The 115343-nt window shown below is 40.5% G+C and carries 98 protein-coding genes and 2 tRNA genes (1 of these 100 running past the window's edge); 43 read left to right on the top strand and 57 right to left on the bottom strand.

Annotated features, from left to right (window positions below; translation table 11 throughout):
* Window positions 1-218 carry the start of an L-serine ammonia-lyase gene (locus B4Z90_RS17425; protein WP_070561512.1) on the bottom strand. It extends 1210 nt beyond the left edge of the window, so the window shows 218 of its 1428 coding nt (coding positions 1-218); it begins with the start codon at window positions 216-218; its stop codon lies off the left edge, out of view.
* A 215-nt stretch (window positions 219-433) separates the two neighbouring features.
* On the opposite strand from B4Z90_RS17425, the gene B4Z90_RS17420 reads away from it, so the two are divergent.
* On the top strand, window positions 434-1981 hold the full coding sequence (locus tag B4Z90_RS17420; protein ID WP_070561357.1) for a glycoside hydrolase family 10 protein: 1548 nt from the start codon (window positions 434-436) through the stop codon (window positions 1979-1981).
* 96 nt (window positions 1982-2077) lie between these two features.
* Here the strand turns inward: B4Z90_RS17420 and B4Z90_RS17415 are convergent, their stop codons facing one another.
* Window positions 2078-3784 carry a glycoside hydrolase family 3 protein gene (locus B4Z90_RS17415; protein ID WP_115046411.1) on the bottom strand — a complete coding sequence of 569 codons (1707 nt, stop codon included), beginning with the start codon at window positions 3782-3784 and terminating at the stop codon, window positions 2078-2080.
* Between the two features lie 305 nt (window positions 3785-4089).
* Window positions 4090-4632 (bottom strand): TetR/AcrR family transcriptional regulator, encoded by a 543-nt coding sequence (locus B4Z90_RS17410; RefSeq protein WP_070561361.1) that lies wholly within the window; start codon window positions 4630-4632, stop codon window positions 4090-4092.
* Between the two features lie 218 nt (window positions 4633-4850).
* On the opposite strand from B4Z90_RS17410, the gene B4Z90_RS17405 reads away from it, so the two are divergent.
* Window positions 4851-7592 carry an outer membrane beta-barrel protein gene (locus B4Z90_RS17405; protein WP_112375065.1) on the top strand — a complete coding sequence of 914 codons (2742 nt, stop codon included), beginning with the start codon at window positions 4851-4853 and terminating at the stop codon, window positions 7590-7592.
* Between the two features lie 63 nt (window positions 7593-7655).
* On the opposite strand, the gene B4Z90_RS17400 is transcribed toward B4Z90_RS17405, so the two are convergent.
* Both B4Z90_RS17400 and B4Z90_RS17395 read right to left on the bottom strand, forming a co-directional pair.
* Window positions 7656-8330, bottom strand: a complete 675-nt coding sequence (locus B4Z90_RS17400; protein ID WP_070561365.1) for a response regulator transcription factor — start codon at window positions 8328-8330, stop codon at window positions 7656-7658.
* A gap of 121 nt (window positions 8331-8451) precedes the next feature.
* Entirely contained in the window at window positions 8452-9888 is a 1437-nt protein-coding gene (locus B4Z90_RS17395; RefSeq protein WP_112375066.1) for a sensor histidine kinase, read from the bottom strand.
* Between the two features lie 119 nt (window positions 9889-10007).
* On the opposite strand from B4Z90_RS17395, the gene B4Z90_RS17390 reads away from it, so the two are divergent.
* Both B4Z90_RS17390 and B4Z90_RS17385 read left to right on the top strand, forming a co-directional pair.
* Window positions 10008-11384, top strand: a complete 1377-nt coding sequence (locus tag B4Z90_RS17390; RefSeq protein ID WP_070561369.1) for a DUF4270 family protein — start codon at window positions 10008-10010, stop codon at window positions 11382-11384.
* Window positions 11385-11387: 3 nt separating this feature from the next.
* A complete protein-coding gene (locus tag B4Z90_RS17385) occupies window positions 11388-12410 on the top strand; it encodes a Kelch repeat-containing protein (RefSeq protein ID WP_046672697.1) in 1023 nt (340 codons plus the stop codon).
* A gap of 548 nt (window positions 12411-12958) precedes the next feature.
* Here the strand turns inward: B4Z90_RS17385 and B4Z90_RS17380 are convergent.
* From B4Z90_RS17380 to dnaG, 3 genes are read right to left on the bottom strand one after another with little or no spacing between them, the layout of a single operon-like run.
* The gene (locus tag B4Z90_RS17380) at window positions 12959-13987 is read right to left on the bottom strand and encodes a glutaminyl-peptide cyclotransferase (protein ID WP_204990870.1); all 1029 of its coding nucleotides are present in this window, start codon (window positions 13985-13987) and stop codon (window positions 12959-12961) included.
* Window positions 13988-14017: 30 nt separating this feature from the next.
* Window positions 14018-14374 carry a YraN family protein gene (locus tag B4Z90_RS17375; protein ID WP_046672699.1) on the bottom strand — a complete coding sequence of 119 codons (357 nt, stop codon included), beginning with the start codon at window positions 14372-14374 and terminating at the stop codon, window positions 14018-14020.
* An 8-nt stretch (window positions 14375-14382) separates the two neighbouring features.
* Window positions 14383-16386 (bottom strand): DNA primase, encoded by a 2004-nt coding sequence (gene dnaG / locus B4Z90_RS17370; RefSeq protein ID WP_112375067.1) that lies wholly within the window; start codon window positions 16384-16386, stop codon window positions 14383-14385.
* Window positions 16387-16612: 226 nt separating this feature from the next.
* Here dnaG and B4Z90_RS17365 point away from each other — a divergent pair, with 226 nt between their 5' ends.
* Entirely contained in the window at window positions 16613-17998 is a 1386-nt protein-coding gene (locus tag B4Z90_RS17365; protein WP_112375068.1) for a nucleotide sugar dehydrogenase, read from the top strand.
* 140 nt (window positions 17999-18138) lie between these two features.
* On the opposite strand, the gene B4Z90_RS17360 is transcribed toward B4Z90_RS17365, so the two are convergent.
* Together B4Z90_RS17360 and B4Z90_RS17355 are read right to left on the bottom strand one after the other, a co-directional pair.
* Window positions 18139-18459 (bottom strand): hypothetical protein, encoded by a 321-nt coding sequence (locus B4Z90_RS17360; RefSeq protein WP_070561379.1) that lies wholly within the window; start codon window positions 18457-18459, stop codon window positions 18139-18141.
* 127 nt (window positions 18460-18586) lie between these two features.
* Complete coding sequence (locus B4Z90_RS17355) at window positions 18587-20698, bottom strand: M3 family metallopeptidase (protein WP_070561381.1); 2112 nt, start codon at window positions 20696-20698, stop codon at window positions 18587-18589.
* Between the two features lie 170 nt (window positions 20699-20868).
* On the opposite strand from B4Z90_RS17355, the gene B4Z90_RS17350 reads away from it, so the two are divergent.
* Entirely contained in the window at window positions 20869-21945 is a 1077-nt protein-coding gene (locus tag B4Z90_RS17350; protein WP_070561383.1) for a DUF4407 domain-containing protein, read from the top strand.
* A gap of 106 nt (window positions 21946-22051) precedes the next feature.
* On the opposite strand, the gene rmuC is transcribed toward B4Z90_RS17350, so the two are convergent.
* Both rmuC and B4Z90_RS17340 read right to left on the bottom strand, forming a co-directional pair.
* Window positions 22052-23374 (bottom strand): DNA recombination protein RmuC, encoded by a 1323-nt coding sequence (gene rmuC / locus B4Z90_RS17345; RefSeq protein ID WP_046672705.1) that lies wholly within the window; start codon window positions 23372-23374, stop codon window positions 22052-22054.
* 222 nt (window positions 23375-23596) lie between these two features.
* Window positions 23597-24784, bottom strand: a complete 1188-nt coding sequence (locus tag B4Z90_RS17340; protein WP_070561385.1) for a formimidoylglutamase — start codon at window positions 24782-24784, stop codon at window positions 23597-23599.
* Window positions 24785-24975: 191 nt separating this feature from the next.
* On the opposite strand from B4Z90_RS17340, the gene B4Z90_RS17335 reads away from it, so the two are divergent.
* The 5 genes from B4Z90_RS17335 (at window position 24976) to B4Z90_RS17315 (ending at window position 33104) form a co-directional block, all read left to right on the top strand.
* The gene (locus B4Z90_RS17335; RefSeq protein ID WP_070561387.1) at window positions 24976-25947 is read left to right on the top strand and encodes an NAD-dependent epimerase/dehydratase family protein; all 972 of its coding nucleotides are present in this window, start codon (window positions 24976-24978) and stop codon (window positions 25945-25947) included.
* Between the two features lie 104 nt (window positions 25948-26051).
* On the top strand, window positions 26052-27344 hold the full coding sequence (locus B4Z90_RS17330) for an HAD-IB family phosphatase (RefSeq protein WP_070561389.1): 1293 nt from the start codon (window positions 26052-26054) through the stop codon (window positions 27342-27344).
* A 137-nt stretch (window positions 27345-27481) separates the two neighbouring features.
* Entirely contained in the window at window positions 27482-28066 is a 585-nt protein-coding gene (locus tag B4Z90_RS17325; protein WP_112375069.1) for a hypothetical protein, read from the top strand.
* Window positions 28067-28358: 292 nt separating this feature from the next.
* Window positions 28359-31694 (top strand): transcription-repair coupling factor, encoded by a 3336-nt coding sequence (gene mfd, locus B4Z90_RS17320; protein ID WP_112375070.1) that lies wholly within the window; start codon window positions 28359-28361, stop codon window positions 31692-31694.
* A gap of 219 nt (window positions 31695-31913) precedes the next feature.
* Complete coding sequence (locus B4Z90_RS17315) at window positions 31914-33104, top strand: trans-sulfuration enzyme family protein (RefSeq protein WP_112375071.1); 1191 nt, start codon at window positions 31914-31916, stop codon at window positions 33102-33104.
* Window positions 33105-33195: 91 nt separating this feature from the next.
* Here the strand turns inward: B4Z90_RS17315 and galK are convergent, their stop codons facing one another.
* The 5 genes from galK to B4Z90_RS17290 all read right to left on the bottom strand — a co-directional run bounded on the left by galK (window position 33196) and on the right by B4Z90_RS17290 (window position 38718).
* The gene (galK, locus tag B4Z90_RS17310; protein WP_112375072.1) at window positions 33196-34347 is read right to left on the bottom strand and encodes a galactokinase; all 1152 of its coding nucleotides are present in this window, start codon (window positions 34345-34347) and stop codon (window positions 33196-33198) included.
* Between the two features lies 1 nt (window position 34348).
* Window positions 34349-35398, bottom strand: coding sequence for a UDP-glucose--hexose-1-phosphate uridylyltransferase (locus tag B4Z90_RS17305; protein ID WP_112375073.1), 1050 nt, complete (start codon window positions 35396-35398; stop codon window positions 34349-34351).
* Window positions 35399-35466: 68 nt separating this feature from the next.
* Window positions 35467-36741, bottom strand: coding sequence for a metallophosphoesterase (locus B4Z90_RS17300; RefSeq protein ID WP_070561399.1), 1275 nt, complete (start codon window positions 36739-36741; stop codon window positions 35467-35469).
* Between the two features lie 18 nt (window positions 36742-36759).
* Window positions 36760-37788, bottom strand: a complete 1029-nt coding sequence (gene hemH, locus B4Z90_RS17295) for a ferrochelatase (RefSeq protein WP_112375074.1) — start codon at window positions 37786-37788, stop codon at window positions 36760-36762.
* Window positions 37789-37869: 81 nt separating this feature from the next.
* Complete coding sequence (locus B4Z90_RS17290; protein WP_112375075.1) at window positions 37870-38718, bottom strand: 4-hydroxy-3-methylbut-2-enyl diphosphate reductase; 849 nt, start codon at window positions 38716-38718, stop codon at window positions 37870-37872.
* A gap of 285 nt (window positions 38719-39003) precedes the next feature.
* Between B4Z90_RS17290 and B4Z90_RS17285 the strand changes: the two genes are divergently transcribed.
* A complete protein-coding gene (locus B4Z90_RS17285) occupies window positions 39004-39423 on the top strand; it encodes a nucleoside-diphosphate kinase (protein ID WP_046672716.1) in 420 nt (139 codons plus the stop codon).
* 139 nt (window positions 39424-39562) lie between these two features.
* On the opposite strand, the gene ybeY is transcribed toward B4Z90_RS17285, so the two are convergent.
* Together ybeY and ruvX are read right to left on the bottom strand one after the other, a co-directional pair.
* A complete protein-coding gene (gene ybeY, locus B4Z90_RS17280) occupies window positions 39563-39991 on the bottom strand; it encodes an rRNA maturation RNase YbeY (RefSeq protein ID WP_070561407.1) in 429 nt (142 codons plus the stop codon).
* 49 nt (window positions 39992-40040) lie between these two features.
* Window positions 40041-40454: a Holliday junction resolvase RuvX gene (ruvX, locus tag B4Z90_RS17275; RefSeq protein WP_070561409.1), complete on the bottom strand. Its 414-nt coding sequence runs from the start codon at window positions 40452-40454 to the stop codon at window positions 40041-40043.
* Window positions 40455-40776: 322 nt separating this feature from the next.
* Between ruvX and def the strand changes: the two genes are divergently transcribed.
* Window positions 40777-42003, top strand: a complete 1227-nt coding sequence (def, locus tag B4Z90_RS17270; protein ID WP_083295771.1) for a peptide deformylase — start codon at window positions 40777-40779, stop codon at window positions 42001-42003.
* A gap of 124 nt (window positions 42004-42127) precedes the next feature.
* Here the strand turns inward: def and B4Z90_RS17265 are convergent, their stop codons facing one another.
* Entirely contained in the window at window positions 42128-43117 is a 990-nt protein-coding gene (locus B4Z90_RS17265) for an aspartate-semialdehyde dehydrogenase (RefSeq protein WP_046671587.1), read from the bottom strand.
* A 577-nt stretch (window positions 43118-43694) separates the two neighbouring features.
* Between B4Z90_RS17265 and B4Z90_RS17260 the strand changes: the two genes are divergently transcribed.
* From B4Z90_RS17260 to B4Z90_RS17215, 10 genes are all read left to right on the top strand, one after another.
* Window positions 43695-44642, top strand: a complete 948-nt coding sequence (locus B4Z90_RS17260) for an NAD-dependent epimerase/dehydratase family protein (RefSeq protein ID WP_046671586.1) — start codon at window positions 43695-43697, stop codon at window positions 44640-44642.
* Between the two features lie 2 nt (window positions 44643-44644).
* The gene (locus B4Z90_RS17255) at window positions 44645-45370 is read left to right on the top strand and encodes a YebC/PmpR family DNA-binding transcriptional regulator (RefSeq protein WP_070561411.1); all 726 of its coding nucleotides are present in this window, start codon (window positions 44645-44647) and stop codon (window positions 45368-45370) included.
* Window positions 45371-45491: 121 nt separating this feature from the next.
* Complete coding sequence (locus B4Z90_RS17250) at window positions 45492-46643, top strand: hypothetical protein (protein WP_204990871.1); 1152 nt, start codon at window positions 45492-45494, stop codon at window positions 46641-46643.
* A gap of 65 nt (window positions 46644-46708) precedes the next feature.
* Window positions 46709-47452, top strand: coding sequence for a DeoR/GlpR family DNA-binding transcription regulator (locus B4Z90_RS17245; RefSeq protein ID WP_046673148.1), 744 nt, complete (start codon window positions 46709-46711; stop codon window positions 47450-47452).
* 23 nt (window positions 47453-47475) lie between these two features.
* A complete protein-coding gene (locus B4Z90_RS17240; protein ID WP_070561415.1) occupies window positions 47476-48936 on the top strand; it encodes a lipopolysaccharide biosynthesis protein in 1461 nt (486 codons plus the stop codon).
* Window positions 48937-49809, top strand: a complete 873-nt coding sequence (locus tag B4Z90_RS17235; protein ID WP_070561417.1) for a glycosyltransferase family 2 protein — start codon at window positions 48937-48939, stop codon at window positions 49807-49809.
* A 3-nt stretch (window positions 49810-49812) separates the two neighbouring features.
* A complete protein-coding gene (locus B4Z90_RS17230; RefSeq protein ID WP_070561419.1) occupies window positions 49813-50727 on the top strand; it encodes a glycosyltransferase in 915 nt (304 codons plus the stop codon).
* 5 nt (window positions 50728-50732) lie between these two features.
* Entirely contained in the window at window positions 50733-51488 is a 756-nt protein-coding gene (locus B4Z90_RS17225; RefSeq protein WP_070561421.1) for a glycosyltransferase family 2 protein, read from the top strand.
* A complete protein-coding gene (locus B4Z90_RS17220) occupies window positions 51488-51703 on the top strand; it encodes a DUF3820 family protein (protein WP_046673143.1) in 216 nt (71 codons plus the stop codon). The genes B4Z90_RS17225 and B4Z90_RS17220 overlap by 1 nt, the downstream gene beginning before the upstream one ends.
* Window positions 51704-51798: 95 nt before the next feature.
* Window positions 51799-52785 carry a rhodanese-related sulfurtransferase gene (locus B4Z90_RS17215; RefSeq protein ID WP_070561516.1) on the top strand — a complete coding sequence of 329 codons (987 nt, stop codon included), beginning with the start codon at window positions 51799-51801 and terminating at the stop codon, window positions 52783-52785.
* Between the two features lie 128 nt (window positions 52786-52913).
* On the opposite strand, the gene B4Z90_RS17210 is transcribed toward B4Z90_RS17215, so the two are convergent.
* From B4Z90_RS17210 to trmB, 5 genes are all read right to left on the bottom strand, one after another.
* Window positions 52914-53621, bottom strand: coding sequence for a DUF937 domain-containing protein (locus B4Z90_RS17210; RefSeq protein ID WP_070561423.1), 708 nt, complete (start codon window positions 53619-53621; stop codon window positions 52914-52916).
* A gap of 129 nt (window positions 53622-53750) precedes the next feature.
* Window positions 53751-55013 (bottom strand): DUF5689 domain-containing protein, encoded by a 1263-nt coding sequence (locus B4Z90_RS17205; RefSeq protein ID WP_139144882.1) that lies wholly within the window; start codon window positions 55011-55013, stop codon window positions 53751-53753.
* A gap of 3 nt (window positions 55014-55016) precedes the next feature.
* Complete coding sequence (locus B4Z90_RS17200) at window positions 55017-56486, bottom strand: SusD/RagB family nutrient-binding outer membrane lipoprotein (RefSeq protein ID WP_070561428.1); 1470 nt, start codon at window positions 56484-56486, stop codon at window positions 55017-55019.
* A 12-nt stretch (window positions 56487-56498) separates the two neighbouring features.
* A complete protein-coding gene (locus B4Z90_RS17195; RefSeq protein ID WP_083295772.1) occupies window positions 56499-59750 on the bottom strand; it encodes a SusC/RagA family TonB-linked outer membrane protein in 3252 nt (1083 codons plus the stop codon).
* A gap of 636 nt (window positions 59751-60386) precedes the next feature.
* Window positions 60387-61043: a tRNA (guanosine(46)-N7)-methyltransferase TrmB gene (gene trmB, locus B4Z90_RS17190; protein WP_070561432.1), complete on the bottom strand. Its 657-nt coding sequence runs from the start codon at window positions 61041-61043 to the stop codon at window positions 60387-60389.
* 201 nt (window positions 61044-61244) lie between these two features.
* On the opposite strand from trmB, the gene fcl reads away from it, so the two are divergent.
* Window positions 61245-62186 carry a GDP-L-fucose synthase gene (gene fcl, locus B4Z90_RS17185; RefSeq protein ID WP_070561434.1) on the top strand — a complete coding sequence of 314 codons (942 nt, stop codon included), beginning with the start codon at window positions 61245-61247 and terminating at the stop codon, window positions 62184-62186.
* Between the two features lie 16 nt (window positions 62187-62202).
* Here the strand turns inward: fcl and B4Z90_RS17180 are convergent, their stop codons facing one another.
* From B4Z90_RS17180 to B4Z90_RS17170, 3 genes are all read right to left on the bottom strand, one after another.
* A complete protein-coding gene (locus B4Z90_RS17180) occupies window positions 62203-62706 on the bottom strand; it encodes a hypothetical protein (protein ID WP_070561436.1) in 504 nt (167 codons plus the stop codon).
* Window positions 62696-63115, bottom strand: coding sequence for a hypothetical protein (locus tag B4Z90_RS17175; RefSeq protein ID WP_070561438.1), 420 nt, complete (start codon window positions 63113-63115; stop codon window positions 62696-62698). The genes B4Z90_RS17180 and B4Z90_RS17175 overlap by 11 nt, the downstream gene beginning before the upstream one ends.
* A 187-nt stretch (window positions 63116-63302) precedes the next feature.
* On the bottom strand, window positions 63303-63572 hold the full coding sequence (locus tag B4Z90_RS17170; protein ID WP_070561440.1) for a YtxH domain-containing protein: 270 nt from the start codon (window positions 63570-63572) through the stop codon (window positions 63303-63305).
* 235 nt (window positions 63573-63807) lie between these two features.
* Here B4Z90_RS17170 and B4Z90_RS17165 point away from each other — a divergent pair, with 235 nt between their 5' ends.
* Window positions 63808-65352 carry a YifB family Mg chelatase-like AAA ATPase gene (locus tag B4Z90_RS17165; RefSeq protein WP_070561518.1) on the top strand — a complete coding sequence of 515 codons (1545 nt, stop codon included), beginning with the start codon at window positions 63808-63810 and terminating at the stop codon, window positions 65350-65352.
* On the opposite strand, the gene B4Z90_RS17160 is transcribed toward B4Z90_RS17165, so the two are convergent.
* From B4Z90_RS17160 to rsfS, 4 genes are read right to left on the bottom strand one after another with little or no spacing between them, the layout of a single operon-like run.
* Complete coding sequence (locus tag B4Z90_RS17160; protein WP_070561442.1) at window positions 65349-65972, bottom strand: rhomboid family intramembrane serine protease; 624 nt, start codon at window positions 65970-65972, stop codon at window positions 65349-65351. The two genes, B4Z90_RS17165 and B4Z90_RS17160, sit on opposite strands and share 4 nt — an antisense overlap.
* A gap of 8 nt (window positions 65973-65980) precedes the next feature.
* Entirely contained in the window at window positions 65981-66628 is a 648-nt protein-coding gene (locus B4Z90_RS17155; RefSeq protein ID WP_070561445.1) for a LutC/YkgG family protein, read from the bottom strand.
* A gap of 55 nt (window positions 66629-66683) precedes the next feature.
* Window positions 66684-68765 carry an ATP-dependent zinc metalloprotease FtsH gene (ftsH, locus tag B4Z90_RS17150; RefSeq protein WP_112375078.1) on the bottom strand — a complete coding sequence of 694 codons (2082 nt, stop codon included), beginning with the start codon at window positions 68763-68765 and terminating at the stop codon, window positions 66684-66686.
* Between the two features lie 46 nt (window positions 68766-68811).
* Window positions 68812-69186: a ribosome silencing factor gene (gene rsfS / locus B4Z90_RS17145; RefSeq protein ID WP_046673130.1), complete on the bottom strand. Its 375-nt coding sequence runs from the start codon at window positions 69184-69186 to the stop codon at window positions 68812-68814.
* 47 nt (window positions 69187-69233) lie between these two features.
* On the opposite strand from rsfS, the gene B4Z90_RS17140 reads away from it, so the two are divergent.
* The 4 genes from B4Z90_RS17140 (at window position 69234) to pfkA (ending at window position 73571) form a co-directional block, all read left to right on the top strand.
* Window positions 69234-70004, top strand: a complete 771-nt coding sequence (locus B4Z90_RS17140; RefSeq protein ID WP_083295773.1) for a biotin--[acetyl-CoA-carboxylase] ligase — start codon at window positions 69234-69236, stop codon at window positions 70002-70004.
* Between the two features lie 155 nt (window positions 70005-70159).
* Complete coding sequence (locus B4Z90_RS17135; RefSeq protein ID WP_070561447.1) at window positions 70160-70609, top strand: protein-disulfide reductase DsbD domain-containing protein; 450 nt, start codon at window positions 70160-70162, stop codon at window positions 70607-70609.
* Window positions 70610-70695: 86 nt separating this feature from the next.
* The gene (locus B4Z90_RS17130) at window positions 70696-72399 is read left to right on the top strand and encodes a protein-disulfide reductase DsbD family protein (protein ID WP_112375079.1); all 1704 of its coding nucleotides are present in this window, start codon (window positions 70696-70698) and stop codon (window positions 72397-72399) included.
* Window positions 72400-72596: 197 nt separating this feature from the next.
* Window positions 72597-73571 (top strand): 6-phosphofructokinase, encoded by a 975-nt coding sequence (pfkA, locus tag B4Z90_RS17125; RefSeq protein ID WP_046673127.1) that lies wholly within the window; start codon window positions 72597-72599, stop codon window positions 73569-73571.
* Between the two features lie 167 nt (window positions 73572-73738).
* Here pfkA and B4Z90_RS17120 read toward each other — a convergent pair whose 3' ends face one another.
* From B4Z90_RS17120 to B4Z90_RS17100, 5 genes are all read right to left on the bottom strand, one after another.
* On the bottom strand, window positions 73739-74185 hold the full coding sequence (locus B4Z90_RS17120) for a hypothetical protein (RefSeq protein ID WP_070561451.1): 447 nt from the start codon (window positions 74183-74185) through the stop codon (window positions 73739-73741).
* A gap of 327 nt (window positions 74186-74512) precedes the next feature.
* A complete protein-coding gene (locus B4Z90_RS17115) occupies window positions 74513-75652 on the bottom strand; it encodes a TlpA disulfide reductase family protein (RefSeq protein WP_286752798.1) in 1140 nt (379 codons plus the stop codon).
* Window positions 75653-75726: 74 nt separating this feature from the next.
* Window positions 75727-76488 carry a TPM domain-containing protein gene (locus tag B4Z90_RS17110; RefSeq protein WP_046673124.1) on the bottom strand — a complete coding sequence of 254 codons (762 nt, stop codon included), beginning with the start codon at window positions 76486-76488 and terminating at the stop codon, window positions 75727-75729.
* Between the two features lie 199 nt (window positions 76489-76687).
* On the bottom strand, window positions 76688-77116 hold the full coding sequence (locus B4Z90_RS17105) for a TPM domain-containing protein (protein ID WP_070561453.1): 429 nt from the start codon (window positions 77114-77116) through the stop codon (window positions 76688-76690).
* 155 nt (window positions 77117-77271) lie between these two features.
* Window positions 77272-77850 (bottom strand): LemA family protein, encoded by a 579-nt coding sequence (locus tag B4Z90_RS17100; protein WP_046673163.1) that lies wholly within the window; start codon window positions 77848-77850, stop codon window positions 77272-77274.
* A gap of 165 nt (window positions 77851-78015) precedes the next feature.
* On the opposite strand from B4Z90_RS17100, the gene B4Z90_RS17095 reads away from it, so the two are divergent.
* Window positions 78016-79560 (top strand): NAD(P)/FAD-dependent oxidoreductase, encoded by a 1545-nt coding sequence (locus B4Z90_RS17095; RefSeq protein WP_286802830.1) that lies wholly within the window; start codon window positions 78016-78018, stop codon window positions 79558-79560.
* Between the two features lie 59 nt (window positions 79561-79619).
* Window positions 79620-79692 (top strand) — tRNA-Gly (locus B4Z90_RS17090).
* Window positions 79693-80210: 518 nt separating this feature from the next.
* On the opposite strand, the gene sufD is transcribed toward B4Z90_RS17090, so the two are convergent.
* The 3 genes from sufD to sufB form a co-directional block, all read right to left on the bottom strand.
* Entirely contained in the window at window positions 80211-81518 is a 1308-nt protein-coding gene (gene sufD, locus B4Z90_RS17085) for a Fe-S cluster assembly protein SufD (RefSeq protein WP_201639994.1), read from the bottom strand.
* A 59-nt stretch (window positions 81519-81577) separates the two neighbouring features.
* Window positions 81578-82336, bottom strand: a complete 759-nt coding sequence (gene sufC, locus B4Z90_RS17080; RefSeq protein ID WP_046673119.1) for a Fe-S cluster assembly ATPase SufC — start codon at window positions 82334-82336, stop codon at window positions 81578-81580.
* Window positions 82337-82398: 62 nt separating this feature from the next.
* Window positions 82399-83850 (bottom strand): Fe-S cluster assembly protein SufB, encoded by a 1452-nt coding sequence (gene sufB / locus B4Z90_RS17075; protein WP_046673118.1) that lies wholly within the window; start codon window positions 83848-83850, stop codon window positions 82399-82401.
* Window positions 83851-84182: 332 nt separating this feature from the next.
* On the opposite strand from sufB, the gene B4Z90_RS17070 reads away from it, so the two are divergent.
* Window positions 84183-84653, top strand: a complete 471-nt coding sequence (locus tag B4Z90_RS17070; protein ID WP_046673117.1) for an Lrp/AsnC family transcriptional regulator — start codon at window positions 84183-84185, stop codon at window positions 84651-84653.
* A 148-nt stretch (window positions 84654-84801) separates the two neighbouring features.
* Here the strand turns inward: B4Z90_RS17070 and ung are convergent, their stop codons facing one another.
* Window positions 84802-85476 (bottom strand): uracil-DNA glycosylase, encoded by a 675-nt coding sequence (ung, locus tag B4Z90_RS17065; protein WP_286774847.1) that lies wholly within the window; start codon window positions 85474-85476, stop codon window positions 84802-84804.
* A gap of 228 nt (window positions 85477-85704) precedes the next feature.
* Here ung and B4Z90_RS17060 point away from each other — a divergent pair, with 228 nt between their 5' ends.
* A complete protein-coding gene (locus B4Z90_RS17060) occupies window positions 85705-86244 on the top strand; it encodes a hypothetical protein (RefSeq protein WP_070561463.1) in 540 nt (179 codons plus the stop codon).
* A 68-nt stretch (window positions 86245-86312) separates the two neighbouring features.
* Here the strand turns inward: B4Z90_RS17060 and B4Z90_RS17055 are convergent, their stop codons facing one another.
* On the bottom strand, window positions 86313-86777 hold the full coding sequence (locus B4Z90_RS17055) for a hypothetical protein (RefSeq protein ID WP_070561465.1): 465 nt from the start codon (window positions 86775-86777) through the stop codon (window positions 86313-86315).
* Between the two features lie 67 nt (window positions 86778-86844).
* On the bottom strand, window positions 86845-87327 hold the full coding sequence (locus B4Z90_RS17050) for a DUF4293 domain-containing protein (RefSeq protein WP_070561467.1): 483 nt from the start codon (window positions 87325-87327) through the stop codon (window positions 86845-86847).
* Between the two features lie 193 nt (window positions 87328-87520).
* Here B4Z90_RS17050 and B4Z90_RS17045 point away from each other — a divergent pair, with 193 nt between their 5' ends.
* Window positions 87521-88042 (top strand): hypothetical protein, encoded by a 522-nt coding sequence (locus B4Z90_RS17045; protein ID WP_070561469.1) that lies wholly within the window; start codon window positions 87521-87523, stop codon window positions 88040-88042.
* Here the strand turns inward: B4Z90_RS17045 and B4Z90_RS17040 are convergent, their stop codons facing one another.
* The 3 genes from B4Z90_RS17040 to B4Z90_RS17030 form a co-directional block, all read right to left on the bottom strand.
* Window positions 88043-89806 (bottom strand): ABC transporter ATP-binding protein, encoded by a 1764-nt coding sequence (locus B4Z90_RS17040; RefSeq protein WP_070561471.1) that lies wholly within the window; start codon window positions 89804-89806, stop codon window positions 88043-88045.
* An 8-nt stretch (window positions 89807-89814) separates the two neighbouring features.
* Window positions 89815-90570, bottom strand: a complete 756-nt coding sequence (truA, locus tag B4Z90_RS17035) for a tRNA pseudouridine(38-40) synthase TruA (protein ID WP_112375082.1) — start codon at window positions 90568-90570, stop codon at window positions 89815-89817.
* Window positions 90571-90900: 330 nt separating this feature from the next.
* Window positions 90901-92202, bottom strand: coding sequence for a UDP-N-acetylmuramoyl-tripeptide--D-alanyl-D-alanine ligase (locus B4Z90_RS17030; protein WP_286802829.1), 1302 nt, complete (start codon window positions 92200-92202; stop codon window positions 90901-90903).
* A gap of 384 nt (window positions 92203-92586) precedes the next feature.
* On the opposite strand from B4Z90_RS17030, the gene uxaC reads away from it, so the two are divergent.
* The 5 genes from uxaC to B4Z90_RS17005 all read left to right on the top strand — a co-directional run bounded on the left by uxaC (window position 92587) and on the right by B4Z90_RS17005 (window position 98912).
* The gene (uxaC, locus tag B4Z90_RS17025) at window positions 92587-93987 is read left to right on the top strand and encodes a glucuronate isomerase (protein ID WP_070561475.1); all 1401 of its coding nucleotides are present in this window, start codon (window positions 92587-92589) and stop codon (window positions 93985-93987) included.
* 9 nt (window positions 93988-93996) lie between these two features.
* Window positions 93997-95022 carry a sugar kinase gene (locus B4Z90_RS17020; RefSeq protein WP_239468776.1) on the top strand — a complete coding sequence of 342 codons (1026 nt, stop codon included), beginning with the start codon at window positions 93997-93999 and terminating at the stop codon, window positions 95020-95022.
* The gene (locus tag B4Z90_RS17015; RefSeq protein ID WP_070561479.1) at window positions 95019-95663 is read left to right on the top strand and encodes a bifunctional 4-hydroxy-2-oxoglutarate aldolase/2-dehydro-3-deoxy-phosphogluconate aldolase; all 645 of its coding nucleotides are present in this window, start codon (window positions 95019-95021) and stop codon (window positions 95661-95663) included. Before B4Z90_RS17020 ends, B4Z90_RS17015 begins: the two co-directional genes overlap by 4 nt.
* Window positions 95664-95778: 115 nt before the next feature.
* Window positions 95779-97221: an MFS transporter gene (locus B4Z90_RS17010; RefSeq protein WP_376746102.1), complete on the top strand. Its 1443-nt coding sequence runs from the start codon at window positions 95779-95781 to the stop codon at window positions 97219-97221.
* A 71-nt stretch (window positions 97222-97292) separates the two neighbouring features.
* Window positions 97293-98912 (top strand): NADP-dependent glyceraldehyde-3-phosphate dehydrogenase, encoded by a 1620-nt coding sequence (locus B4Z90_RS17005; protein WP_204990872.1) that lies wholly within the window; start codon window positions 97293-97295, stop codon window positions 98910-98912.
* An 83-nt stretch (window positions 98913-98995) separates the two neighbouring features.
* Here the strand turns inward: B4Z90_RS17005 and B4Z90_RS17000 are convergent, their stop codons facing one another.
* From B4Z90_RS17000 to B4Z90_RS16990, 3 genes are all read right to left on the bottom strand, one after another.
* Entirely contained in the window at window positions 98996-101404 is a 2409-nt protein-coding gene (locus B4Z90_RS17000; protein WP_112375085.1) for a TonB-dependent receptor domain-containing protein, read from the bottom strand.
* Window positions 101405-101541: 137 nt separating this feature from the next.
* Window positions 101542-103212, bottom strand: coding sequence for a PspC domain-containing protein (locus B4Z90_RS16995; RefSeq protein ID WP_112375086.1), 1671 nt, complete (start codon window positions 103210-103212; stop codon window positions 101542-101544).
* Window positions 103205-103576 (bottom strand): PadR family transcriptional regulator, encoded by a 372-nt coding sequence (locus B4Z90_RS16990; protein ID WP_046673104.1) that lies wholly within the window; start codon window positions 103574-103576, stop codon window positions 103205-103207. The genes B4Z90_RS16995 and B4Z90_RS16990 overlap by 8 nt, the downstream gene beginning before the upstream one ends.
* 154 nt (window positions 103577-103730) lie before the next feature.
* On the opposite strand from B4Z90_RS16990, the gene B4Z90_RS16985 reads away from it, so the two are divergent.
* Window positions 103731-104117 (top strand): VanZ family protein, encoded by a 387-nt coding sequence (locus B4Z90_RS16985; protein ID WP_083295776.1) that lies wholly within the window; start codon window positions 103731-103733, stop codon window positions 104115-104117.
* Window positions 104118-104247: 130 nt separating this feature from the next.
* Here the strand turns inward: B4Z90_RS16985 and B4Z90_RS16980 are convergent, their stop codons facing one another.
* The 6 genes from B4Z90_RS16980 to B4Z90_RS16955 all read right to left on the bottom strand — a co-directional run bounded on the left by B4Z90_RS16980 (window position 104248) and on the right by B4Z90_RS16955 (window position 111312).
* Window positions 104248-104946, bottom strand: a complete 699-nt coding sequence (locus tag B4Z90_RS16980) for a ComF family protein (protein WP_112375087.1) — start codon at window positions 104944-104946, stop codon at window positions 104248-104250.
* A gap of 41 nt (window positions 104947-104987) precedes the next feature.
* Window positions 104988-106088: a 23S rRNA (adenine(2503)-C(2))-methyltransferase RlmN gene (gene rlmN, locus B4Z90_RS16975; protein ID WP_370445105.1), complete on the bottom strand. Its 1101-nt coding sequence runs from the start codon at window positions 106086-106088 to the stop codon at window positions 104988-104990.
* A 74-nt stretch (window positions 106089-106162) separates the two neighbouring features.
* Window positions 106163-106744 (bottom strand): tRNA-(ms[2]io[6]A)-hydroxylase, encoded by a 582-nt coding sequence (locus tag B4Z90_RS16970; protein ID WP_046673102.1) that lies wholly within the window; start codon window positions 106742-106744, stop codon window positions 106163-106165.
* A gap of 71 nt (window positions 106745-106815) precedes the next feature.
* A complete protein-coding gene (locus B4Z90_RS16965) occupies window positions 106816-107856 on the bottom strand; it encodes an LLM class flavin-dependent oxidoreductase (RefSeq protein ID WP_286710275.1) in 1041 nt (346 codons plus the stop codon).
* Window positions 107857-108027: 171 nt separating this feature from the next.
* The gene (locus B4Z90_RS16960) at window positions 108028-108696 is read right to left on the bottom strand and encodes an AcvB/VirJ family lysyl-phosphatidylglycerol hydrolase (RefSeq protein WP_112375090.1); all 669 of its coding nucleotides are present in this window, start codon (window positions 108694-108696) and stop codon (window positions 108028-108030) included.
* 21 nt (window positions 108697-108717) lie between these two features.
* Window positions 108718-111312: a phosphatidylglycerol lysyltransferase domain-containing protein gene (locus B4Z90_RS16955; RefSeq protein ID WP_286802826.1), complete on the bottom strand. Its 2595-nt coding sequence runs from the start codon at window positions 111310-111312 to the stop codon at window positions 108718-108720.
* Between the two features lie 124 nt (window positions 111313-111436).
* Between B4Z90_RS16955 and B4Z90_RS16950 the strand changes: the two genes are divergently transcribed.
* Complete coding sequence (locus B4Z90_RS16950) at window positions 111437-112672, top strand: glycosyltransferase (RefSeq protein WP_204990873.1); 1236 nt, start codon at window positions 111437-111439, stop codon at window positions 112670-112672.
* 4 nt (window positions 112673-112676) lie between these two features.
* Here the strand turns inward: B4Z90_RS16950 and B4Z90_RS16945 are convergent, their stop codons facing one another.
* Window positions 112677-113786 carry an MBL fold metallo-hydrolase gene (locus tag B4Z90_RS16945; RefSeq protein WP_204990874.1) on the bottom strand — a complete coding sequence of 370 codons (1110 nt, stop codon included), beginning with the start codon at window positions 113784-113786 and terminating at the stop codon, window positions 112677-112679.
* Window positions 113786-114322, bottom strand: a complete 537-nt coding sequence (dcd, locus tag B4Z90_RS16940) for a dCTP deaminase (protein ID WP_046673098.1) — start codon at window positions 114320-114322, stop codon at window positions 113786-113788. Before dcd ends, B4Z90_RS16945 begins: the two co-directional genes overlap by 1 nt.
* 119 nt (window positions 114323-114441) lie before the next feature.
* Between dcd and B4Z90_RS16935 the strand changes: the two genes are divergently transcribed.
* On the top strand, window positions 114442-115083 hold the full coding sequence (locus tag B4Z90_RS16935) for a 4'-phosphopantetheinyl transferase family protein (RefSeq protein ID WP_112375444.1): 642 nt from the start codon (window positions 114442-114444) through the stop codon (window positions 115081-115083).
* Between the two features lie 110 nt (window positions 115084-115193).
* A tRNA-Glu gene (locus tag B4Z90_RS16930) sits at window positions 115194-115265 on the top strand.
* The last annotated feature ends 78 nt before the right edge of the window (window positions 115266-115343 follow it).

Below are 115343 nucleotides of genomic sequence, written 5' to 3'. Positions count from 1 at the left end.
CCCAGGAGCACAGCAATATCGGTACCATGTCCAGCACCGGTTTTGGCCAAAGAACCATACAGCAGGATTTTGACTTGTTCGACTTCATGCAAGACACCTTTTGACCTAAGAACAGCTGTAAATTGCTGGGCTGCACGCCAAGGTCCCAAGGTATGCGAACTCGAGGGCCCTATACCAATCTTAAACATGTCAAAAACGGATATTTGTTCTTTGCTCATAATCTTTTTTATTGTGATTAGCCGATCAAGCCATTGCTTTTGTGAAAACCGCATCTAAATTAGCACAAATAAAGTACAATGTTACTTGTATTTGCATTATTATCAATTTGAAAACCAAGCTCAGGTTCTTTTAACAAGTATCCAACAAACATCTTACATTTTTTAGGGAAAAAGTAAGAAATGCTTCCCTATCTTTGTTGGCTATAATTTATAGAATGACGGGAAAAACATATTTATATTCTTTTTTTACCATTGTTATCTGTTTATTTTCGATTAGAACGTATTCCCAGCAACTACCTAAGCGGGAGTTTCGTGGCGTGTGGGTTGCAACCATAGGTAATATTGACTGGCCATCTGTCAAAGCGGGCAATAATGTCGCACAGCAAAAACAGGAGTTTATTGATTTATTGGACCAGCACCGCAGCGCGGGACTGAATGCCATTATTTTGCAGGTACGTCCAGCTGCCGACGCATTTTACGCGAAGGGCAGAGAACCATGGAGTAGATATCTAACCGGGAAACAGGGATTACCACCTTCGCCATTTTATGACCCCTTGGAGTTTGCCATCACCGAGGCCCACAAGAGAGGAATGGAACTCCATGCCTGGTTCAATCCGTATCGTGCTTCCACAACATTAAATCCGGCTCATTTTTCGGATGAGCATATTACCAAGCGTCACCCGGAATGGTTCTTCACCTATGCTGGCAAGAAGCTTTTCAACCCCGGTATTCCGGAAGTTCGCAAATATATTATTGATGTCATCATGGATGTGGTCAAAAACTACGATGTAGATGGCATTCATTTCGATGATTATTTTTACCCCTATCCCGATAGCAGAAATACACCGGTACCGGATCAGATTACCTTTGGTCAATATAATAATGGGATCGAGAAAATTGACGACTGGCGACGCAACAATGTCAACGTACTGGTGCACGATCTTGGTGTTGCCATCAAAAAGATAAAACCATATGTCAAATATGGCATTAGTCCTTGTGGGGTATGGGACAACAAAGAAAATAACAGTGCCGGATCAGATACCCGTGGTCTTAGCGCTTACCGGGAACTGTATGCTGACGGTGTCAAATGGATGCAGGAAGGTTGGATCGATTATATCAATCCACAGATCTACTTTCCATTCAAAAATCGCGCAGCAGCCTATGAGATCTTGGTTGACTGGTGGCAGAAACACACCTATGGCCGTCACTTTTATGTCGGGCATGGAGCTTATCGTGTTACCGAAAATAAAATCGGCTGGACAGACCGTAGTCAGATCCCCAGACAGGTACGCCACTTAAGGGAGGAGCACGATGTGGAGGGAAGTATTTATTTCAGTTCCAAGTCACTCACGGACAATCTTGTTGGACTGCAGGATTCCATGCGAAATGACCTGTACCGTACACCGGCTTTACCCCCTACAATGCCTTGGTTAGATAGTATCCCACCCAATGCCCCCTTCGGTCTTCTGGTGAAAAATTCGGCCAATGGTAAAATGAATACCTTATTTTGGCAAAAACCCGATGTGGCCAATGATGGGGAGTCGGCTTATGGCTATGTGATCTATCGCTTCAACCTCGATGAAAAAGTAAACATTAAAGACCCTGGAAAAATCATTTTTATCACCTTTGATGGGGATAAGCTTCAATATACCGATGACGATATCAAACAGCATCAAAAGTATAAATATGTCGTGACGGCGATTGACCGTATGAAAAATGAAAGTAAGCCATCCGATAGCAGGTCCGCCCATGAAGAGATTTAAGTGTTGCTAAAAAAAATACCCCTTCCGAAATGGCTTTGCAATTGCAGGAGGGCCATTTTTGGAAGAGGTACCGTGTTGGTGTGATTTTATAATGCTTTATTTCCCCTGTCCGTATTTAAATTTTTTGTTTATCGTAACAGGGAGTTTTCCTTTCGGCGTATTTTGCCCTAAAATAGTTTTCACTGCCGCTTTCTGCATGAAAGCATCATTTTGATAGGCCAGCAAAATTGTTTTTGCTTTTTTGGATGCTTCAAATCCATCCACAGCATAGGCATTGGTAAATAAAGTCAGGATTGATTTTTTTGCAAATTTCTTCATCAGGCCCTGAACATCTTTATTTAATACCATGGTCGGACGTGGACGAAGTCTCGTATCGTGTACGGCAATAATAAATTGTTTGTTCTTCTTGATTTCTTTGGTAAGACGTTTGATATCTTCCTTACTTGTGCTATCCGTGATGAAATATTGTGTTTCATTTGTGAGTGCACTAGCCAATTCATTTTGGAAGGTCTGATTGGCTGTAATACCAATGTTGATAATAGCCGTAGGTAAATCCTTTTTGAAGGATTTTAATTTTTCTGTCGAGTTCAAAGCGGTGATCGCTGCATCGGACAGTTCGTCAATGAGTTGAACAGCTGAAGCACGATGTAAATCATGGTATAGATTCTGTTGTACAGTTGCCTGATATTTATCTAAACCAAGCCAGAGCTTAGCGGCAAGCACTCGTTTTACCCGCGCATCAATATCGGCCTGCGTGATACGTCCTTCTTCAATAGCTTTTACAATCAAATCGATCGCACGCTTGCTATTCTCCGACACTTCAAGTAAATCATGCCCTGCGATAATCGCCTGTACGTCGGCTTCTCCATTTGGAAAAAACTTCTTTACACCTTTCATGTCCATTGCATCAGTAACTGTTAGTCCTTTAAAGCCAAGTTCATTACGCAAAAGATCGGTTACAACCTTTTTAGAGATGGAAGATGGCATATTAGGCGTGTCATCTAAACTCGGAATATTCATGTGGGCCACCATAACAGCAGGTGCACCGGCTTTAATAAGCTCTTTGAACGGATACAACTCCAGGGTATCCAAACGTTTTTTGTCGAAAGGTAGTTGCGGCAGATCATAATGAGAATCCACATCTGTATCGCCATGCCCCGGGAAGTGTTTAATGGAAGCCAGGATACCACCATCCACCATACCGTCCATATACGCTTTAGCTTTCTGGGTTACATTATATTTATTATCACCGAAGGAGCGGATACCGATAACGGGATTTTTAGGGTTATTGTTGATATCCACATCAGGGGCAAAATTGAAATGCATACCTATACGTTGGAAGTCTAAAGCAACCTCACGTCCCATGCGATAAATCAGCTGATTATCCTGAACGGCCCCTAAAGTCATCTGATAAGGGAACGACAAAGTAGAATCTGGCATACGCATGCCTAATCCCCACTCGCCATCAAATGTCACCATCAATGGGACCTTGGACAGGGATTGATACCGATTGAACATATCAACATGGCGGACAGGACCGCCCTGAAAAACAACGAGACCGCCCAAATGTTGGTCCTGTATAACCTGAGCTACGGAGTCAATATATTTCTGTCCTAAATTGGTGTGTGCCCTAACCAAAAATAACTGTGCAACTTTTTCTTTTGGCGTCAACGTATTGAATACCGCATCGACCCATGCATGCTGGGAGTTGATGTATTTCACAAAATCTTTTTTGTCCTGAGCTTTCAAAAAAGAAATTGTGCCGACTAATGCCAATATTCCCAGACCGAGTTTTTTGAACATAAATTAGTTTGTATAATGTATTTAAAATAGAAATACTAAGGACGTTATTATTTTGGACAATATGAAATTGTTTTTGCAACAATTTCATATAAACACGCATAAAACAGCAATTCGTAAGGTGCAGAGCTGAAATATACCGCATGTCAATTGGTGGGAGCAATACTAACACTTAATATATAGAAAAATAACAGCGCCGGAATACAACTGCCATCCAACGATTACAATTCAATTATCGGTTTGATAAGCACGAAAGAACTTTATCAAGGAATAGATGTTTAGAAAAGACTATAATTCAGCTTTTTAAGCTAAATCAGGTTATATTTTTTCTCTAGAAACAGCGTCAACTCCATCACATTTTCCAATTCACCTATCGCTTCCTTTTTCCACAGCTTGTCGATAATCAACAAGAGAAATTGTGTTTCGAGATCTGGATTTTCATAGTTCAGATCTTCAAAAGCACGATGGATAATGGGCTGCACAGGCTTCATAAACTGCTCGTGCTGTTGTTTGGAAAAGGGGTGATGAGACAAACGCTCCTGCAATTTCCAAAATAAGGGTTCCGCGGTAACCAATTTATTGGGTAGATTGATCATGGTGCGCAGAAATTCCTTTGGTTCACGATAGGTCATCATTCCGCGGTGGTGCGTAAGAACCTTACGATAACCTGATTTAATCAAATAAACCAACAGTGCGTCTTTATTCCCAAAATGTTTAAAGATTAATGCTTCGGAAACTCCTGCATTTTGGGCAATCGTTTTGGTAGAGGTATTCGTATAGCCTTGATCTGAAAAAAGCAACAAGGCTTCTTTCATAATACGCTCTTTTCTACTCAAAACACTTTCTTTCATCTTTTATTTTTTTAATCTATATCCGCATATCACTCGATCGTTATACGGACTTGTTCAGTTGATTTTATAATTCTACTGCAAATATATCTAATCTTTCCATTCACTTGGGGTTATTGTAACTAAAATGATAATAATTCGTAACAAATAGTGCCATATTTTTGGGAAATAAAATTATATAACCGTCAACAACACATTAAAACACATTTGCACCTCGACCGATGAAGATCAAACTTTGGACCATCTTGTTCTTTTCTATCTGCTTATCGCTATTGGGGAAAAACGGGCAAGCCCAACAGTATATTACGGGCAAGCTGCTTGACAATACGACTTCGCAGCCTATCAGAGGTGCAAGCATCACCATTATAGCGGTAAAAGATTCCAGTAAAGTCCAGGTTCCGACAGACATTTTGGGCAGATTCAGCAGCAGTACACTTCCCAACGGAGATTATTTGGTCAGTACACAGCCGATGGGATACAGCATGGATCTTCGGCGTGTAAAACTAATCGGGCAAACAATCGATTTAATGTTTAAACTCACTAATGCCGAGATTGTACTGGATGAAATTAACATTTCTTCGAGCAGTATACAGGTTAAAGGAGATACGCTGGAGTTTGACACCAAGAAATATATCACGCAGGATTTTGCAGATGCTGACGAATTGGTCAAACAGATTCCTGGTGTTGAAATTGATGAAGATGGCAATGTAAAAGCGCAGGGCGAGCCTGTCAATAAGATTATTATTGATGGTCGGGAGTTTTTTAGCACCGATCCTAAGATTGCCCTAAAAAACCTTCCGGCCGATGTTATCGCCAAGATCCAAATTATCGATGACAAAACCGAGCAGGCCAAGTTTAGTGGTTTTGACGATGGAAAACGCATGAAAGTGATCAATATTGTCACCAAGCCTGATAAAAGAAAATCCTATTTTGGCAAGCTCTCCGGAGGTGCGGGTCCCGACCGAAAATATGCCGTCAATACACAGGTAACCAAAATGAACCCCAAACGGCAATATTCAATTGACATCAATACCAACAATGTTAATCAGCCCAATGGTTTTGCGACCCGCGGAAACACCAGAGGACGTACCGGACAAGGGGTGACGACGCGCTTTAACGCCGGTTTCAACTACTTGGATCGCTTTTTCGATGACCGCATGGACTTCAATGCGAATTATACCTACAACTATACGGACAATAACATCGTCAGCCAAAATAAAACAGAATATACGGCAGGTAACCGGGCCAACCAAATCAACAATCAAGATCAATTAAACAGTACTTACGACAACAATCATGCTTTCTCTATCCGCGCAAACTGGAAGATAGATTCGATTCAGAAACTGGACTTTCAGCCTAATTTCTCCTATCAAAGTAACGATAGGAATACAAGTTCCACAGGCAATACCTTGTTAAATCTAGCAGAAATGCTGAATAGTTCCGACCGCAGGAATAAGAGCTTTGGAGAAAACTTCAACTGGAGCGGAGACCTCACTTACATGCGGAGACTCAACAAACCTGGGCGCACGATCAGTTTTAATTTCAATGGCTCATTTAACAGCAACAAGAGTCATGCGGAAAATTTTGCACTAAACTCTTATTATAAAGAGGGCTTATTCAGCCGGGTCGACACCGTCAACAATAGGAACTATACCATGGGTGACAATAACGGCTTTCGCTCAAAGATAGCCTATACCGAGATGCTCGGTAAGTATTCCCGGTTGCAAGGGAATTATACTTTTCGGAATACGGCACGCTATTCGGACCGCAGGACCTATGAATTTCTAGCCGAAACAGGCCAGCTAGGGGAATTAAAAAATCGTCTTTCCAATGAATTCCGGAATGATTTTGTTTACCATAGTGGTGGGGTTTCCTACTTATTTAACAAAAAGGATAGCATAAGATTTCAGATTGGTTTAGATTATCAGACGGCTTCACAGGTCAATGATAAATTGTTTCCGAATATACTGACCACAAAAAGCCGCTTCAATAGCCTACTACCTAACCTCAACTTCCAATATAATTTCAATAAGGATACTCGGGTCGAGTTTCGGTATAATGCAAAGACAAATACCCCTTCCATCGAGCAATTGCAAGATTTTATAGACAATCAAAATCCACTACGCATTAGCTCGGGAAATCCGGATCTTAAGCAAGAATATGACCATAACCTTGTGGTACAATTTAGATCGATCAATAAAGGCTCGGGCAGAAGTTTCACCTCTGACATTACAGCAGATTTTATTGAACATAAAATCTCCAATACCATTTTCACCACAGATTCAGCATTTACGATCGCAGCGGATGTTATACTCGGGCCTGGTGGGCAATACATCAGGCCCGAAAATTTCAATGGGGTCTATAATCTCAAATGGCAAAATAGCCTTGGATACCGCCTTGAACCATGGAAACTTAACTTCAACCTAAACAATAACCTCTATTTCAACCAGAATTACACCTTATTGAATCTCGAAAAGGTCAATGCGCAAACGTACGGCCTGAGTCAACGGGTCGGTGTAAACACGGCATTCAGTAAGGATGTCATTATCGGACTGGATTACAATGGAAACATCGCCTTCTCCAAGAACTCAGCCAGCGAAAAATCGAATTATTCGGTCTATAAACATACCATTGGTAATTCCATTGCATTGACTTTATTAAAAACTTGGACGCTCAATTCAACGTTCAACTACCTTTACAATGGCAGCATCCTGAATTCACCAAGTACGACAAGTTTGTTGTGGAATGTCTCTATCGGCAAGAAATTGTTCAAACGTAGGAATGCCGAGATCAATCTCACGGTATTTGATCTATTTAATGACAATAAAAACATCAATCAGCAGGTCAATGATCTTTGGGTACGTGTATCCCAATCAAATGCAATAACACGCTACGCCATATTAAGTTTTACCTACCATATTCGGGGACTCGGCAGAAAAGGAGAAATGAAAACCCGTCGTTAATATGCACCATTGCCAATCCACGTGGAACACTCCGATCAATCAATCAATCAATCAATCAATCAATCAATCAACAGTAAGCATATAGCCAACTCCTCTGACATTGGTAATCTTGATGCGGTCATCCTGACTGAGGTATTTTCGTATCCGGCTGATAAACACATCCAAGCTTCGTCCCGTAAAATATTTATCATGACTCCAATAGGCTCGCATGATATCCTCGCGTGGGATGACCTTATCTTTTTGTTCGTATAACTTCCGCAGCAGCTCACTTTCACGGAAAGACAGCTTAAGCACCTCACCTTGATAGGTCAACTGATGTTTTAGGCTATCGAGGCTATAGTCTCCTATCATCAGCTTTTGGCCGAACAGCATTTTGGGGCTATTTTTTAACAGGGACTCTATCCGCACAACCAATTCTTCAATCTTAAACGGTTTTTTGACGTAATCGTCTCCGCCCAAACGAAATCCCTTTACAACATCCTCTGTCTGCACTTTGGCCGTCAAGAAGATAATGGGTATCTGCGTGTCTGATTCGCGTATTTTTGTTGCCAATGTAAAGCCATCCATCACGGGCATCATGACATCTACGACCAAAATATCCGGCCGAGCCGCTGTAAATGCTTCCAAGGCTTCATGACCATTGCTACAATGGGTGACATTAAATCCATTCGCCTCCAGGCTATCGGCAACGATCATCCCAAGACTTGGCTCATCTTCTACATATAAAATTTCAATCATAGCGTTGTCATTCAATCAAAATATATTTCGGCTTTGTTTCTAAGAAATCTTTAGCATAAATCAGCCTAATTACTGTCCGATAAACGGCCCTATTTTCTTTCTGAAATATAAATATTGCTTTTTATTTGTAAGGTAATCGGATATTAAAGGTACTCCCTTTTTCCAGCTCACTGTCCACTGTGATCTTGCCCTCGTGCCTTTTTACAACCTGCTTGACATAAGCAAGCCCCAAGCCAAAACCCTTCACATCGTGCAGATTACCGGAAGGAACCCGAAAGAACATATCAAAGATTTGATTATGGTATTCTGCGGATATTCCGTTACCATTATCTGTAATACGAATATGGACATTTTCTTTCATTTCCTTCACTTCTACCTCGATATAAACGTGCTGTCCAGCATATTTTATCGCGTTTTCCAGTAAATTATTGATCACATTTTTTAAGTGGGCTTCATCGCCATTGATCCTTATCTCACTTGGAACGGCAATGAGCTTAAAGTCCACTTGCTTGGACTTATTCAGCTGCGCAACTTCAATGGCTCCTTTCACCATCGCGACAAGATCAAAATCAGAACGCTGCAGCACAATCCCTCTCGTTGCATCAATATCCATCTGAAGCACTTTTTCAATCATATTGGACAGATGCTCCAGTTCTTTTTTGGAGATATTCAGATAACGATTCATCTTTTCCCGGTCATCCTGCACACCATACAACTGTATCGCTTCTATAGCTGCCATCACAGTGGAAACCGGTGTTTTTAGTTCATGCGTCATGTTATCGACAAAGTTCTTACGCAGCTCGGCCATCTTATTTTGGTTGAGAATGGTTTTCATCAAATAGAAGAATGTCCCAAGCAGCAGTCCAATCAAAAGCAGTGAGATCAACAGCTGCCAACTTAAGCTATACAGCAAATACTTCCAATCCTCCTGAAACTTGATAACAAGAAATTCATTTTTTATGGGATTAACCATCATGGGTCTCGTCCAAGCAAGATTTGCTTCGCGGTATTTGCGTCGTACATCTTTGATTTGATCGTGTGGAATCGTGACAATAGCCATTTCAAATGGTACTGCTATGCTCTTATTGTTCAGGGATTCTTTAAACTTCCTTTCGATCAAATCCAGATTAGCTTTGTTCATCTCAAAGTCCCGGAACAGAAAGGGCGGGATAATTGCGCCTTGCCCTTCGCGGTCTTTGGGAAACATTTTCTCCCGCCTACTGTGGATCTCGCGATCAAATCGCTCGTTTTTAGGTCGTTCGGCGCTTACACGTTGTAAAGCCTTATCGAGTTCAGCAGCTGGCAATAAGCCCAGAAGCTCTCGTTTTACATCTTGGAGGAGGCGATTCCGATCAGCCTCGGGGCCATCTAACTTCCGATCACCATTGCGCGCTTGGTATGCCTCCTGAACAGCATTGAAGAGTGAACGCTCTGCGGTAGAAAGGAACAGGTCGCGACGATTGGTATAACTTCCATAAAGCCAAAAGCCTAGCACTACAGTAATTCCTGCCCCTATTAAAACGATCAAACTGATCAGTAATTTAAATCTTCTACCCATAACTAAAACAAATTTAAATTACTAGATTTGCAATCGCTGTGGTAATTAACCATATTTAACAAAATATAACACTGATTAACAGTTCGCATTGATTACTTTTGCACTATTCAAAAATTAATATGATTAAAGACTTTAAGAGACGTAGTATTCAACTTTTACTTCCACTTTTTACATTGGCCGCTTTTGTTGGTTGTAATAAAGACATTTCGCTCTCATTGGATAGTTCAAGAGATGAAACAATCGGTTTAGTACCAATTGATACGGTTTCCGCCAAAGTTTCGACTTATCAATTGGACGATATTCCGACTTCTGCTACTGGAACAATGCTCGTAGGAAAGAATAGCAATGCTGTTACGGGTAGCATGAAGTCTACAGCTTATATGCGCCTAGGAGTAGGAACGATAAGTAATGCTTCTATACCTGATGATGCTACCTTGGATTCTGTAACCTTGGTATTAAAGCCAAACAAATATTTTTACGGTGATACAACGAAAGTACAAAAGATAGCAGTACACCGTGTCACAGAAGAAATTACGCAAACACAGATTGATTTAACCAAACCTGTTGATGAACGTCCTGTTTTTGTAAGTTCAGCAGCGATATTCAGTAAACAAAAGTTTGCCTATGAAAATACCCCACTGGCACAACTTTCCTTTAAACCGCGTATACAATCGGCAGATTCCTTATTTTTTAGATTCAACAACAGCATTAGCAATGAGTTGTTTACAATGATCAAAAATAATGATAACCGAATTCAAAATAGTACAAGTTTCCAAGAGTATTTCAAAGGATTGGCACTTGTCCCTGACAATAGCAATACGGCAGTTATTGGATTCAAAGACACTGTATTTTTACAGGTCCATTATTCATTCCTGAATAATGAAGGAACAAAATCCGTTGGCAAACAATATTTTTCCATTGATAACAAGGCTTATCAGTATAATCAAATTGAAGCAGATCGCTCTGCAACAAAATTTGCGCCGATGACCATAAAAAATCCGCAACTTGCAAGTCAACAAACTGATGGAAATGTATTTTTAGAAGGCTCAACTGGTGTTGTAGCAAAAATTGAATTTCCAACGTTATTAGAATTGGTGAACAATCCATCCATTGCAATCAATAAAGCGGAACTGATCATCGAGGTAGAAAATGGAGCCAAAACAAATTTTGCGCAACCCAAGAATGTAATTTTGATGATTGCCAGTCCAAACGGGAACCCAATTAGTATGTTATTAACACCCTATGCGACTGATTCTAGAAGTGTGCAAGCACCTACATTAGTTCCTGGCGATGATTTTGGTTCCAATGGAAAATATACATTCAATCTGATTGAATATTTGACAAAAATTAAAACAACAGCATACAAAAACACTTCATTATATCTATCTTTACCGACATCGAGTTTGTTTTCAACTGGAGACAGGTTAATATTGGCAAAAGATAATGAGAATGATCCGAAAATTAAATTAAACATCCTTTATACTAAATTTCAATAATTTATGAACAAGAAAAATTGGCTACTCGTTTTATTAGCTTTTGTATTTACAGTTACAACTATCTCTTCTTGTAAAAAAAGTGACGACAGCACAACCAAATCAGATGAATGGTTTGCAAAAGCTGCTTTTAAAGGGCCACAAACTTCATCTGCTGCTAGCTTTTTGATAAATAACGTTGCATATGTCACTACTGGTCTAGCAAGTAATGCTGGTGGTAAACCATTCCGCGTGAAAGACACGTATGCGTATGACGCAGCATCAGATACTTGGGCTGAAAAAGCACCTTTCACAGGTGTTGAGAGAAACGGTGCCATCGGCTTTTCCATTGGTAATGTCGGTTATGTTGGTGGTGGAAATGACGGAACAAACAACCTAACAGATTTCTACAAATTTGACCCTACAGCTAACGGCGGAAAAGGTGCTTGGTCAAGCATTGCTCCACTTCCTATTGCTTTGTCTAATGCAGTAGCTTTTACTTTAAACGGTGCGGCTTATGTTGGAACCGGTGAAACTGTAGTTAGTGGTGGAACAACAAATACCAATGAGTTTTACAAATATGATCCTGCTGCTAATACTTGGCAAGCAATTAGTGATGCTCCTTTTTCAGCGAAAAGAAAAGCAGCTTTCTCTTTTGTTGTCAATAATGTAGCCTATGTAGGTGGTGGTATTTCTAACGGTTCTTACCCAAAAGATTTCTATAAATTTGATGGTAGCAAATGGACTAAATTGAACGATATCAATAGAGCTGATAATTCATATACGTACGATTTGACTCGTTCAAATGCCTCTGCGTTCGCGATCAATGGTACACCATTCGTTGTTGGTGGTTACAAAAATGCAGTAATCAATAGTACATGGAAATATAATATTTCTGGTGACTACTGGACAAATGATAACGGCGCTTTCGCTGGTTCAGCACGCCAAGATGCTGTTGGTTTCGCTGTAGGAAACAACGGTTACATCACGACTGGACTTAACGGTTCATCTCGTTTTGACGATACTTGGATGTTTACTCCGATTTATTAATCGAAATTAAATCAATATAAAAAAAGGAATGGAGTTTCAAACTTCATTCCTTTTTTTGCTTTAACTATTTTGCTCCTACTGGTTCAAAGGGGTTTTTAGTTTCCTTTTATAACTGCCTATTCTAGCGAAATCAGCCAACAATAATAGCATACACCCATCAGCTATATTGATGTCGGGTAAACTCTGCTCTTCTTTATTAGAGAGGCACGCTCCCGGAGATCTGCTCGCCATAATGTTTCATTCACTCCATACACTTCTAAAAGCGATCTGTCTCAGCCCTTGAGGCATCATTATACAAAAGATTGAATTGCATGCCTCATACGATAACATCCATACTTCAAAAAAGAATGGGGCCAATAAAAAAGAAAATGCTCAAAAAGCCAAATCAGACCCGTTGAGAATTGAATCTCTAAAATGATGTGGCAGCGGAATACGTATAAAATTGCATGAAAAAGGGGGTATCCAATCTTTTGGATACCCCCTTCTAATTTTACACAAACTTGCAATACTGTCGACCTTACGAAGAAGGATCAAGACTTGAAGTTCATTTATTTTTCAACTGTCTTGATCTCAAATAATGTATTCCATAACTTCCCTGTGGTAAAAAGACGTTTTCCAGCTTGATCGTAAGCAATTCCATTCAATTCATTGTCATAAGCGGAAGTATGCTCATAGATACCAACAAGATTAATCCGTCCTTCTACCGCTCCTGTTTGAGGATTTATAATAACAATAACATCCTTTTGATAGACATTTGCGTAGACTTTGTCGTCTATATATTCCAGTTCATTAAGTTCATCCACGGGTCCAGCTTCATCGTAAACTCCGATAGCATTTAGCTCTTTACCGGTCGTTGCATCTAAAAAGAACAATTTATTGGATCCATCAGACTTTATCAAATGCTGGCCATCGTAGGTCAAGCCCCAACCTTCTTTGCTATTTTCATATTTAAAGGAACTTTCCTTGACAAAAGAATTTTTATCAAAGACATATCCTTCTCCCTGTTGCCAAGTCAACATAAATAACTTATTACCAACCAATGTCATTCCTTCGGCAAAAGTCTTTTCATCAAATTTGATCTCCTGTAGTACTTTGCCTGTTTTTAGATCGACCTTTCTCAAGTTGGACTCTCCATAACGGCCATTGGATTCGTAGAGAATACCATCCGCAAACTGTAGCCCTTGTGTAAAAGCTGTGGTATCGTGCGGGTATTTGTTGACAACCTCAAAACCATAGTTCTTCGCATTTTCAGGTACAACATAAAATGTACTTGAAACAGAATCGGGTTTTCCAGCATTGTATACCAGGGCGGAAATATTACGTGTACCATAGGCCATGTCTTTGGTATCAACCGTAATTGCCGTTGTATCTGTTGATGACCCTACATGTTTATCATCTACAAAATAAGCCACAGAGTCCATTGATACAGATTCAAATTTCAATTTCAATTGGACCTGAGCACCTTTTAAAACAGCTTGATTTGCTCCAGGAGAGGCAAATTCCAAACTTGATTTTTTTGACTTACAAGAAGCAAAAGCTAGTGCTGCAATTGCCATAAAATAAGTTTTTTTTCTCATCTATGTATAGTTATTTATAAGTACGTATCCTCAACTATCCCAAAACGCATCTTTGATATGATTGAGTGCTGTTTTGGGAGATTTTGTTATTGCGACAACATCAAATCTGACTTCACCGACATAACCTGTTTTAAGAATATAAGCCTGAGCTGCACGAATCAGTAGACGCTGTTTTTTGCGATCCACAAATTCGTAAGGTTCGCCGAAATCCGTTCCCGACCGCGTTTTTACTTCAACAAATACCAAGGTATCCTTGTCCACGACAATCAAATCTACTTCTAAATTCTTAAATCGCCAATTTCTTAACACTATTTTATAGCCTATCTTGACGAGGTATTCCATGGCCATTTGCTCGCCCCATTCGCCCGTTTCAAGATGCTTTGCCATATCAAAGATTACTTTACAATAGTGTTGCCCAGAAAGCCGCCCAATAGGCGTTCGGCTTCTTTTAATTTCTGATATTTAAAAATAAGGACTTCCAGGTTGGCCACATCTTGTTCATGTTTCATTTCTTCACGAATATGATGCATTTCAGCTTCAATCTTACGTTTCTTGATCCGATAGATCGCTGTAACGACAAGTTGTTTTAGATGTTCGTATTCTTGCGTTACATAAATTTTACGCTTATCGTCATTCCAATTTTCGCTGAGCGAATATTTACTGGCAACGCAATTGATCGCCAAATCTGCTATAGCAGGGTCAGAGTTTGAATAGAATTGTTTCGTATCTGGAATTTCGTATTTTTCCGCAGCTTCTCTATAGACGTTTAAAATATAAGCCGCAGCTTTATCCTTAAATTCAATGTCGCTGATATTTCCCAATAGCAATCCTGCAACTGGAATATCACCGTCACCTTCCCAGGTTGCCAGATAATCACCATAGTTGATTAAAATTCGGACGATCTCACGTTCCTGGAGAATTTCCGAAGTCAGCTGTGCAGGCTGTTCTACAGACTCTATGGGAGGTAATCCCGCCCTTTCATCATCTGTCATAAAGAAATCCGGCGGTGGCCCGTCCATTCCGAAAGGGGGCATCCCTGTATTTGGCGGCGGACTCTGAGTTTTACGAGCAGCATCCTTATCCGCCTTCTTTGCTCTATTGAGCCTAATCTTGTTGAGTTCAGCCAACAAAATACGCTCTTCGATATCCAAAAGGCTGCTACATTCGCGGATAAAAACAGAAACCTTAATTTCATCGGGAATCAATGCAATACTTTCGACCACATCGCGAATAACCTCGGCCCTTTTTATGGGATCGTTATTGGCATCGCGAAGCAGAATATTCGTTTTGTAGAAAATGAAGTCCTGCTGATTGGATTTGACATAATCTTTAAAAGCCGTGGCACCAAACTTTTGCACATAAGAGTCGGGATCATTACCGTCGGGAAAAAGCAGCACCTTCACGTTTAAGCCTTCTTCGAGCAGCATATCTGTACCGCGTAGGGAGGCTTTGATCCCCGCTTCATCCCCATCATACAGTATGGTCACATTTTTGGTGAATCTGGAAATAAGCTTGATCTGACCTGTTGTCAACGAAGTTCCCGAGGAGGAAACAACATTTTCGACTCCAGCTTGATGTACCGAAAGAACATCTGCATACCCCTCTACCAAGTAGCAATTATCCTCTTCCATAATTGCTTTTTTGGCAAAATTCAATCCATACAGTACATCGGATTTATGGTAGATTTCGCTTTCAGGAGAGTTTACATATTTGGCGACTTTTTTATCGGTCTTTAGTGTCCGGCCACCAAAGCCAATGACACGGCCTGTAAGGTTATGAATCGGAAACATGACCCGGCCACGGAAACGATCATATAAAGATTTATCATCGCGTTCAATAGCCAAACCACTCGCGGCCAAATAATCTGGGTGAAAACCCGCTACCTGTGCTTTATCGACCAATGCCGTCCATTCCTCAGGCGAATAACCCAATTCAAATTTTTTGATGATATCCTCACGGTAGCCGCGCTCCTTGAAATAGTTGAGTCCGATCACCTGCCCCATTTCAGTTTTCCAGAGTTGCTCGGCGAAGAATTTACTGGCCCAAGCGCTTAGCACATATAGATTTTCCCGTTTATCCTGCGCGGCAAGCTGGGCTGGAGAACGCTCGACTTCTTCAATTTGAATGGAATATTTATCGGCTAAATAACGAATGGCTTCGGGGTATGAGAACTTTTCCAGTTCCATGACGAATTTGAGGGAATCCCCACCGACACCACAACCAAAACACTTATAGATACCCTTCGAAACAGAAACGTGGAAGGAAGGTGTCTTTTCATGGTGAAAAGGACAATTTCCGATCAAAGAAGTTCCCCGTTTCTTTAAATCAACGAAGTCTCCCACCACCTCTTCTATCCGTGCTGTTTCCAGTACCTTATCAATAACTTCCTGCTTTATCAAAACGTTTCTTTTTTAATGTAAAATTAGAATAAATCTTTTGCATCTCCACTACGAAATGGCTTCTTTAATAGCATTGCATAAGGGCAATTATGCAAATAGAAAGCAGAACAAGTGATGAGCCAGCTCCTATAAATAAATTGTTTTGATATGCTGTGCTTTGTATTGCATATCAAAAGCAATTTATCTAAGTTTGTTCTTCAATTTATAGCTGATTAAGATAATCAAAATGAGCAAAACAATCAAGAAAATATGCTGTATCGGTGCTGGTTATGTTGGTGGACCTACCATGTCAGTTGTTGCAAAGCAATGTCCACATATTGAGATTACGATCGTCGACGTCAATGCAGCCCGTATCGCGGCTTGGAATGATGAAAATCTCGATAATCTTCCTGTATACGAGCCCGGTTTACAAGAGATTGTTGCGGAAGCGCGTCATCGCAATTTGTTTTTCTCAACCGATATCGAAAAAGCTATCGACGAGGCCGACATGATTTTTATTTCGGTCAATACACCGACTAAGAATTACGGAAAAGGCAAGGGGATGGCTGCGGACTTAAAGTATATTGAACTTTGTGCACGGCAGATCGCAGCGGTTGCCAAAAACGACAAAATTGTCGTTGAAAAATCGACTTTACCCGTTCGCACAGCGGCAGCTTTAAAAAGTATCCTGGATAACACGGGTAATGGTGTTAATTTCCATATTCTTTCCAACCCTGAATTTTTGGCTGAAGGAACAGCGATACAGGATTTAATCAATCCGGACCGCGTGCTTATAGGTGGAGAGAATGATGAAGCTATTGCTGCATTGGTCGATATCTATGCACATTGGGTAAGTCGCGACAAGATTCTCACAACAAACCTTTGGTCGTCTGAACTGTCAAAACTAACCGCAAATGCCTTTTTAGCACAACGCGTCTCCTCCATTAATTCCATCTCGGCACTATGCGAGAAAACAGGCGCGAACGTCGATGAAGTCTCCAAGGCAATCGGTATGGATTCCAGAATTGGATCCAAATTTCTGAAAGCTTCTGTAGGTTTTGGAGGCTCTTGTTTTCAAAAAGATATCCTCAATTTAGTTTATATCGCACGGAGTTACGGTCTCACAGAGGTTGCCGAGTATTGGGATCAGGTGATTTTGATGAATGATTATCAAAAACAGCGATTTGCGGACAACATTAACCAAACATTGTATAATACTGTATCGGGCAAAAAGATTGCTTTCTTAGGCTGGGCATTCAAAAAAGACACGAATGATACGCGTGAATCTGCGGCGATCTATGTGGCTGATTATCTATTGAGTGAACAAGCTGAAATCACGGTCTATGACCCCAAAGTTTCTGCTGAACGCATCTATGCCGACCTCGATTATCTGAACACCAGATCTTCGGAAGAAAACAGGGCCTTGGTAAAGGTGGTCAATACCGCCTATGAGGCTTGCAATGATGCACATGCAATTGCAGTATTGACTGAATGGGATGAATTTAAGAACTATGACTGGGCCAAAATCAAGGAGCACATGAAAAAGCCTGCATTTGTGTTCGATGGCCGTAAACTATTGAACCGTAAGGAACTTGAAGACCTTGATTTTAAATATTACGCGATAGGCGAGTAATCAATATATAGGTAAAAAAGAACCCTCAGGATACAGTTGCGTACACTTATGCAGCTATAACTGAGGGTTTTGTTTGTGCCTGTTGTCAACGCATAAGGAAAGAGAGATGAAACACAAGCGATGCAACAGGACTTTTTATCTTAATTATTCAGCATTCCATAAAACTCATTCATGTAATAAGATTCTTGGAGCGCATCTCTGAAATTCTGCCATTGTTCTTCGTCAAATGAAAATACGATATCTGGATAAGGTGTTTTCATGATCAATCGAAATTCACCATCTGGAAATGTGCTAAAAAAGAGTTCATCACCATTACTTTTCGTAATATTCAAGAAGTCGAAGAATTTTTTCTTCGTAAATGTCAGTACAAAACTTTGTTGCCAGATATAATAGGTCTGACACTTATGGCAAACACTAATATGGGTATCTCCTCTTTGGCTTAGAATTTTTGTGTCACACATAGCATCTTTATTTATTTAGACTCATTATAAATAATATTCAAATGTAAGAATAGTTTTTAGAATAACAAGTACCTTAACAAAAAAAAGGCGATATATTTCTATATCGCCTTTTTTTGATTAGTGAGTATTAGTTCAAACCTCTCTTTTTCAATAGATATTTTGGATCTGGATCCGCACCTCTAAACGTACGGTACATCTTAGCAGGATCATCTGTACCTCCTTTTTCAAGAATATTCTTACGGAAAGAATCTGCTGTCACTTGATCGTACAATGATTTTTCCTTGAAAGCTGCAAAAGCATCCGAATCCAATACTTCAGACCAGATATAAGCATAATAACCTGCAGAATACCCACCTGCGAAAATATGTTGAAAATATGTACTTCTATAGCGCGGAATAATAGCATCAATAATACCTATTTTTTTCATTGCCGTTTTTTCAAAGCCATTAATATCTTTTGAAATTTCTTTTGTGGTAGCATGATAATCCATGTCTAACAACGCAGCAGAAAGGTATTCAACGGTTGCAAATCCTTGATCAAAGGTACCGGCCTTTTCCATTTTCTGAATCAATGAATCTGGCATCGCTTCTTTCGTCTTATAATGCTTAGCATATGTTTTTAATACCTCTGGATCTGCTGCCCAATTTTCCATCACCTGTGAAGGTAACTCAACAAAGTCACGTGGTACAGAAGTTCCGGCCATTGAGCGGTATCTTACATTGGAAAGAAGACCATGCAACGCATGTCCAAACTCATGGAACAAGGTAGTTGCTTCATCAAATGTCAACAAGGCAGGATTTTTTCCCACTGGTTTTGTGAAATTGCATACGATGGAAATTACCGGAGCAACACGTTTTCCATCTTTTGTCGACTGATTACGATAAGAAGTCATCCAGGCACCGCCTCTTTTTGATTCGCGCGGGAAAAAATCAGCGTATAAGAGACCTAAATGTGAACCGTCTTTGTCTTTAACTTCATACACTTCTACGTCTTTATGGTAGGTTGGGACATTGTTTAAGGCTACGAATGTCAAACCATATAATTTATTGGCGACACCGAATGCTCCTTCACGAACTGCCGGAAGACTCAAATAAGGTTTAATTTCGTCTTCATTCAATGCAAAACGTTTTTTGCGAATAATCTCTGTATAATATCTCCAATCGTAAGGAGCGACAGCAAAATTGCCGCCTTCAGCTTTAATTTCCTGTGCGATATCAGCCTCCTCGCCTTTCGCTTTAACAAGTGCTGGAGTCCAAAGTTTATTTAACAGTGCATAGACATTGGTCGGATTCTTCGCCATGGATTCCTCGAGTACATAAGCTGCATGTGAAGAATAACCCAATAATTTTGCTTTTTGAAGACGGAGATTAACAATTTTTTGAATGATTGCCTTGTTATCGTTGGTGTTATCTTGATTGCCACGCAACTGATAGGCTTCCCAAAGCTGTTTTCTCAACTCACGATTTTTTGCATACTGAAGAAAGGGCATAATGGACGGATTCTGTAAGGTAAAGACCCATTTGTCTTTCTTTCCTTTTGCTAAGGCTTCTTCAGCCGCTGCCGTTTTCAACGATTCCGGCAAGCCTTCCAATTGGCTCGCGGAATCAACGACCAATGTATAAGCATTGGTTTCAGCAAGCAAATTTTGTCCGAATTGTGTTGTTAATGTTGAAAGTTCAGCATTAATTTTTTTCATTTTTTCCTTATCCGCATCCTTTAGATTTGCGCCAGAACGAACAAAACTCTTATAGGTTTCTTCTAACAGTTTATTATCCTGTTCGTCCAGTCCAAGTGTATTTCGGCTGCTCCAAACTGTTTTGATACGGTCAAATAATTTGGTATTCATCGAGATTTCATCCGAATGACTCGATAAGATGGGGGCCAGATCTTTCGCTATTGCCTGAATACTGTCATTCGTATTGGCACTATTGAGATTATAAAATACAGTTGATACATTATTCAGTAATCCACCCGCATTTTCTAAGGCGACTATCGTATTTTGAAATGTTGCTTTATCCGAATTGTTGACTATTGTGTCAATTTCCAAATTGTGTATTTTTATTGCTTCATCAAACGCTGGCCTAAAATGCTCTGTTTTGATCTTGTCAAAAGGTGGTACATTAAATGGGGTTTCGTAAGCCAATAAAAGAGGATTATCTGTCATCACTTTTTTTTCCTCACAACCAACAAATGCAGTTGCCACTATCGCAAAGAATGGCAAAAGTTGTCTTTTCTTCATATTATCTGATTATTCCTGATTTTTTTCAAAGATAATAAAATTAGGCAAATGCTGTGTCTTCTGGGGGAGGCGTTACAAAGGAGCATGAAAACAGTCATCCTATTGTAAAACAAAAACTTATTCATAAATCTTGTTAAAAATAATCTGTCAATTTGAGTAAAAATATATTAATGAGCGATATTAACCGTTTCTTTTGGAGATGTGCGGGGGTACATCAAGAAACTCTTGAAAAATATCCGGAAGAACATAGTAAGTACACAGCCATAGGTGCTACTATTTTTTTTACGGGATTGTTTGCCAGCCTTTCGGGTGGTTATGCCATGTATTTCGTCTTTAGTGGGGGAACATTTGACTGGCTTTTAGCTATTGTATTTGGTATTATTTGGGGTTTAGCGATATTTAACATGGATCGCTATATTGTGCTCAGTATTAATAAATCCAAAAGTGGCTTTATGCAGCTTCTGCAGGCCCTGCCGCGAATTTTATTGGCTATTTTGATCGGGTTGGTTATCTCTAGGCCATTGGAGTTAAAAATCTTCGATAAAGAGATCCGGGAAAACCTCCGTGTACGGTTTCTTGCCGACCAACGCGCTAAAATTGACACGCTCAACAGTACTTTCAATAAGAAATATGCCAATGAAGTTGCACTTTTGAAAGCAACCACGACAGAACGTGACTCATTGGAATCCAGCATTAAAAATGACCGTACAAAATTGAACTACGAGATATTCGGTAACAAAACAACTGAAACGTCCGGTGTCATGGGGTATGGCCCTTATGCCAAAATGAAAGAAGAAGAGCTGAAGAAAAAAGAGGGCTATTTGGACACTTTACGGAACAAGATAACGACCCAGCAAAACGCTATACGCCAGAAACAGAAATTTGAAGGGATATTGGACCAAAAAGTTTTATCCAACGCTTCTTTGGACAGCGCCGTCAATGTCGCTGGTTTTGCAGACCGCAACTCTGCGCTGGGCAATCTAAGGTACGATGCCAATGGAAAGGTTAACGAGTCCAATGCAAATGCTGTATTTTTTATTGCGTTGCTTTTTGTCTTCCTCGAATGTCTTCCGGTAATCGTCAAACTTTTGGCAGGAAAGGATCCTTATGATAATGAAATCCAAAATCAAAGGACTATTCATGATTATGAATCAGACACCAATGTCACTGTTCAAAAAGAAGCCGTAGACCGTTTAAAGGATACGTATGTTGATGTTTCCATCAATAAGCGCATGAAAGAGCTTTAGTAGAACCGCTAGCAGAAGTTAGCAAAGTAGGTTTTGCATTTCGAAGCTAAAAATTATAAACGGGCTTACCTTTCGGCAAGTCCGTTTTTGTTAATCTTCCTCATCGTTAATCTTCCTCATCTAAAAATTTGGAATCGATCTGTTTATTTGCTTTAGCTCCTAAACGTTTTAATTTCTCTACTTTTCCAATCACATTCCCAGCTCCTGTAGAAAGTTTTTTAGTTGCATCTTCATGGCTTTTTAATGCGCGCTCCAACTGATTCTGCACCTGCTCCATATCGTTCAGAAAGCTCACAAATTTATCGTAAAGGCTCCCGGCTTCCTTTGCTATTTCAATTACATTCCTGGTCTGACGTTCCTGTTTCCAGATACTTGCTATGGTACGCAGGGTTGCCAATAATGTAGAAGGACTTACAATAACGACTTTTCGATCCCAAGCCTCACTAAACAAATCCGGTTTTTGCGCCACAGACATACTCAAAGCCGATTCTATAGGCATAAATAGCAATACAAATTCTGGCGATTCTATACCATACAACTCGTGGTAGTTTTTTGCGGAAAGTTCTTTCACGTGATTTTCCACAGACTGTACGTGTTGTTTTGCGAAAATTGCACGATCCTCATCCGTGTCGGCGTTGACCCAACGTTCGTACGCAATCAGCGAAACTTTTGAATCCACAATCAGGTGTTTATCTTCAGGAAGGTCGATAATCGCGTCGGGCTGCATTCTTCTTCCTTCGGCATCCATAAGAGACACCTGTAATCTAAATTCGCGATCGCGCATCAGTCCAGAACGCTCCAGGACCCGCTCTAAAATTACCTCGCCCCAATTGCCTTGCTTTTTGGTATCCCCTTTTAATGCCTTGGTTAGGCTATTGGCTTCGTCTTTAATTTTAAGACTCTGTTCGACCAGCTGAAGGACAACTCCCTTTAAAGAATTTCTTTCCGCTGCCTCCTGATTGTAATTTTTATCGACTTTCTCTTCAAACAATTTGATTTTTTCCTTCAATGGGTCCAAAATCAACCCCAGGGAACGATGATTGGTCTCTGTAAACTTTTGTGTCTTCTCTTCCAATATTTTATTGGCAATAACCTGAAACTCATTGTTGAACTGCCGTTTAATCTCGGCGATTTCATTCTTCTGTTCCTGAAATTTATCGAGCTGCGCCTCATAAAATGAACGTGTACTTTCTAAAGACCGCTCTGCGACCAGAAGATTCTCCCGTTCCTTATCCAATTCATTTTTTAGCATAAGGCGTTCTTCCAGCAAACTTTGTTCCCGCTGTTGCGATCTGGCAAGCTCAATTTTTAGTGTTTCAACCTCTTTATTGTATGCAGGACCAGCACTGGAATCGGTATTCTTTTTTAATACCAATACGATCAAAATGACCAATAACAATACGATTCCCGCAAAGAAAAATATTTCCATGATTTGTATTTTCTGAAGATGGTGTATGCTTACCTGAGCAGGTCTGTTTAACCATCATTGCATTTAATTAAACCTATAACATCTCAAACTTAATGGATCTGCACGACTAAAAACACTTATAAAAAGTCTGTAGTCAGTTGGCAAGCTGTTGTCAATTTACAAGGTGCATCATCCGCTTCGCCATCGAAGCAGAATCAGAGCAATGTACCGTTCAACGAAGCTTTATTGCAATTTTTGGTGTGTTTTCCACCATAGATCGGGCATTTCACCTGAGACAGCCAATTGATAGTCTTCATAACGGCAAGGCACGAGGTAATAGCGTTCGTTGACTGATTTAGATCCAAAATAAGGCACTTGAATCCACCAGCGGTCTGATTTTTTACTTTTCACAAAGACCAATTCATGCTCCTCGTTTTCCAGTGTGGTGCGATAAATGATATAAGATGATTTGGGATACAACGGCGTATCTTGTTTCCGATTATAATAACCATCAATAAAGCACCAAATCATTTGCGAGACCAACATAGCCGTCTGTTCCATTGGATCAAATGTTGGATTGAATTCATAAAAACCGATGGAAGAACATTTATCCGACATCCCCGCATAGCGGGCAAGTTGACAAGCTTCATCGCCAAATAAACCATTTGGCATTGCATTGGCATTTCCAGGCGCCTCAGAGGCCCGAATGGCTCCTATGTCAAAACTAATCAAATCCGCTGCTCGGATCAAAGGCTCTGATTGGTCCATTTTACCCGCAATCATACCGACTCGTGTTGCATTAAAAAATAGTTTATCATACATATGGATAGACTCTTTACTGACGAGGTAAGTTTGATAAGCTATGGCATTTAAATTGAATAAATAGTCAGGCTGATGCAAAATAATATGGTTCACATAAGATCGGGAATTCAGGCTTACATTTTCGGCGTTCTCCTCATCAAGGTCAAACCGAGCATCTATAATCGCTAGCTCGATCTTTCGTTCTAAATTTTGATACCCCAAATATTGTGCATAGGTAAGGTCCTGTCCACCGCCAATGATAATCGGAAGAATATTCTCTTTGACCAGTTCCTCCACGACAGATTTTAAAGCGATATAGGTATCTTGAATCGTATTACCTGCTTTGATATTTCCCAAATCAACGATATTCATCGTATAATCGCCCTGATATAGTGCATAAAGATGTTTTCGAACAGCATCCGGCGCTTTATCCGTTCCATTATTATTGATGGATGCACGATCTTCCTCCACACCGACAATAGCCAACTGAGGCTGTTTATCCGTTTCCCAGCTCGGAAAATCTGTTTCATAGGCTTGAATAACGTTTCCTAGTTGAGAACTCAAGAACCCATGCTCAGGAGCAAAACCTGTAATTGAAATCGGGCTAAAGAATACGGACAGTGATGACATAAGCTATAATTTGTAAAATCTCCTATTTGTTCTGAAAGCGACTGTTTTAATTGGACTGAAAGAATCTACCTTGGCTTTCATGGTATTTGATACACGCGAAAGCATGAAGGTTTTTTCAGGATGCAATTCACACAAATATCCATTTATTAACTAACTTTTGAAAACATTATTTTTAACAGTATCTTTATCAAGTGATATTAATAACTGGAGGAACAGGTTTTTTAGGGTCTACACTAATCAGACAGTTGATAGACCAAGGAATTGACGTCATAGCCATCAAAAGAGCTCAATCGACTATTCCGGCCTCGTTGTTATCTTCTTCGTTGGTGCAATGGATCGACGCTGATATCAACAATTATTTTGAATTAGAAGATGCTCTTGAAGGCGTTACTAAAGTGTTCCATTGTGCAGCATTGGTTTCCTACCAAAAGAAAGATGCTAAAGCGCTTTTTAAAGTGAATGTGGAAGGAACGACAAATGTGGTCAATCTTTGCCTTGAAAAGGGCATTCGCTTACTCCATGTCAGCTCAATCGCAGCTTTAGGGACAAATAGAGACAACCTGCCGGTATCCGAGAAAGACCACTGGGAGCACAATGCACTAACATCCAACTATTCGTTATCAAAGTATCAGGCGGAGATGGAGGTATGGCGTGGCATTACCGAGGGTCTAAATGCAGTTATTGTCAACCCCGCCGTAATTTTAGGTGCTTCGGCCAACGACAAAGGCTCTGGAGCTATTTTTTCAATGATCAATAAAGGGCTACGATTTTACCCAAAAGGAAGTGTTGGTGTTGTTGATGTAGAGGATGTTGCCGCGATCATGATTCAATTGATGGAGCGAGACGATATTACTGCTGAACGCTATATCATTAATCATCTCAATATAAGCAACAAGGATCTGTTGAGCGTTGCAAGTGTATTAATGAACAAGCCAGAACCGACAATCGAAGTTTCCGAGACCTTACTCCAAATTGCCTCTACTGTTTCCAGCATGCTTTCCGTATTTAAAAAATCGGATTCAACATTGACAAAAGAAACTGCGGCGGCTTCAAGTGCCAAATTGCAGTATTCCAACGCTAAAATCCAGGGGCTCCTAAACCACAGTTATCGGCCTTTGGAACAAACGCTGAAGGAAATTGCAGATTTATATAACAAACAATAAAACGATAACATAACAAACAACCGAACCTTGAAACCATCGGCACCTACCGATATCGGAGATTAGCATTCAGCACTCTCACGATCGTTTCATAAAAAAATAACAAGATGAAAAACTATTACATCATTGATTTTGATAGTACATTTACACAAGTAGAGGCACTTGATGAACTTGCACGAATCTCTCTTGAGAACCATCCGGATCGCGAATCTATCTATCACGAAATTGAGCGGTACACCAATCTTGCCATGGAGGGTAAACTATCTTTCCGTGAGGCTTTGGCTGGTCGCGTAAAACTATTAAATGCCAATAAATCTCATCTGGATAAACTTGTTTCACATCTTAAGAAAAAAGTTTCAACCTCTTTTTCCCGAAATCGTGAATTTTTCAAGAAACACGCCGACACCGCATGGATCGTTTCAGGAGGTTTTAAGGAGTTTATTACACCTGTTGTTACACCGTATCATATCAAGACCGAAAATATCTATGCCAATACATTCAGATTTGATGAAGACGGTAATATTATCGGTTTTGACGAAGAGAATCCATTATCAAATGAAGGTGGAAAAGTGCAATTATTAAAACAATTAAATATTGAAGGAAGACTGTTTGGCATTGGTGACGGTTATTCAGATTTTCAACTGAAGGAATCGGGATTAATTGAAAAATTCTTTGCATTCACAGAGAATATCCAACGTAAAAGTGTCACTGAGAAAGCAGACTTTATCACACCTAGTTTTGATGAGTTCTTATATGTAAATGATCTGCCCCGTGCCATCTCTTATCCTAAAAATCGTATCCTTTGTTTGATCGTGGGAGATGTACCAGAAATAGCGGCTCATATCTTAAAAAGAGACGGTTTTTCTATCCGCACAAAAGATACATTCGAAGAAAAGTATGTAAAGGATGTAGGGATGCTGCTCTTGGGCGACAATATCGACATCAGTGATGAACAGCTTCAACAGGCCGACAAATTAAAAACAATCGGATATTTGGGCGATATCAAAGGGCATATCAATAAGGATATCTGCAATGCAAAAGGTATTGTCGTTTTCGACGACAAGAAAAATAAAAAGAAAAATTCAGAGTTTATTCCGCGTCGAATGGCCGATTTTATCAACAATGGTGATACTTATTTAAGTCGCAACTTCCCAAATCTAATTTTACCAAAAGTAAAACAGGTCACAAGATTGCTGCATATCCACCAAAATGTTCCCGGAATTATGGCTCAGATTAATAAGGTCTATGCCCAAAATAACATCAATATCGTTGCACAATTTCTAATGACCAAAAGTGACATTGGCTATGCGGTAACCGATATACAAGGTGAATATGATAAAGATCTATTGAAACAACTCAAACAGATCGACAATACAATTAAGTTCAGAATATTGTATTAATAGCAAGCGACGGTAAATGTGGGGCAGCTATTGCGTACATAAACTCCGGCTGATGAAACGAGCAATTTATTCGGGCACACTGACAGCGTGCCTGAATTTTCGCTCAATAACTCTCTTTACACTAAAACACACAGATTATGTCCTTACATCAAGATGCCGAACTAAAGAAAGCTGTCCTTGACCTACCCCAAAAGGAAAAAGACAAACTCCTCGTACGCCTGATAAGCAAGGACAAAATGCTGATCAAGCAATTGCATTTCCAATTATTGGAGAATGCGGAGGATTTAGAGGAACGTATTGAAAAACTACGAAAGCAGCTGCAACAATTGTTCGATAGTGGTTTGAGTCAAATTGGTAATACGCCACAACACAGTAATTTTATTGCGCTTAACAAGCTTATCAAAAAAGCAAGCGGTTTAGTGAATGAGCACGAAAAAGTCACGAAGGATAAAATCAGTGAAGTAGAATTCAGATGCTATATCCTAAAGAGAGCCATCGCTGATTACGACAGGCTTTTCGCCTCCTCCTATCAGTCTGCTGCCCATAAATTACATAAATATATAACAGGGCGTATCAAGCATGCGGTGGGCAAATACAGTAAACTTCATGAAGACTTTCAATTTGACTATCGGGAAGATTTTCAAAATACACTGGATGCTTTTGGTAATACAACACTTAAAAGCTATATTAGTGAACAGAAGATTGACCTCGACCTAAATTAGTTATGAGAAACAGCAAAAATCGCGTTAAAATTGGATCCTTTCATGTTACAGCTTATGAGCAATATAAATTAATTTACCTGGCCACCTTATTGGTGTTGCTCGTTTTTGCCTATACTTTTTACCTCGCGAAATAAGCCCCTGCACAGATTCATCTATTATAGCTTTTGAGCTTCACAAAGTCATCTCCTTCTTAACGAGCAAGTCAGCTATTTTTTTACCAAAAAATTTAGTACTTCATACCCGATACTTGATACTATTTCGTTAAATTCGCACTTATTCGAAATTTTTGCTCGTGGGAATTCAAGAAATATTAGAAAAATACAGCCAAAGCGAAACTGTTCAGTCGCTTACCAAGGCTTTACAATCCAAAAACCCCAAGATTCAGTTGAAAGGGCTTATTGGTTCTTCGGATGCATTCATAGCCGTATCTTCTTACAACTTACAGGAACGTCCAATGGTCTTTATCTTACCGACTCATGAAGACGCTTCTTATTTTTTAAGTGACCTGGAAAGCCTGTTGGATAAGCAGGTTCTTTTTTTCCCTTCGTCTTATCGCAAAACATTTGATTTTACGCAAACGGACTCCGCCAATGTATTGCAACGTGCGGAGACATTAAGTTCGCTCAATCATACGTCGGAATTACCGAAAATGGTTGTTACTTATCCAGAGGCTATCGCGGAGAAAGTGATCAACCGCAACGACCTGGATAAAAACACCTTAGAAATAACAGAAAACACGGCGCTAAGTATTGATTTCATCAACGAATTTTTGATCGAATATGATTTCGAACGTGTCGACTTTGTGTATGAACCAGGACAATTTGCGATACGCGGTGGCATTGTAGATATCTTTTCTTTTTCGAATGACCTCCCATACCGTATTGAATTCTTTGGCGACGACATCGAAAGCATACGTACATTTGACATTGAATCGCAGCTGTCTGTCAAAAAAATCCACAAAGTAACCATTGTACCAAATGTTCAAGCGAAGTTCCTGACATCCCAACACATTTCTTTATTGGAATATGTAGATCAGGACGCTACAATCTGGATCAAAGACGCTCAATTTACGTTAGATATTGTGAAAGATGGGTTAAAGAAAGCGGAAAAATTATGGGCGGGGTTAACCGATAAGCAGAAAAAGGATAATCCGGAATGGCATAATCCAGCCTATGAATTTACAGACGAGAAAAACCTCAATGCGTTATTTTTTGAGTTTCCCATCATCGAATTCGGCAAACAGTTCTTTTATAAAGCTGAAGCCACGTTCAAGTTCGATATACATCCCCAACCTTCATTCAATAAAGATTTTAATCTCTTAATCCATAATTTCAAAGAGAATGAGAGCCAGCGAATTCAGAATCTGATCTTTTCAGATTCGACCAAACAGGTCGAACGCATCTATACGATTCTGGAAGATCTCGATAAATCAGCCACCTTCATTCCGATTCATAAAGCGTTACGCGAAGGTTTTAGAGACGACAGTTTAAAGTTAGCCTGTTACACGGATCACCAGATATTTGACCGTTATTATAAATATAAACGTAAGAAGGCTTACGAGCGCTCACAGGCAATTACGCTCAAAGATCTACGAGATCTTAAACCGGGCGATTTCATTACACACATTGACCATGGTGTCGGCCGCTACGGAGGTTTGGAGAAAGTAGATGTCAACGGTAAGTCTCAGGAAATGATCCGCTTGATCTATGCGGACAATGATCTTTTGTATGTGAACATCAACTCTTTAAACCGTATTTCCAAATATTCCGGTAAGGAGGGAACTGTTCCCAAAATGAATAAATTGGGTACCGACGCCTGGGACAAACTCAAGAAGACGACCAAGAAAAAAGTCAAGGATATTGCGCGCGACTTGATCATGCTTTATGCCAAACGAAAGGCACAGCATGGAAATGCGTTCTCACCGGATAGCTACCTACAGAATGAGCTGGAGGCCTCCTTTATTTATGAAGATACACCCGATCAGGAAAAGGCTACTGCCGATGTGAAAAAAGATATGGAATCGCCACATCCGATGGACCGATTGATCTGTGGGGATGTAGGCTTCGGAAAAACGGAGGTTGCCATCCGTGCAGCCTTCAAAGCTGTAGCAGACAGTAAACAAGTTGCTGTCCTGGTACCGACGACTATCCTGGCATTACAGCATTACCGGACATTTTCGGAGCGTCTAAAGGGTCTTCCGTGCACGATCGACTATATCAACCGTTTCAAGACGAGCAAACAGATCAAAGATACCTTAGCCAGGCTCGCTGAAGGAAAAATAGACATTATCATTGGTACACACCGCCTTGTTAGCAAAGATGTCAAATTCAAAGATCTCGGCCTGATGATTATCGATGAGGAACAAAAGTTTGGGGTCTCGGTCAAGGAAAAATTGAAAGTCATGCGTGCGAATGTAGACTCGCTAACATTGACAGCAACGCCAATTCCAAGAACATTGCACTTTTCATTGATGGGGGCCCGCGATCTGAGTATCATCTCGACTCCACCACCCAACCGGCAGCCCGTACAGACCGAACTCCACGTTTTCAATGAAACACTAATCGGAGAGGCCGTCAGTTACGAACTTGATCGTGGCGGGCAGGTATTCTTTATCCACAATCGTGTTGCAGATCTACCGCAGCTGGGCAATTTGATCCGCAAGCTGGTTCCTGGAGCACGGGTCGGTGTTGCACACGGCCAACTGGAGGGTGATGAGCTCGAGGATGTGATGCTTAAGTTTATCAATCACGATTTTGATGTCTTAATTGCAACAACGATTATTGAAGCGGGTCTTGATATCCCAAATGCGAATACGATCATTATCAATCACGCCCATATGTTTGGCCTGAGCGACCTGCACCAAATGCGGGGTCGGGTGGGCCGCTCCAATAAGAAAGCTTTTTGTTATCTACTGAGTCCGCCATTGTCGACCTTAACACCGGAAGCCTATAAACGACTTTCTGCAATAGAAGAGTTTTCGGAACTGGGCTCTGGATTTAATGTTGCCATGCGCGATTTAGATATACGTGGCTCGGGAAATCTCTTGGGAGGCGAGCAATCGGGCTTTATTGCCGAGATCGGTTTCGAAATGTATCATAAAATCTTAGACGAAGCTATTCAGGAACTAAAAGAGGACGAGTTTTCGGCAGTATTCGCGGATGAGAAAGAACGAAAATATGTGTCCTTTACGCAGATTGACACTGACCTTGAGGTATTGATCCCTGATGAATATGTAACCAATATTACAGAACGGTATAATCTGTATACTGAACTCTCCAAATTGGAAAACGAGCAGCAATTGGCAGCCTTTGAAAAAGAACTTGAAGATCGCTTTGGCCCTATCCCACGCGAAGTCTTTGAATTATTCAATACACTCCGTTTACAGTGGTTTGGGAAGACGATCGGGTTTGAAAAAATAGCGTATAAAAAGCATACATTGAAAGGTTATTTTGTCAATAACCCCAAATCCAGCTACTTTGAATCAGATCAATTCGGCCGTGTGCTGTCCTTTGTACAAAGCCATCCCGAGATCAGCAACCTCAAAGAAGTCAAAGGCCAGCTTCGTTTAGCGTTAAACAATGTGAATACCATTGGGTATGCGTTGAGCCTGCTGAAAGAAATGTTGTAAGACGTATTAATGTTGTAAGCCATATTGATGCACCCGATATAAATAAAATCTACATATTGAGTAGATTTTATTTATATTTGAGATACAAGATAAACCGTCTTCGCGCTATTAGCACCAACAATGCTTTCAAACGAGCGAAGGGTTCCTTACGATCAAAGATTCGACAAGATCGAATTATAGACTCTTAAGGCAATACAAGCATCAATCAACATTATTAGTATGACTACCAATACCGAAACGATACTCGTCCATGAAGGACAGCAATTCAACCAGACATCTGCAGTAACTACGCCAATCTATCAGACATCCACCTACATTGCAGATCCTGATCCAACGGAATACATCAAAGCTGCTACCGAACCGAAACACCCTTATTTTTACCATCGTCATGGCAACCCGACGAATAGCCAAGTAGCCTCCATCCTAGCAAAATTGGAAAAAACGGAGGATGCACTGGTCTTTGCAACAGGTATGGCAGCGATCAGCACGGCCATATTGGCCATCGTTAAATCAGGGGATCACATTATCGCCCAACATGCACATTATTCCGGAACAGCTATTTTCTTTAAAGAGTTCTTAACAGATTACGGCATCACGGTTACCGCCGTAGACCAGACCGACGTTTCAGCGTTTGGCGAAGCTATTCAGGCAAATACCAAGCTGATTTATATAGAGACTCCATCGAACCCTAATCTCCATATCACAGACCTAAAAGCGATCGGGGAACTCGCTAAACAACATGGGATTCAGAGCATGGTCGATAATACATTCGCCTCCCCTATCAATCAAACACCGACAGATTTTGGAATAGACGTCGTTGTCCACAGTGCCACGAAATACTTAGGTGGACATAGTGACCTCACTGCTGGTATCGTCTGCGGTACGCAGGACTATATCGCCAGCGTATGGAAACGATCCGTCGCTTTGGGCGCATCACTCGCACCGCTTGATTCCTGGTTATTATTACGGGGGTTAAAAACATTAAGTCTACGCGTCAAACAGATCAATACAAATGCGCTAAAACTAGCCGAGTTTCTGGATCAACATCCAAAAATCAATAAAGTCAGTTATCCTGGATTACCCAATCATCCACAACATGAGCTCGCAGCCCAACAAATGAGTGGATTTTCGGGTATGATTTGCATCGATATCAATGGTAAAGATGAAGAGGATGCATTTTTAAATGCACAGAAACTCATCAATGGACTGCACATATTTATTAACGCGGCCAGTTTGGGGGGTGTCGAATCGCTTATTGTACACCCTGCGAGTATGTGGGGAGGTCACCATACGAAGGAACAGAAAGAAGCTTCGGGAATCACGCTAGGGATGTTGCGTATCTCTGTTGGTATCGAACATGCCGATGATCTCATCGCCGACTTAAAACAGGCATTGGATCAGCTTGACTAGGACTTATGTGGTAAGTCCTTATCAAAAAAGGCAAAAAAAGAAGGGGAATAGCACGTGAATGTTATTCCCCTTACTGCACACCTATTTTTTATTAAAGTACGCGGGTACCATCGGCAATCCTGACCTGAATGACCGAAAGTTCTTTATCAAATTTCTCTTTGTATTCTTTTTCAAGTGTTGGCAAAATTGAAGGTAGTACGCCTTCTTTTACGATATTGATTGTACATCCACCGAAACCGCCACCCATCATTCGGGCACCGATCACCTCAGGAAACTGCTTGACGTAATCCACTAGATAATCCAGTTCCGGACAACTGACTTCATACACTTTACTTAATCCCTCATGGCTCTGAAAAATATACTGTCCAAGCTGAACAACATCTCCCGAGCGTAGTGCATCACAGGATTTCTCTACGCGTTCATTCTCACGAACCACAAAGCTTGCTTTCGCATAGATATCGGCATCTTTATCTTTCACCAATTCATCAAGCATCGCTATGGTTACATCGCGCAAGTTCTTTACAGCGGGGTACTTCTCCTGCACCCATGCAGAAGCTTGTTCACATTGTTCACGACGTGTATTGTAAGCTGTGGAAGCTAATGAATGCTTTACGTTTGTATTCAATAATACAACTTCATAACCCTTAAGATCAAGTGGAACATACGCGAAACCCAAGGTGCGGCAATCCAGTTTGATGACATTTTTTTCTTTACCAAAGGCTGAAGCAAACTGATCCATGATACCACACATCACACCAGCATACGTATGTTCGGCCTTTTGAGCAATCTGTGGAATATCGAGTCGTTCGACCTGCAAATCGAACAGTTCGCTGAGTGCTAAGGTAACGGCACATTCAACGGCTGCTGAAGACGATAATCCAGCACCCAGTGGCACATCACCATCAATATACAGGTTGAAGCCACCTAGTGTTGCCCCACGTTTCAAGTACTGGTCAACAACACCCAAAATATAGTTTGGCCAATGTTTCTCAGAAATAGCAATAGCCGCTAGCTTGACCTCATGACGTTCCTTGTAGTCTTCCGCGTAAAGCACAATGTTATCATCCGATCGCTTGCTTACAGCAACATATATTGCTTTGTCAATTGCAGCAGGCAACACAAATCCATCGTTATAATCCGTATGTTCTCCAATGATATTAATCCGGCCGGGTGAAGTAACGACAAGAGGTTCTTCTTGGTAGAGTTCTTTAAATTTATTTACAATTGTATCTTTTGTTATCATCTTATTTAGCTTTATAATGTACTGTCGAACAATTTCGCAACTGTTCTGCGGCAACCTCCGGTGTGATATCACGTTGTGGATTCGCTAGCATTTCATAACCAACCATAAACTTTTTAACGGTAGCAGAACGTAACAGTGGTGGATAGAAGTGCATATGCCAGTGCCATTCCGGGTGGTCACCGTCATTTACTGGGGACTGATGCATTCCTGCAGAATAGGGGAAGGATGTTTTGAAGAGATTGTCATAACGCGTCGTCAGCAACTTGAGGATAGCGGCAAAATCCGACTTTTCCTTCTCGTCAAAGCCGGCAATGTTTTGGATAGATCGTTTGCTCACAATCATCGTTTCGTAAGGCCAGGCGGCCCAGAAAGGGACTAGCGAAACAAAAGAATCATTTTCGTCAATAATGCGCTCTTCTTTTCTCAACTCCGCTTTAACATAATCTGACAGGATGGTACGTTGATATTTATTGAAATAGTGCTGTTGCTGAACGCATTCTTTCTGGATTTCTACAGGCAAATGATTTTGTGACCAGATCTGCCCGTGGGGATGCGGATTACTACAGCCCATAATCGCACCTTTATTTTCGAAAATCTGAATGTATTTGATCCAGTCAACCTTCGAAAGTTCGACAAACTCTTTTTGCCAAAGATCGACCACCGATTTGATTGCAGCCTGATCCATTTCGGGTAGTGTAAGATCGTGCCGCGGGGTGAATGCAATTACTTTACAGATTCCTTTTTCGGTTTCGGCGATAAATAATTCATCTTCATTAAATTCCTGCTGGCTTGTATCTTTTAATAAAGCTGAGAAATCGTTCACAAAGACAAAACTTTCTTTATAATCTGGATTGATATCACCATCTGCTCGTTTATTTGTCGGACACAAATAGCATTGGGGATCATATTCCGGTCTATTATCCCCGGGAAGATCTTCTACTTGCCCTTGCCATGGTCTTTTACTACGATGCGGAGACACAAGTACTTTTTCCCCGGTAAGAATATTAACACGTGTGTGGGGAGAGTCCCCAAAGTTTAAAGTTGATTGCATGTTATGTATAACTGGTGTACAGAATACACAATTATAGCTATATTAACTCAAAAGTCAAAGGGGATTTTTTAGGCTTTAAACTTTGGGTCCTGCGCTTTTAGCAATTCGAATATGGTAATTTCAGGCAGAATTCCAACACGTCCTGGATAACCCAAAAAGCCATAGCCGACATTAACATATAATCGTTTGTTCTGTTGCGCACGATAAAGCCCTGCCCATTCCTTATAGATATATTGTACCGGACTCCATTGCAACATCTCGGACCTTACACCAAATTGCATACCATGTGTATGTCCGGCAAACATCACATCCACGTCGGTATCCAATACCTGAGCCCGCCAATGCGACGGATCGTGCGATAACAGCAACTTAACAGGTTGCTCTTCGGTACCCATTAATGCTTTTTTGATATCACCATGTTTCGGAAAACGACCTGTCCCCCAATTCTGGACCCCGACAATACAAAGCTCTTCACCGTCGACCTTAATCTTACGATTTTCATCCATTAAAAGATCCCAGCCCATGATTTTATGCACATCGATAACATCCTGGAGGTTCTTACGCTTTGCAGGAGAATCTTCTTTACCATAATAATAGTCACCATAATCGTGGTTACCTAATGTAGAAAACACACCTAAATCAGATTTCACACGCGCAAAAATATCTTGATAACCACGCATTTCAGAAGCTTGGGCATTCACGATATCACCGGTAAAAAATGTCACATCCGCTTTTTCCTTTAAAAGCATATCAATACCACCGCTGACAGCCTTTTTATTATAGAAAGATCCTGAGTGCACATCTGAAATCTGCGCAATGGTCATTCCATGGAATGCTTTGGGCAAATTTGGCAAATACAAGGGGACTCTCCTTACACGATAGTCGTAGGCTCCTGAAATAATTCCCCAGCTCAAGGGTATCAAGGGTGAGGCACCAACTAGAATACCAGCTTTGGTCAAAAATTCGGATCGGCTAATCCCTTTCACTGGATTCTCTGGTAAAGGGTCTCCGGCATCGTCGACTAAATCCTCAACAGATCTCTTTTTTGCGAACAGACGCTTCAACCATACCCCCCCACGTCGGATATCATCAATCAACAAAATCAAAAAGAAAAATATCTTTGACGCCGCTGTCAGAAAAAAGGCGACTAAAATAACCGACCGTACGATTAAAGGAATACTATATTGTGCTGAGATAAAAACGCCCAATAGCAGTAAAACAGAATAAGACCACCAGAGAATGGAAAATACTTTTGTTTTGGGAAATTTAATCTTCGTTGCACGGAGCGCAAAGAAAATATAAAAATCCAATATGAGTAATACACACGCGTTTACTAACAACATCTTTTATCGATTTTAGTTTTAGGCATTAAGCGCCAATTGTTTTAAAGATTCGATCCATTTGGGATCATCATTAAGACTCTCTACCAAACACACTTCCTCCCCCCCTAAATGTTTAAATTCATTAGCATATTCCACGCCAATTTCATCAATGGTCTCGATACAATCCGCCACAAAAGCAGGACTAAAAATTAATAACTTCTTATAACCCTTAGCGGCAAGATCATGCAGTAAATCGGAGGTATAGGGCTGTATCCAGGGTTCTTTACCCAAACGGGATTGAAAGCAGAGCGAATATTGTTCTTTTTTCAACCCGAGCTTGGCAGCTATCGTCCGTGTTGTCGCATAACATTGCGAAAGATAGCAATATGAATTGACTGTCATTTTACAAGAATCACAGCCTGATTCGGGGCATTTAAGCTGACCTGTCGGATCTACTTTTCCAAGCTGCCGCACAGGAAGGCCGTGATAACTAAAGACAAAATGGTCAAAACTTTCCAAATCGTGCCTACGGGCATGATCCGCATAAGTTTCTGCCATTAAGTCGTCCGTACAGAAATTGCTTACGAAACTGATTTCTGGCAGATAATTCCATTTGCGAATAAGCTCCATGACACGATCGATGACCGAACCCGATGTTGCTGAAGCGTACTGTGGAAATAAAGGAATGACACGAATGGACTCCAAAAATAGACCCTCCATATTTTTCAATGCAGCCTCAATCGATGGGTTTTGGTAACGCATCGCTAATTCCACATGGTATTCTTCACCCAACGCTTCTTGAAGCAGATTGCGTTGCAAAATACTGTAGTGCATCAAAGGTGATCCCGTTTCTTTATCCCAAATCGTTTCGTATACTTTTGCCGATTTGGGCGCACGTGTACGTGCAATGATTCCCTTGACCAATAAGGTGCGTTGAAAATAAGGAATATCAATAACTCGCGGATCCATTAGGAACTCCGTTAAATATCTCTTTACATCTGGAGTAGTGGGACTATCAGGTGTACCCAATTGTACTAAAAGAATACCTTTTTTGCCTTTATTGCTCATAGCTTACAAAGCTACGCAAAAAAGAATGCACTCCGGATCTAAACCGCGGAATTATGAAATATCTGTGACGGGTAATTGTGCTTATAATGCTTCTAAACTTGCTTTTACATCTTTCATTAACCACATTGGCGTTGAAGTGGCACCACAGATACCAATACGGTCATTTTCAGCAAAGACTGATGCATCTAATTCAGCAGGATCAGAAATAAAATAACTAGCGGGATTGGCATTCTGACAAACTTCAAACAGCACCTTTCCATTGGAGGATTTCTTACCTGAGACAAAAACGATCTTATCATATTGTCTGGCGAAAGCGCCAAGATCTTCGTATCGATTGGAAACTTGTCGACAAATGGTATCATTAGCTTTCACTTCATACCCTCGCCTGATCAGTTCGTCTTTGATGGCATAAAATTTATCCACGCTTTTTGTTGTCTGGCTGTATAAGGTAAATGAGACGGGCAATTCGACTTGATCCAATTCGGAAATATCCTGAAAAACTAAGGCTTCATTATTTGTCTGCCCCTGCAAGCCGATCACTTCAGCATGCCCGTGCTTCCCAAAGATTAAAATTTTCTCCTCTTGATCGAACGACGTTTTTATACGGTTCTGTAGTTTGAGCACTACAGGACAAGAGGCATCTATCAAGGTAATGTTATTTTCCAAAGCAACACGATAAGTCTCGGGGGCTTCACCATGAGCACGGATCAATACCTTTTCATTGCTCAAGGTCGGCAGGGCGGCATGATCGATAATGCGTAAGCCTTTTGCTTTCAATCGGGCAACTTCTTCGTCATTATGAACGATATCTCCCAAACAATAAAGATAACCCTCTTCCTCCAAAATTTCCTCTGCCATATCAATAGCGTATACCACTCCAAAGCAAAAGCCTGAATCTTTATCGATGTCTACTGTTAGATTTAATGCCATAATAACACAAAGTTACATATTCGTATTGAACTTAGATCAATTGTTTTTTTACTTTTCTATAAACGGCCAGATACAAAGTTTTGTTACATACAGAGAAAAACATTGGGCTGGGAACAAAAGGAAACATCTATTTCAGTAGAGGCACAAATCCGGGAACAAAAACCAATAATTTAGCGATAAGGGTGACATCAGCTAGTCGGCTTATCAATAATTGTGTCTATATTGAGGCGTAATGATATTGCATATGAAAAGCAATTTATCTAATTTTGCAAAAAAATTAAAATAATGGCAACTAACAGAACTTTTACGATGATCAAACCTGACGCAGTAGCGAACGGTCACATCGGTGCAATCTTGAACGATATCATTGCTGGTGGTTTTAAAATCATTGCAATGAAATACATCCAACTTTCTCAAGAGACAGCAGGTGCATTCTATGCAGTACACAAAGAGCGTCCTTTCTATGGTGAGTTGGTAAACTTTATGACTTCAGGTCCTATCGTTGCTGCAATCCTGGAAAAAGATAATGCTGTTGAGGATTTCCGCACATTGATCGGCGCGACTAATCCTGCTGATGCAGCTGAAGGTACAATCCGTAACAAATATGCTAAATCTATTGATGCAAACGCTATACATGGATCGGATTCAGATGAGAATGCTGCTATTGAAGGAAACTTCTTCTTCTCTCAATTTGAAAGATTCTAGTCGTTAGAAACAACATAAAAAAAGCGTTTTACAAATTGTAAAGCGCTTTTTTTATGTATTGCTTCCTTCTCTCGAGTAAAATAGAATCTTCAGTCGGTTCACCGAACTGTGGGTCCTAATGAATGCACGAAGGAGTATATTAAAAGTTTCTTTTACCGAGATACTCATCCTCCTTGGCGGTCATCTTGGCTTTATCTGCCGGCTTTTTATCCGGATAACCGCACAGATGCATTACACCATGAATGATCACCCGATGAAGCTCGTCTCGCACATCAACCTTAAATTTTTCGGCATTCTCCTGAATACGTTCCACACTGATAAAAATATCGCCGGCGATGGTGTCCTCATATTCGGAAGAATCAAAAGTAACGATATCAGTATAGGTGTCGTGATTTAAATATTGCTTATTGATTTCAAGCAAGTAAGCATCCGAGCAAAGGATAAAGCTCAATTCGCCCACACGCTTAAATCCTTCGCCTTTGATGGCATCAGCAATCCATTGACGAATCTTTCCCTTTTCTTTTAATTTGAAATCCGTATCCTCGGTAAAAAATAATATGCTCTTCATCCTTCTATTTTTTATTCATTCTTATTTTGACGTATTAGTCGCTGTGTATCTAAAAATTACGGCTATCCATGTAGCTTTGCAAAATAATCGTTGCAGACACCGTGTCAATCAGCCCTTTTTGTTGACGATCCTTCTTTTTTTTGCCACTTTGTGCGATCGCTGCAGAAGCCATTTTAGAAGTAAAACGCTCGTCTATTTCAGCGACAGCAATTGTGGGATAAGTCTTTTTCAGTTTTCGAATAAACCCGACAACATGCTGTGCGGATTCAGAGTCGGTCCCATCCAGTTGCCGTGGCTTGCCTACAACAAAAGTTTCCACCTGTTCTGTCTGTAAATAATCGGCTAAGTATGTCCAGATATCCTGCGGGTGTACCGTCGTCAATGCTGTAGCAATAATTTGCATTGGATCGGTCACCGCAACCCCTATTCGTTTTGTACCGTAATCAAAGGCCATCAATCTCATGGATATATATTTTTCACAAAAATACAAAGTAGTCCTGAGTATTACACAGGAAGATGTAATATTTCAATTGGACACTTCTTTTCAATACATGCCCTTTTCATTTTTGATCTTTTAATTCTGACTTTTTAATCAAAAAAAACTATAACTTTGATAGACTATTTAACAAAAGCAAACTAACTTGCTTTTTGGGGCAATAGATCACCGAATTCAATCCGATCATAGCGGGTCTACCGACTTACCCTATAAGTAAACGGATCAAAATAACAGCAAAAGCAACAGGGCATTGGGCTGTATGAAATCGGGCAAATAAATATGCAAACAAATGAAAAAAACACTTATTGCCAGTTTCCTTTTGGCCTTATGCTTGAATACGCATGCCCAAAGTAAATACGAGCAACACATTACTGCTCTTCGTGAAGAAAAAGCCGCTGAATTGGCGAAAGAACAATACGGCCCATTGAAATCAGATCAGGTAGCGTTTTTGGATTACTTTCCTGTAGACGCCAGTTATAAAGTCAACGCCAAAGTTGAAGTCCTATTTGATGAACCGGTATTCCGGATGCCGACCTACGACGGCACAAGCAACGAATACAAACGTTATGCTATTATAACATTTACGCTTCATGGAAAAGAACATACGTTGAATGTCTACCAAAGTGTCGCATTATTTCAAAATCCTGCATACAAAAAACATTTATTTTTACCATTTTTAGATTTAACAAATGGTCAGGAAAGCTACAGTGGGGGCCGGTATATTGATTTATCCACAGACGACATTAAAGGAAACGATGTTGAGATAGACTTTAACAAAGCCTACAACCCATACTGTGCCTATAGCAACGGGTACCGTTGCCCAGTACCCCCAGTCGAGAACAATTTAGAAACAAAAATTATGGCCGGAGAAAAAGCATTTCATAAGTCAAAGAATGAAAGACCAGTCAATCTTAACGCAGGACAGGAGTTCAGTGCTGCCGACAAGAAAATCATTTTATCAGGAGATGAAAATGCAATTCTTCGCGTATTGCAAACAACAGACGATAAAGATCTGAGAGTTTTAAAAGCGACAAGCAGTGATGTCAAATACAACGACCCATTGATTGAGTCTCTTTCCAAAAGAATGTTCGCGACTGTACGTGATCCCAATCACCCCGGTGTAGGCATCGCAGCGCCACAGATCGGAATCAATAAAAATTTAATCTGGGTACAGCGATTTGACAAACCGGATCAGCCATTTGAATTCTATGTGAATCCTAAAATTCTATGGCGCTCCAAACTGAAGCGTAAAGGTGCAGAAGGCTGTCTTTCTATCCCCAACCGTAAAGAAGATGTATTACGGAGTTATGCGATCCGCCTGCAATACATCAATAAAGAAGGTAAAGTTATTGAAGAAAATATCGAGGGTTTTACTGCTGTTATTTTACAGCACGAAACGGATCATCTTTTCGGCATTCTATTTCCAGATCGACTGGAAGAGCAAAGCAAAGAAAGCTATGCTCCGTTGAATGACAAGATTGAATTTTCGATCCACCCCACAACATTGACACCATAATTTATAGCCCCGACATCAAGGACCAAATCATAAGTATCTAAATTGTGATTTGCTAATGGAACAAAAAAGAGCCCCCATGAACGAATTCATGGGGGCTCAATATTTATTATGGAATCTACTTGAGTTAGATCAATCCTTTTTCAGCCAATAACTCCGCTACCTGAACTGCATTTGTTGCAGCACCCTTACGTAAGTTATCCGCTACTACCCACATGTTGAGCGTATTTGGCTGAGATTCATCACGACGGATGCGTCCTACAAAAACCTCATCTCTACCGTGTGCATCCTTCGGCATTGGATATTGTAGTGACGCAGGATCGTCAACAACAATACAGCCACTTTGCGCGGCTAAAGCTGCACGTACATCATTCAAATCAAAGTCATTTTCAAATTCGATATTCAATGATTCAGAGTGTCCTCCCATAACAGGAATACGCACTGTCGTTGCAGTTACTTTAATAGAATCATCACGCATGATTTTATTTGTTTCCAAAATCATCTTCATCTCCTCTTTGGTGTATCCATTTTCTTGGAAAACATCAATATGCGGAATCACGTTCAGATCAATCTGATAAGGATAAGCTTTTTCACCATCTTTTCCAGCACGTTCATCCATCAATTGGTTAACGGCCTTAACACCTGTACCTGTTACAGATTGGTAGGTAGAAACGACAACACGTTTGATTTTATATTTATCATGTAATGGCTTTAAAGCCACCACCATTTGTATAGTTGAACAATTCGGGTTTGCAATAATTTTATCTTCAGCAGATAACACATCACCATTTACTTCTGGAACAACCAACTTTTTCGTTGGATCCATACGCCATGCTGAAGAATTGTCGATCACTGTAATTCCAGCTTCTGCAAATTGAGGGGCAAATTCTTTCGAGGTATCACCGCCAGCAGAAAATAACGCAACATCAGGTTTCAAAGCAATAGCCTCAGATGGTGTAACCACCTTATACTTCTTTCCCTTGAATTCAATTTCCTTACCCTTACTACGCTCTGAAGCTACTGGAATTAATTCTGTTACTGGGAAATTTCGCGCCGCCAACACGGTTAGCATCTCAGTACCTACAAGGCCTGTTGCGCCGACTACTGCCACTTTCATTTTTGTCTGTGTTTAAATTGTGTATATTAAAATTGTTATTTGATTTTGTTTTTAGTTGATTCTCGAAGAATGAATTCTTCAAATTTAAAAAATATTCCCCAATTCCACTATTAAAATAACAAAATATTAAGCGCTTAGCTAAAAATGTCACAACATTTAGCATTTCCCCTCCTAAATTGCTAAAATGGAATCGTTAAGTTCTTTGATTCATGCCATAAAATTAGAATTAAAGCAATTCAAAAAAAATAAAAATTTTCACCGCTTATTCAAAAAAAAAGAACAAACGATTGAAACAGTTTAAAATCTCATAAAAACAGTCCAAAGAGTCTAAAAATTAACATTTTTTCCCGGCTTCCTAAAAGACCACAAAGTTGATAGATACTGAAAAGCCTTTATATTTGCATCATAAACCGCCATGGTTGAAATTTCATTTTTCATTACATGATGAAACGTAAATTATGTCAGGCTAGATCCTATCATATCGATAGGAAGAAACGAGCGAAGCGATTCATTTATATTTTTGAGCATAAACACTCATTATAGTGAAAGCAGGAGCTTCCTAAAATAAAACTTACAAATGAAAGAAAGCATTATTATCATTGGTGCAAATGGCCAGATCGGCACAGAATTAGCTATCGCCTTGCGCAAAAAATTTGGTGCAGAGAATGTTGTAACCACTGACATTAGAGAACCACAGATTAAAAGCCCTGACGAAAATTTCGAAATCGCTAATGTCCTTGACAAAAATGGACTCGAGACATTATTTCAACAATATAAACCTACTCAAGTATATCTATTAGCTGCCATGCTTTCAGCTACAGGTGAAAAATACCCTGAGAAGGCTTGGGAATTGAACATGAATGGTCTGTTGAATGTGCTTGATCTAGCCGTGAGCTATAAAGTTTCAAAGATATTTTGGCCAAGCTCGATTGCTGTTTTTGGACCGCATTCTCCGAAAACAAATACCGAACAATATTGCGTAATGGATCCGAACACAATTTATGGCATCAGCAAGCTTGCAGGTGAGCGCCTTATAGAATGGTATCAAGAACACCGTGGTCTGGATATTCGCAGTGTCCGTTATCCAGGTATCATTTCTTGGAAAACAGAACCAGGGGGTGGCACAACGGATTATGCAGTCGATATTTTTTATGAAGCATTGAAAACCGGGACTTACGCCTGCTTCTTATCTGAAAACACGGCCTTACCAATGCTCTATATGGAGGATGCCATCCGTGGTACACTCGAATTAATGGATGCACCCAAAGAAAGCCTAAGCATTCGCCACAGCTATAACCTTGGTGGAATTACGTTTACTCCAAAAGAACTTGCGCAAGAAATTAAAAAAATTCTTCCTAATTTTGCAATCTCTTACATCGAGAACGATCCAAGACAACAGATTGCCGATTCATGGCCTGCTAGTCTAGACGATTCTTATGCAAGAAAAGACTGGAACTGGACGCCGGAATTTGACATCCAGAAGATGACAGTCGACATGATTGAAAATCTTAAAAACAAAATATAACAATGGGAAGAGCTTTCGAATTCAGAAAAGAGCGGAAATTCAAACGCTGGGCCAAAATGGCCGTTCAATTTACACGTTTAGGTAAAGAAATCGCTATGGCGGTTAAAGAAAGCGGCCCTCACCCTGAAACTAACTCGAGACTTCGTACAGCAATACACAATGCCAAGGCAGTAAATATGCCAAAGGATCGTATCGAAGCCGCAATCAAACGTGCTTCGGAAAAAGATTCAAAAGGTTACGAAGAATATGTATACGAAGGCTACGGCCCTCATGGCGTACCTGTATTAATTGAAACTGCAACAGATAACACCAACCGCACCGTAGGAAACATCCGTAGCTATTTCACAAAAGCAGGTGGTTCATTGGGGAAAACAGGATCATTGGATTTTATTTTCAATCGTAAATCCATTTTCCGTTTTGCTGCAACAGAGGAACTGGACCTAGAAGAGCTTGAATTAGAGTTGATCGATGGAGGCTTAGAAGAATTGTACGTAGAATCTGATGAAGAAGGCAATGATATTGCTGTCGTTCAAACTTCCTTTGAAGACTTTGGTAATATGCAAAAATTACTGGAAGAAAAGGGAATTGAAGTAACATCTGCAAAATTGGAACGTATCGCATTATCGCATTCAGATATTACGGAAGAACAAGCTGCTGATGTATTGAAGATGATCGATAAAATCGAAGAAGATGACGATGTTCAAGCAGTTTACCATAACATGGCTTAAGCTATTGAACCTATAAAACTATAAAAAAGAGCGCTTGTCGCTCTTTTTTATTTAAAGCACCGCCTAGCCCCGTCAGAAAAATTACTACATTTGTAATAGACTAAATCAAACTCGTACCAGAATGACTTTTGAAGAATTTTTCATAAAAAAGAAAATTGATTTAAAAGCTTTAAAAGCTGCAGATGAACCTTTATTTGAAGAGTTCAAAGCACATTATTCTGCTATGGGAGAAAAGAGTTTTGACCACAGCAAAAAGTTTTGGTTCAACAAGCTTCGAAAAAGTTTCCATTTAGCAGAGGAGGAAACTGTTATTGCAAAACCTGTTGAAAAGCAGGTTACCCCAGATGCATCATCCGAGACCTCCAGTATTCCTACGGCAAAACCAGCAGGCTTTAAACCGCGATTCAAGGCTCCTTCTGCCGCTGTAAAAGATGAAGCTCAAGCAACATCCAAACAGGAAATAGCTGATTCAGCGGAATCCACTCCAGATTCAATACCGACAGGCTTCAAACCGAGGTTCAAGGCCGGAGTTACCAAAGCTCCTGACGCAGCGGCAAGCACTCCTGCATCCGAAGAAACGACCGACGAAGCGACGACGGCGGCTCCAAAACCAACGGGTTTCAAACCGAGGTTTAAAGCTGGAGTAACCAAAGCTCCTGACGCAGCGGCAAGCACTCCAGCATCCGAAGAAACGACCGACGAAGCATCGACATCGGCTCCAAAACCTACAGGATTCAAACCAAGGTTTAAAGCTGGAATAACCAAAGCAGAAACTGCTGACCAGACACCGCTGTCCGATACGAAAGACGAACTTAAGTTAGATGCGAGCATAAAGGCTGAACCTGAAAACAACAGCACAGAAACACAGGAACCTGCTGCCAGTAAACCTACGGGTTTCAAACCGAGGTTCAAAGCCGGAGTAACCAAAACAGAAACTGATGAACAAACACAGCTGCCCGATACCAAAGAAGAAATTAAGTTAGATGCGAGCGTAAAGGCTGAACCTGAAAACAACAGCACAGAAACACAGGAACCTGCTGCCAGCAAGCCTACAGGCTTCAAACCGAGGTTTAAAGCCGGAGTAACCAAAATAGAAACTGCTGAACAAACACAGCTGCCCGATACGAAAGACGAAATTAAGTTAGATGCGAGCGTAAAGGCTGAACCTGAAAACGACAGCATAGAAACACAGGAACCTGCTGCCAGCAAGCCTACAGGCTTCAAACCGAGGTTCAAAGCTGGCATAACAAAAATTGATAAAAAGGAAGAATAATTTTCACTACATTTAGACTGATTTCTCAATTAATTTTAAAATTCCGATTAAAAACCAAAAGACCAATGTTAAAGGAAGAAAGACAAGCATTCATCATACATCAGATCAACCTACATAATAAAGTTTTATCCTCAGACCTCAGTGTTCAGCTGAATGTGTCTGAAGATACAATCAGACGCGACTTGAACGAACTTGCTGAGAATGGTAAAGTTCTAAAAGTCTATGGTGGAGCATTATCAAAATCATTTCAGTTCCCTTTTCAGGATGGAAACGTATATGCCAAGGAGGCAAAGAAAGAAATTGCCAAGAAAGCAAGCACTTTAATCTCCAATGGAATGACTGTTTTAGTCGGAGGCGGGACAACCTTAATTGAATTAGCGAGAACAATACCCGATCATCTTCAGTGTACGTTTTTTACTATAAGTCCATTAGTTGCACTAGAATTGGCCGAAAAGCCAAATCTTGAAGTCATTTTAGTTGGCGGAAAACTTTCACGCAATACAAACATTGTTTCGGGAGCCCAAGTCGCTAATGAACTGGCCGATCTTAAAGTCGATCTTTGTTTGTTGGGAACAAATTCTCTTTCCGTAGAAGATGGGGTGACCGATTCAGACTGGGAAGTGGTGCAAATCAAACGTGCGATGATTAAATGCTCAAAAAAAGTAGCTATTCTGAGCATTGCGGAAAAACTTAATTCAGTTCAAAAAATGAAAGTTGTACCGTTACGTGATATTTCTTATTTGATTACCGATGTCAATCCAACTGACGTTTCCCTAAAAGAATTTGCGAATACAATTGCAATACTTTAATATTGCCGCTCATTTAATTTAGCATGTCATCGCAAACGAAAAATGACTCTTTAAAATCAAAAACAACAAAAGGACTGCTATGGGGTGGTATGGCCAGTATCATCCAGCAGTTTTTGGGCTTCGGCTTCGGCATCTTACTAAACCGTAAGCTAACAGCAGAAGACTATGGTTTAGTCGCTATGATCACCATCTTTTCTGTTCTCGCTTCTGCTTTTCAAGAAAGTGGATTTGTGTATGGGATTGTCAATAAAAAAGATGTTGAACATAAAGATTATAACGCGGTATTCTGGACAAGCGTAGGAATTGGAACATTTATTTATATCGTTCTATTTTTTGCAGCTCCTCTTATCGCTTTATACTATAATCAACCAGTACTAGTAGAGCTCAGCAGATTTACCTTTTTGTCCTTTTGGTTAGGTAGTTTTGGTATTGCACACAATGCTTACCTCTTCCGGAATTTAAAAATCAAAGAAAGGGTCATCACGGGAACCTTTGCTCTTATCGCATCAAATATAGTCGGCGTTTATTTAGCCTATAAGGACTATGCTTATTGGGCATACGCGATCCAAATTGTTTCCTATAGTGGTTTCAATATGCTCGGATTCTGGTATTTTTCCAAATTCAGACCTACTTTCCAGTTCGATCTTAAACCTATTCGTGACATTTTAGGATTTAGCAGCAAAATATTGGTCACCAACATTTTTATCAATATCAACAAAAATATATATGCAGCGATCTTAGGCCGGCATTATACCGCTGAAGAACTGGGGTATACCGTGAATCCAAATCGTTGGAGCATCATGGCCCAGAATATATTGACTAATATGGTCAATAATGTGACACAGCCTATTTTAAAAGAAATAGAAGATGATAAGGATAGACAAGTTCGGGTTTTTCGCAAACTGATTTCCTTTACAGCCTTTTTAGCCTTTCCAATGTTATTGGGTTTAACCACGGTAGCACAAGATTTTATTACTATTGCGATCACCGACAAATGGGCGCAAAGCGCCATATTTCTTCAAATATTTTGTATTGGTGCCGCATTTGATTCTGTAAGCAATGTTTTCTCTAACTTAATCATTAGCAAGGGGAAACCTGAAGTTTATATGCGGAATATCATTGTTTTTGGCCTACTCCAAATTGCCATCCTATTTTTCGGCAAATCATTAGGCCTAGAACTGCTCATTGGATTGACCTCGGCATTAAATGCCCTCTGGATATTCGTTTGGTACATATCAGCCAAACCTTATATGAACTATTCATTTCGTTATCTGCTAACAGATATTTTTGCTTATGCACTATTGGCAGCGATAAGCTGCTTAGCAGCACATTATGCCACCGCAGCCATCGCCAACCTCTATCTTCGGTTTGCAAGTACAATTGGAATTGCAGTATGCAGTTATATCATCGTAAATAGAATCTTTAAACCCAGTATTTTGTTGGAATTATACCACTATTTCCTAACAGTTATCCGAAAAAAATAGATGGCCAGGATTCTCACCATAATCGTCTCTTATAATTTTGAGCCTTGGATTCACAAGTGCTTACCCAGCCTATTGGATTCGAGTTACCCAACAGATATTTTAGTTGTCGACAACAACTCGGGGGACAATACAACACAGATCATAAAAGAAAAGTATCCATCAGTAAGACTCATAGAAAGTTCCGAAAATTTGGGTTTTGGAAAGGCCAACAACATTGGACTTGACATCGTTTTGAAAGAAAAGTATGATTATGCATTTTTGGTCAATCAGGACGCCTGGCTGGATCGGGACTGTATTGCCAACTTAGTGAAAGTCAACGCAGACAATATCGGAATTATCTCACCTATTCACTACGATGGAACCGAAACAACACTGGACTATGGTTTTGCTGTCTATACAAAAAACGCCATCATCGAAAATTCTAATCGAATTTGCACGTTCGTCAATGCTGCATTTTGGTTTATCCCCAATCTGGTGATCCGAAAAGTCGGTGGTTTCGCACCGATCTTTTTCCATTATGGAGAAGATAAAGATTATGCCAACCGCATCAAGTACTACGGATTAAGCATTATTCTCACTGAAGGAGCCAAAGCCTACCACGATAGGCAACAACGTAAAACAGACCGCAAGGCCTTTCTGAAAAGCGAATTTGTCTATCATTTGACAGAATATTGCAATATCAATTATACTTTTGTAAAAGCTTTTTCCATGGCAATATTGGCAAGTCTAAAGAAAATGGCGTCTTCATTTTTTAAAGGTCATGCTTTTGAAGCAAAAAGCTACTTAAACATTGCTTTTAGATTGCTGGGCAAAACAGGAGCAGTTTACCGTACCCGTGTGACCAACAAAAAAGCCTTCAACAAAATCTATTGATAAATGAACAATACTGCTCCAGTCATACTTTTTGTGTACAATCGTCCTGATCATACAATAAGAACACTCTCAGCTTTAGAAAATAATATATTAGCAGACCAGACCACGCTATATATCTATTCGGATGCTGCAAAAAACGAAAAATCTGTTCAGGCAGTTACTGAAGTACGAAAGATTATCAATAAGCAATGGAACTTTAAAGAGGTTATTGTTGTAGAAAGGACAGAAAATTGGGGTTTGGCAGCCAATGTGATCGATGGTGTTACAAAAGTGGTCAATGCCCATGGAAAGATTATTGTTTTGGAAGACGATCTGGAAACTGCGGTGTTTGCACTAGACTATTTCAATCAGGCACTGGAGCGCTATAAAGATCAAGATCGGGTCATGGAGATCAGCGGTTATGGTTATCCGTTAAAAGATTTAGATAAATTGCCGGAGACTTTCTTTTTTCGGGTCGCCAATAGTTGGGGCTGGGCAACCTGGGACCGCGCCTGGCAACATTTCAATCCCAATATTGATGAACTTGTATCGGATTTTACCGCCGACCAAATACACCAATTCAGTATCGAGGGAAAAGAAAACTTCTGGAAGCAAGTGCAAGAATTTAAAGCCGGAAAGATCAACTCTTGGGCCATACGCTGGTACGCTTCTGTATTCAAAAAAAATGGATTAGTTTTGTATCCAAGGAATTCAATGATACAAAATATTGGTAACGATGGATCGGGTACACATACAGCTGCAGAAGCTACGTATCAGGTTACACTAGCGGAAAGTCCTATACGGTATTTTCCGACGGAAATTTCAGAAAACAAGCAAGCTTATGAAGCCATCAAGTATTTCTACGCCCATCGGAAAGGATCTTTATTCAACCGTGGCATCCGATTCCTGAAGAAGAAAATAAATAAATTCGATACATAAAAAACATGTCTGCTCATCCTAAATTTTCGATTATAACTGTCGTTTACAACAATGTGCGTGACATAGAACACACCCTGAAATCTGTTGTCAATCAGAGCTATGGTCATATAGAGTATATTGTCATTGATGGACAATCAACCGACGGAACGTTAGAGATCATCCAAAAATACAAGGATAAAATCGCCGTCATCCTCTCCGAAAAGGATAAGGGTATCTATGATGCCATGAATAAGGGTTTAGCCTTAGCAACAGGCGATTATGTTCTTTTTTTAAATTCTGGAGACGAGATCTATGATCTGAATAGCATTGAGAACCTCGCCAAACTGAGCGATAACGCAGATATTCTTTACGGCGAAACAATCCTCGTGGACGACAACAGGAATATTATTGGTGAACGGCGGCACAAGGTTCCGGCTCATTTCGACTGGAAAAGCTTTCGCTACGGTATGAATATCTGTCATCAGGCGATCTACATCAAGCGGGAAATCGCCGAGCCATACGATCTCAATTATAAATTATGCGCTGATATTGACTGGGTTATCCGTTGTGCCAAAAAGGCAAAAAAAACGGTCAATGCACAGCAATATGTTGCCCGGTATCTTGTTGGCGGGATGTCAAAACAAAGACATCAGGAATCCTTGAAAGAGCGTTTTGCGATATTCAAACGCTACTATGGAGCCATTCCCAATTTATTCAATCATGGCATCATTGCGCTAAAAGCAGTTTGGTACCGTCTCAATTATGGAAAACCTCAAGACTAATGTTGAATCCTGAAATTTTAACCGAACTTGTTACAGTCAAGATGCCATTTGGCAAATACCAGGGATACACCTTATGTAATCTTCCTGAGCCCTATCTCGTGTGGTATAACCAAAAAGGCTTTCCAAAGGGAAAACTAGGCCAGCAGTTAGCAACACTCTATGAAATAAAGCTGAATGGCTTGGAATACCTCCTCGAACCTTTGAAGAAAAGGTGACGAGGGTCATTTTATTCCACTTATTATTTTTCGTAGCTTTGCACTAAATTTATTTTTAGCATTAAACGCCGTTTGCAGCGGTATCAATGAATATCATGACACAATATCAAACTTTGCTGTACTATTGTTACAGCCCTATCGAGGATGCCGAAAAATTCGCATCAGATCATTTAGAATTTTGTAAATCACTGAACTTAGTCGGCCGTATCATTGTAGCTGATGAAGGTCTTAATGGAACTGTTTCGGGTACTGTAGAATCCTGTAAAAGCTATATGGATGCCATTTATGCCGATGGTCGTTTCAATAAAACAGAGTTCAAAATTGACGATGTAGATGAACCATCATTCATTAAAATGCATTGCCGCTACAAAGCCGAAATTGTTCACTCTGGTTTGAGAGATCCAAAAGAAATTGACCCCAACCGTCAAACCGGTGTGCACCTTGAACCGAAGGATTTCTTAGCCATGAAAGACCAAGAGGATGTGGTTGTATTGGATGTACGCTCAAATTACGAGCACAATGTTGGTCATTTTAAAAATGCTGTTACCCTAGATATTGACAATTTCCGCGAGTTTCCGGAGAAAATCAAAGAGCTCGAACAATATAAAGGAAAAAAAATATTAACGTACTGCACAGGCGGTATCAAATGTGAGAAGGCATCTGCTCTCTTGTTAAAAGAAGGCTTCGAGGATGTTTATCAATTACATGGCGGCATTATCAAATACGGAAAGGAAGCAGGTGGTGAAGATTTTGAAGGTCAATGCTACGTCTTTGACAATCGTGTTACTGTCGATGTAAATTCTGTCAACCCATCCGTGGTATCAACTTGTTTTAACTGTGGCAAGCAAACCACTAAAATGATCAACTGCGCCAACCCAACTTGTAATGAACATTTCACACAATGTGATGAGTGCGGCTGGGAGATGGATGGATGCTGTTCGCCAGCATGTAAGGAAAATCCCAATAAACGTGAATATGACGGAACAGGATATTATGTCAAGGTACCTCAACCCGTCAATATTGACAAAATCAGCAAAAGAAAACATAAAAATTTTCCACCGAAAGTATCGGCCGAAGATTAATACAAATTGAACAAACAGAAAGCGGTCGGAAGTGTAGAACTTCCGACCGCTTCCTGTTTAGGATCTGCACCATCTTAGCTTCATCCCATACTAGCTTTTTATCAAGAAAAATAATAACCGAACACAGCTTACTTGCCAAACATACCGGCGATTGAATCAAGAATATTGCCCTTTGCCTGCCCATCGTTATTTTTATCAAAAAAACTGCCTGCCAATCCACCCAACATGTCGGTAACACTACCTCCCGATGCCGGCTGCTCAGTTGCTTGCGCTTGTTCTTCTTGGCTACCGCCTAAGAAAGAGCCTAATATACCACCCAACATACCGCCACCTGCATTTTGTTGTGTTCCACCACCAAGCACAGAGCCGATCAGATCACCAATCCCACCGCCGCTTGAAGCCTGCTTTTGTTGTCCTAGATACCCCATTACTATCGGAGCAAGTGTAGCCAATACTCCGGTGACCTGAGAAGAACTCAAGCCTGCTTTATCTGCTATATGCTGTGTCACGACTTCGGTATTTTGGCCGAACATATGGTTGACAATTTTATTGCCGTCTTCAGAAACATTTTGCTCACCGCCCTGTTCTGCTCCACCCTGTCCAAAGAAATCTCCAATTTTATCGAGTATCCCGCTATTGCTATGCTGGTCAATAGCCTTATCAATATTTTCCGCCTGCCCCTTGTTTTTGGCATTGTAATTCAATGCTGCAATCATCAAAGGAACTGCCGCTGCTACAATCCATTTTGCCTTGGATTCGCTGATACCAGTAATTTTTGAAATAGTCTCTATCGCTTTAGAGCCTACTCCACCTGTAACTAAATCTGTTAAGTTCATAAGTCTTCGTTTATAGTTATATAATGAAGATAACGATTTTTTTTGATGAGTTGAGATAATAGCTGATGATAAAAAAGCCCCATTGGATTACACAATCCAATGGGGCCATTTGAAAATCAATTTTTCAAATTAATAACTTTTATAAATAGCAATATCGTCCAATCCCAACCTTCCGTTATTAATCACATTGTTACTTGTCCCTAATCCAAGTTTGGTAACTCTAAAACGAACCGGCCCCTGAATATTCATTAAGAATACAGCCTGTTTTGAATTCATGCTCTCTGTCGTTGTATGCGCGTCCGAAATAGGCTCGCCTGTTTGCTTCCATGTCGTTCCTCCGTCGGTCGAGTATTCCAACTTGAACGTACACGAACGATCGGTGTAATACGAACCATACCAAAGCGTTACTTTTGAGGCCCCATTCGGCACATCAAAATTCATTTGCACATAACCATCAACACTTAAGTTCTGCTGCATACGGATGGCATTTTTTCCAGAAACGATACGATCACGACCAGCAGTTGTTCCTAGAATAGCCTGATACAGGTTCCATTGCCCCGTTGGAAAGGAGACCGCGTTTTTATCCTTCATATCATAGCTACCTTTCACACTCGCATCTACAGCATCAAAAGTTTCAGGCCAACCTGCATATAACTTACCGCTGGCATAAGCCATATCAGCATAACTCTGCATCCTAACTTGTAGCTTTTCGCCCTCCTTGAATGCAATTCCTCTGAATGATGCACTTGGAGCGATGGACTCCCCAGCAAATGTCGCATTATCTTGTGTATGCAATATAATCTCATTTTTATCACCATCCATTAAGATTTTATCTCCTTTCAACGCTGTCCCAGCTGCGGGTTCAGGTTCAACATCGGCTGTAATATCGATATAGGTTGATTCAAACTCATCAAACTTCGACTTTAGACTGGAAACAGCAACAGGTAATGGGGCAATAGTATTACCAGATGAGTAGACTTTAAGCTGTTGATTATTATCGACTGAAAGAACTAATAAGCCATCTTTTTTAATCAGTTTTGAACCGCTAATATTGATCTGAACCGAATCTCCAAATTTAAATTCAGACGCATTGGGTACCTGAACTAATATTCCACGGCGTTGATTTCGCCAAATATTCTGTACAGCAAGTGTATTTTCTGGTAAATTCTTATTTTCCGCATGCGAAACGACCACTACTTTGATATGTTCTGCCCCTTGTAGCGAAGACGCATTAAGCTGTAAATCGGCATTTTTATATAGACTGCGTAGCGCATACAACGATATTTCAGGATTTAGCGTCCCTATCGATTCATTGACGTTGTCTTTGATACAGCCGGACAGCAATGCTGACATCGCCAACATACTGCATAGTATTGATTTTAACTTTTTCATTGATTAGTTGATTGAAGGTTGCCACCACATTTTTTCATTTATCCCGTCTCCCCCCATACGACTCACAGCATCCTGATAATTTACTTTGTTTAAAGATTGTACAATTGTTGGATAATTTAAACGTACTGGCATTTTCCCTTGATTCAACAAGCCCGGACCTTTGTATAAATCCAATAATTGGGTTCTACGATATTCGTACCACTGTTGGAAATCCGTAAATAGCATCGCATAGTATTTTTGCAAATGCACCTTTTTCAATTTCGCATGATCACTATCTGTGGGCAGCAACTGAACCTTTGCACTGCTTAGGTAAGATGCTGGCGCTGTTAGCCCCCAGTATTCCATAGCCGCGTTCACCCCCTTTAAATAGGCTCCAGGCGCATCAACCTGAGCATACCCTCTCATACCACATTCAGCAATAATAAATTGCAACTCGGCGTAATTCATGATATTCCCCATATGCGAGTCGGCTTTTAGACTTGTTAAAAGCGTTGATTGTTGCTCGGGGACATTTCCTCTCTGGTATCCGGACTGCATACCGCCATATACTCCTAATGTGGCTTCAGTGGCCCAAATTTTTAATCGTGGGTCTGAAAGGTCCAGCAGATTATTGATAAAAAACTCTGAATAGCCTTTGTTTCCATTAAAATCTATGTCACGGCTATTAAAATAAGGATTCATATAAGGCTGTACATTGGTGTAGTATAAAGCAGCCGTTTCTGCATTGCTTTGCATCACCGGATATTCAGCGGCATTCGTTTCTAATATTTCTTTGATCTTTGCAACGGCATTGGTTTCTGACTTATGTGCTATACGTAGCAATAATCGGAGATATAAAGAATTACCAAATTTCTGCCATTTTCCAGGATCTGAATTAAATATAGGATCCATCGCTAAATTGGTCGATTCGACAGCAACCTTACCTTTCAAAAGCGTATTGGCCTCTTCTAATTTTCTAAAGATATCCGCATAAATATCGGACTGTTTATCAAATACAGGAGTTAAATTACTATCACTATACCCTTTATTGCTGTCTGTATAAGGTACATCACCATACATATCAGTTATTAACGAACTCACCCAAGCATCCAATATAAGCGAAATACCCTGGTATGTCTGGTAACCCTTCTGCTGCCCTTCCCCTGCCTTCTGATAAATGTCGCGTATATTCGTCAACTGTACGTACCATCCGGACCAGGTAGATTCCGCTTCTGACGGTCTGATTTCATACCGTTGAATCTCCAATGCATCATTCACCGTTACAGTCACTTGCATAAGCTCGTTGTTGATGCGCATATTCCGTGATAAATTTGTGTTTAACACATTGAGTAAAGCTGGCGCGATGAGACTTTGTGGCGCTGCCGCAGAAATTGCATTTGGATTTGTATTTATTGCGACAAAATCTTTTGTACAGCTCTGTAGTATCCCACAGGCTGCCAACAAAATAAAAGCTTTTCTTATATTCTTTTTCATAATACGCTGGATTTAAAATGAGAATGATAAATTGACACCCATTGTGCGGGTTGAAGGGAACTGGGCAATCTCTGCGCCCTTCTCAATACCGCTTGAATTTAGCGATCCAAACTCTGGGTCAAATGAAGGCCATTTGGTCATGACAAACAGATCTCTTCCGTACACGCCAATTGATGCGCGCTCAATTTTCAAGCGTTCAACAAAAGACTTAGGTAATGTATAGTCAAATCTGACCTCACGAAGCTTTATAAAGTCCGTGGAAAACGTATTTGATTCTATATTATCCCGGTTAAAATGTTTAGCATAATAATCTCCAGCAGACGCAACAACTGTATTCTTGCTGTAGCTTCCATCACTATTCTTCACAACACCATCGCCGATAATACCATTATATCGTCCCGGAATTGTCTTTTTTAATTTTCCCTCTTCCATCAATACGGCATGCGTCAACGAATATCCCACTCCGCCGAATTGACCATCAAATAAGAAATTAAATCTAAATCCTTTGTATTTAAATTCATTCCCCCAACCAAATTTGGTCGTTGCATTTGGATTACCGATATACATGTTCTGTTGGGACAATACAGGAAGTCCATTTTCATAAATAATTTGACCATCCTGATTTCGCTCATATCCGAGTCCATAGATATCACCAAATCGTTTACCAGGTATGGCCACAATTGTTCCTCTACTTCCAAACAACGTGGATAGCACTAATTCTCCTTGCAGATCTGCAGGTATGGAAATAACTTTCGAATCATAGCTCGTAAAATTTCCATACATATTCCAATTTAAGCCATCTTTCTTCTTGATAATATCGCCAGAAAGCGCAATCTCTATCCCCCTATTCCGTACCTCTCCAGCATTCGTAATCTGATTTCTGAAACCGCTTGAAGGATCCAGCGGAGACTCAATAATCTGATCAAATGTCGAGTTTGAATACAGAGTAAGATCTAATCTAAGTCGATCTCTGAACATTCTAAAATCTGTTCCTACTTCATAAGAACGCGTACTTTCGAACGTCAGATTTTCATCTGGAACGGTGGTTGGATTTGTAAGCCCTCCAGTGGTCCCCTCAACACTACGGTAACCATAAGAGTTTAGATAAGCCCGTTTTCCTCCACCTCCGACTTGAGCAATCGATGCTCTGACTTTCCAAAAATTTATCGCTTTTGGCAGGTTTAGCAATTGGGAAATAACAAAACTTGTATTAAGCGAAGGGTATATAAATGGTTTAACTTCATTCCGTTTCGGAGATGCTAATGTACTCGCCCAGTCGATACGATTCGTTGCATCGACAAAAATCATATCCTTATAACTATAATTTAGTAAGGCATATAAGCTATTGGCTGCATATTCCTCGCGGTAAGGTAAATAAACGATTTTTTCCCTCGCATTGGCAAAATTATATTGGTTTGGATAAATAAGACTATTAGCGTAAGCATCATCTTTAATATACTTATTGTGCATCAATGAACCTCCAACCGATGCGCCAAATTTGTGAAGATTGTTCCGTTGATTGTTATATTGCAATAAAAAGTCGGAAGTAATTTCCTGGTTATTGATGGACTGCTCCCGGTAATAGCCATAAGCGTACTTATAGGTATCAAATGGTCTCGATTGTTTGCGTTTATCATAGCTCCAATCGATTCCTGTCCGCACCATCAAATTCAACTCCTTATTGAATTTATAATCGGCCTGTAAATTTCCAATAATATTGTTTTTATCCTGCGCATTGATCATATCATAAGATATGGTTCTTGGATTATCCAACAGGTTTGAAAACGGAGTCATCTGTTCAATTCCTTCCTTTCCTAGAATCCAATTCTGCTCTAGCCAAGCTGCATTCACATTCGGCACAATGCCCCGTACAAAGTACATGTAACTTTGATTGTTATAACCGCTATTTGGTAAATTGTCTGATCCTCTATTATTAAAATTAATTTTTGTTGAAAGACTCAACTTATCCGTAATCTTATTATTGAACTGCATCGCGATGGTATTCCGATTATAGCCCATGTTGGGAATAATCCATTTATTCGTCACATTCGTATAAGAAAACCTTGAGCTGGTCTTTTCTGTGGCACCAGAAATACTGATCGAATTGGTAGACGTGAGCTCCGTTTGGAAAAGATCCTTTCGGTTGTTTTCATAGGGTCTCCATAAAGTCCGCTCTGGAGGTGTCAAACGATAGAAATTAGGATCGTACTGGTAATAATACTGTCCATCAAATTTGGGTCCCCAAGCAGAAGACGTACTTAAAGTACTTGCACCATCCTCTGACTGTCCGTAGGAATAATAAAGATCCTGATCAATCGCACCTTGACCATATTCGTATTGATAATCGGGCCATCTGTTAATTGTCCCAATTGCCGTATTCGAATTAACGGATACACCAATTTTATTTTTAGCCCCTTTTCCCTTTTTTGTGGTAATAATCACCGCGCCATGTGCGCCACGGGAACCATAGAGCGCTGAAGCGCCTGGTCCTTTCAATACTGAAACGGACTCGATATCATCCGGATTAATATCCGCCAATGATGTTCCAAAATCTACAGGAGAATCACTATCCAAATAATTGGAACTACCATTACCGGTCATCCGCGTCCCTCCTCCCATGACAACACCATCCACAACAATCAATGCGGAATTATCGCCCGTAAAAGATGTTTCCCCTCTTAAAATAATCTGATTGGATCCCAATGGCCCCGCACCCGACTTTACCAAATTCAAACCAGCGACTTTTCCTGTTAGAGCATCCGTCCAATTGTTTGAAATTGCATTCGTCAATTCCTCGCCTTTGACCGTGCTTATGGAATAGCCTAATGCCTTCTCTTCTCGCTGTATGCCTAGTGCTGTCACAACGACTTCATTGAGCGCCTCCGATCTCGAACTTAAAAAAATTTTAGCATTCAATTGGGCTGACGAAAAAGTTTGCGTTTCCGCTTCGTAACCGATTAGCTGAAAACGGATTGCTGTCCCTGATTCTACTTCAATATCGAAATTACCATTTCTGTCCGTCGCTCCTTTAACTACACCCGCTGCAAGGATTGATACGGATGCCAAAGGTTCTTTCGTCTGATTATCGACAACTTGCCCTTTTACTCTAATCTTGGTCTGCTTAACTGCATGCACAGCTTGATCAGATCCTAGTGGAGCCGCCATTGCTGTAAAATCCATATTACAGGCAATTGCTAATGCCACAAATAGCACTTTCGAGGAGGAGTGCCTTAGATTAATTTGGATAGGGTTAATACTAAACATAGTTATTGGTGTAAATTGTTAATTTTCAATTTGGCACAAAAATATATTCTTAACAAAAAGTTTGTTTTAACTTAATGTTTTCTTTTTGTTAACAATTGTTTCGAATAGCATTTCCTTTTATCATACTATTACCGTTTTAATAAAATGCTTTGAAGTTCACCCTGAAGGGATTATCATGCATTAGGCACGCTTTTAAGCGATCTTTCTTTGGTTATTTTATATTTACAAATCGAAAATAATTAATAATATTTAAAAAACGAAATAAATCGAAATTATTTAAAAGCCCATATTAAAATAAAAAAAACAAGAATTACTTAGTCTTTTAGGAATTATAAGACCGTCGGAAAGGGCCCGAAAGGAGGATTCTAGGATGTTTTAAGTAAATTTACTCCCCCCTTTAAGTAGCTATTTAGTATTTTACATAACTACTATATCCATGCTAAAACAATACCGTAACTATACTGGAAGTATACGGTAACTTTCATGTAAAACTACGACAAGAGTAAATAACCGTAGACACAGCTGCCAACTGGGGTAAAAAGTGGGTGATCAAAGCTTCAGTATCCGCAATACTGAAGAAAACAAAAAGAGCCCAAACTTTCGTTGGGCTCTTTATTACAATAGAAGCGTTAAGGCTTAAGCCTTCTCGAAACTCCACTTCACATAGTTAATGTTCTTGTCATGCGCCAAATACTTCCGTTCGTAATATGTTTTAATGGATAAAACGTTATCAACCAAGTCTGAATGGTAAAGATCTGTCGTTTCCTTATATTTTTTCAAACCCTGTAAATCGATCTGCTCTAGTGTGTAAGCATAAAAACCGTCATTGTCTGTTTTCAGATTCATCATTCCTTCAGGCTTCATAATGATTTTATAACGTTCCAAAAACTTTGGCCCGGTCAATCGTTTCTTTTCTCGGCTATCTTGCGGTTGCGGATCCGGAAAGGTAATCCAGATCTCATCAATTTCATTTTCAGCAAAATGTTCAAGGATAGTCTCAATTTGTATCCGAAGAAAAGCAACATTCCGAATTCCATCCTCCAAAGCTGTTTTGGCTCCTCGCCAAATACGATTACCTTTAAAATCGATACCGATGAAATTTTTCTCCGGAAACAATCTCGCTAGATTAACAGTATACTCACCTTTACCACAAGCAAGCTCCAAAACAACTGGATTATTGTTACCAAATTGCTTCTCAGCCCATTTTCCTTTATATTCTTTGCCTGCGTCGAGTTGGATTACATTTTCAAAAGTAGCAACTTCAGCAAATTTACGTAGTTTGTCCTTTCCCATTTTTTAATAAATATCCCGCAAAAATAACCTTATATTCCCGCTAAAAAAAATAAATCTGAGAGACAGCACGAATACCGGTAATTACAGAACAATCTGAAGTCCTGTAGCAGACACAGGAATGCATAAATTGCATCCACACGGGCGAATTATATTGCATATAAAAAGCAATTTATCTAAGTTTGCAGGAATCAATAACTTATCGTGGAGAAAGACGCTAAAATTTATATAGCAGGCCATCGTGGAATGGTCGGATCGGCAATTCATCGCAAACTATCGGAGCTTGGGTACAACAACATTGTCACACGCACATCTTCCGAATTAGATCTGCGCAATCAGCAAGCAGTGGCTGATTTTTTCGATCAGGAAAAACCGGACTATGTTTTCTTAGCCGCAGCCAAAGTTGGCGGGATCATGGCGAACAACACCTATCGCGCTGATTTTATCTACGAGAATATGGCTATACAGAATAACGTCATCAAATCTTCCTACGATAATAAGGTTAAAAAATTAATGTTCTTAGGCTCAAGCTGTATCTATCCAAAAATGGCTCCGCAGCCTTTGAATGAAGACATGCTACTCACGGGTACTCTGGAGCCTACAAATGAGCCTTACGCAATTGCTAAAATCGCGGGAATAAAAATGGCGGAAGCTTTCAGGGATCAGTATGGATGCAATTATATCTCCGTTATGCCAACAAATCTTTACGGAATTAACGACAATTACCATCCGCAAAATTCACATGTCTTACCGGCCTTGATCAGAAGATTTCATGAAGCTAAAATCAATCAGCTCCCTGAAGTTATGATCTGGGGAACAGGGACCCCCTTACGGGAATTTCTTTTTTCCGATGACCTGGCAGATGCCTGCGTTTTCTTAATGAATAATTACGACGAGAAACAATTTGTCAACATTGGCATTGGCGAAGATTTAAGCATTAAGGAACTTGCCGAATTGATTAAAGACGTCATTGGTTACCAGGGAACTATTTCCTTCGACAGTTCCAAACCTGACGGAACACCGCGAAAACTCATGGATGTCTCAAAACTACATGCGCTGGGCTGGAAACATCGAGTTAACCTTCGGGAAGGCATTCAACTAGCTTATGCGGATTTTTTGAAGAAAGAAGCAAATGCTTTTGAATAAATCCAACGCGATCGCATTAGTAGGTCTCGCTATAGGAAGGAATTCCGTACTCGTTAACCTCATCCTTGATCACTGCATTTTCAGCTTCCGCAGCTTTATTTTTCTTCTTTTTCTTGGGACGAATAAAGCTCGTTAATTTACCGATGAGGCCGGTGATTTTATCTTGATTGATCTGGCCGACAGCACGCTCTGATAACAGCAACATCAGCGCTTTCTTTAAAACGCCCGTATTTTTTAGGAACAACCTATTCATAACAAAGGGAACCCCAATACGTAAGATCTTCGTTAACCAATCAGAATCTGGATTATTACTTTTGGCAAACATCTGCTGTATAATATTCGCACCCGGGATATTATTTTTTAAGGAATTAAAAAAACGGATGGGGGCCTCTATTTTATTGTTAAGCAATGTAAATTGAGCCTTTAGATATAGCTCCTGCTCATTCTTTAATGTCTTTAAGCGCAATATTTCAGCTTTAAGTTCCTGTAAATTACGTATTTTGGTCTGTTTATTGTTCATTTGTAGCCCTTTCTCTATCAAGTTTTTCTTTATGCAGTTCTTCCTCTTCTTCCTCAATTTCATCGTTCCATTTAGCCAAAAAACGTCGAATGGAGAGATCCATAAATTTTGATTCCAGCATAGGCTCAAAAACGCGGATTAGGATAATGATCACTAAGAAGATACCTGCTGTTGCCAAAAAACCTAATGAATAACTACCCAATAACTCTCCCAGCCAAAAACCTAGTGCTAAGCATAAGAAAAACAGAACAAATAAAGTAAAAATAAGCTTAGTTGCATCTACCACTAAGCTTGCAATTAAACGAGATGATCGTTCAATTGTTTTTAATTTAACAAGTTTAAATTGGGAGTCAATATACTCCTTGGTCTTTTGAAACGTACCACTTAGTGAAAATTTTTCTTCTTCCATGCATCTAAAATTTATTCAGGCTATTTCAGCCCATAACTAAAAAAACGAAAACGCTGTATCTTATAACCGCAACACAGCACTACTCTATACCCATGAAGAGCGCGCAGCTATCGTAAAAACAGCTATCTCGCGAAATAGCCTGATAATATGTACTCTACACCAATTATTCTTTTGAATAATCTGCGAACTATGCATGTTCGATGATATCATCATCCAGCACTTCTTCTGCCTGATTTAACTTCCCTTTTAACGTAGAAACAATCTTCTCTTTGAAATCATTCAACTGATCAAATTGCTCCTCTGCTCTTTCCCGAATAGCATCACTCAAATCGCTTAATGAATCATTTATTTTATCTCTTGTATCCGACCCTTTGTCTGGAGCAAATAAAACTCCCAAAGCTGCACCCGCGGCAAGACCGGCTAATAACGCCAAAGCTACTTTACTTGTGTCATTCATTTCTTTTTCTTTTAAAGTTCTAAATCTATTACGAAGAATCTAGTCCTCGTTAATAATACAATTAACAAAGCAAATCGTTTGCCAAACAATGCTTTTTATCCTTTATTAATAAGGAACTATATTAACAATATAATCATTTTTTTCGGTAATCTTAGATCCTCCATCAATATTTCACCCGACAATTATTAACTTACTCAATTTTTTAGTATCTTTAAATCAGTCGATTATGAAAATTATGCTAAATAAAACCTATTGCAGCGCCGTCTATGGGATAAATGCCTGCACTATTACCGTCGAGGTAATCGTATCTACTGGCCTCCATTATTATATCGTTGGCCTGCCTGACAATGCCGTTAAAGAAAGCTTAAGACGTATCGAAAGTGCCATTAATTCCTGTCAACTTCACATGCCACGCCAAAAGATCGTTGTCAACTTGGCACCCGCAGATATTCGTAAAGAAGGTTCAAGTTACGACCTATCAATTGCAATAGGCATATTAGCATCTTCCGGCCAAATCACAAATATCCGTCTGGAAGACTATCTTATTTTAGGCGAGCTATCATTAGACGGAAGTATTAAGCCCATACGTGGTGTTCTACCAATTGCATTACAGGCGCGCAAAGAAGGGTTTAAAGGAATAATATTACCTAAAGCCAATGCAAAAGAGGCAGCTATCGTCACTGAAATCGATGTTATTGGTGTAGAAAATCTGACCCAAGTAGTGGAATTTCTCAATCATACTGTAACAATCGAGCCTACAAAAGTTAACATACAAACATTTTTTCAGGATGATACGGCCATTTATGACGTCGATTTCTCTGATGTACAAGGACAGGAGAATATCAAACGAGCGCTGGAAATCGCAGCATCTGGTGGACATAACCTTATTTTAATAGGTCCACCAGGAGCAGGAAAAACCATGTTGGCAAAAAGACTACCAACGATCCTTCCCCCACTCAATATGACCGAATCGCTGGAAACGACCAAAATACACTCTGTGTCTGGAAATCTAAAGGCGAAAGACTCCCTCGTCACTGCACGGCCCTTTCGTTCTCCACATCATACAATATCCGATGTGGCCATGGTAGGGGGCGGCTCAAATCCATTGCCGGGTGAAATTTCTTTATCCCACCATGGCGTATTATTCCTTGACGAATTGCCAGAATTCAAACGGAGCGTCCTCGAAGTCATGCGTCAGCCACTTGAATCGCGTCAAATTACGATATCAAGAGCTAAACTTACCGTCGAGTACCCCGCAAGTTTTATGCTCATTGCTGCCATGAATCCCTGCCCCTGTGGTTATTTCAATCACCCCGAGAAAGAATGCATCTGCGGCACTAACACCGTTCAGCGTTATCTAAGCAAAATATCAGGACCACTTTTAGACCGTATAGACCTCCACATCGAAGTCACCCCCGTGCTATTTGATGAATTGAATACAACACGTTCTATAGATGATAGCCGCACGGTACGCCGTCGGGTCATTCAGACACGCGAAATCCAGAAAGAACGTTTTAAATCCTTCCCAGACATCCATTGTAATGCCCAGATGAGTACACAATTGACCCGAGAAATATGTCAGATTGATGAGCCCGGAAGGAAGTTACTTAAAACGGCTATTGAACGTCTGAGCCTATCTGCAAGAGCATACGATAGAATACTCAAAGTTGCTCGAACAATCGCTGATATGGAGCAAAGTAAAATGATCGAAAATCATCATCTCGCCGAAGCGATCCAGTATAGAAATTTAGATCGGGAAACCTGGGGTGGAAAATTTTAAAACTGAGCCAAACAATGCTTAATAACCCAAGGGAAACAGATAATCGTCAAGATCAGACCCGACAATGCGCCAAAGAAATGAGCATCGTGATTTATACCATCTTGCGCTTTTTTTGACGCCCACACACAGTAACCTAAAAACAAAAATGCAAACAGATAAGCCGGCATCGGTATAATCATCATCACACCAATGGTAATTTTCGGATCGAAAAGAATGTAGCTAAACAGAACCGCACAAATCGCACCTGAAGCGCCTAAACTATAGTAACCGGGGTTATTTTTTTGCTGGATGATTGTTGGAATATCGCTCAAGATCAAACTACCGACATAGATTACGGCAAATAAAATATGACCGTATGGACTTGCTTCTGCAAGTATGCGCTCCAAACCAAATGCAAAATAATAGAAGGTAAGCATATTAAACAGCAGATGCCCCCAATCTTTATGCACAAAGCCACTGGTAAGGATGGTATACCATTTTCGATTACGTGCGATACTATACGGATGCAACATCAGTTTACCGTAAAGTTGTTCATGTGAAAACGTATAGATACTGGTAGCGAGCGTAAAAAAGAAAATAATACTCGCAATAGGCATTTCTGTTAGATAATATAATAGCATAGTAATTCCTAGAATCGATCCTCTAAAAGTAAAACGTAAAGTTCTTTTGGTCCGTGTGCACCCAAAACCAATCTTTTCTCAATATCAGCCGTCCTGGAGGGGCCGGTAATTGTCGAAATCATTGTCGGTATTTCCTGACCGTAACGCTTCTGCATATAGGCTAAAGCATCCTTTAGATCCCAAACCAATTGCGAAGCTTTGGCAATGACAATATGAATTGGAGGATATATACTCAACCTGCGTCCTGAAGCATTTGCATTACTCACCATAACACTTCCATTACGTGCAACCAATGCTTCACATGAGGTAATGCTCGCATTTGCTGATTCAAAATCTTCCGCTGTTTTTAAAAAAGGGAAACCATATGGACTGAGTAAATTTTGAACACCTTGTTCCCAAGCGTATATATTTTTGATATTATTCTCCTCGGTCAATAAAATCAGATTTTCAATCAGACCGATCTCGCCATCACAATACAGAAACTTGCCTCCCGCAGCAGTCAATTCGCGAACAAAAACAATATCCACCAACTCATCCTCTTCTTTATAAAGCGGCGTTTCTTTGAAATTGGGATGTGGATTATCGTTTTTCTGTAGTAATGCCTGACGTACCCGTTTTAACATTATCTCTTTCGCTGTTGCGTTCTTCACGTTCATGGCGCAAATATATATAAATGCAGCGCTAGATCACTCTAGCGCTGCAGCATTCAAATTAATTCAAATTATTGGAGGGTGTTTCTGAACTCTGCCCTTCGTTAGATCGCGCTTCGTCCGGATGAACATCCAACGGTAAATCTGTCTGTGGAACTCCACCACCATCAGCACCATTCACAAACTCCTCGTAAGTAGTCTTGGTTTCAAATGGACGTTTACCTAATATCTCTTCCAAGTCCGACTGAAAAAGAATCTCTTTTTCCAATAGCTTTTCTGCTATTTTAATCAAACCCTCACGTTTATCCAGCAATAACTGTTTGGTACGTGCATAGACGTCATTAATTAAGTTACGTACCTCTGCATCAATCAGCTCTGCCGTTTTGTCAGAATACGGCTTTTGGAAAGATGCCTCAGAACTATCTCGGAAGGAAACATTTCCAACTTTATCATTCATACCGTAGATTGCAATCATCGCATAAGAAAGTTGCGTGATACGCTCTAAGTCATTTTGAGCACCTGTTGAAATTCTTCCAAAAGTAATATCTTCAGCGACACGACCACCCATAGTCATACATAAACTGTCTATAAGCTGTTCTGTCGTATATAGGAACTGCTCACGGGGAAGATACTGTGCATAACCCAAAGCAGCGACACCACGTGGTACAATAGACACTTTTACCAAAGGATCGGCGTGCTCTAAAAACCAGCCCGCAATAGCGTGCCCAGCCTCATGATAAGCAACAATACGTTTCTCTTCCGGAGAGATGATTTTGTTTTTCTTCTCAAGACCACCGATCACACGATCAACGGCATCCTGAAAATCCTGCATATCAATCTCGGGTTTATTTTTACGGGCAGCAATAAGGGCTGCTTCGTTACACACGTTGGCAATTTCAGCTCCCGCAAAACCAGGTGTCTGCGCCGATAATTTTTTTGCATCGACCTCAGCCGATAATTTCAACGGCTTTAGATGCACTTTGAAAATTTGCTCACGGCCAATCAAATCCGGTTTATCAATAGAAATTTGACGGTCAAAACGTCCTGGACGCAACAATGCTGTATCCAGTACATCGATACGGTTAGTAGCCGCTAAAATAATAACGCCTGAATCCGTACCGAAACCATCCATCTCCACCAATAATTGGTTCAATGTATTTTCACGCTCGTCATTACCGCCCATCATCGAGTTTTTACCACGAGCACGACCTATAGCGTCAATCTCATCGATAAAAATGATACATGGCGCTTTCTCTTTCGCTTGCTTAAACAAATCGCGAACACGCGATGCACCTACACCCACAAACATTTCGACAAAGTCAGATCCGGATAGCGAGAAAAATGGCACTTGAGCCTCTCCGGCTACAGCTTTAGCCAATAAAGTCTTACCTGTTCCTGGAGGCCCTACAAGCAAAGCGCCTTTCGGAATTTTACCCCCTAGATTGGTATACTTACGTGGATTTTTTAAGAAATCCACAATCTCCATAACTTCTTGTTTCGCTTCTTCAAGACCAGCAACATCATTAAATGTGATATTGATCTGCGATTCTTTATCAAACAACGTCGCCTTGGATTTACCTATATTAAAGATCGCACCGCCACCGCCGCCAGCACCACCGCCCATACGACGCATCAAGAAGATCCAGATTGCAGCCAATACCAACAACGGCAACATAAACGTGATAAACCAGCTTGCCCAAGGGTTGGAACGATCATCATAAGTCAACTGGACCTTTGGTGTACCTGGCGTTAATTCCGCTTGCGATGCAGCTAATTTCTTTTCTAAAACATCGGGAGAGGCATCCTTAAAAATATATTGTGGACCCTTGTCTTCCTGTCCTGATAGACTTGGAAGCGGATCAGCAGCTTTTGTAGCGTCTTTAAAACTTGGGTTATCTTTCCAGCCCTTTTTTAGATAGACCTCCACTTCGACAAGATCATTCTTTTTATAGGCGACGAGACGCTCTACAGCGCCTGTATTCAACATACGTGTCTCAAAATCACTATAGCTAACTTCCTTAGCTGGGCTTTCTCCAAAAACGTACTGTAAGGCAAAAAAACCTAAAAACATGGCAATCATAAGCCACACAAAATTGAATTTTGGCGGTTTCGGGCTTACCTTACTACTCGGGATTTTTTTCATTATATCGTAATTATATTTTCTTTATAAATTTTTTCGTTGAGGACAATTAAGCGCTTTGGAAATGCTGTACTTCTGCATCTCCCCATAAATCCTCGATACCATAATGCGCTCTTTTTTCGGTCTTAAAGATATGTACAACCACATCCACAAAATCCAAAATCAACCATTCACCATTGGATTGTCCTTCTTTATATTGGGGTTCTTGACCAAATGCCTTATAGACTTCTTCTTCGACACTCTTTGCTATCGCATTCACCTGAATGTTAGAATCGGCATGACAAATCACAAAATAATCGGAAACAGAACTGTGAAGATCTCTTAAATCCAAGCGAACGATCTCGTTTGCTTTCTTTTCTTGCATACCATAAACGATAATTTCTGATAGACGTTGGGACAATTCTGAACTTTTATTTTTACTCATTAAAAAATGTGATAGTTTTGACTTAATATTTATTTAATACTTTCAGTTTGCAAAATAACAATATTTCGGGACTTATCATCGGTCAAAATACAATATATCTTGACAAAGTCGCCTCTACAAACGATTATCTCAGGGAATTATTGTCAAATTTCAAGCCACTAGCTGAGGGGACTGCCATTTTAGCAGAAGAACAATTTCAGGGCAAGGGGCAGCGTGGAAGCTCCTGGGTCAGTGAACCAGGGAAAAATCTAACAACATCGATCCTCTTAAAGCCTCATTTCCTGCCCATAGCGGAACAATTTGCGCTTTCCGCCACAATCGCCATTGCAACCGTCAATTGGCTGAAAAGCAAAACCGAGCAGCCTGTAGCCGTGAAATGGCCCAATGATATTTACGTCAATTCAAAGAAAATAACAGGCATTTTAATAGAAAATAAATTAAAAGGCAGTAAAATAGACCACGCAATTATTGGCATTGGTGTAAATATTAATCAAATTAATTTTGACACAGCAACAACAATAACCTCGCTCGCCTGCCTGACCGATCGACAGGATTACAACATCAAGGAACTGGCACAGGAGTTATTCCAAGTGATCCAACAGGAGTACCTGAACCTGTATAAGGAGGGGGCTCAATATCAGTTAAACCGCTACAACGCGTTATTGTTTTGGAGAGGTGAAGAAAGACCATTCCTAGTCGACGGCATCAAAAAAACTGGCATTATTCAACAGGTGTCTAATGACGGGAAGCTACTGGTTCTTTTGGAAGACACCTTGCGCGAATTTGATATCAAAGAAATTACACATCTTATTACTTAATCTTTACAAAAAAAGGATAACCCATTTTAGGATTGTCAAACCTTTGTTCTAAATTTGTCAACAGCGTGATTAAACCTTTATTCACCCGAAGTATCAAAGAACAAGAACACACTGCAATCATTGTAGTGAAAAAGGAAAGAACAAATTAAATTCTGATGAAAAAGTTAATACTGTTAATGACTGTGGTAATTTTTGCAGTTACGGGAGCATTCGCTCAGATTCACAAACCGGTAAAATGGACTGTGGCGAGCAAAAAGTTAAATAACAAAGAAGCTGTAGTTTATGTAAAAGCTACAATCCAAAATGGATGGCACATATATTCACAAAATGTGAAAGATGGTGGCCCAATTCCAACTTCTTTCAACTTTGCTAAAGCGGCAGATTATACATTGGTAGGTAAAACTGCAGAGCCGAAACCAAAAGTAAAACACGAGGATGTATTTAAGATGGATGTTGGTTATTTTACAAACGAGGTAATTTTCCAACAAAAAGTAACTTTAAACAAAGGAACTGCCACCGTTAAAGGCACTGTTGAATGGCAAGCATGTGATGCATCACAATGTCTTCCTCCAGACGAATATGCTTTTGCTGTGACAATCAAATAGTAAAAATGATTCTACACGGATAAATTAATAAGGCGATTCTCATCGCCTTTTTTTATTTTTGACCATAACATCAGAAATTCATACGCATGTTAAAAAACACATTCATTCTACTTTTAATTGCTTTTTTCAGTCTTTCTTTAACGACAGCAACTTTTGCCTCCGCACAAGATAGTTTAACAAGTACAGAAGGACTTCAATTTGAATCATCACCGGATACAGCTACCGCTGTTGAAGCGGTACCTGAGGATCTAAATTTTACAGCTTCACCTGACACAATGGTTAGTCAGGACAGCAGCAAAATAGCTCCTGTTAAGGCAAACGCTCCCTCCGGGCAAGAATCAAGTAAAAAATCACTTTGGAGTATCTTTATCGCAGGATTAGTTGGCGGCTTCGCAGCGCTACTCATGCCATGTATATTTCCAATGCTCCCACTTACCGTAAGTTATTTTACAAAACAGGCTGGAAGCCGCGCAAGCGGTATCAGCAAGGCACTCCTCTACGGTCTCTTTATTATTGTGATCTATGTCGCTTTAGGAATGATTATTACCATTTCCTTTGGTTCGGATGCATTGAATGCTTTATCCACAAATGGGGTATTTAACTTCCTATTCTTCCTCTTATTAGTTGTTTTCGCCGCATCCTTTTTTGGTGCTTTTGAAATCACGTTACCGAGTTCTTTTGTCAATAAAATGGATGCCAAATCCGACAAAGGCGGTCTCGTAGGGCTTTTCTTTATGGCATTCAGCCTTTCACTGGTCTCCTTCTCCTGTACTGGCCCCATTATTGGCACCTTATTGGTCGAAGCGGCCTCAAAAGGAGAACGCCTAGGTCCCGCAATCGGTATGCTTGGCTTTTCTATAGCACTTGCAATTCCTTTTGGCTTATTTGCGATGTTCCCTTCGATGTTAAAATCCCTGCCAAAATCTGGTGGCTGGTTAAATTCGGTGAAGGTTGTACTCGGCTTCTTAGAGCTTGCACTGGCACTGAAATTCTTATCAAATGTAGATTTGGCCTACCATTGGAATTGGCTGGATCGGGAGGTGTTCTTATCGCTATGGATTGCCATCTTTAGTATGATGGGCTTATATCTTATTGGAAAGATTAAATTTTCACATGACAGTGAATTAAAATTCCTCTCCGTACCGAGAACTATTCTCGCTATCATTGTATTCTCCTTCGTTATCTATATGGTACCGGGGCTATGGGGAGCTCCCCTAAAATCAATTTCAGCTTTCTTGCCACCCTCGGCAACACAGGACTTTGACCTGTCGGCAGGAATAGCAGCCGCTCCCGCACACAGTGATGGTAAAGTCAAAAAATACGCGGAGATTTTTCACGAACGCGGTACACCAAAAGGATTTGATCCATATTATGATTATGATCAGGCCTTGGAAACAGCAAAAGAACTGAATAAACCTGTATTGATAGATTTTACAGGTTGGAACTGTGTTAACTGTCGGGAGATGGAAGCAAATGTCTGGACTGATCCTGCGGTTGCCAAACTATTGAAGGAAGAATTTGTTATGGCCGAATTGTTTGTCGATGATAAAACAGAATTACCTGCAAACGAACAATTCGTATCAAAATACAGTGGCAAAAAGATTAAAACGATAGGAAATAAAAACAGTGATTTCCAAGCATCGACGTTCAATAGCAATTCACAACCGTTATATGTTATTGTAGACGACACTGGAAAGGTATTGGTACCTCAGTCTGGTGCAAATAGAAATATTGAACAATATAAAGCGTTTTTACAGAGCGGAATTGATGCATTTAAGGCAAAAAAATAGCCTGTATACAGCAGAAGGTATCCGTCGAGATTAACAGCAGAGAACAAGCAATTATTAAATTTGCATTATCTTTAGCTCACACTTAGATGAATTGCAGTTAATAAAGCGATTGCTTGTTCTTAATAGCGATATTGGCGACTTCTAATAACGGAAATATAATTGTATATACGCTTAAAAATAGCTAAGTTTGAGTACGTATGAGTAACATTAAAAAAATTGCTGTTTTGACATCTGGAGGAGATGCTCCAGGAATGAATGCTGGTATCCGCGCTGTTGTTAGAGCGGGGATCTACAATAATCTTGAAGTATTTGGGGTACGCAGAGGTTATGATGGTCTAGTTAATGGTGAGATTATCCCTATGGATGCTAAATCTGTAGCCAATATCATACAACGTGGTGGTACTATCCTAAAAACAGCCCGCAGCGAGGCTTTCAAAACAATTGAAGGACGTAAGCAGGCTTATGAAAATTTACGCAGCCACGGTATTGATGCCATGGTTGTTATCGGTGGCGATGGTACATTTACCGGCGCATCCAAATTTATCGAAGAATTCGATTTTCCTATCATCGGTCTTCCGGGCACAATCGATAACGATTTGGCCGGCACAGACTTCACTATTGGCTATGATACAGCCATTAATACAGTTATCCAAGCCGTAGACAAAATTCGCGACACCGCCGAGTCTCACGATAGACTTTTTGTGATCGAAGTGATGGGCCGCGACTCTGGTCTTATCGCCGTCCGTTCTGGTATCAGTACCGGTGCTGAGGCAGTTCTGGTTCCTGAGTTCGAGGTAGACTATGATGCGATTATGAAAAGACTTGACAAAAGCCGTAAAAATAAATCATCCCGCATTATTATTGTTGCTGAAGGCGACAAAGAAGGCGGTATGGTGGTATCGGAAAAAATCAAGGAAAATTTCCCGCATTACGACGTTAGATTATCTATTTTAGGACATATTCAGCGTGGCGGAAGCCCTACTTGCATGGACCGCGTATTGGCCAGCAGGCTTGGAGTTGCAGCGGTAGAGGCTTTACTACAAGGCCGCAGAGGTGAAATGGCCGGACTGATCTGCAGTGAAGTAAGGTTCACACCCTTTAAGAGCGCCATCAAGCATAACGTAAAAATGAATGAAGATCTGCTTCGTATCATTGAAATCCTTTCGTTGTAAATTATCTAGTTTATTCTTGACTAACAATAAAAAAAGAGTATACATCGTGATGTATACTCTTTTTTTATGCCTTGTGTTTCTTGATTTGTTCAAATTCTTTGTAAAGGCCTGATAGCCGAACGGTCATATTCCATAAGCGTACATGAGCTCCATATCAATCCCAGTTGTTATTTAAGCAAATTATTGCGGTATTCTTCAGATACCGGCGGCAACTGAATGGCCTGACCAGCTTTGGCCATCGAGTCCGCAAAATGATTCGTATTGCTGATCGCCTGTTCATATGCCTTAATAACCTGTTCCGATAGGTGTAGGACCTTTGGATCTTTAAGATCAACACGGTATTGATTATTTTCCAGTGTAACATGCTGATAAAAACGATATGCCGCAGCCTTTAGTTGACCCAGCTCCTGTTGTGACAACTGATCGATCCGGGCATTAGGCGGCAACGTAACATCGATAAATGTCGTGTCTTTAGCCAATTGATCAATCGGGTGATCCAAAGGTATGGCATGCAACGCCTCTAGGTTGACAACAGGAATTCCCTTATCTTGATCGCCACCGCAGGAAGCAATCACCGTCCCCAAGAATATACCCAAAATTACTGTTTTCTTCATCTTTACAATTTTATAACCCCAATAGCGCTAGAAATCCCATTGATCACCATGTTTAAATACCTAGGATTCATCATCCCCTAATCCCGCTGTTACGAGGATATAGCGGTTTCACGCAATCATTCGCTATAGCAGCAGACGAAGTTAGCAAATTCATTCAATGTTTTGCAGTCGTCACGCTATTCGCCTTTTAGAGTCGTCAATTAGTCGCGGCGCCAAAAAAGCGATTGGATGAGGACGACTATAAAAAGAAACCCCTAATTGCAGACTCAGTTCACATGAGTATAACAATTAGGGGTTATTCATGCCCAATGGCAACTAAATATCAGTTTACTTTAGCAATTCAGCTAACTTCGCATCCAAAGCCTCACCTCTTAAATTTGATGCGACAATTTTACCAGAAGGATCAATGAGGAAGTTTTGCGGAATACCACGTACTTCGTACAATTTTACCGGAGCTGATTTCCAGCCCTGTAGGTCTGAAACATGTGGCCATTGTTGTAAATTATCATCATGGATAGCTTTCAACCAAGCATCTTTTTTACCGGGATTGTCTAAAGAAACACCAAACACGGTAAATCCTTTATCTTTAAATTTATTGAAAGCCGCAACGACATTCGGGTTCTCATGACGACAAGGACCACACCAACTTGCCCAAAAATCCAACAAAACATATTTTCCTCTTAAGGAAGATAAGGAAATATTCTTTCCTGTTGTGTCTGGCAATGTGAAGTCAGGAGCTACCGAACCAACAGCTACTGCTTTCAATTTCTGGATACGCTCAGCCAATTCCTTCCCTTTTTCAGAATTTTTCAGTTCAGGAGACATTTTCTCAAAAGAAGCTACATATTCATTGACGTTTTCACCGCTGACATTCTCAGACAACAAATCCAACGTATACCAGCTTTTTGGGTTTTTGTTAATAAATTCAGCATCTGCTTTTTCCATTTTTTCGGAAATCTCACCAGCTTGTTTTTGTAAGCCTTCGATGAATTTAGGATCCTGTTTTTGCGTCTCCGAAGCCGCATAATATTGTTGGTTCAATGCCTCGAACGCATCTGTATGCGGTTTCACAAAAGCCTTGTACTGCGTCAGATCGTCATTAAGCGCCGTACCTGAGACCGTTGCATTTTTAAACCCTTTGGTTGCATCGACTTTGATAACGCCTTTAGAAAGATATAACTGTGCTGTCTCAGGTTGCTTTTGACTATTTCTAAGTTCTGCAAAAGTTAAGCCCTCCGGCGAATAGATCATCATACCTTTTGTTGGTGTAGCTACCTGTCCGTTGAACTTAAATTCGCCTTTTACGACCGTTGCTGAATCAGTCTGACGAGTGCCATTCGCAGCATACTGCATAAACACTTTCGCTTTGTCTGACGTCGTGTTTACTTTTCCTGTAACCGTGAAGCTTTCTTGTGCCATTAACAAGGCTGGTAAAAAGCTTAAACCCATTAATATTCCCTTTTTCATAATTATATACTTCCCATAAATGTAAAACATTTCCGTTTCACTGTCGTCCTATTTAACATTATTTAGCAAAGATGTTACCAACGTCCGGAAGCACCGCCACCACCAAAATCACCGCCACCGAAACCGCCAAATCCGCCACCAGAGCCTCCGCCGAAGCCACCGCCGCCACCTCGGCCGCCACCGCCGCCAAGACCATTCAGCAATGTCCACCAAAAGATATCAGAAGCGCCGCGTCCATTCATCACACGGCCACCACCGCCACCACCTCGTCCACCGCGATTGGAGAAAAGAACAACCAAGACTATCACAATAATAACAACAAACATCACCGAACCTGATCCCTTTCCTTTCGGTTGTTTTGGATCAGCTTTGTACTCACCTTTTGTGTAGGAAATTAAGGAACTGGTCGCATCGTCCACTCCTTTGTAGTAATCGCCCTGACGAAAAGCCGGCTTGATATCATTTTCAATAATACGATATGCAATGGCATCCGGGACAGCGCCCTCTATGCCGTAACCTGTTTGAATAGTCACCGCCCGATCTCCCAGAGCGACCAACAACAGAATACCGTTATTATACTTTTTATTCCCAATACCCCATTTTTTCGCTAAACGAACCGCATAATCAGAAATATCATAGCCACCGGTAGAATTCATCATAACCACTGCAATCTGCGTAGATGCAGAATCCTCAAATGCCAATAGCTTCTGCTCCAATAATTGCTTCTGACTTGCGGTCAATGTGTTTGTATAATCATTGACAAGCCTATTTGATGTTTCTGGGAAATCTTGACCCAATACTGTGGCTACCGACAGCAAACAAAGCAACATAGCCATAGCAGGGATCCGAACCCGAGAAAATAATCTCGATACAAATTTCATCCTATAATTCTCTTTTATTCATTTTTATTTGCCTTGAGCAGTTTTCATGCAAATGGCGTTCGGTGAATCCCGAAATCGGGTTTATCACGATCTTTATCAGTTTATTTGTGAGACAGGGAATAGCTTCTCGGGACTGTTTCTGGTCACTTAACAACTAACGGTCTCCAAAAACAATATCATTTGGAAGCTCATTGATGTCATCGTGTTCACGCGGGAAGAATTTTGCCAATTGTTTACCCGCATGTTCGATCCCTTTGACCAAGCCCTCAACAATGCGATCCACCCGAAACTCCGCCACCATTAGATCTTTGGTACTGTTCCAAAAATCACCTTCTACACGTTGGTGAATTCCCTTATCGCCAATAATGGAAAATTTATGGTCTTCCAGCGCGATATAGATAAGAACACCATTTTTCAATGTAGTCTTGTGCATGCCCAATTTGGAAAAATAATAGGTTGCACGATCATGTACCTCGTCGGGGCAATGATTTTCGACCACTACACGAATCTCACCAGAAGTCTCATTTTCAGCCACATTAATAGCGTGAACGATCTTCTCTTGTTCTTCAGAATTTAATGCCATAGTTTGTATACGTTTGCACTCCAAAACTAGATTACCATACCGGTTATTCTAAATTCAAAGGGTCTAAACTAATTAAAACACGATAAAAAAATGGATGATGTGCTTCTACGAAAGCCGCATCATCCATCATCCTGTTTATTCCTAACAATTTGCTGTTAGAATGATACCGTTGGCGCTTTATCCGAACCTGGGGCAGCAGTAAATGTACCTTTTGCCTTAAATCCGAACATCCCCGCCATTAAATTATTCGGGAAGCTGCGTACGGTTGTATTATATTGCTGTACCGCTTCATTGTAAGATCTACGTTCTGTTGAAATACGATTTTCAGTACCTTCCAGCTGTGCTTGTAATTCCAAAAAGTTCTGATTGGCTTTCAAATCAGGATAAGCTTCAACAGACGCCAAAAGACGACTCAACGAACCGCTGAATTCATCTTGAACTTTTTGAAACTTGGCAATATTCTCCTCAGACAAATCATCGGCATTAATCGTCACGGAAGTAGCTTTAGCTCTTGCTTCTACAACAGCTGTCAATGTACTTTCTTCGTGTTTTGCCGCTCCTTTTACTGTATTAACCAAATTTGGAACTAGATCCGCACGACGTTGATACGCATTTTCAACTTGTGCCCATTTTCCTTTAACATTCTCATCTTGTGAGACCATCGTATTGTAGCCACAGGAGTTTAATGATACTAATGCAAATAAACCACATAGGGCGACCAAAAATCTTTTAATTTTCATTGTTCAAAGAATTAAATACTATTCAAATTATACGGTTACACTATCAAAGCATATACCAAGCTCTTACTAAGATAAGAATATTTTTATTTCCAAATCTCCAAATAGCCAATATTCATTAACTTTGTCCCGGTTTTGGGATAAAAACCCAGCCCTTATACTATGCAAAAAGAAATTGAAATTGCGATACTTCCAGAAAGAATCGAGGACGATCAGTATATTCTACAGCAAGGGATCAAAGCCCTGAAAGTCCAACCTCAACAAGTCAAAGGTTATAAAATCCGCAAACGTTCCATTGATGCCCGAAGCAAGCAGGTTGTTTATCGAGCTCGGGTTATTTACTACATTGACGAGCTTCCTGTTCCAGAAATCTACGAAAATAATTTTAAGTCCGTTAAAGACGGAAAACCCGTTATTATTATTGGCGCGGGCCCTGCCGGCCTGTTTGCAGCAATACGCTGTATTGAACGTGGTCTCAAACCAATTGTAATCGAACGCGGTAAAAAGGTCCAAGACCGTAGACGCGATCTAGCTAAGTTGAACCGGGAAGGCATCGTAAACCCTGAGTCAAACTACTGCTTTGGCGAAGGTGGAGCTGGAACGTACTCAGACGGAAAATTATATACACGTTCCAATAAGCGAGGTGACGTAGACAAAGTACTCAGACTTTTCGTTTCCCATGGGGCAACGACGGATATTCTGGTCAATGCGCGCCCACATATCGGTACAAATAAATTGCCGCATATTATTGAAGCCATGCGCGAGAGCGTCCTTGAATTTGGGGGCGAATTTCATTTTGACCAACGTGTCGATGACATTTTAGAATCCTTCGGTCAAGTACGCGGTGTCAAATTAGCCAATGGTGAAGAAATTAAGGCAGATCATGTCATTGTAGCAACAGGGCACTCTGCGCGGGATATTTTCGAGCTTTTTCATCGCAACAATTGGCTGATCGAAGCCAAAGCATTTGCTTTGGGCGTGCGTATCGAGCACCCGCAGGCAATCATTGATCAGGCGCAATACCACTGCCAGGTAAGAAGCGAGCATTTGCCGCCAGCCTATTATAGCCTGGTTGAACAGGTGAATGACCGTGGTGTATTTTCATTCTGCATGTGCCCAGGCGGCGTCATTGCTCCCTGTGCAACAGATTTAGATGAAATCGTTGTCAACGGATGGTCACCATCCAAACGAAATAATCCGCACGCCAATTCAGGCACCGTTATTCAGATCAACCTTGAGGACGTTGCCAATGCACATAAGGATCCATTTGCATTACTGAATTTTCAGAAAGAGATCGAACGAAAGGCTTTTGCCGTAGGTGGCGGTAAGCTCGTTGCTCCGGCGCAACGCATGGTCGACTTTGTCGAAGGACGTGTATCTATGGATCTGCCAGAAAACTCGTACAAGCCCGGAACAGCATTTGCAGATCTCACCGAAGTGCTACCTGTTTTTGTTCACGAAGCATTACGCGGTGCGTTGCCCATCTTTGGCAAAAAGATGAAAGGGTATTATACCAATGAAGCCATTTTAGTCGGTGTAGAGTCACGTACATCTTCACCGATTCGGATTCCTAGAAATAAAGAAGATTTACAACACCCTCAGGTCAAAGGACTTTACCCTTGTGGTGAAGGGGCAGGTTATGCCGGCGGTATCATTTCGGCGGCTATAGACGGTATTAATTGTGTTGATGCGATCAATTTAAGTTAATATTTTTTGCTTTTCCTCTTGCAGAATACGAATAAATGCCTTACTTTTGTAACATCAACGCGAAAGTAGCTCAGTTGGTAGAGCACAACCTTGCCAAGGTTGGGGTCGCGAGTTCGAATCTCGTCTTTCGCTCAAAAAAGCTTCCAAAATTTGGAAGCTTTTTTCGTTTAATAGTGCTCTGTTATTCCCTACATTTCAGCCCTTCATCACCTTTATCTTTGTTTGATTTTAACTAAAATTGCCGAAAAAATTATTAGCACAATTTAAAGCAAGTACCAATAACGGATTAGTTTCAACGTTGGTTCCATTCGAAGCTTCCTCGGTGCTTCTTCGGAGCTTGTTCGGTACTTGTTCGGTGCTTCTTCGGTTGTGAGCGAACAAATAGCGTTGTAGCTCCGATTAAGATCCGTTGTTATACCGTGAAAATGACGAAGTTGATATCCAAAATTACTAGGGTCTACCCTACAGCAAACAATGATAACTTTAAGCGCTTCTCCCAATACGATTAAACGCTCTTCCGTCCAAGCAAGAGCAACAAGACGCAACTTGGCGCTTGATACGAAGGCTATGATGTATTGGTCTATGAAAAAAAATGGCGTTTACCTATTCAGTAAACGCCATATTTAAAAGCTATATGATCCTAAATGGATTTAATTTGTTCTTAGGCTTTCTTCTACAAGCTCTTCAACATATTTGCGAACAACCTCATTTGAGAAACGTGTCGTTACGTCAAATGCAAATGCGTGCACCAACAGGATACGGGCAGACTCTTCGCCAATTCCTCTTGCTCTCAGATAAAACAGCGCTTCATTATCAAACTGACCGATGGTACACCCGTGTGAACATTTTACGTCATCGGCAAAGATTTCCAACTGTGGTTTGGTATAAACCGCCGAATTGTCTGACATCAACATATTATTATTCTGTTGAAAAGCATTCGTTTTCTGCGCATCCTCGCGCACAAAGATTTTTCCATTGAAAACCGCAACGGACTTGTCCTGTGTAATATTTTTATACCATTCATAGGACTCACAGTGTGGTTTCAGGTGGTCTACGATGGTATGATTATCGACCAATTGATCGGCAGCCGTTAAGTTGATTCCATATAAATGGCTCTCCACATGCTCGGCATCCAAACGGACGTTGATATTGTTACGGATAAACGAAGCGCCTGGAAAATTACAGTTGTAATTATTGTAAAGACTGTATTTTTCTTGATATACCTCTGTATGATTAAAGTAACGGCTTACAGATTCCGCGAGCTGCAAATAATAATGTTGTACTTTAGCATTCTCTTTGACGATAATCTCAGAGACCTTATTGTGCACATTATTTGCGGTACCTTCTGCAGTGATAAAGCTTTCGATCAATTCAAGTTCTGCATTTGGCTCGACAACGATCAAATTACGTGTTTGTGCAAAGAAATCCTCTTTCCCTGTAGCGACGTGAATAATCTGTATTGGTTTATCAAGTACAACTCCCTTTTTCAAATGGATAAAAACACCATTGGTAAAAGCAGCCGTATTCAAAGCGACCATAATATTGTCTGACTTATCCGCATATTTAGCAAAATGGGACTCAAATGCAGGCTCTGAAGTGGCTTCATCCATTGGAATAACCGACAGTCCCTTTACATTTTCTAATTCACTTACTGCTAATACATACTGACCATTCACCAAAATAATGCGGTAGGCATCCAACTGCGGAATCTCACCTGCACTAAAGTCTAAGCCTTCGATATCCACATCGACATCAAGCGCATAAGGCTTATTGATAATACTGTGGATGTTTGTATATTTCCATTCTTCATTCTTAACGGTGGGAAAGCCTGCTGCTTCGAAACGCTCGAATGCAAGTTGGCGGGCTTCCACGAAAAACGAAGGTTCGTCTGAAACGCCTTGCTCTTTGAAAGCTCCCAACACTTGTTGAAGTAATGATTCTGAAACTAATGTACTCATGTTATTTTTTAATCAAATCGCCAAAATTCTCCTCTAATCCTATTTACTCAGGTAAAAGATTAGGCGTTTTGTGTATCATATTCTTTTAACCAATCGTATCCTTTTTCTTCGAGCTCCAAAGCTAATTCTTTAGGTCCCGATTTCACGATACGGCCATTATACAATACGTGAACAAAATCTGGAACGATATAATCCAACAAACGTTGGTAGTGTGTAATAACAATAAAAGCATTGTCTTTAGAGCGCAATTGATTCACACCATTTGCAACGATACGAAGTGCATCGATATCCAAACCAGAATCTGTCTCATCCAAAATAGATAATTTCGGGTTCAACATCGCCAATTGAAAAATTTCGTTACGCTTTTTCTCACCACCGGAGAATCCTTCATTTAAAGAGCGGTTAGCCAAATTAGCTGAAAACTCAACCAATTTTTGCTTGTCTTTTACCATTTGTAAAAATTCCTTCGCTTCCATTGGCGGAAGACCTTTGTACTCACGAATATCATTTACAGCCGTTTTCAAGAAATTGATATTCGATACGCCCGGAATCTCAACAGGATATTGAAAAGCCAAAAACAGCCCTTCACGCGCACGGTCTTCAGGGGAAAGATCCAATAAATCCACACCGTCCAATAGTGCGGAACCTTCACTTACCTCATAGGATTCACGTCCTGCTAATACATTCCCTAATGTACTTTTACCAGCACCATTTGGTCCCATAATCGCATGAACTTCGCCAGCTTTTACTTCTAGGTTTAACCCTTTTAATATTTGTTTGTCTTCTACAGACGCATGTAAATTTTTAATGCTTAACATTTTATTCGTATTGAGTATGGTATAATGTAGCGACTTAAACTACATTCCCAATGATTTTTTATCTATCCTACTGAACCTTCTAATGAAATTGCCAATAATTTTTGAGCCTCTACAGCAAACTCCATCGGCAATTGATTTAATACTTCTTTTGCATACCCGTTGACAATTAAACCAACAGCTTTCTCAGAATCGATACCCCGTTGATTCAAATAGAATACCTGGTCCTCACCGATTTTGGAAGTAGTCGCCTCATGCTCTAATTTGGCCGTCTTATTTCTATTTTCGATGTAAGGGAATGTATGTGCCCCACATTTATCACCGATTAATAAGGAGTCACATTGTGTAAAGTTACGCGAGTTGTCGGCATTTGGACCGATTTTCACTAAACCTCTATAACTGTTGTGGCTCTTACCGGCGGAGATACCTTTAGAAATAATTTTAGATTTTGTGTTTTTACCCAAATGAACCATCTTCGTTCCTGTATCAGCTACCTGATGATTACGCGTCATGGCTACAGAGTAAAACTCACCAATAGAGTTATCACCCTTTAAAATCACACCCGGGTATTTCCATGTAATTGCAGAACCGGTTTCTACCTGTGTCCAGGAGATTTTACTGTTATCGCCCTTACAGATTCCACGCTTGGTTACAAAGTTATAAATACCACCTTTTCCTTCTTTATCACCAGGGTACCAGTTTTGAACGGTAGAATATTTAATATCAGCATCACGTTCGGCAATCAATTCAACCACTGCCGCATGCAGCTGGTTTTCATCACGCATAGGTGCAGTACATCCCTCCAAATAAGAAACATAAGCCCCCTCATCCGCAATGATCAACGTGCGTTCGAATTGCCCAGTATTCTGTGCATTGATACGGAAATAGGTAGACAATTCCATTGGACATCTAACGCCTTTTGGAACGTAAACAAAGGATCCATCCGAAAACACTGCAGAATTTAATGCTGCATAAATGTTATCTGTCTGCGGAACCACTGTACCCAAATATTTTTTCACCAGGTCAGGATGCTCTTGCACGGCCTCACCAAATGAACAGAAAATAACTCCTTGCTCTTTTAATTTCTCACGAAACGTTGTTTTTACAGATACCGAATCGAAGACAGCATCTACAGCCACAACTCCCGCCAATATTTTTTGCTCATCCAAAGGAATTCCCAACTTTTCGAAAGTGGAAATCAACTCAGGGTCAACCTCATCCATCGAATTAAGCTGCGGTTTTGCTTTCGGGGCTGCATAGTAGGAAATCTCTTGAAAATCAATCTCGGGAGCTTTGAAATTCTGCCAAGTAGGCATTCTTAACGTCAAGAAATGACGGAAAGCTTTTAACCTCCATTCCAATAGCCATTCAGGTTCATTCTTTTTTGCCGAAATAAAACGAACCGTATCCTCAGTAAGGCCTTTGGCTGCAATTTCCATTTCGATATCTGTCGTGAACCCGTATTTATATTCTTCGAGCTCTAGCTCTTTTAACAAATCGTCGTCTTTAGTACTCATATTGCGCTCTCACGGTTTAACTAATTTGGGAGGGCTTCACCTCCGCACCTATCGAACTGCAAAGTTACAATTTCAAAGCCAATAAAACAGCATTTAATAGCACCTTACGAAGGCATTTTTAATAAAAAAATGACATTTATCACTCCATTTCATTAAAATGAGCACATTTCAATCGATTATGACAGTCAAATGATTTTGCATCGATTAAAATTATAATTATAAAAACACGATATAACTAAAATCTATTTATCACCAATAATTTTGTATATTTTTAAATTTCCAAATATAATTTTGTATATTTACAAATACTATTGATTATTAAGACTTAAGATATGCCCTTTGCACCGGATAAAACAGATTTAAAAATTCTTAAACTATTACAAGAGAATGGTCGTATAACTAATTTGCAACTCGCATCTAGCATCGGACTGTCCCCCGCGCCAACCTTAGAGCGTGTGCGAAAACTGGAAAACTCCGGCTTCATCAAAAGTTACCATGCCTTTGTGGACGAGGAGAAACTGGGGCTTGGGATCAAGTCGTTCATACAGATCTCACTCGATTTCCATACCCACAACGCTATTCCTGAATTTGTAGCTGCAGTCAAAATGATACCTGAAGTAACCGAATGCCATCACGTTACAGGCAATTGTGATTTCATCCTCAAGGTTTACGTAAAAGATATCAAAGCTTATGAAGGCGTCATCATGGAAAAAATATCCAAAATACCTTTTGTAAAGACATTCCAAACCATGATGATTATGTCGACCAGCAAAAAAGAACCCATTATTCCTTTAGAATATTAAGCGAGGGAATTAAGCCCAATCAAAAATATCATTACCGGAATCTCGCTCTTGGACGCATTTGCGCCATGCGCGAATCACCGGCAATGATGTTTATCTACTTTAGCTATTGGACAGCAAACGCTTCGCAAAATTTAACCCAAGCCACAACTTAAATCAGGCGCCAATCAATTGGGGTTTTACCATGTGCCGTCAAATACTGGTTTGCGCGTGAAAAATGCTTACTACCAAAAAAACCACGATAGACAGACAACGGTGAGGGATGAACCGCCGCTAGAATAAGATGCTTCTTCGCATCAATGAGCACACTTTTCTTTTGGGCATAACTTCCCCACAACAAAAACACCACATGTTCACAACGCTCCGAAATGGCATGAATAATACTGTCTGTAAAAATCTCCCAGCCTTTCTTTTGATGAGAACCAGCCAAATGCGCCTGAACTGTCAAGGTCGCATTTAACAATAATACCCCCTGCTTGGCCCAAGAAGTCAAATCGCCAGCATGCGGCTCAACAAAACCAGGGATATCATCTTGCAATTCCTTAAAAATATTTTTTAAAGATGGGGGCAAGGCAATCCCTGCCGGAACTGAAAAAGACAGCCCATGTGCCTGCCCGTCATTGTGGTAAGGATCCTGCCCTAAAATAACCACTTTCACCTGATCCAATGGCGTCAGCTTAAAAGCATTCATCACCAGATCTGCCGGTGGAAACACTTTCGTTTTCTGACGCTCTGCTTGCACAAAAGTAGATAACTGTTTCATGTAGGGCTGAGCGAACAAAGGCCTTAACACAGGAGCCCAAGAATCATCGTATTGCTTTTCCATAATTCAAACATAGACAAAGTTGCATATAAAGGCAAATTTATCCGGCTGCCCACCTATTCGGCGTTGTACCAAAGCAAGATTATCAGAACACATCGATTAACATAAAAGCTACCATTTTCTAGAAAAACACATTTTTACAAAATAACAACCTGAACGAGTTGCTTAAACGGTGAAATTAACGGATATTTGCAGAATTAAATTGAATACAAATATTTTAAACAAAGATTTATGTCAAATCTCGTTAGAATCATTATTTGCAGTGCATTGCTTATCGGAACAGTTGCCTTATTCTGGACCGGAAATTGGGGATGGGGAATTTTAGGGATCTTGGTCACGATCTTGGGTTTTGTTACTGTATTTTTCCATGAATATATGCTGATTGCGCAATGGCATATGCGTAAACAAAATATGGCCGCAGCTGAAAAATGGCTAGGTAAAATCACCAACTACGAAAAGCAATTGATCCCACAACAGCATGGTTACTACAACATGCTGATCGGACTGATCGAATCACAACGTGCACCTATGCAATCTGAAAAATATTTTAAGAAAGCGTTGGCATTGGGTCTACATATGGACCATAACATCGCCTTAGCAAAATTGAGCCTAGCCGGTGTAGCCATGGCGAAGCGCAATAAACGTGAAGCCGAAAAACTTCTTCAAGAAGCTAAAAAAGCAGATAAAAATAAGTTGTTAGCTGATCAGATCAAAATGATGAAAGACCAGATGGGCATGATGGACAAACAGCAGATCAGATACAATCGATAATATTGAATAATCAAAAAAAGCTTCGAAGTTATAACTTCGAAGCTTTTTTTGTCAAGAGACAAAATCAATTATTTTTTTAATGAAATAGGAACCTCCAAAAACTCCCCCTCTTCTGTACTGCTCTCAAAGACCAGTTTAACCATAACCGGTTTATCCGTTTTCTTCCAATCCTTTACAACGACCTGTATATCCACAGGCTTATCTTCTTCTAGCAAATAGTGCAGATAATTCTGCTTATCTTCAAATTTAACCAATACATTTCCCATCTGAATCGTGGAAAAGAAATGGGGCTGTTTCTTCTGATCCAACACTTGCGTGGAAAAGGTGTTCATTTTATATTCCCGAGGATTCTTACTATACGATATAGCAAACAAATTGATCACCAATTCATGCTTAGGCTCATCTACGTGAAATTCCTTTACATCGAATTGAATATCATCAACAACCAACAATGAATCTGCCGACTGCGCCTTTACAAACCCACCGACAAGGAAGAGCATTAAGACAACAACATATCTAAAAAAAACGTTCATATCATATTATATTTAAAAAAGCCACGGTCTTCGTGGCTTTAACTATTATTGGATTATTCTTTCAAAATTATGCCCTCAATCGATCGGCAGACCGGATCAACTTTTCATCTTTACGTACACCTCCCATGGCTAACGCACAGAAAATAATCGAGATAGGCAACAAAAAGAATCCTACGCCGATATTCCCAGCACCCAAAAATTGGTTCACCGTAGCGAGATGAGTACTTGCAGAAGAATATAGCCACACTGCAAATAAGATAATTGCGACAACCTCTACCCAAATAAGCAAAAGTTGAACTTTACGCTGTTTAAATTTAAATATCGTGAACAGGGGAAGCCCGCCTAATAATACGGTGGCCACAGTCTGGAGAATATAACCAAATCCCCCCTCGTGTACCGGCTGACCCGCAGCGACACTATACACACCGGTCACCTTCACATTCTTTCCTAAACCAACTAAATCGCTATAATTAACATAGGGAAATAGAAACAAGCCGAATATGACTAATCCTGCTATCAGCAAATAAACAGTTTGGATACGTTGAATCATAGTTTAATTTTTGTATACCAACAAACTTAGATAAATTGATTTTTATATGCAATATAATTGCGATCGAAAAAACAATCAACCTTACAGCTCATTAAACAGCAAAACAATCAAACCCTATATTTTGTTGCATTTTTTTACACGATACCAAAGGGCTTCATTTTAGAAAGTTTTATCTTTGCGAAAAAAAAATACCATGTTATATATATACGGTGCAACTGCTCACGCTAAAACTGCGGTAGATGTAGCAGAAGATTTAGCGATTGAAATTGGTGGTCTTATTGACAAATCATTGCTCATTGAAGATGTATTCGATTATGAGGTTCAACTTCACCATCAAGTAAAAGGCACGGAGGAAGATTTCTTTATTGCAGTCAAGAACCCAGGCCTTCGCCAACGGATTGTATCGGAAAATGCAGACTGGAATTACCAGACCCTCATCCATCCCAAAGCCTACGTATCAAAACGAGCGGAGATTGGTGAAGGCACCATTATCCTCCCCGGCGCTTCCATCGCCCCTGATGTACAGATAGGCAACCATTGCGTTATCGCCGGTTCTGCTGTTATTGAAAGCAATACCATTATTGAAGATTTTGTCAACATCGGACCAAATGTCTCAATCGGAGCAAACGTTCTCGTAGGGCGAGGTTCAGAGATTAAAGCAAATACACGGATCGAAGATGAAGAAACGATCCCCAAAGAGAGTATAATCGCTTAATTAAATCCCCGCGGAGTGAAATTGCAAGTCGTATAGTTTTTTATAATACCCATCAAAAGATAGCAATTCCTGATGCGTTCCAATTTCCTTGATTTCGCCTTTATCCAACACAATAATCTTGTCCGCCTTCTGAATGGTGGACAAGCGGTGGGCAATAACAATCGATGTTCTTCCTTTCATGAGGTTATCGATTGCATGCTGGATCATTTCTTCCGTTTCGGTATCTACTGAAGATGTCGCCTCGTCTAAAATTAGAATCCGGGGATCGTGTACCAAGGCTCGTATAAAAGAAATCAATTGGGCCTGCCCCGCGGATAAGGTTGCACCCCGCTCTTTCACATCATAATCATAGCCCCCAGGTAGTCGCATAATAAAATCATGTGCCCCCACTTCTTTTGCGGCTTCAATGACCTGTTCTCTAGATATCGCTGGATCACCTAATGTGATGTTATTGATGACGCTATCCGAGAAGAGGAATACATCTTGCAATACCGTCGCAATGGTATTTCTCAGATAATCGAGATCATAATCGCGGATATTACGGCCGTCCAACAGAATTTCACCTTTATTGATTTCATAAAAACGGCTTAGAATATTGATGGTAGAAGATTTTCCAGCACCAGTAGCCCCAACTAAAGCCAGCGTCTCACCCGGATTAACATTAAAGTTTACATCCTTTAGGACCCAGTTTTCCTCATTATAGGCGAACCAAACATCGCGAAACGCAATTTCACCTTTGATGTGTGCAGGTTTCAATGTACCCAAATTTGGAGTCTTTTCATCGGTATCCAACACTTCAAAAATCCGTTCAGCGCTAACCATGCCCATTTGAAGCGTATTGAATTTGTCAATAAGCTCCCGAATGGGCCTAAAGATCATATTGATATACATGATAAAGGCCACCACTACACCCGGAGAGATCACATCACCCATAATTTGTTTGGAACCGAACCAGACCAACAATCCCAAAGCAATGGCCATGATAATTTCCAAAACAGGGAAAAAGATGGAGAAATACCAATTGGTCCGAATATGGGCATTACGATGTTGCGCATTAATTTCCTTAAATTTATCCATTTCCTGCTTTTCACGCGCAAAATATTGGATAATACCGACTCCCGTAATGTGTTCCTGCAAAAAGGTATTTAAGTTAGAAACCCATTTCCGCACATCGATAAAGGCAGACTTCATCGCCTCTTTAAATACGTAAGTCGCTGCCACCATCAAAGGCATCGGAATTAAAACAATCAATGTCAGCTTCCAATCGGAATAAAACATCACAACCAGAATAACGACCAACTGCAATAAATCGCCGATAATCTGAATCAAACCTTCAGAAAAAATATTGGAAAGAGTCTCCAAATCAGAGATGGTACGGGTAATCAATTTTCCCAGTGCTGTGCGATCAAAATACTTCAGCCTGAGTTGAACAATGTGGTTAAATACCTGAATCCGAATATCACGGATAACCGACTGCCCCAGAGTATTTGTCATTAAGGTATGGTAATAACGGATCAAAGTCTGCAGGATGACCAATGCCAACATTGCAATCAGCATGAGGGACAATCCATTGGTATCGAAGTTTAGGATATAGTTATCCAGCGTATGCTGGATCAGCATAGGCAAAGCGGGGGCTACTGCAGCCAGCAATATCGTTAGGACGACCGATATCCAAAATGCCATATGATATGGACGCATATAGCGACTCATGCGTTTCACCAAATTGATATCGTAGGTTTTACCAGTTATTTTATCTTGACTCACGTTAAATTCTATATATAAGGATATGCTACTTCTGTTAAATACAACCCATGTGCCGGCACGGAAACACCTGCCTTCCCCCGGTTTTTGCTTTGGATAACCTCTTGCATAAATGAAACAGGTTTGCCTTTTATGCCTATTTCCAACGATGTACCCACAATAGCACGCACCATATTGCGCAAAAAGCGATCAGCGGTAATATGAAAGACCAAATGTTGTTCGGTATGCCATACCCACTCGGCTCTACGAATATCGCAAATATTTGTAAACACCTGCGTATGAGACTTACTAAAGCATTCGAAATCTTGTTTACCCAATAAAAATTGTGCAGCTTCATTCATCTTTTCAACATCCGGACGATCGCGCATAAAACATGAATAGGGATAGATAAAAGGATCTTTATGAAAATGAAGATGGTATTCATAGGATCTTTGTGTCGCATCGAAGCGAGCATGTGCTTCGGGTTCCACTTCGATCAGGCGCTTTACGGCCACATCAAAGGGCAATAGTGCATTGAGCGAATGAATAAAACGATCAGCTTTTTGTAGAATACCCACAGGGGCTGCATCGAAATGTGCATACAATTGCTTGGCATGAACACCTGTATCTGTACGGCCAGCTCCAGTTGTTTCAATGGGTTCCCGCAACAGGGTTTCAAGCGCCTTATTCAGCACTTCCTGCACGGAAATTGCATTATTCTGAATTTGCCAACCATGATAAGCCTGTCCAAAATAGGCTATTTCTAAAAAAAAACGTCTTTTATCCATTATATGCAACAAAGGTACGTTTTTCCAAATGAGCATCATTTCTCCGTAGAACGAATTTGCTCATTATCCTTATTATTTAATCCTTACATGACAAAACTGTTTGTTTTGCACTTCCTTTCGCTCGATGCTACTGGGCGAGTCATTCGGGATTCAGTGGAACGAAGGTTTCCGCAACATCCTATCAACTTCGTCCCGCAACCACGGTAAGTCCACAGTGAGTCCACGTTGAGTCCAACTTTTTAAGTACATTCAATGCGGGAGCACCATGGTCGCCATATGTTCGCACCCCGAACTTATCCCCTCGTTGTGCATAGCATAAAGCTAAAAAGGCTACAGTAGTTCGACCAGATTTTCAAAGGCCATACCCCTTGACGCTTTCAATAAGACCGTGCTGTCCACAATAGGATTTCCGCTGATTGCCTGTTTTGCTTCGGCAGTAGTTTCATAAAATGCTCCACCTTCATAACGATGTGCGAAAAATTCTTTTCCTACAAAAATTTTGCGATCTGCAGGAATAGCTCTTACGTTCTCGACAATTTTTTTATGTTCTTCAAATGATTCTGTCCCCAATTCAAACATATCACCCAATACAATAGCCTTCTTATCCGCTTCAATAATCCGAATATTATCCAATGCAGCAGCCATGCTTGTTGCATTTGCATTATAATAATCGCAGATTAGCGTATTGTGGGCAGTTTTCATAACCTGCGAACGATTGTTCGTAGGGGTATATCCTTCAATACCCCGATTGATTGACGCAGAAGAAACGCCAAAATGCAAACCTACTGCAATAGCTGCAAGAAAGTTTTCGGTATTATAAGATCCTGTTAAATGGGTATCGACAACATAAGATTCGGCCGTGCCTTTCTTGTGCCATTCAATTTGCAAAAGGGGATTTGCCCTAAGAAGCTTTCCAATCACATCATTACCTTCCGAAAAACCATAAGTGACAATGTTGGCTATCTTGCGGGCGGAAGCCATCTCTTTAAGATGTGGGTTATCTGCCTGCAAAAATAATATTCCTTGATGGTCCTGCAGCCAATCGTACAGCTCGCCCTTGGTTTTCTTTACTCCTTCAAAAGATCCAAAACCTTCTAGATGTGCTTTGCCAACGTTAGAAATCAAACCATGTGTCGGTTCGGCAATCCCACACAAAAAAGCAATTTCTTCCAAATGATTTGCCCCCATTTCGATGATTGCTAGCTCAACAGAATTATCTATGGCCAATAATGTCAATGGAACACCAATATGATTATTCAAATTTCCTTTTGTTGCATAGGCCTTGTATTTCTGCGAAACAACAGCGTACAACAATTCCTTTGTCGTGGTTTTTCCATTGGTTCCCGTCACTCCAATAACTGGAATATCCAATTGCTGTCTGTGGTAATTCGCTAGTTGCTGTAATGTTTTTAAAACATCATCAACAAGAATATACGCTTCTCCTTTTCGGTAGGTCTCGTCATCAATAACAACGTATTTAGCACCCATTTCAAGCGCTTTCTCGGCGAAAGTATTCCCATTGAAATTGGCCCCTTTTAAGGCGAAAAATAGACTATCTTTTTCAATTTTACGTGTATCTGTTGTAATATTCGGATACTGTTTATAAATCTGATAAAGTGATTGGATATCCATGTTGAGCAATTTGTTGAACAAACTTAGAGAAATTGCTTTTTATATGCAATACAATTACGCTTTAGCAGATCATATTATTCGGGACTTATTCAAAATTTCAAGCAATCTGCGATAGCGAAAACGTGCTTAGAAAACGTAGAAAATGCGGTATAACCCGATTGCCTTAAACGCTACCGATAACGTTTGCGCATTTATTTTATTGAATTTCCTTTAAGTATGACCTGAATATTGGTAATTTCATTGACCATTTAAACAGTTTGGGAAATTCAGGCGACCGTACTTTCACCCCTTTTTGCATTTTTTATGTCCGATTACTTCAGCAATAAAAAGTTTGACAAGCAAAAGAGGATAGAAAACAGATGAACCTACAAATCAATACATTGTATGAAAACTTTTTTAGACGACAACTTTTTATTGAACACAAAAACGGCTGAAGAGCTGTACCATAATTATTCAAAACATCTGCCGATTATTGATTACCATAATCACCTAATCCCGGAACAGATTGCAAATAATGTCAAGTTTGATAATATTAGTCAGGTTTGGTTACATGGTGATCATTACAAATGGAGGGCCATGCGTGCCAACGGTGTCAACGAACATTATGTGACCGGAGACGCTTCAGATGAAGAAAAATTCATCAAATGGGCAGAAACTGTCCCTTATACCTTGCGTAATCCACTACACCATTGGACACACCTTGAATTACAACGCTATTTTGGCATAACAGATGTATTGTCTCCAAAAACCGCGGCCAAGATCTATGCAGATACCAGTGCTTTACTGCAACAAGATAGTCATTCTGTCCGCGGACTACTCAAGATGATGCATGTTGAAGTCGTTTGCACAACAGACGACCCAATCGATAGTCTGGAATTTCATCAGCAGTTTGCGAAAGAGCGTGAATCATTTAAAATGCTTCCGGCATTTCGTCCGGATAAAGCAATGAATTGCGATGACCTGCCTGCATTGAACCAATACATCAATAAGCTTGAAGAAGTCAGCAATATGCAGATAAGCAGTTTAAGCGACTACCTCAAGGCCTTGAAGGCAAGGCACGACTTCTTTGCGACCAACGGCTGTAAAGTCTCAGATCATGGTTTGGAACAGATCTATGCTGAAGATTACACCGAAACTGAAATCGCATTCATCTTTGATAAAATTCGTGCAGGCAAAGAAATAACTTTTGATGAGAGCCTGAAGTTTAAATCGGCCATGTTAGTCTATTTTGCAGAATGGGATCATGAAAAAGGCTGGGTGCAACAATACCATTTGGGCGCTTTACGTAACAATAACTCCCGCATGCATCGCTTGATCGGTCCTGATACAGGCTGGGACTCCATTGGGGATTTTAGTCAGGGACGTGCATTATCAAAGTTTTTGAATAAATTAGATAACCAAGATAAACTAACCAAGACAATTATCTATAATCTCAATCCAGCCGACAATGAACTTATTGCGACAATGATTGGGAATTTCAATGATGGTTCTATCAAAGGAAAAATTCAGTTTGGTTCAGCTTGGTGGTTTTTGGACCAAAAAGACGGCATGACAAAACAGATTAATACCTTGTCGAATATGGGTTTGTTAAGTCGTCTTGTAGGCATGTTGACCGATTCCAGAAGTTTTCTTTCTTTTCCAAGACATGAATACTTCAGAAGATTGGTCTGTGACATCTTTGGACAGGACATCGAAAAAGGAGAAATACCAAATGATATCGAATGGGTCGGGAAAATCATACAGGATATCAGCTACAATAACGCAAAAGAATATTTTGAATTTTAATAAATGAACATGCAGGGTAAAGTTTTAAGCTTTGGGGAATTGCTGTTACGGATCTGTCCGGATATTGAAGACAATTGGATTGAACAGCACCAATTGCCTTTCTACGTTGGAGGAGCAGAATTAAATGTCGCTACAGCTTTGGCCCTATGGAACGTGCCATCATCCTACTTATCTGCGATACCGCAAAATGCCATTTGTGAAGGTATAGATGTCTATTTGAAACGTAGAAACATAGACACATCGGCGATGCAATGGGGCGGAGAGCGCTTGGGCATTTACTATCTCCCCAAAGGTAAAGATCTAAAAAATGCGGGGGTTATCTACGATCGCGCCAATTCATCTTTTGCAAGCCTCAAAGTCGGCAGTATTGATTGGGACAAAGCCTTGAAGGATGTCAAATGGTTTCATTTTTCAGCTATCTGTTCTGCAATTAGCCAAGATATAGCAGACCTATGCCTGGAGGCGGTAAAAAAAGCACAAGAGAAGGCAATCTTTGTATCATTGGACCTTAATTACCGCGCTAAACTCTGGAAGTATGGAAAGGCACCGAAAGAGGTTATGCCTCGGATTGCCAAGTACTGCAATTTAATTATGGGCAATATATGGGCCGCGCATCAGATGCTGGGCACGCCGCTTGACGAACAATTCTTAACAAACACGTCAGGATACACCGAAGAAGAGTTACTCGCGCAAGCAGATCGAACCAGCCGAGAAATCATTGCTTCCAACCCCATGTGCCAGTATGTCGCCAATACCTTCCGTTTTGACCACCATACCAAAGGGATAGAATACTACAGCACATTATTTGATAAAGACCGTTTGATCAAATCCACAACCTATATAGCGGAAGAGATTTTGGATAAAGTAGGAAGTGGCGACTGCTTTATGGCGGGTCTGATTTATGGATTGTATTCCAACCTTTCGCCGCAGGAGACGCTAGAATTTGCAACAAGCGCGGCATTCGATAAACTATTTATCGCCAGCGATGCAACAACAAGTACAGTGGACGATATTAAAAAGAGATTAACAACATGAATTTAAAAGAGATTGTATTAAATAAAATTATCGAACAAGGAACACTTCCTTTATTCTTCCATCATGATCAGGAAGAAAGTATCGATATTCTACGAACATTATACAGAGCGGGTGTACGCGTTTTTGAATTTACAAATCGTGGCCCCGAGGCGTTGGCTGTTTTTGAGCGCCTTGTTGCAACGAGGGACCTTGAGATGCCAGACCTCTACTTGGGTATTGGCACCATCAAATCGGTGGACGATGCACAACAGTTTCTCCAGGCCGGTGCTGATTTTATTGTGGCCCCCTTAGTGAATCCTTTGGTTGGCTCGCTTGTACATGAGCACCATAAGTTGTGGATTCCAGGCTGCATGACACCGACCGAAATCTACACGGCTCAACAGCAACAGGCCGCATTGATAAAATTATTCCCTGCAAATATTTTGGGACCAGCATTTATGTCATCTATTCGGGATCTTTTTAAAGGTCAGAACTTTATACCAACGGGGGGTGTAGACATCGAAATAGAAAATCTAAAAGCATGGTTCAGGTCAGGTGTATGTGCGGTAGGTATGGGCAGTAAACTGATTGATCCAAAGGACACCAGCAATTTATTCGAAAATACACAAAAAGCACTTGATCTTGTCTCAAAAGCACGTTAAAAACAATAAGATTGCTTGTATGCCTTCCACGAGCATCGTAAAAGGAAGGCATACAGCGTTCATTATTCGTCATTTGAAGCGATAGGTTCAAGAAAAATAAACAATTAAACCCATTATGATTAATACAGAGAAAAAGGGTAATTACCGTTGGGTAATCTGTGCCCTCCTATTTTTTGCTACCACAATCAATTACTTGGATCGCCAGGTATTATCCTTAACCTGGAAAGATTTTATCAGCCCTGAATTCCACTGGACAAATACGGACTATGGAAATATTACCGCTTTGTTTTCTATTTTTTATGCCATCAGCATGCTTTTCGCGGGACGTTTTGTCGATTGGATGGATACAAAAAAAGGTTTTCTATGGGCGATTGCTGTTTGGTCCATTGGCGCCATATTACATGCTTTTTGTGGTATTGCAACCTCAGGAATTGTCGCTGGCGAGTGGTTTGTTGGATTTGAGGGTGCAAAAGAAGCTATTTCTCATGTGAACAATGCCGGTTTAATCATCAGCGTTAGTGTAAACTTATTTATTTTCGCCCGGTTTGTATTGGCGGTCGGGGAAGCTGGAAATTTCCCAGCTGCCATTAAAGCGACCGCAGAGTATTTTCCAAAGAAAGATCGTGCTTTAGCGACGAGTATCTTCAATTCTGGAGCGACCATTGGCGCCCTAGCAGCACCGCTGACGATACCAGTTATCGCCGCACATTGGGGTTGGGAGATGTCTTTCATCATTATAGGTGCCCTTGGATTTGTCTGGATGGGTTTCTGGATCTTTCTTTATAAAAAACCGCACGAAAATCCAAAAGTAAATGCGGCTGAATTGGCTTACATTCACAAAGATGATCATGAACATCAAACGGAGCAGTCTAGCGTAACAAAACAGCCCAAGACCACCATAGCAGAATGCCTTAAGTACAAACAAACCTGGGCTTTTGTCTTCGGAAAATTCATGACCGACGGCGTCTGGTGGTTCTTCTTATTCTGGATGCCAGCCTATCTATCAGCCGTTTACGACATAAAGTCTTCTGATACAGAAGGGCAATTGGCCATATTTGTTTTATATGCGATCACCATGCTGTCAATTTACGGCGGCTGGTTGCCGACGTATTTTGTGGAGAAAAAGGGAATGAATGCCTATGAAGGTCGAATGAAAGCTATGTTGCTGTTTGCTTTCGTCCCGTTGGTCGTACTCTTTGCACAACCCTTGGGGCATATTTCCTATTGGATCCCCGTTATTTTAATTGGTTTTGCAGGTGCGGCACATCAATCGTGGTCGGCCAATATTTTTTCCACTATTGGCGATTCTTTTCCAAAACGTGCCATTGCCACTGTTACAGGAATCGGCGGGCTTGCGGGCGGTGTAGGAGCCTTTATTATCAATAAAACTTCGGGCTGGCTATTCGACTATGCCAAAGAGACTCAACTTGTCTTTATGGGTTTCAAGGGAGAAGAAGCGGGATATTTTATTATTTTTTCGTTCTGTTCAATCGCATATTTAATTGCATGGATTGTAATGAAAACACTAGTACCTAAACTTATTTTAATAAGAAATTAACAAATATTGTAATATTTACAGTATATTAGCAATATCTTTATAAATATCAATCTAAACCACTTTTAAAAACAATGAGCTTAAACTTAGAAGGTATCTTCTACGAGGAGAAAGACATTCCCGCAGAATTTACGCTAGACGAACAGGTCGATCAAAGAGAGTTCCTTTCCAATGGAGAAATGATTTCTTGGACGGGTCAAGTAAACGAAGTATTTTCACCTATCTGTGTAAAGACTAAGGACGGCTTGAAACGTAAGCGCATCGGTAGTTTCCCTGTTTGTACTGAAAAAGAGTCCATGGAAGCCTTGGAAGCTGCTGTAAAAGCATACGACAATGGCCGTGGAGAATGGCCGACAATGAGCGTTGCCGATCGTATTACTTGTGTTGAAAATTTCACACAAAAGATGATTGCCAAGAAGGACATTGTTGTCAAGCTTATTATGTGGGAAATTGGCAAATCCTATGCTGACTCTGTTAAGGAGTTTGACCGTACGGTAGAGTATATCTACGCAACGATCGACGCATTGAAAGATATTGACCGCGATTCTTCCCGTTTTCAGATCGAACAAGGTATTATAGCCCAAATCAGAAGATCTCCACTAGGAGTTGTTTTATGTATGGGACCATTCAACTATCCATTGAATGAAACCTTCACAACGTTGATCCCTGCTTTGATCATGGGGAACACGATGTTGTTCAAACCACCTAAACATGGTACATTATTACATTACCCTTTATTAGAGGCTTTCAAAACAAGCTTCCCGAAAGGCGTTGTCAATACAATTTATGGTCGTGGAAACAAGATCGTTCCAAGTCTTATGCAGTCTGGAAAGATCAATGTGTTGACGTTGATCGGTTCAAGCCGTGTTGCTGACGAACTTAAGAAATTACATCCTAAAGTTAACCGTCTACGCGCAATTCTTGGTCTTGACGCAAAAAATGCGGCAATCATCACGAAGGATGCCGATTTAAATCTTGCTGTTTCTGAAACCGTACTGGGTTCTCTTTCATTCAATGGCCAACGCTGTACCGCACTTAAAATTATCTATGTACACCGCAGCTTGGCACAAGAGTTCCTAAAACGTCTTTCTGCGGAAGTTGCTAAACTAAAGTATGGTATGCCTTGGGAAAAAGGCGTGTCTTTGACACCTCTTCCAGAGGTTAACAAACCAGCTTATCTGACGGAATGTATCGAAGATGCAAAAGCGTATGGTGCAAAGGTGATTAACGAAAATGGTGGACAAGTAGCAGAATCTTTCTTCTACCCAGCGATCGTTTATCCGGTCAATTCTCAAATGAAACTTTACAGAGAGGAACAATTTGGTCCAGTTATCCCTGTTGTGCCATTTGATGACCTTGAGGAACCTATCGAGTACCTGATCGGCTCTTCGCATGGACAACAGGTCAGTATCTTTAGTAACAATGCGGCTGTTGTGTCGTCTTTAATCGATCCATTGGTCAATCAGGTAAGTCGTGTCAATATCAACTGCCAATGTCAACGTGGTCCAGATACCTTCCCTTTCACCGGAAGAAAAGATAGCGCTGAGGGAACATTATCCGTTGTGGATGCTTTGCGTTCATTCTCGATACGATCGCTGGTCGCGGCAAAGTTCACCGATGAAAACAAGAAATTGTTGAATGACATTGTTAGTGAAAATGAATCGAACTTTTTAAGTACCAAATACATTTTCTAATAGCATTATCTCTAAAAAAAGCGACACCGCAGGATGATTTTAGATCATCTCGCGGTGTCGCTTTTTTTAGAAAATTCAAGGGCCTATAGCGCTCTTTCTTTCTCCTCATTACTTGTATCTTTCTTACGATAGTTGTTTTTTAAATTTCCGAATTTATACGAATAGGTCAATCGAACCACGCGACGATCTTGGTATTGCCTGATACTGGAGTCAAAATCGCCGAAATTGGTTTTCAGATTCTGATTCCCTGTATTAAACAAGTCGCTCACCGCCAGCTTCAACGAACTACGTTGATCTTTAAATGTCTTGGTCGCTCCTACCTCCATATCCCAACGGGCCTTCATATCGTATACATTATAGTTGAACGGCGAGAAATACCTCAAATTGACATTAGCGGACAGACTTTTCGCCAGTTTTAAATTGTGCATCGATGTAGCCTGCAAAAGAAAGGAGGTCCTTTTCAGCGGATAACCACTCACCATGCCATCAAAGTTAAAGTGGATGCCTGTAATATTGTTATTCATGCTCCAAATCTTGGATACCGTAACCGGGATGTTCAGATTCAGATAAGCCGTCAAATTTTTACCTAAATTTTCACGTATAACCCACGTTTGTTTTAGCACCGAATCTTGCCCCATGCTCTCTACAATCGCATCCCGCACATCGTTAATACCCAATGTCACATTATAACGTTGCATCAAGGTATAGTTTAGGGTGAATTCATTGGAAAATTGCGGATTCAGATAAGGATTACCACGTTCAAAGGTTAGTTTATCAATAAAATAATCAAAAGGATTCAACTGTCGGTAATTAGGACGCGTGATCTTCCTTGCGTAACCTAAGGAAAGGATATGATTCTCATGGAGTGTATATGTCAGATTTGCATTCGGAAAAAGTTTAAAGTAATTCCGTTTCACTTGCTTATTTAAGGTCAACGAGTTCCCGTCAGAAAATGTATATTCTCCCCTCGCGCCGACCTTCAGGCCCCATTTCCCTATGGTATTATTATAGTCTATATATCCAGCGGCGATCTGCTCCTTATACACAAAATGATTCGTACGCTTTTCATTATTAATCCAGGAATTGTTCAAAAAGTCTTCAAAGGTTAAATCGTTATCCGACGTAACGTTAGAATATTTAGCCCCCATCTCAAGCTTGGAGACCTTCGATAACGGTTGTTCATAATCCAGTTTGGCGACATAGATATCGATTCCGATAGGCATTCTACTGCGTTGGATCTCTTCGGGCGTAATCGCATCCATCTGACCATCAAAATATTGGTTATTATAACCTACGCGTTTGCTGCTTTTGAATTTACTCCAATCCAGGTCAAGGGTAAGTTTTCTGCCATTCGAATCAATTCTAAACTCATTGTTTAAATTAGCGGAGTAACGATCAAATAATTCTTTGAACTGCGATGTTGAAATCAAAAGCGAATCCAATGTTGTAAAAGACTTTCCTACATTGGTTTTACTATCGTTATCGTTGTATTCGATATTATTCGATCCATTAAACTGCAGGGTTAAGGTGTTTCTGGCCGATGTCCTTTGCTCAACACCGAAGCGATAGGAATGGTTCTGTTCCTTTTCGTCCAATATCGACCTTTGTTTAAAATAGGTCTTTTCACCTTTATTCTGAATAACACGATCAAGCAGAAGCTTCCGGTGGCTTTTCTCATCCGAACACGCATACGATCCAAATACTGTCGTATTGTTCTTCTTATAGTTTAAGGATAAGGAGCTATTCCCTCTGAATTTTTCTCCCCTCCCTGCCGTCATGTTAAAGGTTCCGTTAAAACCTTCCATCCGATTTTTTTTGAGTACAATATTAATTGTACCCACTGCCCCCTCAGCGTCATCTTTTGCTGCACGCGTAGTAATCACTTCGACGGACTTAATCTGATTGCCATCCGTACTCTTCAAAAAATTCACCAACTGTTCACCGGACATATAGGTCTGCCGACCATCAATGGTCACGGATACACCAGATTGCCCCATCAACTGTAGGTTATTATTGTTATCTAAACTCACTCCAGGAGCCCGCTGTACAATATCTAAGGCATTATTCCCTGCGGCCAAAGGCGAATTTTCCACATTTAAAACCAGTTTACCAGGCTTGCTTTCAACCATCGGCCGCTTACCCTCTACGGCGACCTCTTGCAATTTTCGTGTATCCGTGTTCAGCAGGATCGCCGGGACCTTGTGGTCTGATTTGCTGATATCAAAAACATTGCTCTTATTGGTGGTATACCCGACCATTTTCGCCTCGACATAATAACTTCCAGCTTGTATATCCGAAAATTGGTATTCTCCATTTTCATCAGTAACAACGGCTTTCAGAATGACAGTCGTCTTTGCCTTCATCAGATAAGCAGTTGCCGAGACCAAAGGCACATTATTTTCCACATGTACTTTGCCTGTAACTTTCACTTGCGCATAGGCAAATGAAGTAATTAAAAAATTTAAGAGTAAGAGGTAAAAATATCTTTTCATTCGTTTATAAATAGGTGTAATAGCATTTACTTTTAATGGTATTAAATAGGCTTATAACACGAAGGTCAGTACTGATTTTCGATTGGTTATAGCGGTAATAATTTGTCTTCCGCCTTCAGGCGGAAGATTGGTTTATGTTATTTTTTTTTTGTCTCTATGGTAACACCATCTTTTTTGAGATTAATAATGGTATCCCGACGGATGACAACAGACGTATCATGTGCAACTACCTCATTCCCCTCAGTGGCTGTTTCGTCACTGTCATCTGACTTTTTGGGCGGCAAGGCACATTTCAACCCAAGTGATGTAACTACAAATTCGACTTCTTTTATATCCCTTAGATCTTCACTATAACGGTCACGACATTCGTAAAATGAAATATCCCTTAATTTATCTTCCAAATTATCATTAATGATCAACTTGGTACCTACTGGGAGAAACAACGTAATATTGACTTCTTGATCCCGATAGAGCTCACCTTCATTCAATTGGAACGCATTGTCAAATGTTAATGATGTACTATCTTGTCTCAATGCATAGTTAATTTTACCAGCTCTATCCGTTGCGACTTTATAAGAATTTCCTTTAGCCGAATACTCATAACGTACATATGGTTCTTGCAAAGAGTCAATACGCTCAATTCGAATACGGATATTACGCCTCAAATAGGTTGAAACGTTTTCATTTTTAATACCGATACCACTTCTCACACCATTTTTTAAGCGGATTACCCGAATATCATTTTCATTTAAGTAATAAACAGCCTGTTTTTGCAGTGGCTTCTCTTCAACAATCGTACTAGACTCTTTGAATTCCTTTGCTACCGATGTAGCGTAGTAGATGATACCGCCTATCGATGCCAACCAGACTAAAAACAAGGTGGTTGTCAAATAATTGTTCATTGGTTTTTTCTCGAAGAGAACACGGAGAAGCAAATAGAACAAGCCGGCGAAAGGGATAAAAATGGCCAAGAAACCCGCGATCAAAGCGAAAGGTACATCGCTCGGATTCATGAGGTAGAAAGGACCAGAATCGTCCATGACGTCAGGAATTACGTTCACAATAGCCAGTGCAAAGAAGATAAGTCCAATGATCAATCCGATGAGCGTTAACCCGACGATAATAACAAAGAATACGCCGATAACTTTCACAAAGACCTGCAATAATTTAGCAACACCATCTCCGGTGCGGTCCATTCCCCTCGAGAACGAGTCCCTTACCCCGCTCATTTCTTCATCAAAAGAACGTTTGAAGTTCTGAATATTCGGTGCTTCACCACGCATTTCCATCTTATCTGCACGGGTTACAGCGAGCGGCATTACGATCCATAGGATAACATAGACCAATACGCCCGATCCACCGATCACAACAAATAAAGCAAAGAGTAAGCGTACCCATTTCGCCTCAATACCAAAAAAGTGCCCCAATCCACTACATACTCCACTGAAAACTTTGTCATCGGGATCGCGCATCAGCTTCTTCCCTACTTTAAAACCATCTGCATTTGGCTGGCGCTGAAAAGACGCATAACCATCCTGATCCTCAGACTCGAAATCGCTGACGCTCCCCATTTGCTCGATAACGGCATTAACATCGTCCATATTCAGAACTTCTTTGCTGCCAGCCTGAATCTTCTCGGTAAACATTTCAGAAATACGATTTTCGATGTCCTCCAAAATCTCCTTACTATCTTCCGATTGTCCAAAGTGCTTCTTTATATCAATCATGTAGGAGCGAAGCACCTCATAAGCATCCTCTTCAATATGGAAGACGATACTATTTATGTTGATAATTATTGTCTTATTCATCGTTATTATCTTTAACTGGTTTAGTTGAATCATTGTTTCTACCCACCAATGACGTGTTTACAGCAAACACGAGCTCATTCCAGGTAACATCTAGTCGCGAAAGGACTTCTAACCCTTCTTGGGTAATTTCATAATATTTTCTAGGCGGACCTGAAGTTGACTCCTTCCATATATAGCTTAACAGTCCATTGTTTTTTAGACGTGTTAGAAGCGGATATAAGGTTCCTTCCACAACCAATAATTGAGCTTTTTTCAGTTCGCTGATAATATCGGAGGCATAAATTTCTCCTCGAGAAATTATGGATAGGATACAATATTCAAGTATCCCCTTCCTCATTTGGATTTGTGTATTTTCAGCTATCATAACAATACAAAGATATATGTATTTTATGGTACCATGCAATACATAGTACCATACAAAACAAAACAATCCAACTAAACAACTGATTTACAGTGAAATAATTTTTAAATAAATAATATTTTTATTTCTATCAGGAAATTTTTGGATATTTATCGCCATGATTAAAATCTTATTAGACTATAAGTGGTGTTTTATTTGGGCCATAATAGTTATTGTTTTATGCACCCTCCCGGGCAATAATTTTGATGCAGTTCCCGCCTATCCAGGTATGGATAAATTAGTCCATTGTGGGATGTTCTTTGTTTTCTGTACATTGCTATACAACGGTGTAATCCAGCAATTCCACGGTAAACCGACCCGTTGGCTTCCAATCTTTGTCGTTTCCATCCTTGGTTTTTTATTTGCAGGACTGACAGAGTTACTTCAGCTTTATATTTTTACGTATCGCAGCGGTGACTGGTGGGATTTATTTGCAGACAGCATCGGAATCGGCATGGCAGGATTTGCCTATCTCCTAAACTATGTCAACCGACGTCGCAAATAACGTGTTGAATTCGTTTTGACCTGGTCATTACTATTGAAGGCATGGCCTGCTCGTAATAGTGGTTACCGTAATTATTGAATTTGCTTTATCCGGACGGAGAAGGGTATAAGTTATGGGATAGACTTTCGAACTAGGCTCTTGCCAGCGTAGCAACAGATACCCTGCAATCAACTGCATCTAAGAGTGTCAATGCTGCTGAAACAACCGTTGCTCCCGTGGTCAATACATCGTCAACCACAAGGATATGTACGTTAGCCGGCAACATAGTGCCTTTGTAATCGAAAATATCACTTACATTGTCGTACCGGTCGATCCGCCCCTTACCCGTTTGGCTCATTGTCGCTTTCTTCCTGACCAAAATATCTTCCCGCAGGGGGATTCCCATTGCTCTGGACAACCCTCTTCCGAAGTAAGTGGATTGGTTGTAGCCTCTTTTTCGGAATTTGCTACGGTGCAATGGCACAGGAACAATACAATTGATATCCTGATAGGCCTTTGTTTTGATTAATTTTAAGCCGTATAGATAACCAAAATATTCTGCAAGAAAAGGTTGGTTGTTGTATTTAATCTGATAAATGAGGCGCTCTACGCGACTATCCTTTTGCAATAATAAGAATGAACAGGCCTCTTCCACCGGAGCTTTCCCCCAGAGCTGTCTTGCGGTATCATTATCCGAATATTCGTGAAAGTTAGTATAGGGCAAATGGAAATCGCATGCTGTACAGACAAACTTTTCCTGATATTTTAGCACACAGCCGCAACAGCCACATTCCCTTGGAAAAAATATGGCTATAAAATCGCTAAACACCTTATTTAATTCGGATTTCATCTGGTTAATTCCCCTATTAAAGATAGGAACTATCCTTCAGATTATGCTTCGGATTCCTCTTTTTCCTTATCCTTGATTGCTAATTGTCCGCAGGCTGCATCGATATCTTTACCACGGCTACGTCTCACATTCGTGATGATACCTTGGCTTTTTAAATAATTTGCAAATACCTCGATTTTATCTGCTTCAGCATTCAGGAAATCGGCCAATGCGATAGGGTTGTATTCAATCAGGTTGACCTTACAAGGAACATGTTTACAGAACTTGGCCAGTTCTTTTGCATCCTCCAGCTCATCATTGAAATTGTTAAAGACAATATATTCAAATGTAATGGGGTTCTTTGTTTTCGCATAAAAATATTTGAGTGCTTCGGCCAGTGCCTTTAGTGAGTTCTGCTCATTGATAGGCATAATTTCATTCCGTTTTTTGTCATTTGCCGCATGCAAAGAAAGTGCTAGGTTAAAACGTACCTGATCATCACCCAATTTCTTAATCATTTTTGCGATACCCGCTGTGGACACCGTGATCCGCTTGGCGGCCATATTCAATCCATCCGGCGCTGTAATGCGCTCAACAGACTTCATCATATTGGCATAATTCAACAAGGGCTCGCCCATCCCCATATAAACGATATTTGTCAGTGGCTGCCCATAGTGCTCTTCGGCTTGCTTGCTGATAAGAACGACTTGATCATAGATCTCATCGGCATTGAGGTTACGTTTACGATCCATATAACCTGTTGCACAGAACTTACAGGTCAAGCTACAGCCCACCTGTGAGCTGACACAAGCGGTCATTCGTTCCGGAGCAGGTATTAACACCCCTTCAATGATGTTGTTGTCATAGAGCCAAAAACTACTTTTAATTGTTTTATCTGAGCTGATCTGAGATTCTTTGACTGTAACTGCATTGATCGTAAAATTCGCTTTCAGCTTCTCACGAAGGGGCTTACTCAAATTACTCATCTGATCAAAATCTACGCAAGATTTCACCCAAATCCATTCATAAATCTGCTTCGCACGAAAGCCCTGCTCCCCCAACGCGGTAAGTTGATCTTTGATCTCATCCAAAGACAAACTCCTGATATCTATTATTTTACTTTTTTCAATCACGGTACAAAGATAAGAATAAATAAGTGACAAAAAATCCCGTTCTAAGAAATAGAACGGGACAACTGTTATGTATGTGTTTTAAAATAGGTAGGAGCGAGGTTCAATTAGCCATGAATGGCTTCTTTACTTCCGTACGACTGAATTAGCTTCCCTTCAAATTCCAACCACTCCTTCCAACGCTTTTCTACGTCGACGTCTACGGAATATTTGCGTGCAAAATTTAGAAATGTGGTATAATGATTTGCCTCAGACACCATTAAATCATAGTAAAACTTCGCAAGATCTTTATCTTGAATATTTTGTGAAAGCACTCTAAAACGTTCGCAGCTACGGGCTTCAATCATCGCCGCGAATAATAAACGGTCAATAAAAGCCATATTTCTACTGCCATCTTTTTTAGAGAATTTCATCAATTGACCGACATAATCATCTTTTCGTTCACGACCCAAGGTATAGCCACGTTCTTTGATGATATCAATAACCATCTTAAAATGTTCCATTTCTTCGATTGCGATTGCTGTCAGCTCATGCACCAAATCTTCGTGTTCTGAGTTGTTGGTAATTAAGGATATGGCATTTGAAGCAGCCTTTTGTTCACACCAGGCATGATCTGTCAAAATCTCTTCTAAATTTCCTTCTGCAATGTTTGCCCATCGCGGATCTGTCAACAACTTTAATCCAAGCATCTTACTCTCTAAAATGATTTACGACACAAAGGTAGCGAATATCTGAGCGTTAAAAAAATGATAATCGCTCTTTAGGCATCTTTATGAAGAGCCTTTCGAATTTCAGGTGCTATTTTCTCACCAAAAATCTCAATAGAACGCAGCATTTCTTTATGCCCAGGGGCGCCCACATCCATATGTGCAGAGAAGCGTGTCAATCCAAATTTCTCCTGTATTTGCAATATTTTATCTACGGCATAAGCAGCATCCCCAACAATAAGGTGTCCTCTGGAAGATCTTCCGAAGTCATATTGTGTGCGTTGGTATGGCGGCCATCCACGACTTGCACCGATACGATCCATCTGTGCCGAATAAATCGGATAATAGTAGTCTGCTACCTGCGCGTTGTTATCGCCAAAGAACGCATGCATATGTACCCCGACCTGAAAATTAGCCATATCATGCCCATTATCCTCATATGCTTGACGGTACATGTCAAATAAATGATCGAAGCTTTCATACATCCCGCCGATGATGGCAAACATAACCGGTAAGCCCAACTTTCCGGCACGGATCACAGAAGATGTTGTGCCACCTACTGCAACCCAAATCGGTAGTGATCCATTTTTAGGTCTTGGGAAAACTTCCTGATTGATTAATGGTGCTCTAAAATTACCGCACCAAGTAATTGGATTTTGCTTGTTCAGACGAAGCAAAAGCCCTAGTTTTTCCTCAAACAACTCGGAATAATCTTTTAGATCATAACCAAATAAAGGGAAAGATTCAATGAAGGATCCTCTTCCTGCCATGAGCTCAGCACGTCCATCGGATAAAAGATCGACGGCTGCGAAATCCTGAAATAATTTAACCGGATCGGCAGAACTTAATACCGAAACTGCACTGCCCAATTTAATATTTTTGGTAACGGTAGAAGCCGCAGCCAAGATAATTTCGGGTGCTGCAACCGCATAATCTGCACGGTGATGCTCCCCTATTCCAAAGAAATCCAATCCTACTTGATCCATAAGCTTGATCTCTTCAATAATTTCTTTCATTCTATCTTGTGCTGCCTGGATTTGACCTGTAACAGGATCTATCCTCGAGTCGCCAAACATTCCTATTCCTAATTCCATTTTTATCTATTTTATAAGTCATTCAAAAGTAACACCTTCTTTCCCTGAATTATTTGATCTAGGATAAGAAAATGATACCGCACCATACCCTGGATCACAAAAAAATAAAGAGCTGTCTATTTGGTCGCTTACTTGATCTGGCCATCAACAAAGTTATACTAGGCTCCTCGGCTAAAAGAGTGCAACAGTATTCTTCGCGACCTGGTCTGCATTGCCACTAAAATGATGCCCGCCGGAGAGGTATTTTTTTGTAAAATTCTTAAGTGTTATCTTCTGTATCGGGAAATCAGCTTCATCATCACCAAGAATAACGCCCGTTTTGACTGCACCCATTCGATTGATTTCCGCGATCACGTCAAGACTCCGTTTTGTATTACTCCGACCCAAAATATCCGCTATATGGATCTCCAAATCTGTTGACACAGATGGTTCCAGCAGGACAACACTCTTTAGGTTCTTCTTAATGACGGGATCCAGGCGATTAATAATAAAAGGAACCGCGTCTGCGCCAAATGAATACCCCACTACAAAAAGATGTATATTTTGCCGTGCTAAGAGTATGTTTTTCAGTGTATTCGAAACATCGGCAGCAATCTCACTCGGGCTTTTCTTCTTCCAGAAATAGGTTTTCGAATCGATCGCTGCCACAGTATATCCTACTCCAGCAATCAGCTCACAAAGCTTGTTAGAGAATGAATTAAATCCACCATCGCCACTCAGATAGAGAACCAAAGGTAATGCAGCTTTATTGTTCCAATATTTCATGTCAATCAAACGCTGTTGTGCAAACGCATGAAACGCCATGCCAGCAATTATTAATAAGGTAGCTATTTTTTTCATCTGTACAGCATCTACATGAAGCTATTCGTTCGGTTTCATGACTTTGACCAGTGCTACAGGAAGTTGTATGAGATCAAAATCATTATCAAATATAAGGTATTTATTTTCCCAAAATGTCGCATACTTCTCTTTAAAGTCGCGCAGGCTATGGTAATGTTTAAAGTTACCCAATCGTGTTGAGGCAAATTTCATAATCTTTTCTGCGGGACTATCTGTCGCCCCCAACCCCGTCATCGGTACCATGCCCAAATTTAGATAGACGTACTTTTTGGCCTTAGCATACGCAATAAGCTCAACAATCAATGCATCCATGCTACCACCCGGTGCATCAAGAGACTTCCGAATCATATCGTAGGTGCACTCATCTTTCGCATAGTCGGGGATGATATTCAGAAAGGCTACGATAGTATTCTGCTCATTTTTCAGTACAATGATATCTTGCAAAATAAGCTCATTTTCATCAAACATCCCTTGCGAAAAAACCATTTCCTTTTTATCAAATTCTTTTAACCATTCGTTGGAAATTATCCTTAACTGATCTATAATTGCCTTTTCCTGCGGCGCTTTCAACACTTCTGTTGTAAAACCCTTTTTTTGAATTGCATTAAGTCCATTGCGTAATGACTTACGTTCTTTTCCTTCGAGCTTGAATGTTTCCAATTCTAATACAGCCTCTTGTCCAATGGTGATCTTCTGTTTACGTAGGGATGAAAAATGAACCAAACTATTTTCATCAACACGGTAATAAATGGCCTTTAAACCATTCGCATAACAGTATTGATCGAATTCCTGGACCAACTCTTCCTTATCCCCCTGTTCACAGACAGGCTCATCCAATACAATAGCAAATTCATTCGCCAAGCGATAAGCGGTAAATCCCTCCGAGACTTCTGAGAAAAACAAACTCTTATCTTTTCCCAATTTAAAGAAATCCATGGGAGACTGACCAAACTCAATCAATAATTGTTCTGCACGTTCCAATTCAGATTGGCTGGAGTCTTCATCTGCGAGGAGACGGGGACGAGCTAACGCGTAGATTAGTAGGAGCCAACAAAAAAGTCCAAGTACTTGCGTAATCCGCAGGAATTCTTGTCCAAATGCCGTTTGGGGCATCAAGTCATCATCAGCAAACAAGAGGAAGCTTCGTGCTGTATGATAGATAGATTGTCGCCAGGTGAAGTCGACACCGAAATGCTGTTTATCAATGAAGTAGAAGCTCAATACGTCAAACAGGCATATGGCTAGGAGAGCAACAAAAAATGTGATAAACCCGATTCGCACCCAGCGAATATTACTCTTGATCCGATATTGCTTATAGCTCACGGCCAGTAAAATCAAGGTCAATAAAGCAACCGAAGCTTCTTCATAGTCCAATGCCTTAAACACGTGCCCAAAAAGCGACAAGGCGCTAAACGCCACGGCGATCCAAAATGCAATTCGGAAACCTTTGATCAAGTACGCCGAGGTCACCAACAGCCCTAAGCCTAACACTAACACCATAAATTTGGACGCGTGAATTGCTTCTAAAGGCAAATAGAAACGATCAAGTTTCATCCGGTCGGCCAAAGGAGGCGTCAATACAGATACGAGATTTACCATGCCCAAGAAGAAGATAAGCAGCGCTGGGCCAATACGTGCCAGCAATTGTTTCCCACGCCATGCAAAAGCCAGAAGCCCCAGGACTAAAGGTAACCAAAATTCGAATGCCCGGTAGAGAATTGTAATGCCCAATCCTTCTGCCTGCGAGTAGCCGTACGCTTTAAAAATATACAGCATAGTCAACTCTACAGCCCCAAGCCCCCGTAGAAAAGGAGAAACAATCATCAATACCACCGAAACAGTATAGGCAATAGCCGCAGCCTCGAAAGAGTGGTCCAAACCAAGGGCATACATACTTACAAAAGCATGGGCAATACCGCAGCATTCAACGACCATCGATGCCAGCATGGTACCCAACAAATATTTTAGCTTGACCTCTCCTGAGAATATTTCATCAATATTAGAGGCTACAGCAGGAAATTTTAGTTCAACCCAGCGATAGACGCCTTTGTGTGTTCTAAAAGACCAAACGAGCCAAAATACGACGCCCAGAAGCAGCCCCAAAACCACCAATGAGATCCAGGCATCACCAAAATTTTTATTGTGCCAAATCGTATACAATATAACAGGTACACCTATCAGAAAGACCGTCAGTAGTCCGACATAGCCATACAGCGCCCCTGCTTGATGAATTTGCGTCGTATTCAAATTTCTTTTTCGCAACTGCGTCGTTGTATATGCCAAAGAACTAATCCCACCCGCAGGCAGAAACACACTGAGTAAATTTCGCTTGAGGAAAAGATCAATAGCGATTCTCAGGTTAATAGAAAGGCCTATCGCTTTAAAACTCTGCACATACATCAATCCCTGAAGTACAATATAGACGAGAGTAATTCCTACGCCGACCAAAACCCAGGTTAGATTGGCCGCACGCAAATGTGGAATGATGGCAGCAAGCTCTTTTCGTTCATTTCTAAAAAATACAAAGGCCAACAAAATAACCAAAACAGCTATTAGTTCCTTCCAATAGGTCTTTGGTGAAAAATGTCGAATTCGTAGCGCAATAGTTTTGGCCATATAATCGTTTAATGATGAATAACCTTGAGATATAGTATAAACACGAAATAAAGCTAATCGTTTGAAAATGACTAATTGTTAATTTTTCGTCAATTCTTTTCACATTAATCAGTAATTTTCCGGCATGAAAGAGAAAAAGGTTTTGTTCATCGGACTGGTGTGGCCAGAGCCAACATCTTCAGCAGCGGGCTTCCGTATGATGCAATTAATTGAGACGTTTATTAATCGCTCTTATCAGATTACATTTGCTTCTGCTGCTGCCAAATCGCCGTATAGTGCACCTTTACAGTCTCTCGGGATCCAGGAACAGACCATCGTGCTGAATAGCAACAGCTTTGATGAATTTATTGCGCAACTTAAGCCCGACATTGTTGTATTTGACCGCTTTATGGTAGAAGAGCAATATGGTTGGCGTGTTGCACAGCATTGTCCAAATGCACTCCGCGTACTTGACACGGAAGATTTGCATTTTTTGCGTCAGGCGAGACAGACATCCGTCAAAAATAACGGTGATTTTTCCTTTCAAGAGTTATTTACCGATACGGCCAAACGGGAAATTGCCGCGATATTGCGCAGTGACCTCTCGTTGATCATTTCCGAATCCGAAATGAAGATTCTGATCGAAGAATTTCGCATTTCACCCGATATCCTTTATTATCTCCCTTTTCTCGAAGATGAGATCACTGCTGCAGATGTGGAGCAATGGAACACCTTCGAAGAGCGCAAGAACTTATTATTTATCGGAAATTTTATCCATGAGCCGAACTGGCATACGGTACAATACCTAAAAACACAAATCTGGCCGCAATTACGGAAGATGCTCCCCAAAGTGGAATTACACATTTATGGCGCCTATGCAACCCAAAAAGTACTTCAGTTAAACAACCCAAAAGAGAATTTCCTGATCAAGGGCCGAGCGGAATCTGCTCGTCTGACCATGGAAAGTTACCGTCTACTGGTGGCTCCAATTCAATTTGGTGCCGGTGTGAAAGGGAAGTTTATCGACGCCATGCAGACAGGTACACCATCTGTCACCACGAAAGTTGGTGCAGAAGCCATGAAGGGCAATTTGGACTGGAATGGCTTTATCGAAGACGATCCCGAAACGTTCTGCCGAAAGACTGTTGAGCTCTACGAAAATGAAGATCTTTGGAAAACGGCCCAAGAACATGGTATCCGTATTATCAACGAACGTTATGAAAAACGAAAGTATCAGTCCGATTTTATGACTAATCTATCTTTATTAAAAGTACAGATTGACAGGCATCGTCAACAAAACTTTATTAGTCAGATATTATTGCACCACACGATGCAGAGCACAAAATATATGTCTTTATGGATCGAGGAAAAAAATAAATAGATCCTTAGTTAACTTCCCGCCACCAAGGGGCGTATACGGTATCTAATTTATTCAAATGGATCATTTCCCCTATTTTTGGCGTAAGCAGTGTGATCTGTTCTTTGTTCGCCGTCTCGTAAAATTTCTCCATGGGTTCTTTCCAATCGTGCATCGCCAACGCGAATTTAGAAGAGTGAACGGGTAAAATAGCTTTGGCCTTCAGATCCTTCGTTTCAGCAGCCCATTCATCAGGTAAAGAATGGATATAATGCCAGGCATCGTTATACTGGCCATTTTCCAAGATCGCTAAATCAAATGGACCAAATTGGTCACCTATTTTTTTGAAGTGCTTACCATACCCACTATCTCCCCCCAAGAAAATGCTGTACTTAGAAGTTTTTAACACAAAAGATGTCCACAAGGTATTATTCCGTGTAAATCTACGTCCCGAAAAGTGCCTTGCGGGTGTGAAGGTTACTTGAAAATCGGGCGCCAGTTTTATCTGGTCATACCAATCACCCTCGATGATCTGATCGGCCTTGTATCCCCAAGATTCAAAATGCGCCCCTACTCCGAGACCACAGATCACCTGACCGACTTTATCCCGCAATTTCACAACAGTCTCATAGTCCAGATGATCGTAATGATCATGCGAGATAAACAAATAGTCAATTTTCGGAAAAACCATCGCCGCATAGTCGACCGACATCTTAAATGCTTTATTGCTACCTGGTATGGGAGAAGCATTTGAGCTGAATACTGGATCTACCACTATTAATTTTCCATCTAACTTCAATAGATAGGAGGAGTGACCAAACCAAATCAGTACGTCATCTGCGGGAAGATGTGCTAAATCGCATTCCATAGCTGGCAATACACTGATAGGTTTTAAGTGGGGATTCTTGTTGAAAAGGAAATCCCACAACAAAGAGACCATATTCACATCGCCTTTCAACGATGGCGTTACTTCGAGGTTATGAAAAATACCATTTTTAAAATTGGGGGACTGTTTCATACGTTCAAGCCGAGCTCCTTTGAAACTTCCGCCAAACATTGGATGAACAAAATAATAAAGCACGCTACTGATGAGCGCAATCAATAGCGTCGCTAATACAATCCATCCAATCGTTTTCATTAGAAGTTATTCTTCCACATCATCGACTCCACCGGACGGATGGTCTTGCCATTGTATTTTGCGTTACCTTTGGTGTTATAAAATGTCTCGATATCGCCTTCTACAGCAAAATAGATCAATTGTCCAATTGGCATTCCCGCGTAAACCCGAACAGGCTGAGCAACCGAAATTTCCAAGGTCCAGGTATTACAGAAACCGACATCGCCCTTTCCTGCAGTTGCATGAATATCTATCCCTAAGCGACCAGTACTCGATTTGCCCTCTAAAAAAGGAACATGTTTATGCGTTTCGGTATACTCTTGCGTAACACCTAAATAAAGGGTGTTGGGTTCCAAGACGAAACCTTCTTCCGGGATTTCAAAATGCTGAATTTCATTGTGCTTCTTGGCATCAAGTACACGGTCTGCATACGTTGCCAAATATTTCCCCAAATGCACATCGTAGGAATTTGTTCCTAAACATTTACGATCAAATGGTTGAATGACAATGCTGCCATTTTCAATCTCTTCGAGAATTCTTTTATCAGATAAAATCATGTGTATCAAAATAGCAAAAGCATCAGGCAATGCTATACAAATTCAAAAATACAGTTCTCCCACTAATTTTACTTCATTTTTCAAAACAAAAATCTGCGATTTGTTTTTTAAATTTGGGTATGAGTCTAGTGTATCTACGTGAAATTGATAGCCAAACCAAATTTGCAATTTGGCGAATTGAGGAATCGGACGACGATTTACTGTCGAAACTTCAATTGGATGAACGTGAAAAAGCGAAATTAGGGTCTTTCAACAAAGGGAAAAGACGGTTACATTGGCTTGCCACCCGTGTGCTGTTGCGCACCTTATTAAACACATCCCGTTATATAGAATGTCCATCTGATGCAAATGGCAAGCCTTATCTCGCCAATTTTCCCCAAAAAATATCACTTTCACACTCATTTGATTATGCCGCAGCTATGATCAGCACAAAAGGAGAGGTGGGTATCGACATGGAAATCATCAAAACAAAAGTAGAGCGTATCCAACATAAGTTTCTAAAACCTGCGGAGCTTGCATTCATCGCACAGGATGAGAACCGATATGAGCAGCTTTATGCTTGCTGGTGCGCTAAAGAAGCGATTTATAAACTTCAGGGAAATGCAGGGGTCTCCTTCTTGAATAACATGACCATACAACCATTCGACTACCAGGTGCAGGGCATATTAAAACTCGAACTCCACAGCGATCAACATACACATCTATATGACGTACATTACGAGAAGTTCAATGAATATATGCTCGCCTACGCTGTAGAATAGGTCCTTTAAAAAAATAATTTTTCTCAATTTCAATGAATTAGCACACAGACAGCACTTTTTTTTTGTGCTTTTTGAAAAAGCTTCTATATTTGCATCATCGAAAACGATATGGCCCGTTCGTCTAGGGGTTAGGACGCAAGATTTTCATTCTTGAAACAGGGGTTCGATTCCCCTACGGGCTACAAAAAGCGACTTCAAAAGAGTCGCTTTTTTTATTTAAAGCCTATACCGTTTATTGGGATCAAGCAGACTTCTTGGGG

Source organism: Sphingobacterium sp. UBA5639, from assembly GCF_002421245.1.
Classification (GTDB): Bacteria; Bacteroidota; Bacteroidia; order Sphingobacteriales; family Sphingobacteriaceae; genus Sphingobacterium; species Sphingobacterium multivorum.
Note: the sequence above shows the minus strand (reverse complement) of the source record. Positions and strands in the feature narration are given on the sequence as shown.

Coding starts and splice junctions, on each gene's coding strand:
- B4Z90_RS17420 (WP_070561357.1), top strand. CDS start 434: ATGACGGGAAAAACATATTTATATTCTTTTTTTACCATTGTTATCTGT.
- B4Z90_RS17415 (WP_115046411.1), bottom strand. CDS start 3,784: ATGTTCAAAAAACTCGGTCTGGGAATATTGGCATTAGTCGGCACAATT.
- B4Z90_RS17410 (WP_070561361.1), bottom strand. CDS start 4,632: ATGAAAGAAAGTGTTTTGAGTAGAAAAGAGCGTATTATGAAAGAAGCC.
- B4Z90_RS17405 (WP_112375065.1), top strand. CDS start 4,851: ATGAAGATCAAACTTTGGACCATCTTGTTCTTTTCTATCTGCTTATCG.
- B4Z90_RS17400 (WP_070561365.1), bottom strand. CDS start 8,330: ATGATTGAAATTTTATATGTAGAAGATGAGCCAAGTCTTGGGATGATC.
- B4Z90_RS17395 (WP_112375066.1), bottom strand. CDS start 9,888: ATGGGTAGAAGATTTAAATTACTGATCAGTTTGATCGTTTTAATAGGG.
- B4Z90_RS17390 (WP_070561369.1), top strand. CDS start 10,008: ATGATTAAAGACTTTAAGAGACGTAGTATTCAACTTTTACTTCCACTT.
- B4Z90_RS17385 (WP_046672697.1), top strand. CDS start 11,388: ATGAACAAGAAAAATTGGCTACTCGTTTTATTAGCTTTTGTATTTACA.
- B4Z90_RS17380 (WP_204990870.1), bottom strand. CDS start 13,987: ATGAGAAAAAAAACTTATTTTATGGCAATTGCAGCACTAGCTTTTGCT.
- B4Z90_RS17375 (WP_046672699.1), bottom strand. CDS start 14,374: ATGGCAAAGCATCTTGAAACGGGCGAATGGGGCGAGCAAATGGCCATG.
- B4Z90_RS17365 (WP_112375068.1), top strand. CDS start 16,613: ATGAGCAAAACAATCAAGAAAATATGCTGTATCGGTGCTGGTTATGTT.
- B4Z90_RS17360 (WP_070561379.1), bottom strand. CDS start 18,459: ATGTGTGACACAAAAATTCTAAGCCAAAGAGGAGATACCCATATTAGT.
- B4Z90_RS17355 (WP_070561381.1), bottom strand. CDS start 20,698: ATGAAGAAAAGACAACTTTTGCCATTCTTTGCGATAGTGGCAACTGCA.
- B4Z90_RS17350 (WP_070561383.1), top strand. CDS start 20,869: ATGAGCGATATTAACCGTTTCTTTTGGAGATGTGCGGGGGTACATCAA.
- rmuC (WP_046672705.1), bottom strand. CDS start 23,374: ATGGAAATATTTTTCTTTGCGGGAATCGTATTGTTATTGGTCATTTTG.
- B4Z90_RS17340 (WP_070561385.1), bottom strand. CDS start 24,784: ATGTCATCACTGTCCGTATTCTTTAGCCCGATTTCAATTACAGGTTTT.
- B4Z90_RS17330 (WP_070561389.1), top strand. CDS start 26,052: ATGAAAAACTATTACATCATTGATTTTGATAGTACATTTACACAAGTA.
- B4Z90_RS17325 (WP_112375069.1), top strand. CDS start 27,482: ATGTCCTTACATCAAGATGCCGAACTAAAGAAAGCTGTCCTTGACCTA.
- B4Z90_RS17315 (WP_112375071.1), top strand. CDS start 31,914: ATGACTACCAATACCGAAACGATACTCGTCCATGAAGGACAGCAATTC.
- galK (WP_112375072.1), bottom strand. CDS start 34,347: ATGATAACAAAAGATACAATTGTAAATAAATTTAAAGAACTCTACCAA.
- B4Z90_RS17305 (WP_112375073.1), bottom strand. CDS start 35,398: ATGCAATCAACTTTAAACTTTGGGGACTCTCCCCACACACGTGTTAAT.
- B4Z90_RS17300 (WP_070561399.1), bottom strand. CDS start 36,741: ATGTTGTTAGTAAACGCGTGTGTATTACTCATATTGGATTTTTATATT.
- hemH (WP_112375074.1), bottom strand. CDS start 37,788: ATGAGCAATAAAGGCAAAAAAGGTATTCTTTTAGTACAATTGGGTACA.
- B4Z90_RS17290 (WP_112375075.1), bottom strand. CDS start 38,718: ATGGCATTAAATCTAACAGTAGACATCGATAAAGATTCAGGCTTTTGC.
- B4Z90_RS17285 (WP_046672716.1), top strand. CDS start 39,004: ATGGCAACTAACAGAACTTTTACGATGATCAAACCTGACGCAGTAGCG.
- ybeY (WP_070561407.1), bottom strand. CDS start 39,991: ATGAAGAGCATATTATTTTTTACCGAGGATACGGATTTCAAATTAAAA.
- ruvX (WP_070561409.1), bottom strand. CDS start 40,454: ATGAGATTGATGGCCTTTGATTACGGTACAAAACGAATAGGGGTTGCG.
- def (WP_083295771.1), top strand. CDS start 40,777: ATGAAAAAAACACTTATTGCCAGTTTCCTTTTGGCCTTATGCTTGAAT.
- B4Z90_RS17265 (WP_046671587.1), bottom strand. CDS start 43,117: ATGAAAGTGGCAGTAGTCGGCGCAACAGGCCTTGTAGGTACTGAGATG.
- B4Z90_RS17260 (WP_046671586.1), top strand. CDS start 43,695: ATGAAAGAAAGCATTATTATCATTGGTGCAAATGGCCAGATCGGCACA.
- B4Z90_RS17255 (WP_070561411.1), top strand. CDS start 44,645: ATGGGAAGAGCTTTCGAATTCAGAAAAGAGCGGAAATTCAAACGCTGG.
- B4Z90_RS17250 (WP_204990871.1), top strand. CDS start 45,492: ATGACTTTTGAAGAATTTTTCATAAAAAAGAAAATTGATTTAAAAGCT.
- B4Z90_RS17245 (WP_046673148.1), top strand. CDS start 46,709: ATGTTAAAGGAAGAAAGACAAGCATTCATCATACATCAGATCAACCTA.
- B4Z90_RS17240 (WP_070561415.1), top strand. CDS start 47,476: ATGTCATCGCAAACGAAAAATGACTCTTTAAAATCAAAAACAACAAAA.
- B4Z90_RS17235 (WP_070561417.1), top strand. CDS start 48,937: ATGGCCAGGATTCTCACCATAATCGTCTCTTATAATTTTGAGCCTTGG.
- B4Z90_RS17230 (WP_070561419.1), top strand. CDS start 49,813: ATGAACAATACTGCTCCAGTCATACTTTTTGTGTACAATCGTCCTGAT.
- B4Z90_RS17225 (WP_070561421.1), top strand. CDS start 50,733: ATGTCTGCTCATCCTAAATTTTCGATTATAACTGTCGTTTACAACAAT.
- B4Z90_RS17220 (WP_046673143.1), top strand. CDS start 51,488: ATGTTGAATCCTGAAATTTTAACCGAACTTGTTACAGTCAAGATGCCA.
- B4Z90_RS17215 (WP_070561516.1), top strand. CDS start 51,799: ATGACACAATATCAAACTTTGCTGTACTATTGTTACAGCCCTATCGAG.
- B4Z90_RS17210 (WP_070561423.1), bottom strand. CDS start 53,621: ATGAACTTAACAGATTTAGTTACAGGTGGAGTAGGCTCTAAAGCGATA.
- B4Z90_RS17205 (WP_139144882.1), bottom strand. CDS start 55,013: ATGAAAAAGTTAAAATCAATACTATGCAGTATGTTGGCGATGTCAGCA.
- B4Z90_RS17200 (WP_070561428.1), bottom strand. CDS start 56,486: ATGAAAAAGAATATAAGAAAAGCTTTTATTTTGTTGGCAGCCTGTGGG.
- B4Z90_RS17195 (WP_083295772.1), bottom strand. CDS start 59,750: ATGTTTAGTATTAACCCTATCCAAATTAATCTAAGGCACTCCTCCTCG.
- trmB (WP_070561432.1), bottom strand. CDS start 61,043: ATGGGAAAGGACAAACTACGTAAATTTGCTGAAGTTGCTACTTTTGAA.
- B4Z90_RS17180 (WP_070561436.1), bottom strand. CDS start 62,706: ATGAACAATAAACAGACCAAAATACGTAATTTACAGGAACTTAAAGCT.
- B4Z90_RS17175 (WP_070561438.1), bottom strand. CDS start 63,115: ATGGAAGAAGAAAAATTTTCACTAAGTGGTACGTTTCAAAAGACCAAG.
- B4Z90_RS17170 (WP_070561440.1), bottom strand. CDS start 63,572: ATGAATGACACAAGTAAAGTAGCTTTGGCGTTATTAGCCGGTCTTGCC.
- B4Z90_RS17165 (WP_070561518.1), top strand. CDS start 63,808: ATGCTAAATAAAACCTATTGCAGCGCCGTCTATGGGATAAATGCCTGC.
- B4Z90_RS17160 (WP_070561442.1), bottom strand. CDS start 65,972: ATGCTATTATATTATCTAACAGAAATGCCTATTGCGAGTATTATTTTC.
- B4Z90_RS17155 (WP_070561445.1), bottom strand. CDS start 66,628: ATGAACGTGAAGAACGCAACAGCGAAAGAGATAATGTTAAAACGGGTA.
- ftsH (WP_112375078.1), bottom strand. CDS start 68,765: ATGAAAAAAATCCCGAGTAGTAAGGTAAGCCCGAAACCGCCAAAATTC.
- rsfS (WP_046673130.1), bottom strand. CDS start 69,186: ATGAGTAAAAATAAAAGTTCAGAATTGTCCCAACGTCTATCAGAAATT.
- B4Z90_RS17135 (WP_070561447.1), top strand. CDS start 70,160: ATGAAAAAGTTAATACTGTTAATGACTGTGGTAATTTTTGCAGTTACG.
- B4Z90_RS17130 (WP_112375079.1), top strand. CDS start 70,696: ATGTTAAAAAACACATTCATTCTACTTTTAATTGCTTTTTTCAGTCTT.
- pfkA (WP_046673127.1), top strand. CDS start 72,597: ATGAGTAACATTAAAAAAATTGCTGTTTTGACATCTGGAGGAGATGCT.
- B4Z90_RS17120 (WP_070561451.1), bottom strand. CDS start 74,185: ATGAAGAAAACAGTAATTTTGGGTATATTCTTGGGGACGGTGATTGCT.
- B4Z90_RS17115 (WP_286752798.1), bottom strand. CDS start 75,652: ATGAAAAAGGGAATATTAATGGGTTTAAGCTTTTTACCAGCCTTGTTA.
- B4Z90_RS17110 (WP_046673124.1), bottom strand. CDS start 76,488: ATGGCTATGTTGCTTTGTTTGCTGTCGGTAGCCACAGTATTGGGTCAA.
- B4Z90_RS17105 (WP_070561453.1), bottom strand. CDS start 77,116: ATGGCATTAAATTCTGAAGAACAAGAGAAGATCGTTCACGCTATTAAT.
- B4Z90_RS17095 (WP_286802830.1), top strand. CDS start 78,016: ATGCAAAAAGAAATTGAAATTGCGATACTTCCAGAAAGAATCGAGGAC.
- sufD (WP_201639994.1), bottom strand. CDS start 81,518: ATGAGTACATTAGTTTCAGAATCATTACTTCAACAAGTGTTGGGAGCT.
- sufC (WP_046673119.1), bottom strand. CDS start 82,336: ATGTTAAGCATTAAAAATTTACATGCGTCTGTAGAAGACAAACAAATA.
- sufB (WP_046673118.1), bottom strand. CDS start 83,850: ATGAGTACTAAAGACGACGATTTGTTAAAAGAGCTAGAGCTCGAAGAA.
- B4Z90_RS17070 (WP_046673117.1), top strand. CDS start 84,183: ATGCCCTTTGCACCGGATAAAACAGATTTAAAAATTCTTAAACTATTA.
- ung (WP_286774847.1), bottom strand. CDS start 85,476: ATGGAAAAGCAATACGATGATTCTTGGGCTCCTGTGTTAAGGCCTTTG.
- B4Z90_RS17060 (WP_070561463.1), top strand. CDS start 85,705: ATGTCAAATCTCGTTAGAATCATTATTTGCAGTGCATTGCTTATCGGA.
- B4Z90_RS17055 (WP_070561465.1), bottom strand. CDS start 86,777: ATGAACGTTTTTTTTAGATATGTTGTTGTCTTAATGCTCTTCCTTGTC.
- B4Z90_RS17050 (WP_070561467.1), bottom strand. CDS start 87,327: ATGATTCAACGTATCCAAACTGTTTATTTGCTGATAGCAGGATTAGTC.
- B4Z90_RS17045 (WP_070561469.1), top strand. CDS start 87,521: ATGTTATATATATACGGTGCAACTGCTCACGCTAAAACTGCGGTAGAT.
- truA (WP_112375082.1), bottom strand. CDS start 90,570: ATGGATAAAAGACGTTTTTTTTTAGAAATAGCCTATTTTGGACAGGCT.
- B4Z90_RS17030 (WP_286802829.1), bottom strand. CDS start 92,202: ATGGATATCCAATCACTTTATCAGATTTATAAACAGTATCCGAATATT.
- uxaC (WP_070561475.1), top strand. CDS start 92,587: ATGAAAACTTTTTTAGACGACAACTTTTTATTGAACACAAAAACGGCT.
- B4Z90_RS17020 (WP_239468776.1), top strand. CDS start 93,997: ATGCAGGGTAAAGTTTTAAGCTTTGGGGAATTGCTGTTACGGATCTGT.
- B4Z90_RS17015 (WP_070561479.1), top strand. CDS start 95,019: ATGAATTTAAAAGAGATTGTATTAAATAAAATTATCGAACAAGGAACA.
- B4Z90_RS17010 (WP_376746102.1), top strand. CDS start 95,779: ATGATTAATACAGAGAAAAAGGGTAATTACCGTTGGGTAATCTGTGCC.
- B4Z90_RS17005 (WP_204990872.1), top strand. CDS start 97,293: ATGAGCTTAAACTTAGAAGGTATCTTCTACGAGGAGAAAGACATTCCC.
- B4Z90_RS17000 (WP_112375085.1), bottom strand. CDS start 101,404: ATGAAAAGATATTTTTACCTCTTACTCTTAAATTTTTTAATTACTTCA.
- B4Z90_RS16995 (WP_112375086.1), bottom strand. CDS start 103,212: ATGAATAAGACAATAATTATCAACATAAATAGTATCGTCTTCCATATT.
- B4Z90_RS16990 (WP_046673104.1), bottom strand. CDS start 103,576: ATGATAGCTGAAAATACACAAATCCAAATGAGGAAGGGGATACTTGAA.
- B4Z90_RS16985 (WP_083295776.1), top strand. CDS start 103,731: ATGATTAAAATCTTATTAGACTATAAGTGGTGTTTTATTTGGGCCATA.
- B4Z90_RS16980 (WP_112375087.1), bottom strand. CDS start 104,946: ATGAAATCCGAATTAAATAAGGTGTTTAGCGATTTTATAGCCATATTT.
- B4Z90_RS16970 (WP_046673102.1), bottom strand. CDS start 106,744: ATGCTTGGATTAAAGTTGTTGACAGATCCGCGATGGGCAAACATTGCA.
- B4Z90_RS16965 (WP_286710275.1), bottom strand. CDS start 107,856: ATGGAATTAGGAATAGGAATGTTTGGCGACTCGAGGATAGATCCTGTT.
- B4Z90_RS16960 (WP_112375090.1), bottom strand. CDS start 108,696: ATGAAAAAAATAGCTACCTTATTAATAATTGCTGGCATGGCGTTTCAT.
- B4Z90_RS16955 (WP_286802826.1), bottom strand. CDS start 111,312: ATGGCCAAAACTATTGCGCTACGAATTCGACATTTTTCACCAAAGACC.
- B4Z90_RS16950 (WP_204990873.1), top strand. CDS start 111,437: ATGAAAGAGAAAAAGGTTTTGTTCATCGGACTGGTGTGGCCAGAGCCA.
- B4Z90_RS16945 (WP_204990874.1), bottom strand. CDS start 113,786: ATGAAAACGATTGGATGGATTGTATTAGCGACGCTATTGATTGCGCTC.
- dcd (WP_046673098.1), bottom strand. CDS start 114,322: ATGATTTTATCTGATAAAAGAATTCTCGAAGAGATTGAAAATGGCAGC.
- B4Z90_RS16935 (WP_112375444.1), top strand. CDS start 114,442: ATGAGTCTAGTGTATCTACGTGAAATTGATAGCCAAACCAAATTTGCA.